The 114,472-nt window shown below is 63.2% G+C and carries 106 protein-coding genes (1 of these 106 running past the window's edge); 48 read left to right on the forward strand and 58 right to left on the reverse strand.

The features are described from left to right. Positions 1–77 precede the first annotated feature (77 nt). The 10 genes from ileS to CLU94_RS19400 all read right to left on the reverse strand — a co-directional run bounded on the left by ileS (position 78) and on the right by CLU94_RS19400 (position 13,644). On the reverse strand, positions 78–2,978 hold the full coding sequence (gene ileS / locus CLU94_RS19355) for an isoleucine--tRNA ligase (RefSeq protein WP_099666825.1): 2,901 nt from the start codon (positions 2,976–2,978) through the stop codon (positions 78–80). A gap of 81 nt (positions 2,979–3,059) precedes the next feature. Continuing rightward, a complete protein-coding gene (locus CLU94_RS19360) occupies positions 3,060–4,031 on the reverse strand; it encodes a bifunctional riboflavin kinase/FAD synthetase (RefSeq protein ID WP_077407919.1) in 972 nt (323 codons plus the stop codon). A 284-nt stretch (positions 4,032–4,315) separates the two neighbouring features. Then, a complete protein-coding gene (locus CLU94_RS19365; protein WP_099666826.1) occupies positions 4,316–5,527 on the reverse strand; it encodes a hypothetical protein in 1,212 nt (403 codons plus the stop codon). A gap of 78 nt (positions 5,528–5,605) precedes the next feature. Further along, complete coding sequence (locus CLU94_RS19370) at positions 5,606–6,037, reverse strand: ExbD/TolR family protein (RefSeq protein WP_170840419.1); 432 nt, start codon at positions 6,035–6,037, stop codon at positions 5,606–5,608. Positions 6,038–6,142: 105 nt separating this feature from the next. Further along, entirely contained in the window at positions 6,143–6,571 is a 429-nt protein-coding gene (locus tag CLU94_RS19375; RefSeq protein WP_071075811.1) for an ExbD/TolR family protein, read from the reverse strand. Positions 6,572–6,576: 5 nt separating this feature from the next. Then, positions 6,577–7,497, reverse strand: coding sequence for a MotA/TolQ/ExbB proton channel family protein (locus CLU94_RS19380; protein ID WP_180278707.1), 921 nt, complete (start codon positions 7,495–7,497; stop codon positions 6,577–6,579). A gap of 86 nt (positions 7,498–7,583) precedes the next feature. Further along, complete coding sequence (locus CLU94_RS19385; protein ID WP_099666827.1) at positions 7,584–8,240, reverse strand: energy transducer TonB; 657 nt, start codon at positions 8,238–8,240, stop codon at positions 7,584–7,586. A 539-nt stretch (positions 8,241–8,779) separates the two neighbouring features. Further along, a complete protein-coding gene (locus tag CLU94_RS19390) occupies positions 8,780–10,381 on the reverse strand; it encodes a SpoVR family protein (protein WP_099666828.1) in 1,602 nt (533 codons plus the stop codon). Further along, positions 10,381–11,649, reverse strand: a complete 1,269-nt coding sequence (locus CLU94_RS19395; RefSeq protein ID WP_077407911.1) for a YeaH/YhbH family protein — start codon at positions 11,647–11,649, stop codon at positions 10,381–10,383. Before CLU94_RS19395 ends, CLU94_RS19390 begins: the two co-directional genes overlap by 1 nt. Positions 11,650–11,721: 72 nt before the next feature. After that, positions 11,722–13,644 (reverse strand): PrkA family serine protein kinase, encoded by a 1,923-nt coding sequence (locus tag CLU94_RS19400; protein ID WP_099666829.1) that lies wholly within the window; start codon positions 13,642–13,644, stop codon positions 11,722–11,724. Positions 13,645–14,222: 578 nt separating this feature from the next. On the opposite strand from CLU94_RS19400, the gene CLU94_RS19405 reads away from it, so the two are divergent. Further along, on the forward strand, positions 14,223–15,254 hold the full coding sequence (locus CLU94_RS19405) for an adenosine deaminase (protein WP_099666830.1): 1,032 nt from the start codon (positions 14,223–14,225) through the stop codon (positions 15,252–15,254). A gap of 21 nt (positions 15,255–15,275) precedes the next feature. Further along, on the forward strand, positions 15,276–17,807 hold the full coding sequence (locus CLU94_RS19410) for an ABC transporter permease (RefSeq protein ID WP_099666831.1): 2,532 nt from the start codon (positions 15,276–15,278) through the stop codon (positions 17,805–17,807). Between the two features lie 3 nt (positions 17,808–17,810). Here CLU94_RS19410 and CLU94_RS19415 read toward each other — a convergent pair whose 3' ends face one another. Both CLU94_RS19415 and CLU94_RS19420 read right to left on the reverse strand, forming a co-directional pair. Further along, positions 17,811–18,818 (reverse strand): response regulator, encoded by a 1,008-nt coding sequence (locus tag CLU94_RS19415; protein WP_099666832.1) that lies wholly within the window; start codon positions 18,816–18,818, stop codon positions 17,811–17,813. A gap of 3 nt (positions 18,819–18,821) precedes the next feature. Beyond that, on the reverse strand, positions 18,822–20,048 hold the full coding sequence (locus tag CLU94_RS19420; protein WP_257218876.1) for a sensor histidine kinase: 1,227 nt from the start codon (positions 20,046–20,048) through the stop codon (positions 18,822–18,824). A 224-nt stretch (positions 20,049–20,272) separates the two neighbouring features. On the opposite strand from CLU94_RS19420, the gene cqsA reads away from it, so the two are divergent. Next, positions 20,273–21,520, forward strand: coding sequence for an alpha-hydroxyketone-type quorum-sensing autoinducer synthase (gene cqsA, locus CLU94_RS19425; protein WP_099666834.1), 1,248 nt, complete (start codon positions 20,273–20,275; stop codon positions 21,518–21,520). A gap of 5 nt (positions 21,521–21,525) precedes the next feature. Here cqsA and CLU94_RS19430 read toward each other — a convergent pair whose 3' ends face one another. The 3 genes from CLU94_RS19430 to CLU94_RS19440 are packed head-to-tail and all read right to left on the reverse strand — an operon-like array spanning position 21,526 to position 23,661. Beyond that, positions 21,526–21,993, reverse strand: a complete 468-nt coding sequence (locus CLU94_RS19430) for a MarR family winged helix-turn-helix transcriptional regulator (RefSeq protein ID WP_306558421.1) — start codon at positions 21,991–21,993, stop codon at positions 21,526–21,528. Positions 21,994–22,032: 39 nt separating this feature from the next. Next, positions 22,033–22,380 carry a GIY-YIG nuclease family protein gene (locus CLU94_RS19435; RefSeq protein WP_143451483.1) on the reverse strand — a complete coding sequence of 116 codons (348 nt, stop codon included), beginning with the start codon at positions 22,378–22,380 and terminating at the stop codon, positions 22,033–22,035. A 3-nt stretch (positions 22,381–22,383) separates the two neighbouring features. Next, entirely contained in the window at positions 22,384–23,661 is a 1,278-nt protein-coding gene (locus tag CLU94_RS19440; protein ID WP_099666836.1) for an MFS transporter, read from the reverse strand. 132 nt (positions 23,662–23,793) lie between these two features. Between CLU94_RS19440 and CLU94_RS19445 the strand changes: the two genes are divergently transcribed. Both CLU94_RS19445 and rmuC read left to right on the forward strand, forming a co-directional pair. Then, on the forward strand, positions 23,794–24,189 hold the full coding sequence (locus CLU94_RS19445; protein WP_034785429.1) for a group II truncated hemoglobin: 396 nt from the start codon (positions 23,794–23,796) through the stop codon (positions 24,187–24,189). A 5-nt stretch (positions 24,190–24,194) separates the two neighbouring features. Beyond that, positions 24,195–25,580, forward strand: coding sequence for a DNA recombination protein RmuC (gene rmuC, locus CLU94_RS19450; protein ID WP_099666837.1), 1,386 nt, complete (start codon positions 24,195–24,197; stop codon positions 25,578–25,580). Between the two features lie 12 nt (positions 25,581–25,592). Here the strand turns inward: rmuC and CLU94_RS19455 are convergent, their stop codons facing one another. The 5 genes from CLU94_RS19455 to CLU94_RS19475 form a co-directional block, all read right to left on the reverse strand. Continuing rightward, on the reverse strand, positions 25,593–26,492 hold the full coding sequence (locus CLU94_RS19455) for an MHFG family PEP-CTERM protein (protein ID WP_143451485.1): 900 nt from the start codon (positions 26,490–26,492) through the stop codon (positions 25,593–25,595). Positions 26,493–26,803: 311 nt separating this feature from the next. Next, complete coding sequence (gene moeA, locus CLU94_RS19460; RefSeq protein WP_257218877.1) at positions 26,804–28,663, reverse strand: molybdopterin molybdotransferase MoeA; 1,860 nt, start codon at positions 28,661–28,663, stop codon at positions 26,804–26,806. A 62-nt stretch (positions 28,664–28,725) separates the two neighbouring features. Beyond that, positions 28,726–29,847 (reverse strand): GTP 3',8-cyclase MoaA, encoded by a 1,122-nt coding sequence (gene moaA / locus CLU94_RS19465; protein ID WP_099666840.1) that lies wholly within the window; start codon positions 29,845–29,847, stop codon positions 28,726–28,728. Between the two features lie 29 nt (positions 29,848–29,876). Beyond that, positions 29,877–31,214, reverse strand: a complete 1,338-nt coding sequence (chrA, locus tag CLU94_RS19470; protein WP_099666841.1) for a chromate efflux transporter — start codon at positions 31,212–31,214, stop codon at positions 29,877–29,879. Positions 31,215–31,301: 87 nt separating this feature from the next. Continuing rightward, on the reverse strand, positions 31,302–34,412 hold the full coding sequence (locus CLU94_RS19475) for an Rne/Rng family ribonuclease (protein WP_099666842.1): 3,111 nt from the start codon (positions 34,410–34,412) through the stop codon (positions 31,302–31,304). Positions 34,413–35,098: 686 nt separating this feature from the next. On the opposite strand from CLU94_RS19475, the gene CLU94_RS19485 reads away from it, so the two are divergent. The 4 genes from CLU94_RS19485 to CLU94_RS19500 all read left to right on the forward strand — a co-directional run bounded on the left by CLU94_RS19485 (position 35,099) and on the right by CLU94_RS19500 (position 38,256). Next, positions 35,099–36,094 (forward strand): RluA family pseudouridine synthase, encoded by a 996-nt coding sequence (locus tag CLU94_RS19485; protein WP_099666843.1) that lies wholly within the window; start codon positions 35,099–35,101, stop codon positions 36,092–36,094. 87 nt (positions 36,095–36,181) lie between these two features. After that, positions 36,182–36,841, forward strand: coding sequence for an HAD-IIIA family hydrolase (locus CLU94_RS19490; protein ID WP_035821424.1), 660 nt, complete (start codon positions 36,182–36,184; stop codon positions 36,839–36,841). Then, positions 36,838–37,215 carry a Rieske (2Fe-2S) protein gene (locus tag CLU94_RS19495; RefSeq protein ID WP_099666844.1) on the forward strand — a complete coding sequence of 126 codons (378 nt, stop codon included), beginning with the start codon at positions 36,838–36,840 and terminating at the stop codon, positions 37,213–37,215. The genes CLU94_RS19490 and CLU94_RS19495 overlap by 4 nt, the downstream gene beginning before the upstream one ends. Positions 37,216–37,254: 39 nt before the next feature. Continuing rightward, positions 37,255–38,256, forward strand: a complete 1,002-nt coding sequence (locus tag CLU94_RS19500) for a S49 family peptidase (RefSeq protein WP_099666845.1) — start codon at positions 37,255–37,257, stop codon at positions 38,254–38,256. A 374-nt stretch (positions 38,257–38,630) separates the two neighbouring features. On the opposite strand, the gene CLU94_RS19505 is transcribed toward CLU94_RS19500, so the two are convergent. Then, the gene (locus CLU94_RS19505; RefSeq protein WP_099666846.1) at positions 38,631–39,008 is read right to left on the reverse strand and encodes a hypothetical protein; all 378 of its coding nucleotides are present in this window, start codon (positions 39,006–39,008) and stop codon (positions 38,631–38,633) included. Between the two features lie 256 nt (positions 39,009–39,264). On the opposite strand from CLU94_RS19505, the gene CLU94_RS19510 reads away from it, so the two are divergent. The 12 genes from CLU94_RS19510 to CLU94_RS19565 all read left to right on the forward strand — a co-directional run bounded on the left by CLU94_RS19510 (position 39,265) and on the right by CLU94_RS19565 (position 51,270). Continuing rightward, positions 39,265–39,975, forward strand: a complete 711-nt coding sequence (locus CLU94_RS19510) for a pseudouridine synthase (RefSeq protein ID WP_034754110.1) — start codon at positions 39,265–39,267, stop codon at positions 39,973–39,975. An 87-nt stretch (positions 39,976–40,062) separates the two neighbouring features. Next, positions 40,063–41,061 carry a fumarylacetoacetate hydrolase family protein gene (locus CLU94_RS19515; protein WP_099666847.1) on the forward strand — a complete coding sequence of 333 codons (999 nt, stop codon included), beginning with the start codon at positions 40,063–40,065 and terminating at the stop codon, positions 41,059–41,061. Between the two features lie 138 nt (positions 41,062–41,199). Then, complete coding sequence (gene flhB / locus CLU94_RS19520) at positions 41,200–42,393, forward strand: flagellar biosynthesis protein FlhB (protein WP_092608479.1); 1,194 nt, start codon at positions 41,200–41,202, stop codon at positions 42,391–42,393. Beyond that, positions 42,390–44,486, forward strand: coding sequence for a flagellar biosynthesis protein FlhA (flhA, locus tag CLU94_RS19525; protein WP_077407865.1), 2,097 nt, complete (start codon positions 42,390–42,392; stop codon positions 44,484–44,486). The genes flhB and flhA overlap by 4 nt, the downstream gene beginning before the upstream one ends. A gap of 267 nt (positions 44,487–44,753) precedes the next feature. Continuing rightward, a complete protein-coding gene (gene flhF, locus CLU94_RS19530; RefSeq protein WP_034785293.1) occupies positions 44,754–46,082 on the forward strand; it encodes a flagellar biosynthesis protein FlhF in 1,329 nt (442 codons plus the stop codon). Continuing rightward, on the forward strand, positions 46,075–46,938 hold the full coding sequence (locus tag CLU94_RS19535) for a MinD/ParA family ATP-binding protein (RefSeq protein WP_099666848.1): 864 nt from the start codon (positions 46,075–46,077) through the stop codon (positions 46,936–46,938). The genes flhF and CLU94_RS19535 overlap by 8 nt, the downstream gene beginning before the upstream one ends. Positions 46,939–46,983: 45 nt before the next feature. Then, positions 46,984–47,715: an RNA polymerase sigma factor FliA gene (locus CLU94_RS19540; RefSeq protein WP_077407859.1), complete on the forward strand. Its 732-nt coding sequence runs from the start codon at positions 46,984–46,986 to the stop codon at positions 47,713–47,715. Further along, positions 47,697–48,443 (forward strand): flagellar motor protein, encoded by a 747-nt coding sequence (locus CLU94_RS19545; protein WP_099666849.1) that lies wholly within the window; start codon positions 47,697–47,699, stop codon positions 48,441–48,443. Before CLU94_RS19540 ends, CLU94_RS19545 begins: the two co-directional genes overlap by 19 nt. A 5-nt stretch (positions 48,444–48,448) precedes the next feature. After that, complete coding sequence (gene motD, locus CLU94_RS19550; protein ID WP_077409251.1) at positions 48,449–49,231, forward strand: flagellar motor protein MotD; 783 nt, start codon at positions 48,449–48,451, stop codon at positions 49,229–49,231. A 64-nt stretch (positions 49,232–49,295) separates the two neighbouring features. Beyond that, entirely contained in the window at positions 49,296–49,658 is a 363-nt protein-coding gene (locus CLU94_RS19555; protein WP_099666850.1) for a translation initiation factor Sui1, read from the forward strand. Positions 49,659–49,701: 43 nt separating this feature from the next. Further along, on the forward strand, positions 49,702–50,589 hold the full coding sequence (locus CLU94_RS19560) for a hypothetical protein (RefSeq protein WP_099666851.1): 888 nt from the start codon (positions 49,702–49,704) through the stop codon (positions 50,587–50,589). Positions 50,590–50,775: 186 nt separating this feature from the next. Beyond that, positions 50,776–51,270, forward strand: a complete 495-nt coding sequence (locus tag CLU94_RS19565; RefSeq protein ID WP_180278708.1) for a CPBP family glutamic-type intramembrane protease — start codon at positions 50,776–50,778, stop codon at positions 51,268–51,270. 17 nt (positions 51,271–51,287) lie between these two features. Here the strand turns inward: CLU94_RS19565 and CLU94_RS19570 are convergent, their stop codons facing one another. The 3 genes from CLU94_RS19570 to flgA all read right to left on the reverse strand — a co-directional run bounded on the left by CLU94_RS19570 (position 51,288) and on the right by flgA (position 52,879). Beyond that, a complete protein-coding gene (locus tag CLU94_RS19570) occupies positions 51,288–51,755 on the reverse strand; it encodes a flagella synthesis protein FlgN (protein ID WP_099666853.1) in 468 nt (155 codons plus the stop codon). A gap of 8 nt (positions 51,756–51,763) precedes the next feature. Beyond that, entirely contained in the window at positions 51,764–52,072 is a 309-nt protein-coding gene (gene flgM, locus CLU94_RS19575; RefSeq protein WP_034787161.1) for a flagellar biosynthesis anti-sigma factor FlgM, read from the reverse strand. A 111-nt stretch (positions 52,073–52,183) separates the two neighbouring features. Beyond that, a complete protein-coding gene (gene flgA / locus CLU94_RS19580; protein ID WP_099666854.1) occupies positions 52,184–52,879 on the reverse strand; it encodes a flagellar basal body P-ring formation chaperone FlgA in 696 nt (231 codons plus the stop codon). Between the two features lie 191 nt (positions 52,880–53,070). Between flgA and flgB the strand changes: the two genes are divergently transcribed. The 13 genes from flgB (at position 53,071) to CLU94_RS19645 (ending at position 65,916) form a co-directional block, all read left to right on the forward strand. Continuing rightward, positions 53,071–53,523, forward strand: a complete 453-nt coding sequence (flgB, locus tag CLU94_RS19585; protein WP_099666855.1) for a flagellar basal body rod protein FlgB — start codon at positions 53,071–53,073, stop codon at positions 53,521–53,523. Positions 53,524–53,525: 2 nt separating this feature from the next. Continuing rightward, entirely contained in the window at positions 53,526–53,927 is a 402-nt protein-coding gene (gene flgC / locus CLU94_RS19590) for a flagellar basal body rod protein FlgC (RefSeq protein ID WP_071075845.1), read from the forward strand. Positions 53,928–53,942: 15 nt separating this feature from the next. Then, positions 53,943–54,638 (forward strand): flagellar hook assembly protein FlgD, encoded by a 696-nt coding sequence (locus tag CLU94_RS19595; RefSeq protein ID WP_099666856.1) that lies wholly within the window; start codon positions 53,943–53,945, stop codon positions 54,636–54,638. 53 nt (positions 54,639–54,691) lie between these two features. After that, complete coding sequence (locus CLU94_RS19600) at positions 54,692–56,239, forward strand: flagellar hook protein FlgE (protein WP_099666857.1); 1,548 nt, start codon at positions 54,692–54,694, stop codon at positions 56,237–56,239. A 60-nt stretch (positions 56,240–56,299) separates the two neighbouring features. Beyond that, positions 56,300–57,043 carry a flagellar basal body rod protein FlgF gene (locus CLU94_RS19605; protein WP_070253727.1) on the forward strand — a complete coding sequence of 248 codons (744 nt, stop codon included), beginning with the start codon at positions 56,300–56,302 and terminating at the stop codon, positions 57,041–57,043. Positions 57,044–57,115: 72 nt separating this feature from the next. Further along, positions 57,116–57,898, forward strand: coding sequence for a flagellar basal-body rod protein FlgG (flgG, locus tag CLU94_RS19610; RefSeq protein WP_034754070.1), 783 nt, complete (start codon positions 57,116–57,118; stop codon positions 57,896–57,898). Between the two features lie 50 nt (positions 57,899–57,948). After that, positions 57,949–58,599, forward strand: coding sequence for a flagellar basal body L-ring protein FlgH (locus CLU94_RS19615; protein WP_099377950.1), 651 nt, complete (start codon positions 57,949–57,951; stop codon positions 58,597–58,599). Between the two features lie 2 nt (positions 58,600–58,601). Further along, positions 58,602–59,717: a flagellar basal body P-ring protein FlgI gene (locus tag CLU94_RS19620; protein ID WP_099666858.1), complete on the forward strand. Its 1,116-nt coding sequence runs from the start codon at positions 58,602–58,604 to the stop codon at positions 59,715–59,717. Between the two features lie 10 nt (positions 59,718–59,727). Then, positions 59,728–60,651, forward strand: a complete 924-nt coding sequence (flgJ, locus tag CLU94_RS19625) for a flagellar assembly peptidoglycan hydrolase FlgJ (protein WP_099666859.1) — start codon at positions 59,728–59,730, stop codon at positions 60,649–60,651. Positions 60,652–60,739: 88 nt separating this feature from the next. Next, positions 60,740–62,707, forward strand: a complete 1,968-nt coding sequence (flgK, locus tag CLU94_RS19630; RefSeq protein WP_099666860.1) for a flagellar hook-associated protein FlgK — start codon at positions 60,740–60,742, stop codon at positions 62,705–62,707. A gap of 51 nt (positions 62,708–62,758) precedes the next feature. After that, a complete protein-coding gene (flgL, locus tag CLU94_RS19635) occupies positions 62,759–64,000 on the forward strand; it encodes a flagellar hook-associated protein FlgL (protein ID WP_180278709.1) in 1,242 nt (413 codons plus the stop codon). Positions 64,001–64,155: 155 nt separating this feature from the next. After that, a complete protein-coding gene (locus CLU94_RS19640; RefSeq protein ID WP_373610171.1) occupies positions 64,156–64,608 on the forward strand; it encodes a MarR family winged helix-turn-helix transcriptional regulator in 453 nt (150 codons plus the stop codon). Positions 64,609–64,656: 48 nt separating this feature from the next. Beyond that, positions 64,657–65,916, forward strand: a complete 1,260-nt coding sequence (locus CLU94_RS19645) for an MFS transporter (RefSeq protein ID WP_099666862.1) — start codon at positions 64,657–64,659, stop codon at positions 65,914–65,916. Between the two features lie 9 nt (positions 65,917–65,925). On the opposite strand, the gene CLU94_RS19650 is transcribed toward CLU94_RS19645, so the two are convergent. Continuing rightward, the gene (locus CLU94_RS19650; RefSeq protein ID WP_099666863.1) at positions 65,926–66,822 is read right to left on the reverse strand and encodes a LysR family transcriptional regulator ArgP; all 897 of its coding nucleotides are present in this window, start codon (positions 66,820–66,822) and stop codon (positions 65,926–65,928) included. A 73-nt stretch (positions 66,823–66,895) separates the two neighbouring features. Here CLU94_RS19650 and CLU94_RS19655 point away from each other — a divergent pair, with 73 nt between their 5' ends. Further along, entirely contained in the window at positions 66,896–67,549 is a 654-nt protein-coding gene (locus CLU94_RS19655; protein WP_099666864.1) for a LysE/ArgO family amino acid transporter, read from the forward strand. Here CLU94_RS19655 and fliR read toward each other — a convergent pair whose 3' ends face one another. The 13 genes from fliR to fliF all read right to left on the reverse strand — a co-directional run bounded on the left by fliR (position 67,550) and on the right by fliF (position 78,885). Continuing rightward, positions 67,550–68,416, reverse strand: coding sequence for a flagellar biosynthetic protein FliR (gene fliR / locus CLU94_RS19660; RefSeq protein WP_099666865.1), 867 nt, complete (start codon positions 68,414–68,416; stop codon positions 67,550–67,552). A gap of 16 nt (positions 68,417–68,432) precedes the next feature. Then, a complete protein-coding gene (fliQ, locus tag CLU94_RS19665; protein ID WP_035821365.1) occupies positions 68,433–68,702 on the reverse strand; it encodes a flagellar biosynthesis protein FliQ in 270 nt (89 codons plus the stop codon). A 10-nt stretch (positions 68,703–68,712) separates the two neighbouring features. After that, positions 68,713–69,471 carry a flagellar type III secretion system pore protein FliP gene (fliP, locus tag CLU94_RS19670; RefSeq protein WP_369811507.1) on the reverse strand — a complete coding sequence of 253 codons (759 nt, stop codon included), beginning with the start codon at positions 69,469–69,471 and terminating at the stop codon, positions 68,713–68,715. Positions 69,472–69,478: 7 nt separating this feature from the next. Beyond that, complete coding sequence (fliO, locus tag CLU94_RS19675; protein WP_099666867.1) at positions 69,479–70,042, reverse strand: flagellar biosynthetic protein FliO; 564 nt, start codon at positions 70,040–70,042, stop codon at positions 69,479–69,481. Beyond that, complete coding sequence (gene fliN, locus CLU94_RS19680; protein WP_034754038.1) at positions 70,039–70,473, reverse strand: flagellar motor switch protein FliN; 435 nt, start codon at positions 70,471–70,473, stop codon at positions 70,039–70,041. Before fliN ends, fliO begins: the two co-directional genes overlap by 4 nt. A gap of 50 nt (positions 70,474–70,523) precedes the next feature. Beyond that, positions 70,524–71,510: a flagellar motor switch protein FliM gene (fliM, locus tag CLU94_RS19685; RefSeq protein WP_034754035.1), complete on the reverse strand. Its 987-nt coding sequence runs from the start codon at positions 71,508–71,510 to the stop codon at positions 70,524–70,526. Positions 71,511–71,516: 6 nt separating this feature from the next. Beyond that, complete coding sequence (fliL, locus tag CLU94_RS19690) at positions 71,517–72,029, reverse strand: flagellar basal body-associated protein FliL (RefSeq protein WP_099666868.1); 513 nt, start codon at positions 72,027–72,029, stop codon at positions 71,517–71,519. A 186-nt stretch (positions 72,030–72,215) separates the two neighbouring features. Further along, entirely contained in the window at positions 72,216–73,523 is a 1,308-nt protein-coding gene (locus tag CLU94_RS19695) for a flagellar hook-length control protein FliK (RefSeq protein ID WP_257218878.1), read from the reverse strand. Positions 73,524–73,542: 19 nt separating this feature from the next. Continuing rightward, entirely contained in the window at positions 73,543–73,983 is a 441-nt protein-coding gene (gene fliJ, locus CLU94_RS19700; RefSeq protein ID WP_077407817.1) for a flagellar export protein FliJ, read from the reverse strand. Between the two features lie 32 nt (positions 73,984–74,015). Continuing rightward, positions 74,016–75,332, reverse strand: coding sequence for a flagellar protein export ATPase FliI (gene fliI / locus CLU94_RS19705; protein WP_233516143.1), 1,317 nt, complete (start codon positions 75,330–75,332; stop codon positions 74,016–74,018). A gap of 89 nt (positions 75,333–75,421) precedes the next feature. Beyond that, positions 75,422–76,135: a flagellar assembly protein FliH gene (locus CLU94_RS19710; RefSeq protein WP_099666869.1), complete on the reverse strand. Its 714-nt coding sequence runs from the start codon at positions 76,133–76,135 to the stop codon at positions 75,422–75,424. A 43-nt stretch (positions 76,136–76,178) separates the two neighbouring features. Continuing rightward, complete coding sequence (gene fliG / locus CLU94_RS19715; protein ID WP_077407811.1) at positions 76,179–77,177, reverse strand: flagellar motor switch protein FliG; 999 nt, start codon at positions 77,175–77,177, stop codon at positions 76,179–76,181. Beyond that, on the reverse strand, positions 77,170–78,885 hold the full coding sequence (fliF, locus tag CLU94_RS19720; protein ID WP_099666870.1) for a flagellar basal-body MS-ring/collar protein FliF: 1,716 nt from the start codon (positions 78,883–78,885) through the stop codon (positions 77,170–77,172). The genes fliG and fliF overlap by 8 nt, the downstream gene beginning before the upstream one ends. A 337-nt stretch (positions 78,886–79,222) precedes the next feature. On the opposite strand from fliF, the gene fliE reads away from it, so the two are divergent. Continuing rightward, positions 79,223–79,525 (forward strand): flagellar hook-basal body complex protein FliE, encoded by a 303-nt coding sequence (gene fliE / locus CLU94_RS19725; RefSeq protein WP_230539976.1) that lies wholly within the window; start codon positions 79,223–79,225, stop codon positions 79,523–79,525. Between the two features lie 111 nt (positions 79,526–79,636). Here fliE and CLU94_RS19730 read toward each other — a convergent pair whose 3' ends face one another. From CLU94_RS19730 to CLU94_RS19785, 12 genes are all read right to left on the reverse strand, one after another. Then, complete coding sequence (locus tag CLU94_RS19730) at positions 79,637–80,383, reverse strand: flagellar brake protein (protein WP_099666871.1); 747 nt, start codon at positions 80,381–80,383, stop codon at positions 79,637–79,639. A 25-nt stretch (positions 80,384–80,408) separates the two neighbouring features. Beyond that, positions 80,409–80,735: an EscU/YscU/HrcU family type III secretion system export apparatus switch protein gene (locus CLU94_RS19735; RefSeq protein WP_099666872.1), complete on the reverse strand. Its 327-nt coding sequence runs from the start codon at positions 80,733–80,735 to the stop codon at positions 80,409–80,411. Further along, positions 80,728–81,915 carry a flagellar hook-length control protein FliK gene (locus tag CLU94_RS19740; RefSeq protein ID WP_099666873.1) on the reverse strand — a complete coding sequence of 396 codons (1,188 nt, stop codon included), beginning with the start codon at positions 81,913–81,915 and terminating at the stop codon, positions 80,728–80,730. Before CLU94_RS19740 ends, CLU94_RS19735 begins: the two co-directional genes overlap by 8 nt. Positions 81,916–81,941: 26 nt before the next feature. Then, positions 81,942–82,268, reverse strand: coding sequence for a flagellar protein FliT (locus CLU94_RS19745; protein ID WP_099377935.1), 327 nt, complete (start codon positions 82,266–82,268; stop codon positions 81,942–81,944). A 3-nt stretch (positions 82,269–82,271) separates the two neighbouring features. Further along, positions 82,272–82,718 (reverse strand): flagellar export chaperone FliS, encoded by a 447-nt coding sequence (fliS, locus tag CLU94_RS19750; RefSeq protein ID WP_077407797.1) that lies wholly within the window; start codon positions 82,716–82,718, stop codon positions 82,272–82,274. A gap of 22 nt (positions 82,719–82,740) precedes the next feature. Next, positions 82,741–85,422, reverse strand: a complete 2,682-nt coding sequence (gene fliD, locus CLU94_RS19755) for a flagellar filament capping protein FliD (protein WP_257218879.1) — start codon at positions 85,420–85,422, stop codon at positions 82,741–82,743. Positions 85,423–85,652: 230 nt separating this feature from the next. Then, complete coding sequence (locus tag CLU94_RS19760) at positions 85,653–86,024, reverse strand: flagellar protein FlaG (RefSeq protein WP_099666874.1); 372 nt, start codon at positions 86,022–86,024, stop codon at positions 85,653–85,655. A gap of 84 nt (positions 86,025–86,108) precedes the next feature. After that, positions 86,109–87,620 (reverse strand): flagellin N-terminal helical domain-containing protein, encoded by a 1,512-nt coding sequence (locus CLU94_RS19765; protein WP_034787088.1) that lies wholly within the window; start codon positions 87,618–87,620, stop codon positions 86,109–86,111. Between the two features lie 340 nt (positions 87,621–87,960). Continuing rightward, positions 87,961–89,532, reverse strand: coding sequence for a GGDEF domain-containing protein (locus CLU94_RS19770; protein WP_077407790.1), 1,572 nt, complete (start codon positions 89,530–89,532; stop codon positions 87,961–87,963). Between the two features lie 201 nt (positions 89,533–89,733). Next, positions 89,734–90,381 carry a response regulator gene (locus CLU94_RS19775; protein ID WP_077407788.1) on the reverse strand — a complete coding sequence of 216 codons (648 nt, stop codon included), beginning with the start codon at positions 90,379–90,381 and terminating at the stop codon, positions 89,734–89,736. A 23-nt stretch (positions 90,382–90,404) separates the two neighbouring features. Continuing rightward, positions 90,405–91,913 (reverse strand): sensor histidine kinase, encoded by a 1,509-nt coding sequence (locus tag CLU94_RS19780; RefSeq protein ID WP_251350727.1) that lies wholly within the window; start codon positions 91,911–91,913, stop codon positions 90,405–90,407. A 17-nt stretch (positions 91,914–91,930) separates the two neighbouring features. Further along, on the reverse strand, positions 91,931–92,518 hold the full coding sequence (locus CLU94_RS19785) for a hypothetical protein (protein ID WP_099666875.1): 588 nt from the start codon (positions 92,516–92,518) through the stop codon (positions 91,931–91,933). Between the two features lie 115 nt (positions 92,519–92,633). On the opposite strand from CLU94_RS19785, the gene greB reads away from it, so the two are divergent. Together greB and CLU94_RS28115 are read left to right on the forward strand one after the other, a co-directional pair. Further along, positions 92,634–93,200 carry a transcription elongation factor GreB gene (gene greB / locus CLU94_RS19790; RefSeq protein WP_092710976.1) on the forward strand — a complete coding sequence of 189 codons (567 nt, stop codon included), beginning with the start codon at positions 92,634–92,636 and terminating at the stop codon, positions 93,198–93,200. Between the two features lie 113 nt (positions 93,201–93,313). Continuing rightward, complete coding sequence (locus tag CLU94_RS28115; protein WP_143451487.1) at positions 93,314–93,775, forward strand: transposase; 462 nt, start codon at positions 93,314–93,316, stop codon at positions 93,773–93,775. Between the two features lie 22 nt (positions 93,776–93,797). Here the strand turns inward: CLU94_RS28115 and CLU94_RS19795 are convergent, their stop codons facing one another. From CLU94_RS19795 to gmk, 3 genes are all read right to left on the reverse strand, one after another. Next, positions 93,798–96,080 carry a RelA/SpoT family protein gene (locus CLU94_RS19795; RefSeq protein ID WP_099666876.1) on the reverse strand — a complete coding sequence of 761 codons (2,283 nt, stop codon included), beginning with the start codon at positions 96,078–96,080 and terminating at the stop codon, positions 93,798–93,800. A gap of 82 nt (positions 96,081–96,162) precedes the next feature. Next, positions 96,163–96,366 carry a DNA-directed RNA polymerase subunit omega gene (gene rpoZ, locus CLU94_RS19800; RefSeq protein ID WP_010400723.1) on the reverse strand — a complete coding sequence of 68 codons (204 nt, stop codon included), beginning with the start codon at positions 96,364–96,366 and terminating at the stop codon, positions 96,163–96,165. Between the two features lie 52 nt (positions 96,367–96,418). Continuing rightward, the gene (gene gmk, locus CLU94_RS19805) at positions 96,419–97,057 is read right to left on the reverse strand and encodes a guanylate kinase (RefSeq protein WP_099666877.1); all 639 of its coding nucleotides are present in this window, start codon (positions 97,055–97,057) and stop codon (positions 96,419–96,421) included. Positions 97,058–97,267: 210 nt separating this feature from the next. On the opposite strand from gmk, the gene CLU94_RS19810 reads away from it, so the two are divergent. Further along, complete coding sequence (locus CLU94_RS19810; protein WP_099666878.1) at positions 97,268–97,678, forward strand: DoxX family protein; 411 nt, start codon at positions 97,268–97,270, stop codon at positions 97,676–97,678. A 6-nt stretch (positions 97,679–97,684) separates the two neighbouring features. On the opposite strand, the gene CLU94_RS19815 is transcribed toward CLU94_RS19810, so the two are convergent. After that, complete coding sequence (locus tag CLU94_RS19815; protein ID WP_099666879.1) at positions 97,685–98,575, reverse strand: YicC/YloC family endoribonuclease; 891 nt, start codon at positions 98,573–98,575, stop codon at positions 97,685–97,687. 302 nt (positions 98,576–98,877) lie between these two features. Between CLU94_RS19815 and rph the strand changes: the two genes are divergently transcribed. From rph to hemW, 3 genes are all read left to right on the forward strand, one after another. Beyond that, positions 98,878–99,606, forward strand: a complete 729-nt coding sequence (gene rph / locus CLU94_RS19820; protein WP_099666880.1) for a ribonuclease PH — start codon at positions 98,878–98,880, stop codon at positions 99,604–99,606. Positions 99,607–99,744: 138 nt separating this feature from the next. After that, positions 99,745–100,329 carry an RdgB/HAM1 family non-canonical purine NTP pyrophosphatase gene (rdgB, locus tag CLU94_RS19825; protein ID WP_099666881.1) on the forward strand — a complete coding sequence of 195 codons (585 nt, stop codon included), beginning with the start codon at positions 99,745–99,747 and terminating at the stop codon, positions 100,327–100,329. After that, positions 100,326–101,600, forward strand: a complete 1,275-nt coding sequence (gene hemW / locus CLU94_RS19830) for a radical SAM family heme chaperone HemW (RefSeq protein ID WP_099666882.1) — start codon at positions 100,326–100,328, stop codon at positions 101,598–101,600. Before rdgB ends, hemW begins: the two co-directional genes overlap by 4 nt. An 18-nt stretch (positions 101,601–101,618) precedes the next feature. Here hemW and CLU94_RS19835 read toward each other — a convergent pair whose 3' ends face one another. The 3 genes from CLU94_RS19835 to CLU94_RS19845 all read right to left on the reverse strand — a co-directional run bounded on the left by CLU94_RS19835 (position 101,619) and on the right by CLU94_RS19845 (position 105,869). After that, positions 101,619–102,806: a tetratricopeptide repeat protein gene (locus CLU94_RS19835; RefSeq protein ID WP_099666883.1), complete on the reverse strand. Its 1,188-nt coding sequence runs from the start codon at positions 102,804–102,806 to the stop codon at positions 101,619–101,621. 130 nt (positions 102,807–102,936) lie between these two features. Further along, positions 102,937–104,655 (reverse strand): methyl-accepting chemotaxis protein, encoded by a 1,719-nt coding sequence (locus CLU94_RS19840; RefSeq protein ID WP_099666884.1) that lies wholly within the window; start codon positions 104,653–104,655, stop codon positions 102,937–102,939. Positions 104,656–104,777: 122 nt separating this feature from the next. Beyond that, positions 104,778–105,869 carry a patatin-like phospholipase family protein gene (locus tag CLU94_RS19845; RefSeq protein WP_099666885.1) on the reverse strand — a complete coding sequence of 364 codons (1,092 nt, stop codon included), beginning with the start codon at positions 105,867–105,869 and terminating at the stop codon, positions 104,778–104,780. A gap of 168 nt (positions 105,870–106,037) precedes the next feature. On the opposite strand from CLU94_RS19845, the gene CLU94_RS19850 reads away from it, so the two are divergent. Then, positions 106,038–106,895: a hypothetical protein gene (locus tag CLU94_RS19850; RefSeq protein ID WP_143451489.1), complete on the forward strand. Its 858-nt coding sequence runs from the start codon at positions 106,038–106,040 to the stop codon at positions 106,893–106,895. Between the two features lie 68 nt (positions 106,896–106,963). Here the strand turns inward: CLU94_RS19850 and tal are convergent, their stop codons facing one another. Beyond that, entirely contained in the window at positions 106,964–107,899 is a 936-nt protein-coding gene (gene tal / locus CLU94_RS19855; RefSeq protein ID WP_099666887.1) for a transaldolase, read from the reverse strand. Between the two features lie 206 nt (positions 107,900–108,105). Here tal and CLU94_RS19860 point away from each other — a divergent pair, with 206 nt between their 5' ends. The 5 genes from CLU94_RS19860 to CLU94_RS19880 all read left to right on the forward strand — a co-directional run. Then, positions 108,106–110,958 (forward strand): type VI secretion system Vgr family protein, encoded by a 2,853-nt coding sequence (locus tag CLU94_RS19860; protein WP_099666888.1) that lies wholly within the window; start codon positions 108,106–108,108, stop codon positions 110,956–110,958. Positions 110,959–110,971: 13 nt separating this feature from the next. Next, entirely contained in the window at positions 110,972–111,901 is a 930-nt protein-coding gene (locus CLU94_RS19865; RefSeq protein WP_099666889.1) for a DUF4123 domain-containing protein, read from the forward strand. A gap of 40 nt (positions 111,902–111,941) precedes the next feature. After that, a complete protein-coding gene (locus CLU94_RS19870) occupies positions 111,942–112,397 on the forward strand; it encodes a DUF3304 domain-containing protein (RefSeq protein ID WP_180278710.1) in 456 nt (151 codons plus the stop codon). A gap of 146 nt (positions 112,398–112,543) precedes the next feature. Further along, complete coding sequence (locus tag CLU94_RS19875; protein ID WP_099666891.1) at positions 112,544–112,999, forward strand: DUF3304 domain-containing protein; 456 nt, start codon at positions 112,544–112,546, stop codon at positions 112,997–112,999. Positions 113,000–113,003: 4 nt separating this feature from the next. Then, positions 113,004–114,472, forward strand: partial view of a phospholipase effector Tle1 domain-containing protein gene (locus CLU94_RS19880; RefSeq protein ID WP_099666892.1) — the 5' portion only. Its footprint extends 703 nt past the window's final position; 1,469 of the gene's 2,172 nt are visible here — the first part of the coding sequence; the start codon lies at positions 113,004–113,006; the stop codon falls past the right edge of the window.

Here is a 114,472-nt window from a genome sequence, read left to right on the forward strand (position 1 = left end):
GAAGCGCAACCGTACTCTAGTACGGTGAGCATCGCAGGCCGCAAATCGCGACGCGCAGCAGATTTTGACGCCGTTGTTTAGGCGAAGCGGCGAACTTCGCCCTTGCCAAACAGGTTGCTGACGCAGCGGCCGCACAGGGTGGCATGCGCGGCGTCCGTGCCCACGTCGCTGCGGTAGTGCCAGCAGCGCTCGCACTTCGGCGCCGTCGACGCGGCCACGACCACTTCCTCGGCCGCTTCGTCGGCCACTTCGGCTACCGTTGCCTGCGAGGTGATGAAGACGAACTTCAAGTCGTCGCCCAGGGTCGTCAACAGCTTGTACTTCATCGGCGCGGCCTTGATCGTCAGCTCCGCCTGCAGCGACGAGCCGATGGCGCCCGAGGTACGCAAGTCTTCCAGCTGTTTTGTGACGTCCGTGCGCACGGCGCGCAGGGCCGTGTATTTCTCCAGCAGGTCGGCCGCATCCGCCACTTCCGGCAGCTGCCACCAGGTTTGCGTGAAGATGGTTTCATCGCTGGCGGCATACGCTTCGCTGCCGGCGAAGACGGCCCACGCTTCCTCGGCCGTGAACGACAGGGCAGGGGCCATCAGGCGCAGCAGGCTTTGCGTGATGTGCCACAGGGCCGTCTGCGCCGAACGGCGCGCGTGCGACGTCAGGCCGGAGGTGTACAGGCGGTCCTTCAGGATGTCCAGGTAGAAGCCGCCCAGGTCTTCCGAGCAGTACGTCTGCAGCTTCGACACGACCGGGTGGAATTCGTAGCGCGCGTAGTTGTTCTCGATCTGCGTTTGCAGCGAGGCCATGTTGGCCAGCGCATAGCGGTCGATTTCGAACATCTCGGCCACCGGCACGGCGTCCGTGGCCGGATTGAAGTCCGAGGTGTTCGCCAGCAGGAAGCGCAGGGTGTTGCGGATGCGGCGGTACGATTCCGTTACGCGTTTCAGGATTTCGTCGGAGATCGACAGTTCGCCCGTGTAGTCGGTCGAGGCGATCCACAGGCGCAGGATGTCCGCGCCCAGGGTGTCCGAGATCTTTTGCGGCGCCAGCGTGTTACCCAGCGACTTCGACATCTTCTTGCCTTCGCCATCGACCGTGAAGCCGTGCGTCAGCAGCGCTTTATATGGCGGACGGCCATTGAGCATCGATGACACGAGCAGCGACGAGTGGAACCAGCCGCGATGCTGGTCCGAGCCTTCCAGGTACAGGTCGGCCGGGAATTGCAGCTGCGTCGAGTGCGAACCGTGCGCTTGCGGGCCGCCCAGCACCGTCTGGTGCGTGGCGCCGGAATCGAACCACACGTCCAGCGTATCCTTGTTCTTCGCGTAGATGGCCGCTTCGTCGCCGATCAGGTCAGCCAGGTCCAGCGCCTGCCATGCCTCGATGCCGCCTTTTTCGATCAGCTTGGCCACTTGCTCCAGCAGTTCCGGCGTGCGCGGATGCAGGTCGCCCGTTTCCTTGTGCACGATGAAGGCCATCGGCACGCCCCACTGGCGCTGGCGCGACAGGGTCCAGTCGGGACGGTTGGCGATCATGCCGTGCAGGCGCGCCTGGCCCCAGTCCGGGAAGAACTCGGTGTCGGCGATGCCTTTCAAGGCCGTTTCGCGCAAGGTCGCGCCGCCGTCCTTCGGCGTCACGTCCATGCCGGCGAACCACTGCGAGGTGGCGCGGTAGATGATCGGCGTCTTATGGCGCCAGCAATGCATGTAGCTGTGGTCGAACATCTTGACTTCGAACAGCGCGCCCGCTTCGCGCAGGGCGTTGCAGATCGGCTTCGACGCTTCCCAGATGGTCATGCCGCCGAACAGGGGCAGGGTCGAGGCGAACTTGCCGTCGCCCATGACGGGCTTGATGATGTCGTCGTCCTTCATGCCGTGCGCCTTGCACGAGATGAAGTCGTCCAGGCCGTAGGCTGGCGCCGAGTGCACCACGCCCGTGCCGCTTTCCGTGGTCACATATTCGGCCAGGTACAAGGGCGACAGACGGTCATAGAAAGCGTCGGCCGCATGCAGCGGGTGGCGGAAGCTGATGCCGGCCAGGGCCGCGCCGTCGCAGGTGGCGATGGTCGTGCCATCGAGCTTGAAGCGCGCCAGGCTGGCGACGACCAGGTCTTGCGCCAGGATCAGCAGCAGCGGCTGGCCATCGCGCTCGGCTTTCACCAGCGCGTACTTGACTTCCGGGTGCACGTTCAGCGCCTGGTTCGACGGGATGGTCCACGGCGTCGTGGTCCAGATGACGATGAAACCGTTATCGGTCGGCAGCGATGGCAGGCCGAAGGCGGCCGCCAGTTTTTCCGGCTCGGCGAACTTGAATCCGACGTCGATGGCGGGATCGCGTTTTTCCGCGTATTCCACTTCCGCCTCGGCCAGCGCCGACTGGCAGTCGAAGCACCAGTTGACGGGCTTCAGGCCGCGGTACACATAGCCTTTTTCCAGCAGCTTGCCCAGCGCGCGCAATTCGTCCGCTTCATTGCCGTGCGCCATGGTCAGATACGGATTGTCCCACTCGCCCAGCACGCCCAGGCGAATGAAATCCTTCTTCTGGCGCTCGACCTGCACGTTGGCGTAGGCGCGGGCCTTTTCCAGCACTTCCGCCGTCGGCAGGTTCTTGCCGTGCAGTTTTTCGATCTGGATCTCGATCGGCATGCCGTGGCAATCCCAGCCTGGTACGTACGGCGCGTCGAAGCCGGCCAGCGAGCGCGACTTGACGACCATGTCCTTCAGGATCTTGTTGACGGCGTGGCCCAGGTGGATATCGCCATTCGCGTACGGCGGGCCGTCATGCAGGATGAATTTCGGACGGCCGGCGGCAGCCTTGCGCACGCGCTCGTAGATTTTCTTGTCTTGCCATTGCTGTACCCATTGCGGCTCGCGCTTGGCCATGTCGCCGCGCATCGGGAACGGGGTTTCCGTCATGTTGACCGGGTATTTGCTTTCAGGCTTCTTGTTCTGCTTGGGCGTGGCTGGCTTGTTTTGATCGGACATAATCTTCTTTAATGGTATGGAGTATATTTTTGCAGCGGGTTTGCGACGGCAAGTGCCGCCAGGCGGCGGAGTTGGCCGGCGTCAAATTCGGTCGGTGGCGGTAATGGCGCCGCTGCGCTGCTCAAAATAGGCGCGCGCCTGGTTCGAGTCGCGCTCGATGGCGGCCGTCAGGGTGGGCAAATCGTCGTACTTTTCTTCGTCGCGCAGCTTTTCCAGGAATTCCACGCGCACCAGCTTGCCGTAGCAGGATTGATTGAAATCAAACAGATGCACTTCCAGCAAGACGCGGCCGCTGTCGTCGACGGTGGGGCGCACGCCGAGGCTGGCCACGGCCGGCAGCGGCTGCGGCGCCAGGCCGTGCACTTGCACGATGAAGACGCCGGACAGGGCGGGACGATGCGCCACGCGCAGGTTCAGGGTGGGGAAGCCGAGGGTGCGGCCCAGTTTCTGCCCGTGGATGACATGGCCGGAAATGGCGTACGGATGGCCCAGCAGCTGCGTGGCCAGCGGGAAATCGCCGGCGGCCAGCGCCAGGCGCACGGCGGACGACGAGATGCGCGTGCTGCCGTTCATCACGGTAGGCAATGTTTCTACATGGAAACCATATTTGCGGCCCGCTTCCTGCAGCATGGCCACGTCGCCGGCGCGCCGGGCGCCATAGCAAAAGTCGTCGCCGACCATCAGCCATTTCACGTGCAAGCCATCGACGAGGACTTTTTCCGTGAATTCCTGCGGCGTCAAGGCGGCGAACTGGGCGCTGAAGTGCTCGACGACGACACGGTCGATGCCGGCGTCATCCAGCGATTGCAGCTTGTCGCGCAAGTTGGCGATGCGCTGCGGGGCCTTGGACAGGTCGCCCGCGCGCTGCGCGAAGAATTCGCGCGGGTGCGGTTCGAACGTCATCACGGCCGCTTCAATGCCGAGTTCGGTTGCCGCGCCGCGCACGCGCGCCAGCAACGCTTGATGGCCGATGTGGACACCGTCAAAATTGCCGATGGTCAGAGCGCAAGGCGCTCGTGCCTGGGCATTGGGAAGTCCGCGGAATACCTTCATAGGAATCTGATGAAAAACTGTGCCAAAAGGGGGATTATACGGACTGTTTCAGGGATGCACACCCGGCAGGGCGGACGCAGGGCGAATTTCACTGCTGAAATGATAAAAAGCGTTGCCGGCGGGTATGCTGGCAACGCTTTAGTATTGATTCAATGCACTCTCAACGTCGAAGCCAAGCGTAGCGAGCGGCAGTGATTTGTTGCCGAGAAGCGCAACCGTACTGTAGTACGGTGAGCATCACAGGCTGCAAAGCGCGACGCGCAGTAGCTTGGGTTCGATGTTAATTACTTATTCATCAAGGTCCAGTAGCGGGCCAGGTCAGCCGCGCCATCCGTGCCCTTGACGGCTTTGAGTGCCGTCGTGGCGTTGGACTTCTTGCCGGCGTGGATGTAGGCGATGCCCAGGTGCAGCTTGGCTTCTTCCGCATACTTGGCGGTGCCCAGTTTCACGGCGTCGTTCATCAAGCCCAGACCTTTTTCGGCCTGGCCATCGTAGACCAAGGCGAAGCCCAGCTTGCTCAAGCTGTCGGCGTCCTTGTTCTTGGTGTATTCCGCTTCCGACTTGGCCGCGTTGGCTTTCAGGTCAGCCTGGGTTTTCAGGGCCAGGTCTTTCAGACGCTGGTGACGTGGCGCATCGGCGCCGGTACCCAGCACGCCTTTCTTGTAGCCTTGCTCGATGATGCTCAGCGCTTCGCCAGGATTGCCTGCTTGCAGGGCCAGCTGGCTGATTTCCATGTATTCGGAAGGCTTGCTGAACAGGCCGTTGGCCAGGCGCAGGCGCTGGACATCCAGGCCCAGGCGTTGCGAGAAGCCAGGTTTGCCCGAAACGCGGTTCAGCAGGTCGGCCCAGTAGCTGGTTTTCGGATAGCTCGATGCCAGTTTTTCCAGGGTGGCAACGTAGCCGCCCTTGTCGTTTTGCTTCAACTGGATGTTGGCCAGCATTTGCAGGCTCGCTTCCGAGTTGCCGCCGCGCGCTTGCAATTCTTTTGCCGCTTCGGCGAAGTTGCCGCTGACGTAGTAGGTCTGGATCAGCAGTTCGCGCATCTGTGGATCTTCGCGGTCTTTCAGCGAGCGTTTGATCCAGGTGATGGTATTTGGCCAATCCTTGGCGCGGTAGTACATGCCTGCCAGCGCTTGCGTGAATTTGGGGGCTTCGGCGGCGCTCAGGCGGCCGGAATTGATGACGGCTTCAAAAGCCTTGATGGCGGTGCCGTTGTCGCCAGCGGCGGCGGCAGCCGAGGCGCGCACGCGTTCGATCTGGTAGCTTTCAAAGGCGGTCTTGCCGCCGACGCTGTCAGCTTCGCGCAGCTTGGCCAGTGCTTCCTTGTTTTTGCCGCTGCCAGCGAGTTTTTGCGCTTCTTGCAATGGCTTGCCCACTTCGGCGCGCACGGTGTCCGCGGCATATGCCAGCGAGCCCAGGCCGATTACGGGAGTTGCTGCGGTAAAACCGATAGCGGCCATGACGAGGCCGAGATGAGCGAGACGAAACTTGGACATGAGAAAGTCTTTCAGTAAAAAGCGAATAGGCAGGAAGTCCTGCCTATTCGGATGTAAAGATAACCTGATTGCTGCAGCTTACTGGAATTGCTCGTTGCCGACCAGACCGATTTTGGTCACGCCCAGACGCTGCGCCGACGCCATCACACCGGCGACGACTTTGTATTCCACCAGCTTGTTAGGACGCAGATGCACTTCTGGCTGATCTGCTTGCGCAGCAACGTTGCTCAGCTTGGCTTCCAGCGTATTACGATCAGGTACGACCTGATTGTCCCACAAGATAGTGCCATCAAAATCGACATCGATCGTGACGACCACTGGTTCGGTTGTCGGTGGCGGCGGGGTGCCGACCGGCATGTTCAGGTTCACCGAGTGGTTTTGCTTAGGAATCGTGATGATCAACATGATAATCAGCACCAGCATCACGTCGATGAGGGGCGTCATGTTCAGTTCCATCATTGGTTCCGGATCCGCGCCTGCTGCGCTTCCCGAACCGACATTCATACTCATAGTGTTTCCTTTAAGAAGTCCAACGAAGCACCGGGCGATACTGCCGCCCGGCAAGCTTCCGTCAGTGGCGCCCCCCTGTTGCCGGGGCGCCGCTGTCAGTCGCTATCAGCCCTTGTCAGGTGGTTCGGTGATGAAGCCGACCTTCTGGATCCCGGCACGTTGGGTCGTGTAAATAACCCGGCCGATCGATTCGTAGCGTGTTTCTTGGTCGCCACGAACGTGTACTTCCGGCTGCGGTACTTTCACTGCTTCAACTTTAAGATAATCGAACAGTTCGTTCGTGTCTTTCAGTCTGGTCTGGCCCAGGTAAATCTCACCATCCTTGTTAACAACGATGTTGACGTTCTCTGGCTTGGTTTGCAGGGCTTGGTTGGCCTCAATCGGCAGATCGATTTTCTGCAATTTGAGGACAACCGGACTGGTGATCAAGAAAATGATCAGCAAAACCAACATGATGTCGACGAGCGGCGTCGTGTTGATTTCTGACATTACTTGATCTTCATCTCCGCTGTCGGAGCCGACGGACATCGACATGATTCTTATCCGATCTTTTTAGCGCCGGCAGCACGGCCAGCTTCGCTGGTGGACATTACGCCGGAAACCAGGACCGAGTGAACGTCGGCGCTGAACGAGCGGATGTCTTCCATTGCGGATTTGTTACGACGTACCAGCCAGTTGTAACCCAGAACGGCAGGAACGGCGACCAGCAGACCGAAAGCGGTCATGATCAGTGCTTCACCAACTGGACCTGCAACTTTATCGATCGATGCGTTACCGGTCATGCCGATAGCGGTCAGCGCGCCGTAAATACCCCAAACGGTACCGAACAGACCGATAAACGGTGCGGTCGAACCAACGGTTGCCAGGAACGACAGGCCATCTTGCAGACGCGATTGGACTTTATCCGAAGCGCGCTGGATCGACATCGTCACCCAGGTCGACAGATCGATTTGTTCCAGCAGGGCGCCGTCATGGTGAGCGGTTGCCTTGGTGCCCGATTCAGCGATGAAGCGGAATGGCGAGCCTTCGCTCAGGGTTGCCGAACCAGCAGCGATCGAAGGAGCTTTCCAGAATTTGGAAGCGGCTTCTTTAGCTTGCTTGAAGATCTTCATTTGATCCAGCAGTTTGGTGATGATGATGTACCAGCTGCCGATCGACATGATGGACAGGATGATCAGGGTGGCGCGTGGCACGAAGCCGCCGTCCCATACTGCGGACAGGCCGAACGGGTTGTGCACTTCTTCGGTTTTGGCTGGAGCGGCTGCATCAGCGGCTGGAGCTGCTGCTGGAGCGGCGGCATCTGCAGCAACTGGTGCTGGTGCAGCGTCTGCCGCAGGAGCCGAAGCGGCAGCCGATGCTGGCGCGTCAGCGAATGCCGGAGCTGCTACCAGAGCGGTAGTAGCGGTAACGGACAACAGAACCGCGGCAAAAAATGCGGACAAACGGGTATTCTTAAACATGCTTCCTCCAAAATTAAAAATAACAGATCGCTGAACGTAATGACAACGAAATCATAGTGTGAGACAGGGGATAACTGTCTCGGGTTTTAATCCAGCGACCAAACGTATTGCATTTGCTGCCAGCCTTGTTCCGGCTTGCCGTCAACTGTTGCCGGCTTAAATGTACAGCGGCTGATACCTTGCACCGCAGCTTTGTCCAGGTCCCTGAAGCCGCTGGACTTCACGATCTTCGAATCAGCGACCTTGCCGTCTACACCGATCAGGAACGACAGTGTCACCACACCGGTTTCCTCGTTACGCTGCGACGACTTTGGATAAGCCGGTTTTTCGCAGACGCTGAAGTCAACCACGGCCGGTGTACGCACCGATTTGGCTGGTCCAGGAGTTGGCGCAGGCTGTGCTGGCGGCGTTGGCGGTGCCAATACATTCGTGGCTGGCTTCACGGCAGTCGCATTTGCAATCACGTTCTGCTGTGGCGGCGGCTGCTGCACGTTCACCTCGACTGGCGGAATGAATGGCGGCGGTGGCGCCTTCATTTCTGGCGGCGGTGGTGGCGGTGGAAGATCCTTCGGTGGAGGCGGTTTGACTTCCTCGATAATCTTGGTTTCAACCGGTTCCATCATTTTGGTGACCAACCGCTTGCCCAAGCCCGTCGCGATCCCGTAAGCCGCGAGAACGTGCAGCAGGACAACGACGGTTATGCCTGTGTAGTTCTTGGGACTTTTCTCGTTCGAAAAATTCATGCCTGCTTTCTCCAAATACCATCTCTTGTCTTGCAACTGAACCCCAAAATGACGACACAAAGCTCCAGCCGTATCCGGGACGTCGCCGAATTATACATACGAATTCTTTATTTTACACAGATTTTTAACGCCTAAAACCGGTTAAATTTTTGGCGCTTTTGCGCCCTGAAAACGTACTTGCTTATGTCATCTTTGCACGCTTTCGGACATAAAAAAAGGCGGTCTTATCGGTTTTTTACAGCCGTTTTGGGCGACCGCTGCTAAGTTCTCCGATGTGTCGATCTGGCGGAATTATATTTCGTGATATCCAATATGGAAACTGCTAAATTTGGAGAAAAATCTTTCTTTTTGGAAATGTTTTGCCTCGGAACCAGACCACTTAACCCGTCGCGCGCACCAAACGGGTGCGGAACGCACTTCACCCAGGTCAAAAAAGGCGCTCCTGACAGCCGTTTCGAGGCCGTCAGGCCATACTGAATTCCTATATAGGCATAGGAAGCGCTTATATTCTTGCTATTGATTATTATCAACAAATCATTTCATGGCTTGGCAACCGGGTCATCGCGCCGGTTGCGCTTCTCGCGCCGGCAATTCAAGGTGCCCAGTACCGCCCCCTGTGGGTCGACCGTATCGAGGTGCACATCGAAGCCCCACAGCCGTGCCACGTGCTTGAGCACCTCGGCCGCCTGCTGGTTCAGCGGGCGGCGCTGGAATTGCGTGTGGCGCAGGGTCAGGGCGCGGTCGTCGCGCGTGTTGACGGACCAGACCTGGATATTCGGCTCGCGGTTGCCCAGGTTGTACTGTTCCGCCAGTTGCTGGCGCACGTAGCGGTAGCCGGCATCGTCGTGGATGGCGGAAATGGCCAGTTTTTCATTCTTGTCGTCGTCGAGCACGGTAAAGAAGTGGAATTCGCGGATCAGCCGCGGCGACAGGTACTGGGCGATGAAGCTTTCATCCTTGAAATTGCGCATGGCAAAGTCCAGGCTCTTGCGCCAGTCGCTGCCGGCCATGTCGGGGAACCAGGCGCGGTCTTCGTCGGTCGGGTGCTCGCAGATGCGGCGGATGTCGCTCATCATGGCAAAACCCAGCGCATACGGGTTGATGCCGCTGTAATACGGGCTGTCGATGGGCGGCTGGTAGACCACGTTGGTATGGCTTTTCAGAAATTCCATCATGAAGCCGTCGCCCACCACGCCTTCGTCATACAGTTGGTTCAATATCGTGTAGTGCCAGAAGGTGGCCCAGCCCTCGTTCATGACCTGGGTTTGCCGCTGCGGATAGAAGTACTGGGAAATCTTGCGCACGATGCGCACCATCTCGCGCTGCCACGGTTCCAGCAGCGGCGCATACTTTTCGATGAAGTACAGCAGGTTTTCCTCGGGTTCGGGCGGAAAGCGGGGCGCGGCCTTGCGCTGGTCTTCCTCTTCCTCCTCATCCTCGCGGCGGGGCAGGGTGCGCCACAGCTGGTTGATCTGCGACTGCACATAGGCTTCGCGCTCTTTCTGGCGCGCATATTCCTTCGCCATCGACAGTTTCGCCGGGCGCTTGTAGCGGTCCACGCCATAGTTCTGGATGGCGTGGCACGAGTCGAGCAGCAATTCCACGGCGTCGACGCCATGGCGCTGTTCGCATTCGGCGATGTAATTCTTGGCAAACACCATATAGTCGATGATGGCGTCCGCATCCGTCCAGGCGCGGAACAGGTAATTGCCTTTAAAAAAGGAGTTGTGGCCGTAGGCCGCATGCGCGATCACCAGCGATTGCATGGTCAGGCTGTTTTCCTCCATTAAATAGGCGATGCACGGGTTCGAGTTGATGACGATCTCGTAGGCCAGGCCCATCTGCCCCCGCTTGTAGCTTTTCTCGGTCGATAAAAAATGCTTGCCGAACGACCAGTGGTTGTAGGAAACGGGCATGCCCACCGAGGTGTAGGCATCCATCATCTGCTCGGCCGTGATGATTTCCAGCTGGTTTGGATAGGTGTCGAGGCCAAACTGTTTCGCCACGCGGCGGATTTCCTCGTGGATTTGCTCGATCAGTTCGAACGTCCATTCCGACTGCTCGGGCAGGGCGTTCGGATGGCGCAGGCGCGCGAACGGTTCGCCCGGGGTGTTGCTGGCGCGGTCAAAGGCTGCACTCATCATTTCACCTGTTTCTTGAACAGTTCGCGGAAGACCGGGTAGATATCGGCCGGCGTGACGATCTTTTGCATGGCGAAATGGGCGTGATGGTCGAGCACGCCCGCGTATTGCTCCCACAGGTTTTGCTGCGGGCCGTCCGTGATCTCGACATAGGTGTAGTACTGCACCTTGGGCATGATGGTATTAATAAGCAATTGCCGGCACAGCACGGAATCGTTGTCCCAGTTGTCGCCGTCGGACGCTTGCGCCACGTAGCTGTTCCATTGCCCGGCGCCATAGCGTTCGTCGATGATGGTGTTGAGCAAGTGCAGCGCGGACGATACGACGGTGCCGCCCGACTCGCGCGAATTGAAGAATTCATGCTCGTCCACTTCGGCCGCCGCCGTATGGTGGCGGATGAAGACCACCTCGATCTTGTCGTAGGCGCGCTTGAGGAACAGATACAACAGGATGAAGAAGCGCTTGGCCGTGTCCTTGCGCGACTCGTCCATGGAACCGGACACGTCCATGATGCAGAACATGACGGCTTGCGTCATCGGCTTGGGCACCTTGATGCGGTTGCTGTAGCGCAAGTCGAACGGGTCGATGAAGGGGATGGCCAGCAGGCGCGTGTGCAGGTGGTGGATCAGGCGGCGCAGTTCCGTGACGAGCGGGTCGCTGTCGGGCGCGCCTTCGTGCAGCAGTTCGGCCAGGTCTTCCTCGGCCTGCGCCAGCTGCTTGCGGGCGCCGCCGCCGACGGCGATGCGCCGCCCCAGCGCGCCGCGCAGGGAACGCAGCACGTGGATGTTCGATGGCGTGCCCGACATATTGTAGCCGGCGCGCTGGTTCTTGAATTCCGTGGTGGCCGTCAACTGGGTTTTCACCATGTGCGGCAATTCCAGGTCTTCGAAGAAATAATTCATGAATTCTTCGCGCGACAATTCGAAGATGAAGTCGTCTTCCGTCGTTTCGTCGCTATTGCCCGCCTTGCCCCGCCCGGCGCCACCGCCGCCTTTCGGCCGCGCGATCTGGTCGCCTTTCAGGTATTCCTTGTTGCCGGGATTGACCACTTCCCATACGCCGCCATGCGCGTGGCCGAACGATGGTTCGCCCACGTCCTTGACGGGGATGCTGACCTTCTCGCCATTCTCGACGTCCGTGATCGAGCGCCCCTTGATGGCGCGCCCCACGGCATCCTTGATCTGGCCCTTGTAACGCCGCAGGAAACGCTCGCGGTTGACGGCGGATTTATTCTTGCTTTGCAAGCGCCTGTCGATGAGATATGTCAAAGGGTGCCTCCTTGCTTCTCGTCTTGCGCGCCCCGCCAGCCCTCGGGCGGGAGCGCGCCTCCGCTGTCCGCGCTAGGATGACTTGCGCACGCGCAAGTACCATTCGCATAACAGGCGTACCTGCTTGGCCGTATAGCCTTTTTCCACCATGCGGGCCACGAAGTCGGCGTGCTTGTTGGCATCGTCGGCGCTGGCCTTGGCATTGAAGGAAATCACGGGCAGCAATTCCTCCGTATTCGAAAACATTTTCTTTTCAATGACGGTGCGGAACTTTTCATAACTGGTCCAGGCGGGATTCTTGCCGCCGTTCGAGGCCCGCGCGCGCAAGCCGAAGTTCACGATTTCATTGCGGAAATCCTTCGGATTGGAAATGCCCGCCGGTTTCTCGATCTTCTCGAGTTCATTGTTCAGCGATTCGCGGTCGAAGCTTTCGCCCGTGTCCGGATCGCGGTATTCCTGGTCCTGTATCCAGAAATCGGCAAACGTCACGTAGCGGTCGAAGATGTTCTGCCCGTATTCCGAATAGCTTTCCAGGTAAGCCGTCTGGATCTCCTTGCCGATGAATTCCACGTAGCGCTGCGCCAGGTGCTCTTTTATATAGGAGAAGTAGCGCTGCTCCAGTTCCGGCGCGAACTGCTCGCGCTCGACCTGCTGCTCCAGTACATATAATAGGTGCACGGGATTGGCAGCCACTTCGGAATTGTCAAAGTTGAACACTTTTGACAGGATCTTGAAGGCAAAGCGCGTCGACAGGCCGTTCATGCCTTCGTCCACGCCCGCGTAATCGACGTATTCGTGCATGGACTTGGCTTTCGGGTCCGTATCCTTGAGGTTTTCGCCATCGTAGACGAGCATCTTCGAGAAGATGCTGGAGTTTTCAGGGTCTTTCAGGCGCGACAGGATGGCGAACTGCGCCATCATGCGCAGGGTGCCGGGCGCGCACGGGGCCTTGACGAGCGAGGAATTGGCCACCAGCTTGTCGTAGATCTTGATTTCGTCGGAGACGCGCAGGCAGTACGGCACCTTGACTATATAGATACGGTCAAGAAACGCCTCGTTGTTGCGGTTGTTCTTGAACGTCTTCCATTCCGACTCGTTCGAGTGGGCCAGGATGATGCCGTCGAACGGAATCGCGCCGAAGCCTTCCGTGCCCTTGTAATTGCCTTCCTGCGTGGCCGTCAGCAAGGGATGCAGGACCTTGATCGGCGCCTTGAACATTTCCACGAATTCCATCAAGCCCTGGTTGGCCAGGCACAGGCCGCCCGAATAGCTGTAGGCGTCCGGGTCGTCCTGCGCATAGTCTTCCAGCTTGCGGATGTCGACCTTGCCCACCAGCGAGGAAATATCCTGGTTGTTCTCGTCGCCCGGCTCCGTTTTCGAGATGGCGATCTGTTTCAGCACGGATGGATAGCGCTTGACGACGCGGAACTGGTTGATATCGCCATTGTATTCATGCAGGCGTTTCACGGCCCACGGGCTGGGGATGTTGCGCAGGTAGCGGCGCGGGATGCCGTAATCCTCTTCCAGGATGGTGCCGTCCTCTTCCTCGTTGAACAGGCCCAGCGGCGATTCGTTGACGGGCGAGCCTTTCAGGCAATAGAAGGGCACGTGTTCCATCAGCGACTTGAGTTTTTCCGCGATGGACGACTTGCCGCCGCCGACGGGCCCCAGCAGATACAGGATCTGCTTGCGCTCTTCCAGGCCTTGCGCGGCGTGGCGGAAGTACGAGACGACTTGCTCGATCACCTCCTCGGTGCCGTAGAACTCGCGGAAGGCGGGATAGATCTTGATGATCTTGTTGGCGAAGATGCGCGACAAGCGCGTGTCGTTGCGCGTGTCGACCAGCTGCGGCTCGCCGATGGCGGCCAGCATGCGTTCGGGCGCGCTGGCGTACGTCAGCTTGTCCTTCTTGCACAGGGCCAGGTAGTCGGTGAGCGACATTTCCTCTTCGCGGGTGCGCTCGTAGCGTGCTGCATAGTTATCAAAAATGGTCATGTCAATGTCCTTTAATGTAAACCCGTACTGCCAGTCACCATGGCCGCCCGCCTGGCACTCGCCTGGGCTTGCCGCTTGAACTTTTCCTGTACCCCGTATCGATTTTTATTGTTGTTTCAAGCCCGGCTGTCTTTGCGAGTCCGGATTGCCCGGACCAAAAAACTGGCGCTTGATGCCGTGTGCTGACGTGGCCAGCCGGCTTTTTTTTCACTGTTGATAGCGCTTGCTGCACCTACCATTACCCCATGAAATTTATTATTGCTCTAAAGGATCAGGAAGTCAAAAGATATGTCGGCATATCCTTAATACTTGTTTGTAAATTGTTGATTTAATTGGATAAATCATCAAATTTTTCATCGGTTCCAATGAACTTTTGTATACCTTTTAAACCATCATACGACAATTCGCCAGCGCGTGCCGGAGCCGGCCATGGCGCTGCCGCAGCCCGCGTCATGGCGGCCTGGCGCCGGTGAGGCTGGCCATCTTGCGCTAAGATGCCTGCATGTCTGATGGCCCTGCGCGCCGCGCGTGCGCGTGCGCGAGCCAGCATTTTTATCGTCACCCTATAAGGAACACCCATGATGAACCCCCAATTGCGCGCGATCGTCCGCGGCATGCCGAAGGCCGAACTGCATATCCATATCGAAGGCTCGCTGGAGCCAGAACTGATTTTCGCACTGGCAGAGCGCAATGGCGTGCCTCTGGGCTATGAATCGGTGGAACACTTGCGCAGCGCCTATGCTTTTACGGATTTACAGTCTTTTCTCGACATTTATTACGCTGGCGCAAGCGTGCTCTTGAAAGAGCAGGATTTCTATGACATGACGCAAGCCTACCTGCGCCGCGCCGAAGCCGATAACGTGCTGCACACGGAAATCTTCTTCGACCCGCAAACCCACACGGCGCGCGGCGTGCCCATTGCCGACGTGATCAACGGCATCCACCGCGCCTGCCAGGACAGTCCCGTCAGCGCCGCCCTGATCCTGTGCTTCCTGCGCCACTTGAGCGAGAAAGAGGCGTTCGAGACCCTGGAAGACGCCTTGCCGCACCGCGATAAATTCATCGGCATCGGCCTCGATTCCTCGGAAGTGGGCAATCCGCCCGAGAAATTCTCGCGCGTGTTTGCCCGCTGCCGCGAACTGGGCCTGCACCTGGTGGCCCACGCGGGCGAGGAAGGCCCGCCGGCCTACATCCGCACGGCGCTCGACGACTTGCAGGTCGAACGCATCGACCACGGCGTGCGCTGCCTGGAAGACGCGGACTTGACGGCCCGCCTGGCGCGCGAACAGATCGCCCTGACCGTCTGCCCCCTGTCGAACACCAAGCTGCGCGTGTTCGACCAGATGCATGACCATAACCTGGTGCAATTGCTCGACGCGGGCCTGCTGGTGACGGTGAACTCGGACGATCCCGCGTATTTCGGCGGCTACATGAACGACAATTTCGACGCCATCTTCGATGCGCTGCCGCTGGGCCTATCCCACGCGCAACGCCTGGCGCGCAACGGTTTCATCGCCGCCTTCCTGCCGCAGGCGCAGAAAGACGCCTTCCTCGCTACCGTCGATGCGTATTTCGCGCAGCACGCCGCCGCCCACGGCAGCGCGCAGTAACTCTATAAAGACCCGCCGCCCATGTTCCGCCTCTCCCTGAAAATGACCGGCCGCGACTGGCGCGCCGGGCAACTGCGTTTCCTGCTCGTCGCGCTGATCGTCGCCGTGGCGGCCCTGTCGGCCGTCGGCTTCTTCGTCGACCGCCTGCGCGCGGGCCTGAACCGCGACGCGCACCAGCTGCTGGGGGCCGACCTGGTCATCAGCGCCGACCAGCCCGTCAATGCGGCCTGGCGCGCGGAGGCGCAGAAGCGCGGCTTCATCCTGGCCGACACGGTGACGTTTCCCAGCATGGCGCAGGCGGGCGAGGGCGAGCAATCGCTGTCGCAGCTGGCCTCCATCAAGGCCGTCTCGCCCGGCTACCCGCAGCGGGGCAAGCTGAAAATCACGACCAAGCTCAGCGAAGCGCAGGATGCCGTCGGCCAACCGACCAGCCAGGTGCCGGCGCCCGGCACCCTGTGGGTCGATGCGGCCATCCTGTCCAGCCTGAATGCGAAACTGGGCGATACGCTGACCCTGGGCGACAAGGCGTTTACCGTCACGCAACTGATCGCCAGCGAGCCGGACCGCGGCGCGTCCTTCCTCAACTTCGCTCCCCGCGTGATGCTGCCCTTGAGCGACCTGGCCGCCACGGCGCTGGTGCAGAACGGCTCGCGCGTGTCGTACCGCTTGCTGTTGTCGGCGCCGCCCGCCAAGGCGGGCGAGCTTGCGCAATATCAAGCCTGGCTGGAAAGCCAGATCAAGACGCAAGCCATCAAAGGCGTGCGCATCGAATCGCTGGAATCGGGCAGCCCGCAGATGCAATCGACGCTGGACCGCGCCGACCGTTTTCTGTCCCTCGTCGGCTTGCTGTCGGCCATGCTGGCGGCCGTCGCCGTGGCCATGGCGGCGCGCCGCTTCATGCTGCGCCACCTGGACGCCTGCGCCATGCTGCGCTGCCTGGGGCAGACGCAAAACCAGGTCACGGCCGTGTACGTGATCGAATTCTTATTGGTGGGACTGGCCGGCAGCGTGGTCGGCGTGATGGTGGGTTTCGGCGGCCACCTGGTGCTGCTGGAACTGCTGGGCAAGCTGGTGCAGAGCGACTTGCCGCCCGTGTCCATGTTGCCCGCCCTGCAAGGCGTGGCTACCGGCATGCTGTTGCTGCTGGGTTTTGCCTTGCCGCCGATTTTGCAGTTGCGCAATGTTCCCCATAACCGCGTGATCCGCCGCGAGCAGGAGCCGCCGCAGGCGCTGGCCCTGGCCACCTACGGCCTGGGCATCGCCGCCTTCGTCGTGCTGCTCCTGTGGCAAGCGGGCGACGTGAAACTGGCCCTGCTGACGGCGGCCGGCTTCCTGGGCGGCTTCGCCCTGTTCGGCCTGGCCGGCTGGCTGGGTATCCGCTCGCTGAAAACCCTGCGCGGCGCCTTCAATCACCAGGGCTGGCGCTTTGCCGTCACGTCCCTGCAGCGCCGCCCGGGCGCCACCGTCATCCAGGTGGTGTCCCTGGCCCTGGGCCTGATGGCCTTGCTGCTGCTGACGGTGGTGCGCGGCGACTTGATGGTGGCCTGGCGCAACGCCACGCCGCCGGACGCGCCGAACCGCTTCATGATCAATATCCTGCCGGAACAAAAAGACCCGATCGCCGCGCGCCTGGCCCAGGCCGGCGTGGCCAATGCGCCCTTGTATCCGATGATACGTGGGCGCCTGGTGGCCGTGAACGGCAACGCCATCACGGAAACCACCTACGAGGATGACCGCGCCAAGGGCCTGGCCGACCGGGAATTCAACCTGTCGACGATGGCCGCGATGCAGGAAGAAAACAAGCTGGTGGCCGGCAAGTGGTTCAGCAATGCGCCGGGCGCACCTGCCGAAGCGTCGGTGGAAGAGGGCATCGCCAAGACCCTGAAGCTGAAGCTGGGCGACAAGCTGCGCTTCGACATCGCCGGCCAGCCCGTGGAAGCGGCCATTACCAGTTTGCGCAAGCTGGAATGGGGCTCGATGCGCGTCAATTTCTTTGTCATCATCAACCCGGCCGCCATGGCGGACACGCCGCAGACGTGGATCACGGCGTTCCACCTGCCGCCCGCGCAGGCGGACCTGGGCAATGCCTTGCTGCGCGACTACCCGAACCTGACGGTGGTCGACGTGGGCGGCGTGCTCAAGCAAATCCAGGGCGTGCTGGACCAGGTGGTGACGGCCGTCGAATTCCTCTTTGCCTTTACCCTGGCCTCGGGCTTGCTGGTGCTGTATGCGGCCTTGATGGGGTCGCAGGACGAGCGCACGCGCGAAGCGGGCCTGCTGCGCGCGCTGGGCGCCACGCGGCGCCAGCTGGCGCAGGCGCAGCTGATCGAGTTTTCCCTCGTCGGCGCGCTGGCCGGCCTGCTGGCGGCCTCGGGCGCGGCGGCCATGGGCTGGGCGCTGGCCACGTACCAGTTCAAGTTCGCCTGGAGCTTCGCGCCCGGCGTGTGGGCCTTTGGCTTGCTGGCCGGCGCCCTGTGCGCGATCGCCGGCGGCTGGCTGGGCTTGCGCAATGTGCTGAAACATCCGCCGCTGCAAACCTTGCGGGAAAGCTAAGGACTAGGCGCCCACGCTGTCGTCCGCCTGCGCGCGTAAAAATTGCGCGTAGGACATGACCGGCTGTCCCAGCTGGTGCGGCGGCACGTCGAACAGGGCCCAGAAGTAGGTTTCGCGTCCCAGGCAGATGGTCGGCGCGGCGCAGTAGCGGAACCAGTTTTCGCCGATGTGCGCCGCATACATGCCGTCGCTGTCGGCATCGGAAAAGTACGGGATCACGCGCATTTCCAGCAAGGCCAGCAGCAGGGACTCGGGCGCGTCGCTGTCGCGCGCCATTTCGTACTGCGTGTGCAGGCTGCGTTCCGTCTCGATGATCATCAGGCGGGCCTGGCCGTCGCGCGTGAAAAACAGGATGCCGCAGGGATTCGGGAAAATATAGAACTCGACGAAGCCATGGCGCCGGCACAGCTCTTGCACGACGGCGGCCATGGCTTCGTCTTGCAGGAAACTATAGTCATGCAGCAATAGCAAGTCGCGCACCGTGTCCGACTGCTGCAGGAAGAATTCGCGTTGCAGGGAAACGATTTCCTGTTCCAGTATATCGAGCGCATCGTCGTCGCTCTTCTTGACGTAGCGGTCGATCAAGCCCCGGTTGAAGGCCGTCACGGCCACTTTTTCATCGGCCGCGCCCGTAAATAAAATCTTCTTGCACGGCAAGTCACGCACGGCCTGGCAGAATTCCAGGCCATTCATCTGCGGCATCGAATAATCGACCACCAGCACGGAAGGCACGGCAAAGCGTTGCGCCTGGCCGCTGATGCGCCAGATGCGTTCGAGGTCGAGCGCCACGTTGCGCTGGTCGCGCGGCAGGTTTTGCGTGTCGAAATTGACGTGCAGCGGCGTCTCGCCCGGCTGCGTGCTGTGGCGCAGCCAGTGCAGCGCGCTGCTGGTGTCATGAAAGGTCAGACGCGCCAGCGCGGGATCGAGCTGGAACGCCAGGCTTTTCAGGAAGGAATCGCTGTCATCGATCAATACGGTCAGGGTCGGATGGGAGTAGACGGGCAGTTGCATGCATCACCTTGCGGGGGAAGAGGGTTGTAAGCGGGCAGGCAGGGGCTGGGGAAATTCCAGGATGAAAATCGCATACGCATGCTCGCGCGACACGCAGCGGATGCGCGCCTGCCAGGCCGTGATGATCTGCCGGCACAGGGCCAGGCCGATGCCGCTGCCGTTGTGCACGGGATACGAATAAAAACGCTCGAAGATCAGCGGCAGGCGGTTTTTCGCGATGCCGCAGCCCGTGTCGATGAACAGCAGCCTGGGCACGGGGCGGGCGCCGTCGATGATGATGCGCACGCGGCCCTTGCCGGCCCGCTGGATGGCTTTCAGCGCGTTTCTCAGCAGGTTCAGCAAGATCACCACGCACAGTTCGTCCTGGCCGGCGAACTGGAAGTCGGCGCGCACGTCCACCTTGACGCGGCTGCGCTGGCTGTTGCCGGTGAATGGGTAGCGCTTCAGCACGGAATTCACCATCGCCAGCATCGACAGCGCCTGGCTGGGCTGCAGGTTGCGGTTCACGGCGCTGGCGCTCATCAGGAACAAATCGATCATGTGCTGCATGTGGCGCACTTCGAACTGAATGCGCGACAGGGCTTCCTGCAGCGGCGGCAAGTCGTGCGCCTGATCGGCCAGTTGCGGCAGCAGCCGGCGCATGCCCCGCACATTGGCTTCCACGCTGGTCAGCGGCGTGCGCAGTTCGTGTGCCACGGAACCGAGCCCGGCGGACAGGCCGGCCAGCCGTTCCAGTTCCAGCACCTTGCTGCCCACTTTCACCACGGACAGCGCGGCTATGGTGAACCAGTGCACGGGCAGTTGCTGCAGCACTTCACGCTGCAGCAGGAAGTCGCCTTCTCCCTGCAGGATGACGGCCAGGCAGGCGGTGCTGGTGCCGATCAGGTAGGCGCGGCAAGCCAGCTTCGTTTCGAAATGAAACAGCACGACGAGGCCGATCAGCAGCGATTCGCTCCAGATGGACGACGCGTGGTTCATCAGAAACATGAAGGTAAAGAAGAAGGGCAGGATGTAGCTGAGCGCGAACAGCAGGTAGCGCGACAGCCAGCGGGCCGAGAAGTGGCGCGCAAACAGGCCGACCGCGCAGATGCCCACGCCCGTCAGGCGCAAGGTCAGGTTTCCATAGGCTTGCGGAAAAAAGTAATTCCACAGCAGGTAGTACAGCGGCATCGCCACCGTGCCCACGGCGGCCAGCATGGCGACCCTGCCGGCCAGGTTTTCATGGGGCATGCGTTCATGCAGCAGCGAATGGAGCAGGCGCCTGCGCCAGTGTGTCCATCGTCCTTGCAATTGCTGCGTCATGACTCTGCCTTGATTCTCTTCAGAACATTATCATCGCGTAAATTTTCCTGGTTGAACGGGTATCTCATCGGACATTGATATACGTCAATGGATGGGTTCGCGAGACGGTCAAGGCTTTAAGCCGCAGCAAACCTTTCCCTAGGAGAAAACTCATGACCATCGCTACCAGCTTGCACGCCCCATCCTTCGTCCGCGCAGAACACTGCTTGCCAGACTACATCGTGCGGCGCATGGATGCGCACCACGTCACGCGCATCGAAAAGCTGCTGGGCGGCCAGCATCCCCATGCCTGGCAACCGACACCCGCCCATGCCATTTTCCTGGCTGGCAATGACTACCTGTCCATCGCCGCCGAGCCGGCGCTGGTGGCGGCCCAGGTGGCGTCCCTGCAGGCGCATGCGGGCGGCATGCTGATGTCGGCCGTGTACTTGCAGGAAGGCAGCGAACAGCACCGGCTGGAAAGCCGGCTGGCCCGCTTCATGGGCAGCGAGGACGGCATCCTGGCACAGTCCGGCATGGCGGCCAACGTCGGGCTGATCCAGTGCATCGCCAGCCCCGGCATTCCCGTCTACCTCGACATGCAGGCCCACGCCTCGCTGTGGGAAGGCGTGCTGTCGGCGCAGGCCCAGGCCGTGCCCTTCCTGCACAACGACATGACGCACTTGCGGCGGCAAGTGGAAAAGCATGGCCGCGGCGTGATCGTCGTCGACGCCCTGTACAGCACCAACGGCAGCCTGGCGCCGCTGCTGGAATTGCTCGACATCGCCGAGCGCAGCGACTGCGTGGTGGTGGTCGACGAGTCGCACTCGCTGGGCACGCACGGCCCGCAGGGTGCGGGCCTGGTGGAAGCGTGGGGACTGGGCCACCGCGTGCATTTCCGCACGGCGTCGCTGGCCAAGGCTTTCGCGGGCCGGGCCGGTTTCATCAGCTGTTCCAGCCGCTTCAAGGGCTATTTTTTGTCCGAATCGCGGCCCGCCATCTTCAGTTCCTGTTTGCTGGCCCACGAGCTGGCGTGGCTGGGCGCGGCGCTCGATTTCATCATGGCCGCCGATGGACGGCGCGCCACCCTGCAACGCCATACGCTGCAGGTGCGCGAAGGCTTGCGCGAACTGGGCTACAACGTCAGCGATGGCACGGAGCAGATCGTGGCGCTGGAAGCGGGCGGCGAACCGGCCACCCTGGTCCTGCGCCAGGCGCTGGAACGGCAAGGCATTTACGGCGCCATGTTTTGCGCCCCGGCAACGGCGAAGAACCGCGCCCTCGTGCGCCTGACCCTCAATGCGGGGCTCGACGGGGCGGCCATCGAGCGGGTGTTGGCGGGCTGCGCCGCCATCCGCGCCGAAGCGGGCGTGGAACACTGGCCATCGACGCGGCGCCTGCGCAGGCTGGCGCTCGTGTAGCGTCGTCAGCCGGCCAGCCGGCCCAGGAGGGCTGAAAGCGCTCCCAGCTGTTCTGCCGGTGCATCCTGCAGCAATTCGCGCCCCACCGCCTGCGCGGTGGCGCTCGCATGTCCCAGCAATTCCTGGCCGGCGGCAGTCAGCACGGCATAGCCGACGCGGGCGTCGCGCGCATCGGCCTGGCGCGCCACCAGGCCAATCTTTTCCAGAGGCATCAAGGAACGCGTGACGCCGGAGGCCGTCAACGCCAGGCGCTCGGCCAGGTCGATGCGGCGCAGGCGCGCACCGGGCGCGCGCTGCAGCTGGTACAGCAATTGATAGTCGCTGAAGCTCAGGCCATGCAAATTGCCCAGGGCGCTGTCGAAGCGGCGCACGATGAGCGCCTGGGCGCGCGCCAGGCGCAGGCAAAAGTCCAGCGCGCCGTCGGCGTCCGGCGACGGGAGAGTGTGATCGTTCATGGCGTCCATTTTATCCATTGCGAAATGCTTGAGTGCGCAAGTGTAAAGCAATGCCGCTCAATACAGCGGCTGGCCTTGCTCCAGCCACTGTGCGCGGTGCAGTTCCAGCAGGGCGCCCAGTTCGGCGTCCGCATCGAAGGCGGGGTCGTCGGGCAGCTTGAGCGTATCGATGACGGCGCAGGAAAAGGCCGCCGCGCCATCGCGCCGCCAGTCCGCCTGCAGCAGGGCGTTGCGGTGCTTGCCCAGGTTCAGCTCGAAGCGGTGCCGGTTCAGCATGCCGGGCGCGTTGCGGCTGCTGTCGAGCAAGGTGCGCCCGCTGGGCAAGTGCCGCAAGGCGATGATGCCCAGCGGCGGTGGCTGTTGCCGGTAGTGCGCTTTCAATGTTGCCTGTCGTGTCTTGTCCATGTTTTACTTCTCCGATATCGTTTGGGTAATCGCTTCCGGTCCCGCGATGCGCGGGATGGCGGTAAATAATGCGGCCGCCACGGCGGCGGCCAGCAGCAGGGCGCCGCCGCCGCAGAACAGCTCGCCAACGCTCAGGTGGCGCAGCAGCGCACCCGTGGCCGCCGCCGACAGCGGCGCCAGTCCCAGGAAGATGCCCATGAACAGGGCCATCGCCCGGCCCAGCATGGCGGGCGCCACGCGCCGCTGTATCCACGTAAAGATGGCCACCTGCAAGTAGCCGCCGAGCAACCCTGTCACGGCCAGCAGGGCCGCGCCTTGCCAGGCCGAGCTGATTTGTCCCAGGGCCATCAGCAGCAGGCCGACGACCGCGTCGACGAGCAGCAGGGTGGCGCCGAAGTGGCGGCGCAGCCAGGCACCGCCCAGGCTGGACGCCAGCATGCCGGCCAGGGTGCCGGCGCCATGCGCGCCCATCAGCAAACCCAGCGCGGAGGCGCCATGCAGGCGCTCGCTGGCCAGCACGGGCAAGGCCACCTGCAGCGGCCCCATGACGAAGAACGCCACCACCGCCCAGTACGCATAGCAGCTGCGCAAGGGAAGGTCGCGCCACACCATGGCCAGGCCCGCCGCCATGTCGCGCCACATGCCCTGCGCCGCCGCCGCGGCCAGTGGCCGCAGGCTCACCTGCCGCAAGGTCCAGGCGGAGAACAGGAACGTCAGCGCATCGATGGCAAAGGCGGCGGCCAGCGCCGCCATGGAGGTGTGCTGCGCGCCATCGTGGGCGCCGAGCACGAGCGCCGCCAGCAGGGGGCCGGCCAGCAGGGACAACTGGCGCGCGCCCATCTGCAAGCCATTGGCGTTTTGCAACGATTGCGGCGGCACGGCTTGCGGCAGGATGGCCGTGCCGGCGGGAATGCCGAAGGCGGCCGCGATACCCAGCGCAAGCGCGGCCGCATATGCGAGCGCCAGGCTGGCCTGGTCCAGCAGCAGCAACCCCGCCAGCGCCAGCAGGATGACGGCGTTCGCGTATTTGCTCAGCAGCATCACGCGCCGGGGCGAATAGCGGTCGGCGATGGTGCCGCCCAGCAAAATCAGCACGGCGCGCGGGGCGCCCATCAGGGCCACGGCGATACCCAGGCTGAGGCTATCGCCCGTCAGGCTCAGCACCAGCCAGGGCAGGGCCAGCATGCTGAACTGGTCGCCCAGCATGGAGACGAGGCCGCCGCCCAGCAGCCAGCGGAAGTTGGTATTGCGTAGCAAAGGGGATTCTGCGGTGGTGGGCATGGTTGACTTGTCCGTGTTTAAAGATTGCATAGTAGTTGATAAAAGCTTGAGTAGTCAAGTATATTGCTTTTTATGCCGGCAGCGGAAGCTGGCGCCGCATGGGCCGCCGGCGCTTGCGCTATCATGGCGGCCATGACTGATACCACTGCCCCCACCCTCTACGAGACCATCGGCGGCGCCCCCGTGCTGCGTGAAATGGTCGATCGTTTTTATGACTTGATGGAACTCGAAGCCGAGTTCGCCGGCATCCGCGTCATGCATCCGCCTTCGACGGACGGTTCGCGCGACAAGCTGTATTTCTTCCTGACGGGATGGATGGGCGGGCCGGACTTGTATATCGAGAAATTCGGCCACCCGCGCCTGCGCGCGCGTCACTTGCCCTACGCCATCGGCACCAGCGAGCGCGACCAGTGGCTGCGCGCCATGGCCTGGGCCATGGAAGACACGGGCATCGAAGAGTCCTTGCGCGTGCGCCTGATGGAATCGTTCTATCAGACGGCCGACTGGATGCGCAACAAACCTGACTGACACCCATGAGCCCTATCGAGTTTTACAGCCTGCTGGGCGCCGCCATCGTCGCCATCGTCCTGTTGCTATTGATCTTGCTGCGCCCGCGCGGCGCGGCCGGCGATGGCGCTACCACCCTGGCCCTGGTGCAGCAGCACCAGCAGCAAAGCCTGGAGCGCATCGACCGGGTCGAGCGCGAAGTGCGGCTGCAGCTGCAGGCGTCGGCACAGGCGACGCGGCAAGACCTGGCCACCAGCCTGGCGCAATTCCAGGCGGCGACCCTGCAGCAGCTCGACAGCCTGCGCACGCAGATGCAGGCGCAGGGAAAAGTCGGGCGCGAGGAACAGGCGCAAAGCCTGGCGCGCTTTGCCGACAGCACCAACCAGACCCTGGCGCAGCTGACGGAGTCGAATGCGCAGCGCATGCTGGAAGTGCGCGCCACCCTGGAAAGCAAGATCCGCGATTTGCAGGCCGACAATGGCGCGCGCCTGGAAGAGATGCGCAAGACGGTCGACGAGAAATTGCACGCCACGCTGGAGACGCGCTTGACTGCCTCGTTCCAGCAAGTGTCGGAGCGGCTGGAAAAAGTCCACCAGGGACTCGGTGAAATGCAGCAGCTGGCGCTGGGCGTGGGCGACCTGAAGCGGGTGCTCACCAACGTCAAGACGCGGGGCACGTGGGGCGAAGTGCAGCTGGAAATGCTGCTGGAGCAGGTACTCACTGTCGACCAGTATGCGAAGAACGTGGAAACCTTGCCGGGCAGCGGCGCGCGCGTGGAATTCGCCCTGAAACTGCCGGGCCTCTCCGATGGCGGGCCGCCCGTGTGGATGCCGATCGATGCGAAATTCCCCAAGGAACAGTACGAGCGCCTGGTCGAAGCGGCCGAGCGGGCCGATGCGGACGGCGTGGCCCTGGCCGGACGCGAGCTGGAACGGGCCGTGCGGGGCGAAGCGAAAACCATCGCGGACAAATACCTGGCGCCGCCGCTGACCACTGACTTTGCCATCCTCTTCCTGCCCACGGAAGGCTTGTATGCGGAAGTGTTGCGCCGCCCGGGCCTGGCCGATGAATTGCAGCGCGTGCACCGGGTCAGCATCGCGGGGCCATCCACGTTGACGGCCTTGCTGAACAGTCTGCAGATGGGTTTCCGCACCCTGGCGCTGGAAAAGCGCTCGTCGGAAGTGTGGCAAGTGCTGGGCGCCGTGAAGACGGAATTCGGCAAGTTTGGCGACGTGCTGTCGCAAACCCGGCTGACCCTGGAAAAGGCGGCGAAGAATATCGAAAGCGCGGAAGTGCGCAGCCGGCAAATGGCGCGCAAATTGAAATCCGTGGAAGCCTTGCCGGGCGAGGCGGCTGCCTTGCTGCTGGGTAAGGCGGACGCGGGACCGTCCGCCGAAGCGGACGGCGAATAGCCCCGCCGGCGTTCAGGCCGCCGCCGCAGGCCGGCGGCGCAGCGTGGCGCAGACGGTCAGCGCGAGTCCCGCCAGCAGCATGGCCCACGTTTGCGGTTCCGGCACGGCGGGCAGGACGGACAGGCCGGTGGGCGGCAGCGAAGGCAGCATGACGGTGGGATTGAACGGCTCGACGATGATGCTGCTGCCGCGCGGTGGCTGGCCACCGCCTATGCCCGACGGCAACATCGTGTCGCGGCTGCCGCGCACGATATCGAAGCCCGGCAGGGGCAGGCCGGCCACCACGGCCGGCGGCGCCGCGCCCGTGAGCGAGCCGCCATGCGCGGCGACGGGATGCTCGATGACGGGCACGCCCGTTGCCGCCGGCGCGGCCGCTGCCGGCGTTGCACCGCCCGGCGCGGCGCCAACCGGGGCCGCGCCTGCGCCGCGCGGCCCGGCCGCCGCCTGCGTGATGCGGCTGACATTGCGGCACACGGTGGGCACGAGGATGCAGGCGCCCTGCACGCAGTACACGAGTCCCCTTTCCTGCATCTGCTCGCTCCAGCCTGCCCGCGTGACATTGCGGCAGACGCGGCCCGGGCCGAAATGCATGTCGCTGATGCGCGCATCGTAATTGCCCTTGCCGCGGATGGCGTCGCGGCTGATCACGACGATTTCATCATACTGGCGCGCGCGCATGCGCGCCTTCAATTGCTCGCGCACCTGCGGCGCGATGTCCGGGTACCTGTCCACGGCGGCCACGACGTCGCCCATGAACGGGTCGGCGCCGGGGCGGTTCCAGCTGCAGTTGTCCAGTACGTCGGCCCGAGGGGCCCCTTTGGCGTAGGCGGGCGGCGGCGCGAGGGTCAATAGGCCAAGCAGGCAAGCCGCTCCCAGCATGCTGGCGCCCGCGCTCCAAGAGCGGTGTCTCATTATTAGTTTCCTCGTGAAAACAATATCAAAATTGAACTTTTCGTATAAGTTCGGATGTTATCACCGAAGAAACTTCAATATCAACAAATAAATAAAATAATTACAATTAGTGTTGTGTTTGTTGATATGTTATTTAGAGAAATAATTAACATTTTTATCTCAATAGGCGAGCAGTTTCCGGGAAGAAAATTGATTGCGAAGGGGCAATGCAAACGGCCCGCGCAAGGCGGGCCGTTGTGGCGAGGGGGGGATAGGTGGCGCAGCGTTGACTGCGGTCCGGCCAGCGCGTCAGCTTGGCCGGTGGTGGCGCGTCAGGTCAATCCCTGGAACAGCACGATATCGACCAGGTCGCCTGCGGCCACGTGGCCTTGCGCTTCGTGCAGCACGATCATGCAATTGGCTTGCGTCATCGAGCGCAGGATGCCCGAGCCTTGCGCGCCCGTCACGCGCACGTGCTGGCGCCCGTCCGCACCGCGCTCGACGATGCCGCGCTGGTATTCCGTGCGGCCCCGTTTCTTGCGGATCGCCGCTTGCGCCGCCACTTGCAGCAGCGGCAGGGCGGACGTGTCCGCGTCGGCGCCCATCAGGCGCAGCAGGGTGGGGCGGGCGAGGAAATAAAACGCCGCCATCACGGCCACCGGGTTGCCGGGCAGGCCCAGCAGCAAGGCCGATTCGCCTTCGCTGGCAATCCGCCCGAAGGCCATGGGGCGGCCAGGGCGCATGTTGATTTGCCAGAAGGCCACGTCACCGAGGCGCGCGAGGATGTCGCGCGTAAAATCGGCCGCGCCGCTGGACACGCCGCCCGAGGTGATGATGACGTCGGCCATGGCGCAGGCGCCGCGCAGGGCCGTTTCCAGCGCTTGCGGATTGTCCTTGACGATGCCCATGTCGAGCACTTCGCAGCCGAGGCGCGTCAGCATGCCCAGCAGGGTGTAGCGGTTGCTGTCGTAGATGCAGCCTGCGTCGAGCGGCTCGCCGATCGAGCGCAATTCGTCGCCGGTGGAAAAGAAGGCCACGCGCAGGCGGCGGCGCACGGGCACTGTGGCGATGCCCAGCGAGGCCAGCAAACCCAGCTCGGCCGGCCCGAGTATCTTGCCTTGCAGCAGGGCCGGCTTGTCCTGCATCAAGTCTTCGCCCTTGAAGCGGCGGTTGTCGCCGGCGCGGATGCAGTCCGGCGCCAGCGTGATGCTGGTTTCATTGGCTTGCAGCACCAGTTCCTGTGGCACCACGCTGTCGCAGCCGTCGGGCATGACGGCGCCCGTCATGATGCGCGCGCATTGGCCGCGTCCAATTTTGACGGTGCCGGGACGCCCGGCCAGGATGGTGTCGACCACGGCCAGGGTCACGGGGGTGTCTCCGCCGAGGTCGGCGCCAAGGTCAGCTCCGTAAAGCGCATAGCCATCCATGGCGGAATTGTCGTGCGCGGGCACGCTGATGGGCGAGATGATGTCGGCCGCCAGGATGCGTTCGAACGCTTGCGGCAGCGGCAGTTCCTCGATCTCGGCCACGGGCGCGACGGTGTCGGCCAGGATGGCTTGCGCCATCGGCACGGACAGGCCCTGCGCCTGCAGGGCGGCCAGCTCGTCCGGCGTATTGATGTTGCCGAATGCACTATTGTTTTCGAAGAGCACTTCGGCCAGTTTCAAGGTGCCGTGCCAGGTGCGCATGCGGCGTTCGCCGCCGCGCAGATAGGCGTCGAGCTGGGGCAGGGCGGATGTTTTTACCAGGCAAAAGACGGGGTGGGGGCGGCGCACGGCCGCTCCCGTCGCCGCATCGATTTCCTCGGTGACGGCGATGGCCAAGTCGGCATTGTCTTGCGTCAAACCGGCGGCCAGGCGCACCGCCAGGTCGGGCGGCAGCAGGGGCGAGTCGCAAGGCACGGTGAGCAGATAGGGCGTGCCGGCGTGCTGCATGCCGCTGTGCAAGCCGGCCAGCGGCCCCAGCTGGCCTGGCAGCACGTCGGCCCACACGGGCAGGCCGAAGCGCGCGTAGTCGCCCGCATCCGCGTGGACGCTGAGGGCCAGCTGGCCCACTTGCGGCGCCAGGCGCTGGGCCACGTGGCGCGCCAGGGGCTGGCCATGCAGGGGCAGCATGCCCTTGTCGCGCTGGCCCATGCGCGTGCCGAGGCCGCCGGCCAGGATCAGGCCGGTAATGTCGTGTTTGTTGATCATGTCAGGTAGGAAAATTGGTGCATGCGCCATGGTAGCAGCGGCGGGCGCGTGCTGCGCCCGATTCAGCCGCCGATGTACGACATTTCCACTTTCTTTTTACCGTGCTCAAGCGCACCGCCCGTCAAATCCGTCTGGCTGGTGCGCAATTGCGAATAGCGGTCGCCGCGGCCGCGCCACAGCTGCGCCACGGCCGAGGAGATTTCCGCATCGCTGCGGCCGCCGCGCAGCAGGCTGCGCAAGTCGTGGCCGCTGCTGGCGAACAGGCAGGTGTACAGCTTGCCCTCGGTCGAGAGGCGGGCGCGGCTGCACTCACCGCAGAACGCTTGCGTGACGCTGGAAATGAGGCCGATCTCGCCGCTGCCATCGGCATAGCGCCAGCGCGCCGCCGTCTCGCCCGCGTAGTTCGGATCGATGGGCTGCAAGGGCATGTGCGCGGCGATGCGCCGCACCACTTCCGCTGAAGGGATGACTTCCTGCAAGTTCCAGCCGTTCGAGGCGCCCACGTCCATGTATTCGATGAAGCGCAGGATGTAGGGCGTGCCCTTGAAGTGGCGCGCCATGGGCACGATTTCCTGCTCGTTCATGCCGGCCTTGACGACCATGTTGATCTTGATGGGCCCCAGGCCCGCCGCGTGCGCCGCATCGATGCCGTGCAGCACGTCGGCGACGGCGAAATCGACGTCGTTCATGCGCTTGAAGGTGGCGTCGTCGAGTGAGTCGAGCGACACGGTGACCCGGTTCAGGCCCGCATCCTTGAGTGCCTGCGCTTTTCTTGCCAGCAAGGAACCATTGGTCGTCAGGGTCAGGTCCAGCGGCTGGCCCGACGGCGTGCGCAGGTCGGCCAGCATGGCGATGAGCTTTTCGATATTCTTGCGCAGCAGCGGCTCGCCGCCCGTCAGGCGGATCTTTTCCACCCCGTGCGCGACGAACAGGCGCGCGATGCGCGTGATTTCCTCGAACGACAGCAAATCCGTGTGCGGCAGGTAGACGTGGTTCTTGTCGAATACGTCCTTGGGCATGCAATACACGCAACGGAAATTGCAGCGGTCGGTAATCGAGATGCGCAGGTCGTGCAGGGGCCGGCCCAGGCTGTCGGCCACGTTGCCGCTGGGGCTATCCAGCTGCGCGGGAATCGCCAAAGCCCCATTGCGGGCTTCGGCGAGGTAGATAATCTTGTCAGCCATGAAAGGTGATACCACTTACGTTGAGTCGTTCAAGGCAGATACGATAGCACGAGGCCGAAGATGGCACAGGCGAGCAGCAATTTGATGGTGCCCACTTGAAACCTGATCAGCGCCACGCCGGCAGCCAGCGCGATGGCAATCGCCAGCCAGTCCCAGTGCGGCAGCGGGTTTTCTTGCCAGAAGACATGGCGGCCAAAGAACAGGGCCAGGCTGGCGATGACGCCCACCACGGCCGCCGAGATGGCCGTCAGGGGCGCGCTCAGGCGCAGGTTGCCGCGCGACGCTTCCACCAGCGGCGCGCCGGCCAGGATGAAGATGAACGAGGGCAGGAAGGTGAACCAGCTGGCGACGAGCGCGCCGCACACGCCCGCCAGCCACAGGTGGTCGCCCGTCACGGCATGGCTCCAGCCGCCGACAAAACCGATGAAGGCGACGATCATGATCAGGGGGCCGGGCGTCGTTTCGCCCAGCGCCAGGCCATCCATCATTTGCGCGCTCGTGATCCAGTGGTAGTGCTCGGCGGCGCCTTGCACCAGGTAGGGCAGCACGGCATACGCGCCGCCGAACGTCAGCAGGGCCGCCTTGCTGAAAAACACGCCCATCTGCGCCAGCGGCTGGTCCGCGCCGCCCGCCAGCGCCAGGCCCAGCCAGGCGAGGAAGGCCAGGACCAGGCCCACGGCGGCCGTGCCAAGCAGGCGCGGCCAGCTGAAGCGCGCGTGTTCCGGCGTGGGCGTGTCGTCATCGATCAGGGCGGCGCCGTAGCGGGCCGCGCCGCCATGCGAGGCGGCGCCGGCATGGAAGTGGGCCGGCAGCCAGCGGCCGCCCGCCATGCCCAGCAGGGCGGCGGCGAGCACGATCAGCGGAAATGGCAGCTGTAGCGCGGCGATGGCGACAAATGCACCGGCCGCGATGGCGATCAGGCCGGGGCTGCGCAAGGTGCGCCGGCCCAGGCGCCAGGCGGCCGCCAGCACGATGGCGACGACGGCCGGCTTGACGCCGTACAGGATGCCGGCGATGGCGGCCACGTGGCCATACGCCATGTACAGCCAGGACAGGACGATCAGCAGCAGCAGCGAAGGCAGCAAAAACAGCAGGCCCGCCACCAGGGCGCCGCGCGTGCGGTGCATCAGCCAGCCGATGTAGATGGCCAGCTGGGTCGCTTCCGGCCCCGGCAGCAGCATGCAGTAATTCAGGGCGTGCAGGAAGCGCTGCTCGGAAATCCAGCGCCGCTTTTCCACCAGTTCCGCATGCATCATGGCGATTTGCCCGGCCGGACCGCCAAAGCTGACGCAACCGAGCTTGAGCCAGTACCAGAAGGCGCTGCGCAGGCTGACGGGGGCGGGAAGTTGGTTGGCGTTCTCGTGCATGGCGGCTGGCTGGCAAAGTTGGGGACGTAAAAAAGGGGAAGCCTGAGCTTCCCCTTCATCATCGGCGGCTGGGCGAACCCCGCACGCTTATGGACGTTGTGTGTTGACCTGGATCAACGGCTCATCCGATTGCGGCGGCAATGGCTTGCGTTCGCGCGGCTTGCGTACCGGAGCGACTGCCTTGGCGGCCGCTTCCTGCGCCAGGCGCAGTTTTTCCGGATCGGTGGCAGCCAGGGTCAGGCCGGCCGAACCGAGCACTGCGCTCAAGTCCAGCGGCGCGGCCACTGGCGCGGCAGGCGCCGGGGCAGGCGCGGCGACAGGCGCCGGCGCTGGTGCAGGAGCAGGAGCAACTTCGGCAACCACCGGCGCGGCTTCCGCCACGACAGGCGCCGCTTCGGCTACCGGCGCTTCTTCCACCACGACGACGGTTTCCACGACAGCAACTGCTTCCACGACAGGCGCCGCTTCGACGATGACTTCCGCTGGAGCAGGGGCAGGCGCTGGTGCGGCTTCCACTTTTTCGGCAAAGCTGTACTCGGCAACCGGCGCCGGTTCGGCAGCGGCTGGTTCAGCTTGCGCTGCAGCCGCTTCGACAGGGGCTGCCGGCACGATCACTTCAGCAGCTGGGGCAACTTCCGCGACAGGAGCGGCTTCTTCGACCTTGGCGATGTCCACGACCTTGGCCACTTCCGTCACTTCCACCACTTCCACCACGACGGCTGGCGCGGCTTCAGCTGCAGCTTCCACTGGCGCGGCAGCGACAGCGGCTTCCGGCGCCGGAGCAACCGTAAAGCTGATCACTGGCGCATCCTGGCCTTCGTTCTCGCCATTTGCCGATTCGATCAGCTCGCCCGTTTCGCGGTCGCGGCGGTTGCGGTTGCGGCCGCCACGACGACGACGACGGCGCGGTTCTTCGCCTTCCACGTCGTTTTCCGTCTCTTCGCCTTCAGGACCGGCATTCGCCGGTGCTTTCAGCAGGTTGGCCGGTGCGGCGTCGGATTCCGGGCCGTTGGACGGCACGACGACGTTCACTGCGCTGGCGGTGGCGCCAACCAGTGCCAGCTCTTCAGCTTTCACTTCAGCAACAACAGCCTTGTCGGCGCGTGGTTCGCGGCCTTCGCGTGGCTGGCGTGGCGGACGCTCTGCGCGTTCAGGACGCTCGGCGCGCTCCGGGCGTTCCGCGCGTTCAGGACGTTCGCCCCGTTCGCGTGGCGCTGCCGTTGCATCGCCGCCTTCGCGTGCTTCACGCGGTTCGCGTGGCGGACGCGGCGGGCGTGGCGGACGGGCCGCTTTTTCCAGTGCTTCCGCTTCTTTCGCGGCATCGTCCTGGGCTGGACGGCCCTGGCCCGGTTCGCGCTCTTCGCGGCCAGGCTTGCCGTTACGGCCACGGCCACGCGGGCCACGGCTGTTGCGGTCGCCGCGGTCGGCGCCGGCCGGCTTGGCTGGGGCGACTGGGGCGGGCGCCGGCGCCACCGGTGCCGGGGCGCCGGTGAAGAAGCTGATGATCTTGGCGATCAGGCCTTGCGGCGCGGCAGGCGCGGCCACGGGAGCCGGTTTCGCTTCGACGGGCTTGCGCTCGACCAGCGGTGCCGGCTGGTCAGGGGTGATCGTCTTGACGACGGCTTCCTGGCGCGGCTTGGCTTCTTCCTTCTGGCGCTTGCTGTAAGCCATGTCGGTTTCAGCGCTTTCGGCCAGGTTGTAGCTGGCCTGGCTGTCTTCCAGACGCGGATCGTCGTGCTTGATGCGTTCCAGCTTGTAGTGCGGCGTTTCCAGATGCTTGTTCGGGATCAGGATCACGGCGATGCGGTGGCGGTTTTCGATTTTCAGCACTTCGCCGCGCTTTTCGTTCAGCAGGAAGGCGCCCACGTCCACGGGCACTTGCACGTGGATGGTGGCCGAGTTTTCCTTCATCGCTTCTTCCTGGATGATGCGCAGCACCTGCAGGGCGGACGATTCCGTATCGCGGATGTGGCCGGTGCCGGAGCAGCGCGGGCACGTCACGTGCGAGCCTTCGGACAGCGAAGGACGCAGGCGCTGGCGCGACAGTTCCATCAGGCCGAAGCGGGAAATCTTGCCCATTTGTACACGGGCACGGTCATGGTGCAGCGCATCTTTCAGGCGCTGTTCCACTTCGCGCTGATTCTTTGCCACTTCCATGTCGATGAAGTCGATGACGATCAGGCCGCCCAAGTCGCGCAAGCGCAGCTGGCGGGCCACTTCTTCGGCCGCTTCGCAGTTGGTGTTGAAGGCGGTCGTCTCGATGTCCGAGCCGCGCGTGGCGCGGGCCGAGTTGACGTCGACGGAGACCAGCGCTTCCGTATGGTCGATCACGATGGCGCCGCCCGATGGCAGCGGCACGGTGCGGCTGTACGCCGTTTCGATCTGGTGTTCGATCTGGAAGCGCGAGAACAGCGGCACGTCGTCGCTGTAGCGTTTCACGCGGTGCACCATGTCGGGCATCACGTGGCTCATGAACTGGTGCGCCTGGTCGTAGATCTCGTCGGTGTCGATCAGGATCTCGCCGATGTCGGGCTGGAAGTAGTCGCGGATGGCGCGGATGACGAGCGACGATTCCTGGTAGATCAGGAAAGCGCCGTTGGCCGACTTGCCGGCGCCTTCGATGGCGCGCCACAGTTGCATCAGGTAATTCAAGTCCCACTGCAGTTCATCGACGTTGCGGCCGATGCCGGCGGTACGGGCAATGACGGACATGCCGGCTGGCAAGTCCAGTTTATCCATGGTTTCGCGCAATTCCTGGCGCTCTTCACCTTCCACGCGGCGCGATACGCCACCGCCACGCGGGTTGTTCGGCATCAATACGAGGTAACGGCCGGCCAGCGAGACGAACGAGGTCAGGGCGGCGCCCTTGTTGCCGCGCTCTTCCTTTTCCACCTGGACCATGATTTCCTGGCCTTCGCGCAGCGCTTCCTTGACGGAGGCGTTACGCACGTCCACGCCTTCGCGGAAGTACGTGCGGGCAACTTCCTTGAAGGGCAGGAAGCCGTGGCGGTCTTCGCCATAGCTGACGAAGCACGCTTCGAGCGATGGCTCGATGCGCGTGATCACGCCCTTGTAGATGTTGGATTTGCGCTGTTCGCGCCCGGCTGTCTCGATATCGATGTCGATCAGTTTTTGTCCGTCGACAATCGCTACGCGCAGTTCTTCTTGCTGCGTGGCATTAAACAACATGCGTTTCATTTTTATAACTCCGCGACCCGTAGGCCATCTCAAAGCCGCTTCCGGGGAAGCGGCGAAGTACAGGGATATATGCGAGAACGGGAGTGCTGGCGGGGGAAATGCCTAGGCGTGCGGAGCAACAACGCGTACGAGGTATACGTTACGGCCGCAACAGGCGCGGTGAGGTCGATCGTCATGCCGAGTGCACAGGACACCTGCAACTCATCTGAAGCAGCCCGGATGTCGGGGGCAGAGAATGCAAGTGGTCAGCAAATTCAGAGCCAAATCGTAAGCCGGCTCATTACAGGGATCGCGATGGCGAGGCTTGGCCTCAGCCTATTCATCGACAACCCTCAGTATTGTGGCCGCATACGGGGTTTGGCGAAAACGGCAAGCGTTATCAACTTCATCAACCCGCGAGCCCGACTCGATAAGTCGCGCTAACGGGTACTTATCCTTATAATCCAATACACTCACTTCAGCATCTCCACGCGTTATCCGATTACAACTACGGTGCAACCTTGATTCGCGCAGGGATGGTGCATATACATTTTTTTCCACCGAATTTGCAATTTGGCGAGGCCGGTGGAGACGCCCCTGTGTAAAATGTGCTTTTATTCTTACACTCGCAGCAGCCAGGGCCGCAGCAAAAACAATTATATATTCAAAATGAAGGACTTAGAGAGATTTCTGGGAAGACATAGTAAATGAAGAGTCAAAATGATGTTGTTCCCCCTTCAACACCCCCGGTTCAGCCGCAAGCCCAATTCGTAACGATCGCCGAGGAAGAAGCAGGCCAGCGCATCGACAACTACTTATTAAGAGTGTGCAAGGGAGTGCCTAAAAGCCACATCTACCGGATCTTGCGATCGGGAGAAGTGCGGGTTAATAAAGGCCGTATCGATCAGCTGTACCGTCTCGCCGCCGGCGACGTGGTGCGCATTCCACCCGTGCGCGTGGCCGAAAAGGCCGCCACGGGCGCGCCGGCCGCCGAATTCAAGATCATCTTCGAAGATGCGCAGCTGCTCGTCATCGACAAGCCGGCCGGCGTGGCCGTGCATGGCGGCTCGGGCGTCTCGTTTGGCGTGATCGAGCAATTGCGCGCTTCGCGCCCCGACGCCAGGTTTTTGGAACTGGTGCACCGCCTGGACCGCGACACGTCCGGCTTGTTGTTGCTGGCAAAGAAACGTTCCGCGTTGACGAATCTGCATGAACAGATGCGCGACGGCGTCACGGACAAGCGCTACCTGGTGCTGGTGGCGGGTGACTGGAAGAATGCGCGCCAGCATATCAAGTTGCCCTTGCATAAATATACGACGGCCGAAGGCGAGCGCCGGGTGGCCGTGCAGGCCGATGGCCTGGCGTCGCACACGGTGTTTTCACTGTTGCATAAATATCACAACTTCGCCTTGCTGGAAGCGGAATTGAAGACGGGACGCACGCACCAGATCCGCGTGCACCTGTCTTCGTCCGGTTTCCCCATCGCCGGCGACGATAAATATGGCGACTTTGCCCTCAACCGTGCCCTGTTGAAAGCCGACAGCACGCGCGGCGCCCTGAAACGCATGTTCCTGCACGCGCACCAGATCACGTTCACGCATCCGGAAACGGGCAAGACGATGACCTTGAACGCGCCGCTGGCTGCCGAATGCGAGCGTTTCTTGGTAAGCTTGGGCAAACCATTGGCCGTTGCCGCACGCTAAATATCCACCGTGCGCGCGACACTACCCACAAGGTAGTCGTCGCCAGCATTCATTCTCAAGGAGCCGGCGGCTATGCCGTCGGGAAACATGGCAAGAAAGCAATTTGATCTGATCGTCTTCGATTGGGACGGTACCCTGATAGACAGTACCTCGACCATCGTCAAGTGCATCCAGGCGTCGGCCAAAGACCTGGGCTTGCCAATTCCCACCGAGTTGCTCGCTTCGCACGTGATCGGCCTGGGCTTGCAGGAAGCCATGCAGCTGGTGATGCCCGACGTGGAGCCGAAATACCATGCGCGCATGGCGGAACGCTACCGTTATCACTACCTGTCGCGCGACCATGAGCTGGCTTTGTTTCCTGGCGTCTACGAGATGCTGCAGGAACTGTCGCAGCAAGCGTATTTCCTCGCCGTCGCCACGGGCAAGAGCCGCGTCGGCCTGAACCGCTCCTTGAATGCCGTCAAGCTGCTATCCCTGTTCGATGCGACGCGTTGCGCCGATGAAACCTTTTCCAAGCCCCATCCAGCCATGCTGCAGGAACTGACGCGGGAACTGGGGCAGGACATGCGCCGCACCGTGATGATCGGCGACACCAGTCATGATTTGTTGATGGCAAGCAATGCAGGCGCGGCCGGTATTGCCGTAGAGTATGGAGCGCATCCGGTGGCGCAGTTGCAAGCTTGCAATCCCTTGTATTCCGCCGCCACGGTGGCCGAGCTGCATCAATGGCTGAGCGAGCACGCATGATGAACGATGTTGTCGACGTTTTCATCTGTGCCGCCGACGCCGTGGCCGATGGCGGCAAGGGCGTGCGCTTTCCCGTCTCGGCCGGCGGTGAAACCACCACGGGCTTTGTCGTGCGCCATGGCGGCAAGGCGTATGGCTACCTGAACCGCTGCGCCCACGTGCCGATCGAGCTGGACTGGGCGGAGGGCGAGTTTTTCGAGTCCAGCGGCTTGTACCTGATGTGTTCGACGCATGGCGCCATCTATGTGCCGGAAAGCGGCTACTGTGCGGGCGGCCCCTGCAAGGGCGGGCGCTTGCGCCCGATCGCCGTGGCCGAGCGCGATGGCCAGCTGTACTGGCAACCCGACGAGTATGTCCAGCCGCTGCCGGCCTGAGGCCGGGGCAGGCCTTCTGTAATTTACGCAAAGTGAACCATGAGCGATAACACGAATGACAAGCTGGACAGTAGCGCGCCAGCCGCCGGCCACGGCGCCCCTGCGGGACACTGGGAGCGCGAAGTGCTGGAAAAGCTGGTATTTGCCACTTTGCAAGAGCAACGCGCGCACCGCCGCTGGAGCATCTTTTTCAAGGTCTTCGGCTTGCTGATCGTGCTGTTCGCCCTGTGGGTGTTTTATGACTACAACACGGCCGACGACAGCGAAACCCTGGGCCGCCACACGGCCCTGATCGACATCAGCGGCGCCATCGAGTCCGAAGGCAGCGGCTCGGCCGCCGTCGTCATCCCCGCGCTGGACAAGGCGTTTTCCGATGCCGGTTCCGTGGCCGTAGTGCTGCATATTAATAGTCCGGGCGGCAGTCCCGTGCAGGCCGGCATGATCGTCGACGAGATGCAGCGCCTGCGCAAGGGCTATCCGGACAAGCCTTTATATGTGGTGGTCGATGAAATGTGCGCCTCGGGCGGCTATTACATCGCCGCCGCCGCCGACCGCATCTACGTCAACAAGGCCAGCGTGGTTGGTTCCATCGGCGTGCTGATGGATGGCTTCGGCTTCACGGGCGTGATGGAAAAGGTGGGCGTCGAGCGCCGCCTGCTGACGGCGGGCGAGAACAAGGGCTTCATGGACCCGTTCAGCCCCCTGACGGAAAAACACAAGGCGTATGCGCAAGGCATGCTCAATGAAATCCACCAGCAATTCATCGACGTGGTGCGCGCGGGGCGGGGCAAGCGCCTGAAGGAAACGGCCGATACCTTCTCCGGCTTGTACTGGACGGGCGCGAAAGCCGTGGAAATGGGCCTGGCCGACGATTTCGGCACGGTCGACAGCGTGGCGCGCGACGTCGTCAAGGCGGAAGACATCGTCGACTACACGCAGCATGAAGGCTTGCCGGAACGGGTGCTGAAGAAGTTTGGCGCCGCCATGGGTGCGGGCGCCATGAAGGCGGCCGTGCAGCAGTCGCAACCGGCGTTGCGCTGAGGACATCACTCTTGGCAGGCAGGCAAGCCAGTCGAGAATGATTTTCAATAAGGTGGTAAATCGGCTTGAAAATAGGGCTGCTTGGGCTATAGTGAAAGCGTAGTTCTTTTCAAGGAGGGGCGATATATCAACTATGTTGTCAGTACTAACTTGATTGGCAGGTCTTGGAACTACTCGCCGCATCGCAGATGTGGTTTTGAGTGAATTTACATTCCTCACTAAAGTCCCGATGGGGCTTGGGAACGGCGGCGCAATGCCGCCGTTTCCTTTTGTGCGTCGTTCATGCTCGATGGTTCGGTGTCGCTGGATGGGGTTGGGCGTGCTGGCAAGGCAGGCATGCGAGGGCGTGGCATGGCTGGTCGGATGGGCCGCGCTCAGACGGCGCAGCCGTTGCAGTGCACGGGCAGGGGAACGGCGCTGGTTTCCCTGGCTGCTGTTGCACCGGCGTCAACGTTGCTGCCGATGTCGGACGGCATGTCCGCCATGACGGTCGCGGTCGCGTTGTCGGCCTGCGCATCCGCGTGCGCAAAACCGCCCAGTTCCAGCCAGCACATGAAATGACATTGCGCCTCGGCATGCCAGCGCGTCTGGCTTGCCGGCGATGGCGGCGCGTCCGCATCCTGCGGCGCAGGGGCGGTGCTCCAGCGCGCCACGCCGAGTCTGACCTTGTGCATGGCCGCCTGTTCTGCGGCGATGCGCAGGCGCATGTCGGCGATGTTGCCTTGTAAGGCGATGGTATCGGTATGTTCCATACGATGTCCTTGTCAGTCGGTGCCTAGTTATTATTCCTAAAGCTCGCTAGGCGGATTCCTAACGAAGTTTCAGTCTATCAACGCGATATTCCGAGCGCTTGATATTTCTCAAAGGAATCAACCATTTCTCGCCAAATCTCACCTTGTTCTTTTTGGTATTTCTGCGTGCACCATGGTTTCGTGCCGCCTGGGCCGCCGCGCGGACGCCAGGCGCCGCCGCTTCACGCTGCCAGCCGCTTCTGGTAAAGTCACGCCCATGAGTAAATTATCCCTAGACCGCATCCTGCAATCGCAGGGTTTTGGCACCCGTAAATATTGTCGTTCCCTCATCGAGGATGGCGATGTCGTCATCGATGGCGTCACCCAGACCAATTACCGCACCACCGTCGAGACCGAAGGCCTGGTGCTGCACGTGTTCGAAGAAGAGTGGGTGTACCGCGCGCACCTGTACCTGGCGCTGAACAAGCCCGCCAACTTCGAATGCTCGCGCAAGCCCAGCCATCATCCTGGCGTGCTGACCCTGTTGCCGGAACAATTCACCTGGCGCGAAGTCCAGCCCGTCGGCCGGCTCGACCACGATACGACCGGCATGCTGCTGATGTCCGACGATGGCCCGTTTATCCATGCACAATCGTCGCCGAAGCGCCACGTTCCGAAGATTTACCAGGCCACCACGCAAGAGCCCGTGACGGATGAGCTGGTGGCCCTGCTGCTGGCCGGCGTGCAATTGCACGACGAGCCGGCCCCGCTGGCGGCCCTCGTCTGCGTCAAGCGCGGCGAGCACCAGCTGGAAATCGTGCTGGAACAGGGCAAGTACCACCAGGTCAAGCGCATGCTGGCCGCCGCCGGCAACCATTGCAGCGCGCTGCACCGTTCCGCCATCGGCAGCCTGACCCTGGAATCGCTGGGCATCGCCGAAGGCGAGTGGTGCTACCTCACGCCCGAGCAGATCGCGCTCCTGGCCTAGCCCCTTCCTGACCGCCAAAGCCGGGGATATCCCGGCTTTTTGGCGTCTTTAGTCTCCATTGCCTGCATTTGACGAAGTTTCCCGCACATGAAATTAGCTACCCTGAAGGATGGCACGCGCGACGGCCAGCTGGCTGTCGTCTCGCGCGACCTGAAAACGGCCCATCTGGCCGATGGCATCGCCTCGACCCTGCAAAAGGCGCTCGACGACTGGAGTTTCATCGCGCCCCAGCTCGACTTGCTGTACCAGACCATCAATAGCGGCCGCGGCCATCGCGCCTTCGAATTCGATCCCGCCAACTGCATGGCGCCCTTGCCGCGCAGCAGCCTGCGCGTGGCTGGCGCAGCCTACCTGCAGCAGATCGAGCGGGGCTGCAAGGCGGCGGGCAGCGAGGCGCCCGCCAATCTGCGCGATGCGCCGCGCCTGTACCAGGGCGCCAGCGACGATTTCCTGGGTGCCCAGGACGAGATCGTGCTGGCGCACGAGCAGTGGGGCATCGACTACGAAGCGGGCATCGCCGCCATCACGGACGACGTGGCCATGGGGTCGACACCCGACCAGGCGCACCTGAACATCAAGCTGTTGATGCTGGTCAACGACATCACCCTGCGCAACCTGGCGCCGGACGAGCAGGCGAGTGGTTATGGTTTCCTGCAGGCGAAACCGGCCATGGCGTGCTCACCTGTCGCCATCACGCCCGACGAGCTGGGGGACGCCTGGCGCGGCGGCAAGGTGCATTACGCGCTGCGCTGCAGCCTGAACGGCAAGTTGACGGGCCAGCCCCACGCGGGCGCCGACATGGCGTTCAATTACCCGCAATTGCTCGCCCATCTGTGCCAGACGCGCAACGCGCGCGCCGGCAGCGTGGTCAGCGCGGGCGGGGTCGCCAACAAGGAAGTCAAGAAGGGATTTTCCAGTATTTTTGAGCGACGTAACCAGGAGATGATCGCCGATGGCGTCGCCGGCACGCCGTATTTGCTGTTCGGCGACGTGCTCCGGCTGGAAATGCTGGGCGATGACGGTAAATCCCTGTTTGGCGCCATCGAGCAGACCGTGAAACAGGCCGAGGCGCGCAAGTCCCGCTAAGGTTACTGGGAGTAAAGGAAATACAGGGCATTTGTCCTCCTGTTCCGCCGATGGTAAACAGGCACTTGACTCGATAATGCCACATGCCCAGTCCGTATTGCGCCTAGCCAGGCTGCAGGACTTCACCGGAGTTGATTGATGTCGGAAGACAGCGACGCAGAAAAGACCGAAGCCGCGTCACCGAAGCGCCTCGAGCAGGCGCGTGAGGAAGGCGACGTTCCGCGATCGCGTGAAGTGGCAACGTTCACTGTGTTGATGGCGTCCGGCTGCTGCCTGTGGTTTGCCGGCGACGCCATCGTGCGGCGGTTGACGGCCGTCATGGTGTCCGGGCTGACCCTGGACCGGGAGCAGATACTCAATCCCGACGCGATGATGTTGCGCATCGGCTACGACGTGGGTTCGGTCTTGCTGACGTGCCTGCCGTACGCGCTGGCCATCATGCTCGTCGCCCTGGCTTCGCCCGTGCTGGTGGGCGGCTGGCTGTTCAGTTCCAAGGCGTTCACCCCCAATTTTGGCAAGCTCAACCCGATTCGCGGCCTGGGCAACATGTTTTCGAAGAATGCGCTGGTGGAATTGCTCAAGGCCATCGCCAAGACCCTCGTCGTCGGCGTCGTCGCCTGGATGGTGATGCAGCATCAAAAGGACGCCGTGCTGGGCTTGTCGGTGGAATCCCTGCGCGCCGGTTCGGCCCATCTGATCAGTTTGCTGATCACGGCTTTCCTGTTGATCGTCGGCGCGCTGGGCTTGATCGCCGCCATCGACGGTCCGTACCAGATGTGGCATTACGCCAACAAGATGAAAATGTCCTTGCAGGAAGTCAAGCAAGAATCGAAGGAATCGGACGGCAATCCGCAGATCAAGGCGAAGATCCGCCAGATGCAGCATGAAATGTCGCGCCGCCGCATGATGGCCGACGTGCCGACGGCCGACGTGGTGGTGACCAACCCTACCCACTACGCGGTGGCCTTGAAGTATGGCGAGAATTCGCGCGGCGCGCCGCAGGTGGTGGCCAAGGGCGTCGACGAGGTGGCGGCGAAGATCCGCGAACTGGCCGGCGAACACAAGGTCGCCATCCTGGAAGCGCCGGCCCTGGCGCGCGCGCTGTACAAGCACACGGACATCGGCGACGAGATTCCCGAGGCGCTGTATGGCGCCGTGGCCGAAGTGCTGGCCTACGTGTTCCAGCTGCGCAGCTATGGCAAGGGCCAGGGCGAGCGTCCCGACAAGCCGAAGAAACTCGACGTGCCGCCCGAGCTCGACCCGCAGAATCCCGCCTCACAGACACCGCCCGCAGCCGGCGCAGAAGACAAGAATAAAGGAAGTACACCATGAACGGCCTGAGAATGCCAGCCTGGCTCAGCGGAATGGGTGGCAACGCCAGCAAGGGCATCGCCGCGCCTGTCATCATCATCATGCTGCTGGCGATGATGGTGCTGCCGCTGCCGGCCTTCATCCTCGACATCTTCTTCAGTTTTAATATCGCGCTGTCCATCATCGTGCTGCTGACGGCGCTGTACACGGTCAAGCCGCTCGACTTCATGGCGTTCCCGACCATCCTGCTCGTGTCGACCATGCTGCGCCTGTCGCTGAACGTGGCGTCCACGCGCGTGGTGTTGACGGAAGGCCATACGGGCGCCGACGCGGCCGGTAAAGTGATCGAAGCGTTCGGTCACTTCTTGATCGGCGGCAACTACACGGTCGGTATCGTCGTGTTTATCATTTTGACGATCATCAACTTTACGGTGGTGACCAAGGGTGCGGGCCGTATCGCCGAGGTGGGCGCCCGTTTCGCGCTGGACGCCATGCCTGGTAAACAGATGGCCATCGATGCCGACCTGAACGCCGGCCTGATCGGCGAAGACGAGGCGCGCCGCCGCCGCACGGAAGTGGCGCAGGAAGCGGAATTCTATGGCGCCATGGACGGTGCCAGCAAATACGTGCGCGGCGACGCCATCGCCGGCATCATGGTCACCGTCATCAATATCGTCGGCGGCTTGCTGGTGGGCTTGCTGCAGCACGACATGGGCTTTGCCGATGCGCTCAAGAACTACACCTTGCTGGCCATCGGTGACGGCCTGGTGGCGCAGATTCCTTCGCTGATCATTTCCACGGCGGCCGGTATCGTCGTCTCGCGCGTGGCCAGCGAACAGGACATCGGCACCCAGCTGGTGGGGCAATTGTTTGCGAAACCGCAAGTGTTATATATTACCGCCGGCATCATCGGCGGCATGGGCTTGATTCCCGGCATGCCGAACATGGTCTTCATCCTGCTGGCGTCCCTGCTGGCCGGCTCCGCCTATCTGATCAGCAAGAAACGCACGCAGGAAAAAGCGGCGGCCGAAAAGCCGGCCGAAGTGCCGCAAGCGACCGTGGCGCCCGAGCAGGAAGAAGCCAGCTGGCAAGACATCATGCCCGTCGATACCCTGGGCCTGGAAGTGGGCTACCGCTTGATCCCCCTGGTCGACAAGACGCAGGGCGGCGAATTGCTCAAACGCATCAAGGGCATCCGCAAGAAATTTGCCCAGGAGGTGGGTTTCCTGGCGCCGCCCGTGCATATCCGCGACAACCTGGAATTGAAACCGTCCGCCTACCGCATCACCCTGAAGGGCGTGGAAGTGGGCGTGGGCGAAGCGTTCAATGGCCAGTTCCTGGCGATTAATCCCGGCATGGCCAGCGGCACCTTGCCCGGCCTGGCCACGAACGACCCCGCCTTCGGCCTGCCCGCCACCTGGATCGACGCCAGCCTGCGCGACCAGGCCCAATCGATGGGCTATACGGTGGTCGACGCGGGGACGGTGGTGGCCACGCACTTGAACCACCTGATCACCTCGCACGCTTCCGAGCTGCTGGGCCGCGCGGAAGTGCAATCGCTGCTCGACCACCTGGGCAAGGAGTCGCCGCGCCTGGTGGAAGACCTGGTGCCGAAGATGCTGTCCTTGTCGACCTTGCAAAAGGTGCTGCAGAACCTGCTGGCCGAGGGCGTGCACATCCGCGACATGCGCACCATCATCGAAACCCTGGCCGAGCATACGGTCAGCACGCAAGACCCGAACGACCTGACGGCGCTGGTGCGCGTGGCCCTGGGCCGCGCCATCGTGCAGCAATTGTTCCCCGGCTCGGCCGAACTGTCCGTGATGACCCTCGACAGCCGCCTGGAGCGGCTGCTGATGCAGGCGATGGGCAATGGCGGCGACGGCGCCGGCATCGAGCCTGGCCTGGCCGACACCATCGCGCACCAGGCGGGCCTGGCTGCCCAGCAACAGGAAGCGCTGGGCCTGACGCCCGTGCTGCTGGTGCCGGCGCCGCTGCGCGCCTTGCTGTCGCGTTTCCTGCGCCGCGCCTTGCCGCAGCTCAAAGTGCTGTCGCATGCGGAAGTGCCGGAAACCAAGACCATCCGCGTCACGGCGCTGGTGGGGGCACAATAGTTGGCAGCATTAGTACCGGGGTCAGACCCGCCGGGTCTGACCCCAGCCCTTGTCTTTGGTCAAATAAACATCAATTTCCTCTCGGCAAACTGAATAACGGGTACTTTCCCGTCCTGTTCCTTCGATCATTTCCTGCAAGCATCGCTAATAATGGAAACTGTCCGGGTGATCTGTGTCCATGTGGAAGACAGCACTCAAGCAACAGGAGTCGACGATGGTCACACAGTTCAGCCAATATTGCGCCACCCCCGCCCTGGGAGGCCGGTCATGAATGTGAAGAAATTTACGGGCGCCTCGTCGCGCGATGCGCTGCGCAAGGTGCGCGAAGCGCTGGGCCCCGATGCCGTGATCCTGTCGAACCGCCAGGCCGATGGCGTGGTGGAAATCCTCGCGCTGGCCAATGACGACGCCGCTTCGCTGGCCTCGCCGCCGGCCGCCTCCGAAATGGCCCAGCCCCGTCCCCAGTTGCAGACCCAGTTCGCCACGCCGCAGCGTCCGGCCGCCCCGGCCCAGCGCCCGGCTGCGCCACGTCCTGCCGCGCCGCGCCAGGCTGCCTCCGAGCCAGTGGACATGGCCCGCATGCAGCAGATGATGGCCAGCGCGCTGGCGCACGTCAAGGAAAACGCCGCCGCCGAGATGAGCGGCATGATGAATGAAATCCGCGCCATGCGCGGCATGATGGAAACCCAGCTGGCGGAAATCTCGTGGGGTTCGACGCAGCAGCGCGAGCCGCAAAAAGCCGTCGTGCTGCGCGAAATGCTGGCGGCCGGTTTCTCGGCCAGCCTGGCGCGCTACCTGATCGACAAGCTGCCGGCCGGCCTCGACGGCGCGCAAAGCATGCGCTGGATCAAGACGGTCCTGAGCCGTAACCTGAATACTGTGGCCAATGAAGACGCCATGCTGGAGCAGGGCGGCGTGTTTGCCCTGGTGGGCCCGACGGGCGTCGGCAAGACCACCAGCACGGCCAAGCTGGCGGCCCGCTGCGTGATGCGCCACGGCCCGGAAAAGCTGGCGCTGATCACCACGGATGCCTACCGTATCGGCGCGCATGAACAGTTGCGCATCTACGGCAAGATCCTCGGCGTGATGGTGCATTCCGTGAAGGACGAGGCGGACTTGCGCATCGCCCTGAAAGAATTGAAGAACAAGCATACGGTACTGATCGATACGGTGGGCGTGAGCCAGCGCGACCAGATGGTGACGGAACAGGTGGCCATGCTGTCGGGCGCCGGCGCCGACGTGAAGCGCCTGCTGTGCCTGAACTCCACGGCCACGCAGGAAACGTTGAACGAAGTGGTGCGCGCGTATCAGGGCAGCGGCCTGGCCGGCTGCATCATGACCAAGCTCGATGAAGCGGCCTCGATCGGCAATGTGCTCGACGTGGTGATCCGCCAGAAGCTGAACCTGTTTTATGTGTCGAACGGCCAGCGCGTGCCGGAAGACCTGTACCTGGCCGACCGCGGCTACCTGATCGACCGTGCCTTCAAGCTCAAGCGCGATGCGGCGGCGACGCAGTTTTCCGACGCCGAACTGCCGCTGCTGATGGCGCAGGCGGCTGCCCGCAACAATGAAGCGCGCGGGGTGCACCTTGGCTAATTTCGATTTCGACCAGGCCGAAGGCTTGCGCCGCATGCTGGCCGGCCCGCAGCCGCGCGTCATGACGTTCCTCTCGGCCACGCCGCAGGACGACAAGGGCGCCATGCTGGTCAACCTGGGCGCGTCGCTCGTCTACGGCGGCAATGACGTGCTGCTGCTCGACGCCAGCGGCGGCAGCGATGGCGTGGCATCGCGCCTGGGACTGGCGCACGGCGCCAGCCTGCGCGACGTGGCGCGCCAGCAGTGCGGCTTGAACCAGGTCATCCACCAGGTGCCGCAAGGCTTCGGCGTGGCCAGCCTGGGCGCGCGCAACCATTTGATGGACAGCATGGACTATGCGGGCGAGGATGAACTGCGCCGCCTGGGCAAGACGTTCGAGGTGCTGGCGCGCCAGAGCGGCATCGTGCTGGTCGACGGCGTCGTGGCGGACGAGGGCGCCTGCTTCCCCGTGCCGCTGATGGCATCGTCGGATATCGTCGTGCAAGTCTCGACCAGCGCCACCTCGATCAAGGCGGCGTACTGCCTGATCAAGCGCCTGAGCCAGGAACTGGGACGCCGTCCGTTCGGCATTCTCGTCACCGGCGCTTCCGAATCCGAAGCAAAAGTGGTATACGATAATATGGCGCAGGCGGCGAGCCGCTACCTGGCCGTGAAGCTGACTTCGATGGGGTCCGTGCCTGCCGACGAGTATCTGCACCGCGCGGCGCGGCTGGGCCGCAGCGTGGTCGACGCGTTTCCGCTGGCGGGAGCGTCGGTGGCGTTTCGCGGACTGGCCGAGCGGCTGGCCCGTTCGGCGGCGCCGGTGCTTGGCGGCACCTTGTACCAGACGGGGAGCCCGCACCAGTTCAGCGCCTGAATCGAACCGCAGCACCAGATAAGATGAGAAAACAATAAGCAGCCTATGTACACGGTCAAAGGGAAATCGAACAAGGACTATTTGCTGACGGAGCACATTCCGCTGGTGAAGCGTCTGGCGCACCATATGAAGGCGAAATTGCCGCCTTCGGTCGAGGTCGATGACCTGATCCAGGCCGGCATGATCGGCCTGCTCGATGCCATTACGCGCTATGAAGAGACGCATGGCGCGCAGTTCGAGACGTATGCCGTGCTGCGCATCCGCGGCGCCATGCTCGACGAATTGCGCACCAGCGACTGGCTGCCGCGCAGCATGCGCCAGAACATGCGCAAGATCGAAGAGGCGATGAGCACCCTGCAGCAGCGCCTCGGCCATCCGCCGACGGAGTCGGAAGTGGCGAAGCTGCTGAAAATGTCGCTGGCCGACTACCAGGAAATGCTGGGCGACGGCGGCGGCCACCAGCTCGTGTACTACGAAGACTTTCATGACCCGGACGGCAATGACAGCTTCCTCGACCGCCACTGCGTGGACGAGGACAGCGATCCCTTGCGTTCCCTGCTCGATACCGATTTCCGGCAATCCGTGATCGATGCCATCGACGCGCTGCCGCCACGCGAGAAAATACTCATGGGCCTGTATTACGAAGAAGAGCTGAACCTGAAGGAGATCGGCGCGGTGATGGGCGTATCCGAATCGCGCGTCTCGCAGCTGCATACCCAGGCCGTCGCGCGCCTGCGCGCAACCTTGAGGGAGCTGGCGTGGACTGGTCCAGCGTAATCGGGCTGGCGCTGGCGCTGGCGGGCCTGCTGGTCGGCCAGGCACTGGAAGGCGGCAAGATGGCCTCCCTGCTGCAGCCGGCCGCCTTTGCCATCGTCATCGTCGGCACCTTCGGCGCCGTGCTGCTGCAGACGCGGCTGCGCACTTTTGTGCGCGGCCTGGAAATGCTGCGCTGGGTGTTCCTGCCGCCGTCGGACACGCGCGCCGCGCTGGCGCGCGACATCGGGCAATGGAGCCTGACGGCGCGCCGCGACGGCCCGCTGGCGCTCGAACGGCTGATGGAAAACACGGCCGACCGCTTCAACGCCAAGGGTTTGCGCATGATCGTCGACGGCATCGCGCCCGACAAGCTGCGCCAGCTGCTCGACGTGGAAATCTCCGCCTACGAAATGGCCGAGCGCCAGGCCGTCAAGGTGTGGGAATCGGCGGCCGGCTATTCGCCCACCATCGGCATCCTGGGCGCCGTGCTGGGCTTGATCCACGTGATGGAAAACCTCACCGACCCCAGCAAGCTGGGCGGCGGCATCGCCGTGGCTTTCGTGTCGACCATCTATGGCGTCGGACTGGCCAATCTGCTGTTCCTGCCGGTGGCCAATAAACTCAAGGCCATCGTTTCGCGCCGCGTGGTGCAATATGAAATCACGGCCGCCGTGCTGTACGACATCGCCACGGGCGACCACACGCGCATCATCGAAGAGCGCGTGTCCAGCCTCTTGCACGAGCATTGACCATGATGCGGCGCGCGCGCAGGAAGTATGACGAGGAACCGGACAACCAGGACCGCTGGCTGATCTCGTACGCCGACTTCATCACCCTGCTGTTCGCCTTCTTCGTCGTCATGTATGCGATTTCGCAAGTCAACGAAGGCAAATACCGCGTCTTCCAGAACGCCATCGGCCAGGCCTTCAGCCTGGAAAAGGGCGCGCCGCCCATCATCATGGAAGCGCCGCAAGCGATTCCGTTGCCGAACCCCGCCCTGAAACGCCGCACGGAAGCCATCCGCCGCGAGCGCGAACACATGACGCGCCTGGCGCAGGACCTGACGTCGACCCTGGCGCCGCTGGTCAAGGAAGGCAAGGTGCGGGTCACGCAGACGAGCCGCGGCGTGAGCGTGGAAATCAATGCCAGCGTGCTGTTCGACCCGGGCGCGGCGGGCTTGACGGCGGAGTCGGACCAGGCCTTGCGCGCCGTGGCCGTGCTGCTCAAGGACGACACGCACGACGTGCAGGTGGAAGGACATACGGATGTGCAGCCGATCAGCAATTCGACCTTTGCCTCGAACTGGGAATTGTCGGCCGCGCGCGCCAGCGCCGTGGTGCGCCTGTTCATCGCCAGCGGCGTCAAGGCGTCGCGCCTGACGGCCGTCGGCCACGCGGACAATATCCCCGTGGCGCCGAACGCCACGCCGGAAGGGCGCGCGCGCAACCGCCGGGTCGCCGTGACGATTTTGTCGGGCATCCCCGAAACGGTGACGGAAGTGCCGACGGCGCCCGTGGCGCCTGCGCCGGCCAATTGACGCTCGTCAACTGCGGGCTGCCGCTTGGTACAATCGCGCTTTCTTCCTCTTTTATCGTTCCCTCATGAAAAGCAGCTCCCTGGGCGGTCTCGTCTATTCCACTGAAACGGGCCGCATGTGTCCCGCCTGCCGCCAGCCGCTGGCGCATTGCGCGTGCAAGGCGCAAGCGAAGGCGGCGCCTGCGGGCGATGGCGTGGTGCGCGTCTCGCGCCAGACCAAGGGCCGAGGCGGCAAGAGCGTCACCGTGGTCAAGGGCTTGCCGCTGGACGCCATCGCACTGGCCCTGCTGGGCAAGCAGTTGCGCACGCAGTGCGGCTCGGGCGGCACCGTCAAGGATGGCGTGATCGAAGTGCAGGGCGACCATGTCGACGCCATCCTGGCTGCGCTGGTCAAGCTGGGCCACCAGCCGAAAAAGGCCGGCGGCTGAGCGTGCGGAGGCGTGCGGCCCGCTGCCGCGCGCCTGTGGTAACGTGCGTTTCCCATCCACGCGCTTCCTCACCATGAACGTCAAATTCACCGGCATGGCCATCGCCGCCGCCATCGCGGCAGCGCTGGCGCTCGTGTACTGGCCCGCTCCCGAGAGCGGCGCGCCGGACGCTGCCGCCGTCTCCGCCCCTGGCGCGCCGGCGGGACGCAGCCTGGAATCGTATCTGAATATCGATGCCAGCCCGGTCGCCGATGCCGCGCCGATGCCCGTCACCCTGGCGCAGCAGCTCGCGCGCCTGGCGGCCAGCGGCAAGCCGGAAGACGCGTATGCGGCCTACAATCTGCTCGACGACTGCATTTCATTTGAGAAAGAAAGGCGCTTGCCGGGGCTGGAATTCGAGCTGGGGCGCGAGATGACAGCGCAGGAAAAAGCCGCCCAGCAGCAGCTGTGCGCGGGCCTGACGCAGCGCCAGCGCGAGGAGCGCCTCGGCTACCTGGCGACTGCCGCCAGGGCGGGCGTGCCCGGCGCGGCGACTATCTTCCTGTCGGAAGGGCCGTTCGGCGACCGCAGCGCGCTGCGCAACCGTCCCGACGATCCGCTGGTGCAGGCGTGGAAGCGGCAAGCGATCGCCCAGCTGACGGCGCAGGCGGACGAGGCGGAGCTGGCCAGCGTGTCGACTCTGATGATGGCGTATCTGCGCGATGGCGAGGTGGTGCAGAAGGATGCGCCGCAAGCATATGGCTACCTGCTGGCGCTGCGCCAGGTCTACGACGACATCCTCGCGCCCGGCGTCACCAATCCCTACCAGGACGAATACTGGCACTGGCTGCAGGCGGAACTGACGCCGGAGCAGCAAGCGGCCGCCAGCGCCAGGGCGCAAGCCATCGTGGCGAAATACCGCCAGCATGCGGGGCGTCCCGCGCACGGTTGACATACGCTGGGCTGTATGATTTTTTGCAACAATTGATATGGTTTCGCATGGCTGTGCCGGGCTATGATGGTCGTATATGTGCCCATGTGGGCAGGGTACGCCATGAGGAGCAATACACGGATGTTGAAAGCGACGAACTTGCCGATGCCACGACTGGCTGTCAACTTGGCTGCGCTGCGGGCGAGCATGGCAAAGCGCCCCATGCGGGGCGCCATGCGCCTGGGCTTGTGCGCGGGCGCCGTCAATTCTTTCATTGCCATGCTGTTGCTGTTGGCAGCCCTGGCCTTGTTCTCGCCACAGCAGCTGGGCGGCTCCGCTTCATCATCGCTGGAAGGCGCCGGTACGGTCCGGATATTCTGGACAGTCGTCGTCTGGGCGCCATTGTTCGAGACGCTCATCGTGCAGTGGCTGCCGCTTGAAGTGTTGCGCCGCTACAAGGTGCGTGCCGGCTATAGCCTGTTGGCCAGCGCGATACTGTTTTCCGTCTTGCATGTCATGGGCGGCTCCGGCATTTTGCATGCCAGCATGACTTTGATTGCCGGAGGTATCTTCGCGGCCAGCTACTTGGCGGCGCGCAGCTTGGGCCTGGCGCCCGCCTATGTGGCGGCGGCCACGGCGCATGCGTGCAGCAATGGATTAATACTGTGCGGGTCGTTCGTGTTTCCCGATTTGTTGGGATGAGCGTCGAATCAAGGCTGTTAGCCGATGACGACGCGCCGGCTGGCCGTGTTCGTCGTCGGTTGGCCGCTGGGGCCGTAGAAATTGCCGCTCTGGGCCGGGGGGCGCATGGCGTTCAGGGCGCCTTGCGTGTGCAGCATGTGCTTGTTGACGAGCAGGCTGTTCAGGCGGTTTTGTTCCTTGGCTTCGCGCGTCGTCTCGAGCAGGGCTTTCCACAGGGGCGCCGCGTCGGCTTCATTGGCGCCGACCAGCCAGTCTTCCATGCCCGCTTCGGCCGCCGTGAAACCGGCTGCCGCCAGCGCCTGGTGGCGTTGCGCCGCCAGCTGGCTCAATTGTCCTACCAGTGCCGTCTTGCGCGCCGTGAGCTCCGTGATTGCATCGATGTCAGCCGCAACCAGATGCCGCTGTTCTTCTTTCATCAATGCCAGCAATGTGGTCATGAGCTGTTGCTCGTCGCGCAGGCTGGAAAACGGAGTCACTGATTGCATGAGGGAACCTATCTATTTCGTGAGTGCAGCAAGTCCTTGACCGTGTCGAGGAGACCGTCCGCCACTTTTTCTGAGTTGACCTGGAACTGGCCGTCGGCGATCGCGAGCTTGATGCGTTCGACTTTTTTCGTGTCGAACACGGCGCCGCTGCCGGCAGTTGCACTGGCCGCTAATGCCTGTCCTTGCGGCGACAGGCGTACATTGTCCGACGTTGTCGGTGTTGCCTGGGCTTTCTCGGCATTCCGGGCGCCGGAGGTACTCGCGGGCGCCACCGGCAGGCCGGGATTGCTTTTAATGGTGTTATCGGTAATTTTCACAGCGTGATCCTCGTCTGGTCGAAGTCAAAAAACTCCGGGATATGTGTCATTATCGGCACCTTTTGCCGAAACTTTAGTGCGCCAGACCACAATATCGCTGTCCATCCGTGTTTAAAACGCCACCTCCACCAGGCCGCCAGCCCGCGCCACGCCGCTGATCTGCTGGCCGCTCTGCGTGCGTACCTGCACCGTCTGACCATCGCCGGCGCTGCCGATGGCGCGTCCTTCTGATGCCACCTGGAAACCGTTGCCACTCGAAACGACGCGCACCAGCTGGCCTTGCATCACCACGGGCTTGCGGCGCAGGGTGTCGAGGCGCATCGGCGTGCCTGGCGGCAAAGAAATATTCGTGCTGGCGCCCACGACCTGGGCCATGTCGGTGGCGATGCCTGCCGGCAATGCGGCCAGGTCGCCCTGCATCGTCACCAGCTGGCTGGCGTCGATGGCTTGTCCTTGCGCCAGCGGCACGGCGCTGGCCACGTAGTCGCCGACGACGGCCACGTTCGCTTGCAAATAAATAGTCCAGCTGGAGGGCGCCGTGCAGCGCACGCCGACGGTGGTCTTGCCCCAGGCGCGCGCGCCCGGCGCCATGAACGCCTGCGGCGCGGGGCAGGCAGCCAGGTTCAGGCGCGGATCGACGGCGCCGACGGTGACAGTCACCTTGCCGGGCAAGCCGTTGCTTTGCACCTGCAGGAATTGTTCCACGCTGTTGCGCAGCGCTTCCGGCGTTTGCCGGCCGGCGTTTTGCGCCTGCGCCAGCAGTGGCAGGGCGGCAAAAGCAAAGAAGAAAGCGAGCGGTGTTTTCATGGTGATAGGCCTCTGGAATAGTGCCATGATAGTGCGCGCCGCCCCGATCGAAGCGCCGATTAAGGGGTAAAAGTACGGTCTGATCCGGCGATGGTCTTGCTGGCGGGCCCCTTACTATGTTTCCTGTCATCACTAATCCGCCATCCTTCCGCCATCTCGGGCGCCAGTGGCAGATCTTTCCGGAGCCTGACATGATAGGGAAACTCGACGATTACATGCGCTTCAACGAGACGGCGCTGAGCCTGCGCTCGACGCGCCAGGAATTGCTCGCCTCGAATATCGCCAATGCCGACACGCCCAACTACAAGGCGCGCGACGTCGATTTCGCCGCCGCCCTGAAGGGGGCGATGGCGCGCAAGGATGGCGTGCCGCCGGCCCTGAAGGGCACGGCACCGCAGCATATGCCGGGCAAGGGCGTGGCCGCAGCTGCGGGCGCACCCGGTGGCGGCAAGGTCGAGACCCTGGCCGACGGCACGCCGCTGCTGTACCGCGCGCCGGCCCAGGGCGCCGTCGACGGCAATACGGTCGACATGGATCTCGAGCGCAACGCGTTTGCCGACAATGCCATCCGCTACGAGGCGGCCGTGACGTTCCTCAATTCGCAGATCAAGGGCATGCTGACGGCCATCCAGGGAGGACAATAATCATGTCGCTATTTAATATCTTCAATGTTTCCGGTTCGGCCATGAGCGCCCAGGCGCAGCGCCTGAACACGGTGGCCAGCAACCTGGCCAATGCCGACAGCGCCACCAGCGCCACGGGCGAAGCCTACCGCGCCAAGCAGGTGGTGTTCGAAGCCGTGCCCATGGCCAACGGCGCCACGGCCGTCAAGGTGCAGAAGGTGATCGAAGACCCGTCGCCGATGAAGCTGGTCTACGACCCGAAGAATCCGCTGGCCGACGAGAAGGGCTACGTCACCATGCCCAACGTGAATACGGTCGACGAAATGGTCAACATGCTGTCGGCCTCGCGCTCGTACCAGACCAACGTGGAAACCATGAACGCGGCCAAGTCGCTGCTCCTGAAAACCCTCACCCTCGGCCAGTAAGGCTGACTGATCATTATGGCAATCATCGATACGAACACCTCCAAAGTCACCGACCTGATGGCGACGATGAATCCGAAGAAGACGACGGCCGAGGCAGGCAGTGTCGAAGCGGAAACGAACAAATTCCTCACCCTGCTGGTGACCCAGCTGAAAAACCAGGATCCGATGAATCCGCTGGACAATGCACAGCTGACCAGCCAGCTGGCCCAGCTGTCGACGGTGACGGGCGTCAACAAGCTCAATACCACTGTGGAAAGCTTGAAAGCCAGCTACCAGCAAGCCGAATCGATGCAGGCGGCCAACATCATCGGCCATGGCGTCTTGACGGCGGGCAAGGACATCAACCTGAGCAAGAGCGCCGCGCTGCTGGGCGTGGACCTGGCCACGGCCGCCGACAAGGTCAAGGTCGTCATCTACAAGGATGGCAAGGAAGTCCATTCCATCGACCTGGGCGCCCAGCCGGCGGGCACCTTGCCGCTGGGCTGGAACGGTTCCACTGCCGACCTCGACAAGGATGGCAAGCCGGTCGTGCTGGCCGACGGCGCCTACACCTTCGCCGTGGAAGCGACGCGCGGCGGCACCAAGCTCAAGGATGCAACGGCGCTGATGTTCGGTTCGGTCGCCAGCGTGTCGACGGGCGCCAATGGCGTGAAATTGAATGTGCCGGGCGTGGGCAGCATCACCATGGCCGACGTGAAACAGATTTTGTAAGCCGCTTCCCCTTAGCGTGACCCTCTACCCCTAATTTCTATCAGGAGAACACAATGTCTTTCCAACAAGGCCTGAGCGGCTTGAATGGCGCCGCCAAATCGCTGGACGTCATCGGCAACAACATCGCCAACTCGTCGACCGTGGGTTTCAAGCAGTCGCAGGCCCAGTTCGCCGACATTTATGCCAACTCGCTGTATGGCGTGGGCGGCAACCAGGCGGGGATCGGCGTGTCGGTCTCGCAAATCGCCCAGCAATTTAACCAGGGTAACCTGGAAACGTCGCAAAATCCCCTCGACATCGCCATCAATGGCGGCGGTTTCTTCCGTACCAGCGTGAATGGCGCCATCCAGTATTCGCGCAATGGCCAGTTCCAGGTCGACAAGAGCGGTTTCATCGTCAACGCCCAGCTGGCGCAGCTGACCGGCTATCCGGCCGACGTCAACGGCAAGATCGTCGCCGGCGCCGTCGTGCCCCTGCAGATCGACCAGTCGGACATGAAGCCCCAGGCAACGACCAAGGTCGACACGCAAGTCAACCTCAATTCGAACACGGCCATGCCGACCACGGTGCCGTTCAAGTCGACGGACGACACCTCCTACCACAAGCAGTTCCCCGTCGAAGTCTTCGATTCGCTGGGCAATTCCCACAACATGGCCAATTTCTATGTCAAGACGGGTACCAATACCTGGGATGTCTACTCGGCCATTGACGGCACGGAAGTGACCAGCATGAAGGTCGCGGCCGCCCTGCAGACGGACCCAGCCTCGCTGGCCGCGCGCGCCGCCTACCAGGCCGCCGCCACGGCCGTGCCGCTGGTGCCGGCCAACGTGACGGCCGCCGCCGTCGCCTATGGCAATGCGGTCGGTGCCGCCGTCTCGGCCGCCGCCGCCGCCGCGGGCGCCACGCCGGCGCAACTGGCCGCCATCGCCGCCACCTACGGCAGCGCAGTGCCGAACGGCGTCAACTCGAGCCGCACGCCCGACCAGATCGACGAGGCCATCCGCAACGTGACCGTGGTGCCGGCCGTCAAGACCGGTTCCCTGGTCTTCAACACGGTCGGCAGCCTGGACCGGGCCGCCATGCTGGCCCTGACGCCGCCGCAAACCTTGCCCGTCACCGTCAACCTGCCGATCTTCCCGGCCACGGGCGCGAATGCGACCCTGTCGGTCCAGGTCGATTTCACCAGGTCGACCCAGCTGGGCACCACCACGGCGGAAAAGAAAACGGAAGCGGACGGCTACAAGGCGGGCCAGCTGAGCCAATTCATCGTCGGTGACGACGGCGTCATCCAGGGCCAGTACAACAATGGCAAGACGCGCGCCCTGGGCCAAGTGGTGTTGAGCAACTTTACCAACCCGAACGGCCTGGAGCCGCTGGGCAACAACGCCTGGGTGGAAAGCTCGGCCTCGGGCAAGCCCATCACGGGCGAACCGAAGACTGGCACCCTGGGCAACTTGCGCGCCTCGGCGGTGGAAGTGTCGAACGTCGACCTGACGGCGGAGCTGGTCAACATGATCACGGCCCAGCGCGCCTACCAGGCGAATGCGCAGACCATCAAGACGCAGGATTCCGTCTTGCAGACCCTCGTCAACCTGCGTTAAGAGTAAGGGGAGCGGTTCTTTCGGACTGCTCCCGGCTTTCGTTTTGCACGGAGAAAACACATGGACCGTCTCATCTACACCGCCGGCTCGGGCGCCAAGCATATACTCGACAAGCAGGCGACCACGGCGAACAACCTGGCGAACGCCACCAGCACGGGTTTCCGTGCCCAGCTCGACTCGTTCCGCGCCGTGCCCGTGGTGGCCGACGGCATGATGCCGACGCGCGCCTTCGTCGTCGATTCGACGGTCGGTTCCGATTTCACGCAAGGTCCCATGCAGCACACGGGCCGCGCGCTCGACGTGGCCGTGGAAAACGGCGGCTGGATCGCGGTGCAGTCGGCCGACGGTTCCGAAGCCTACACGCGCAACGGCGCCCTGAAACTCAATGAAAACGGCATGCTGCAAACGCAGGGCGGGCTGATGGTGCAGGGCGATACGGGCCCCATGGCGATTCCGCCCGGCGTGACGGTGGCCATCGCCAGCGACGGCACGGTGGGCACGATTTCCACGGACGTGCCGCCCGGCCCCTCGACGGTGCTGGGGCGCATCAAGCTGGTCAACCCGCCCGAGCAGCAACTGGTGCGCGGCGACGACGGCCTGTTCCGGCTGAAGGATGGCACGGTGGCGCAGGCCGACCAGGCCGTCAAGCTGACCACCGGTGCGCTGGAAGGCAGCAATGTCAGTCCCGTCGACTCGATGGTCAGCATGATCGCCCTGGCGCGCCAGTTCGAAACGCAAATGAGCTTGTTGAAGAATGCCGAGAATAACGCGGCGAAAGCCACCCAGATCCTCGCTTTGAATTGATGGGGGCCACCGCATAATGGTCGCATAGAAATAGTCTACAGGGCTGGTTAGCGCTGTTATTGGAGAAATATCATGATTCGTTCCCTTTGGATTGCCAAGACCGGCCTGGAAGCGCAGCAAACGCAGATGGACGTGATCGCCAATAACCTGGCCAACGTCAGCACCACCGGCTTCAAGAAGTCGCGCGCCGTGTTTGAGGACTTGCTGTATCAAAATGTGCGCCAGCCGGGCGCGCAATCGTCGCAGCAGACCCAGCTGCCATCGGGCTTGCAGATCGGCACGGGCGTACGCACCGTGGCGACCGAACGCATCCATACGCAGGGCAATCCCCAGGCCTCGGGCAATTCGCGCGACGTGATGGTCAACGGCACCGGTTTCTTTCAGGTGCTGATGCCGGACGGCGCTACCGCCTACACGCGCGACGGTTCGTTCCAGACGGACGCCAACGGCCAGCTCGTCACCTCGGAAGGCTTCGTCATCCAGCCCGCCATCACCGTGCCGACCAATGCGCTGAGCCTGACCGTGGCGCGCGACGGCACCGTGTCCGTCACCTTGCCCGACACTGTTGCGCCATCGCAAATCGGCTCGTTGCAACTGACCACTTTCGTCAACCCCGCCGGCCTGGAATCGAAGGGCGAAAACCTGTACATGGAAACGGGCGCCTCCGGCGTGGCGCAAACCAACACCCCGGGCACGAACGGCGCCGGCGTGCTGATGCAGGGCTATATCGAGACGTCGAACGTCAACGTGGCAGAGGAAATGGTCAACATGATCCAGACGCAGCGCGCCTACGAGATCAACAGCAAGGCCATCACCACATCCGATCAAATGCTGCAGAAATTGTCGCAACTTTAATTTTCATAGTCGTCATGCCATCCGCCGCCGGATGGCAGCGGAGGTTCGCCATGCAATACCCCATCATCGCTTTGTTCTCTGCAGTCCTGCTGTCCGGCTGCGCCATCACGCCTACGTCCATCGTGCAATATCCCACCACCACGCGCGCGCCGATGCCGGAACCCGTGGTCGTCAACAACGGTTCCATCTACCAGCCGTCGACCTACCGTCCCGCCTTCGAAGACCGCCGCGCGCGCCACGTGGGCGACACGATGACGATCGCCATCACCGAGCGCACGAATGCCGTCAAGGCGGGCGCCAGTTCCGGCAACAAGTCCGGCAGCGTGGGCTTTTCCACGCCCGGCTTCGCCCAGGGCCGTTTCGGCGGCACCGTGGCGGCGAATGGCGCGACGAAATTTGCCGATGGCGACAACCAGTCCGCCAGCAACACGTTTTCCGGCACCATCGGCGTGACGGTGATCGAGGTATTGCCAAACGGAAACTTGATCGTCGCGGGCGAAAAACAGATTGCCATGAACAAGGGCACGGAATTCATCCGCTTCTCGGGCATGGTCAATCCGGACACCATCGGCACGGGCAATGTCGTGCCCTCGACCCAGGTGGCCGAAGCGCGCGTCGAATACCGCACCAACAGCCAGATCGACCGCGCCGAAATGGCCTCGATGGCGTCGCGCTTCTTCCTCAGCCTGTTGCCGTTCTGATCATGGCAACGTCGACCTTTCCCCGCTTTCTCGCCATTTTCGGCCTGGCCATTTCCCTGCTGGCGCCCGTGGCGCAAGCCGAACGCATCAAGGACCTGGCCAGCATCGCCGGCGTGCGCCAGAATCAGCTGATGGGCTATGGCCTCGTCGTCGGCCTCGACGGCAGCGGCGACCAGACCACGCAAACCCCGTTCACCATCCAGAGCGTGGCGGCGATGCTGCAGCAGCAGGGCATCAACTTGCCGCAAGGCACTAGTTTGCAGCTGAAAAACGTGGCCGCCGTGATGGTGACGACGGCCTTGCCCGCGTTTGCCCAGCCGGGCCAGTTGCTCGACGTGACGGTGTCGTCGATGGGCAATGCGAAAAGCTTGCGCGGCGGCACTTTATTGATGACGCCCCTGAAGGGCGCCGACGGCCAGGTGTACGGCATGGCGCAAGGCAATGTGCTGGTGGGCGGCGTGGGCGCGCAGGCGGCCGGCAGTTCCGTCGTCATCAATCACCTGAGCGTGGGCCGCATCTCGGGCGGCGCGACCGTCGAGCGCACCGTGCCTTCGGCGCTGGGCGCCAACAACACCATCCGCCTGGAATTGAACGCCACCGATTTCGCCACCGCCAGCCGCGTGGTCGACGCCATCAACAGCCGTTACGGCGCCGGCACGGCCGCCGCGCTCGACGGCCGCGTGATCCAGGTGCAGTCGCCGAGCGGCAGCGACCAGCGCGTGTCCTTTTTGGGCCAGCTGGAAAGCATCGAAGTCAACCCGGCCCGCCTGGCGGCCAAGGTCATCATGAATGCGCGCACCGGTTCCGTCGTGATGAACCAGTCCGTGACCCTGGAAACGTGCGCCATTTCGCACGGCAACCTGTCCGTCACCATCAATGTCGAGCCGCAAGTGAGCCAGCCGGCGCCCTTGTCGGGCGGGCGCACGGTGGTCACGCAGACGGCGCAGATCGATATCAAGAAGGAACCGGGCAAGGTCATGCTGGTCAAGGGCGGCGCCTCGCTGTCCGACGTGGTCAAGGCCCTCAACGCCATCGGCGCCTCGCCGCAAGACTTGCTGGCCATCCTGCAGGCGATGAAGGCGGCCGGTTCGCTGCGCGCCGAACTTGAAATCATTTGATGGGCACGCCATGATCAGTCAAACCGACCTCAGCAATACCGCCGCCTATGACGTGAAAGGCATGGATGGCTTGCGCCAGTCCGCCAAGGCGAAGGACCCCGCCGCCCTGAAAGAGGCGGCCACGCAATTCGAAGCCATGTTCATCAACATGATGATGAAAAGCATGCGCGAAGCCACGCCGCAGGACGGCATCATGGATAGCCAGCAAAGCAAGATGTACACCTCGATGCTGGACCAGCAGACGAGCCAGAACCTGGCCAAGCGGGGCACGGGCCTGGCGGACGTGCTGATCCGCCAATTGTCGTCGTCGAACCAGGCGCTGGCCGCCGATGGCGCCGAAGCGCCGTCGCCCCGTTCCTCGAGCATGGCGCAGGCGCTGGCCGCCTTCCGCCAGCAGCAGGGCGCCCTTGCCGAGGGGGCCGGCAGCGCCGCCGCCGGCAAGACCCTGAGCGACAAGGCCAACGCCACGCAGGCGCCGCACGTGCGCGCCTTCCAGGAAAAGCTGGGCGTGCATGCGGAAGAAGCCAGCCGCGCCACGGGCATCCCGGCCAAGTTCATGCTGGGCCAGGCGGCGCTGGAAACGGGCTGGGGCAAGCGCGAAATCATCAGCCGCGACGGCAGCAGCAGCCACAACCTGTTTGGCATCAAGGCTTCCAGCGACTGGAAGGGCAAGGTCACGGAAGCCGTCACCACGGAATACGTGAATGGCAAGGCGCAGCGCAAGGTGGAAAAATTCCGCGCCTATGACAGCTATGCCGACAGCTTCAAGGATTATGCGCAGTTGATTACCAACAACAAACGCTACGAAAAAGTCCTGGCCAGCGCGGGCGACGCCAGCACCTTCGCCCAGGGATTGCAGAAAGCCGGTTATGCGACGGACCCGAATTACGCTGCCAAATTGACAAAAATCATTAAAAATTCTCTGGTCGGCTGACGCCCCGCCTTGCCCCCGTGCAAGCCGCGCGCTTCAAGTTTTCGCCGCGGCTGCCGTAAATACATTTGACGGTAACCAATAAGACACCATGACTTCGAATCTACTCAGCATCGGTAAGAGCGGTTTGCTTGCAGCGCAGGTGGGCCTGTCGACGACCGGGCATAACATCACCAATGCCAACGTGGACGGTTACAACCGCCAGGTGGTGCTGCAGCAGACGGCGCAGTTCAACAATGCCGGTTATGGCTTTGTTGGCAATGGTACCGAGGTATCGCAAGTCAAGCGCCAGTACGACGGTTTCATGGCGGCCCAGGTGAATGCCGCGCAGTCGGCCACCAGTTCGCTCGACGCGTATTACACGCAGATCACGCAGATCGACAATATGCTGGCGGACCCCACGGCCGGGCTGTCGCCGGCGATGGCCGATTTCTTCAAGGGCGTGCAGGATTTCAGCTCGAATCCCTCGTCCGTGTCGTCGCGCCAGGCATTGTTGTCGAGCGCAAACTCGCTGACGGCCCGTTTCCAGGGCCTCAGCGCGCGCCTGACGGAGATCGGCGACGGCGTCAATTCGCAGATCACGTCGAACGTCAAGGTGATCAATTCCTACGCCAAGCAGATCGCGGAACTGAATACCTCGATTACCAACCTGACCGTGAATGAAAGCAATCAGCCCAACGATTTGCTGGACCAGCGCGACCAGTTGATCACGGAACTGAATAAATACGTCAAGGCAACGGTTCAGCCTGGCGCCGGCAATTCGATTACCGTCTCGATCGGCTCGGGCCAGCCGCTGGTGGTGGGCGACAAGAACTTTGAACTGGCCACCACGCCGTCGCCGACGGACCCGAACCGCCTGGACATCGGCTATGTGACGGGCTCGAGCGTCAGCAAACTGTCGGAAAGCTCCCTCAGCGGCGGCGCGCTGGGCGGCTTGCTGGAATTCCGCAGCGGCAGCCTGGACCGCATCCAGAATTCGCTGGGCAAGGTCGCCATCGCACTGGCTTCCACCTTCAATGAACAGCACAAGCTGGGCCAGGACTTGAATGGCGACATGGGGACCGACTTCTTCAAGTTGCCCGATCCCGTCATCGGCGCCGACTACCGCAACAATGCGACCAGCACGACCGTTCTGTCGGCCAAGGTCAGCGATCCGACCAAGCTGACGGCCAGCGATTATGCCGTCAAGTATGACGGCTCCAATTATGTGGTGACCCGCCAGAGCGACGGCGCGAAAACGACCATCAACCCGTATCCGCAAACCGTGCCGCAAACCATCGACGGCGTGGATTTCTCGATCTCGGGCGCGGCCGCCGAAGGCGACAACTTCATGGTCAGGCCGACGGCGCACGGCGCCTCCGACCTGGCCGTGGCGATTACCGACCGCAACAAACTGGCCGCCGGCGCGCCCATCGTCACGGCTGCGCCCGTCAGCAACACTGGTAGCGGCAAGCTGGGCGCAGGTAGCGTGGACAAGGCGTATTTGACGCCAGGCAACGCCTTGACGGGCCCCGTCACCTTGACGTACGACAAGGCGACCACTTCGCTGTCGGGTTTCCCCGCGGGCCAGGCCGTGACGGTGAAAGGCTTGAACGGCGCCACCACCACGTATCCGGCCGGCACGGCGAACATCCCGTATACGGAAGGCGACAGCTTCAGCTTTGGCGGCATCAACGTCAACATGACGGGGGCGCCCGCGCAGGGCGATAAATTCACCATCGGGCCGAACTCGGGCGGCGTGGGCGACAACCGCAATGCCTCCCTGCTGGCGGGCTTGCAGACGAAAAACATTCTCGACGGCGGCAAGGCCACGTTCCAGGGTTCGTACGCGGAAACCGTCAGTTTTGTCGGCAACAAGACGCGCGAAGTACAGGTCAGCGGCTTGGCCAGTCTTGCGTTGTTGCAACAAACCAGCACGCAGCAGCAAGCCGTCTCCGGCGTCAACCTCGATGAAGAGGCGGCCAATCTGCTGCGCTACCAGCAAGCCTACCAGGCTTGCGGCAAGGTCATGCAGATCGCCAGCACCCTGTTCGACGTGGTCATCGGCCTCGGACGTTAATTATTCAAGCGGCGGCGCCTGGCGTCCGCCGCCATCAGGAAGGGCAGCATCATGCGCATCAGTACCAAAATGATCTATGACGCGGGCAGCACGCAGCTGAACAATCTGCAGGGCGCGTTGAACCGTAGCCAGATGCAGCTGTCGGCGAACCGCCGCAACCTGACGCCGGCCGACGACCCGATCGCCTCGGCGCGCGCGCTGGAAGTGACGCAGTCGCAAACGATCAACACGCAATTCGTGACGAACCGCTCGAACGCCAAGAATTTCCTCTCGCAGGAAGAGCTGGCCCTGGCCAGCACCACCTCGCTGCTCGCCGACGTGCAGGAACTGGTGCTCAAAGCCGGTAATCCGGCCTTGAAGGATGTCGACCGCCAGAGCCTGGCCACGGAACTGCAGGGCCGCTTGACGGACCTGCTGGGCATCGCCAACACGTCCGACAACGCGGGCGGCTACCTGTTCGGCGGCTACAAGTCGACGACGCAACCGTTCAGCCAGACGCCGGGCGGCGCCACCTACGCAGGTGACCAGGGGCAGCGCGAACTGCAAGTGGGCTCGGCCCGCTACCTGGCCACCAGCGATTCGGGCGCGGCCGTGTTCGAGAACAATTTGACGGGCAACGGCAAGTTCACCACGGCGGCCGATCCGGGCAACTTCACGCGCGGCGGCGCCGGCATCATTTCCGGCGGCACCGTCACCGATCCCACCAAGTTGACGGGGCACAAGTACTCGATCGATTTCCAGGTGACGGGCACGGGCACCGCCGCCGTCACGACCTATACCGTGACGGACGTGACCCTGGGCCAGACCATCCCGAATCCGGCCGTGCCGGTAGCCTACAAGTCGGGCGACGCCATCAACTTTGACGGCCAGCAAGTCAATGTCGCGGGCAAGCCGGCCGACCTGGACAAGTTCACCCTGGAGCCCAGCAGCAAGGAATCGATCTTTAGCACGATTACCAACCTGATCGGTGTGCTGGGCCAGCCGGCCTCGGGCGACGCGGGGCAGGCGCGCCTGACGGCCGGCCTGAACGCGGCACACGACATCCTCGATACGGCTTACGATAACGTGCTGTCGGTGCGCGCGGAAGTCGGTTCGCGGCTGAAGGAACTCGACACGCTCGACAGCGCCGGCGACGACCTCGACCTGCAGTATGCGAGCACCCTGTCGGGCTTGCAGGACCTGGACATGGTGAAGGCGATTTCCCTGTTCAGCCAGCAGCAGATCACCCTGCAGGCGGCGCAGAAGTCGTTTACCTCGATCTCGGGCCTGTCGCTGTTCAATTACATCAGCTAAGCGGCCCGCATCGGATAGCCGGCAAGCCGGGGCAGGGAGGAGATCTCCCGCCCCGGCTTTTTTGCATCCGCAAGATGGCCGTTCTGGCAAGATATGCAGGCAAACTGTGCAGTCTACCTGCATATCTGCTATAGTGGAGGCCGTTGATCCACTACATGACTGCCATGACCACCCCGCAAGAAGACCACGAACAAGTTCTGCAACTGGCCGGCGAATTGCGCATCCTGGTCGGCAAGCTGCGCCGCCGCCTGCGCGAAGAGGCGCACCTGGGCGATGTCAGCATGTCGCAGGCATCCGTGCTCAGCCGTCTTGAACGCGACGGCCCCGCCACGGCCAGCAGCCTGGCGCGCGCCGAAGGCATGCGGCCCCAGTCGATGGCCGCCACCGTGCTGGCGCTGACGGAGGCGCGGATGGTGACGGGGTCGCCCGACCCGGCAGACGGACGCCAGACGATATTGACCCTGACGGACAACTGCCGCGCCTGGATCGCAGCCAGCCGCGCCGCGCGCGAAGACTGGCTGGCGCGCACCATTGAAACCCGGCTCACGCCGGACGAAGTCACCGAACTGAACCAGGCGGTGGCATTACTCAAACGCTTGGCGGAGTGATCCGCTGAATTTTCCACCACGACCCCGGCAAGGAGCCCGCACGCCCAGATGAACAACACATTCCGTTCGCTACGCATACCCAATTACCGTATCTGGGCCGGCGGCGCCCTCGTGTCGAATATCGGCACCTGGATGCAGCGCACGGCGCAGGATTGGCTGGTGCTGAGCGAATTGACGCAGCACAATGCCAGCGCCGTCGGCATCGTCATGGCCTTGCAATTCGGCCCGCAACTGCTGTTGCTGCCCCTGACGGGCATGGCGGCCGACTTGCTCGAACGCAGGAAATTGCTGTTGTGTACGCAGGCGGCCATGGGTTTGCTGGCGCTGGGCCTGGGTTTGCTGTGCATCAGCGGCCTCGTGCAACTGTGGCACGTGTATGTGTTTGCTTTCCTGCTGGGCTGCGTGACGGCCTTCGATTCGCCCGTGCGCCAGACGTTTGTGGCCGAAATCGTCGGCGAGGAAGACTTGACGAATGCCGTGGCGCTCAATTCCACCTCGTTCAATGCGGCGCGCATGCTGGGCCCGGCCGTGGCCGGCTTGCTGATCAGCAGCGTCGGCAGCGGCTGGGTCTTCATCATCAACGCCGTCTCGTTTGCCGCCGTGATCGGTTCGCTGTTGCTGCTGCGCGTGGAATTGCTGCGCCGCGCGCCACGCCTGAAGGCTACGCGGGCCAGCCTGGGCGAGGGCTTCCGCTACGTGCGCCAGCGGCCCGACCTGATGGCCATTTTGCTGATGCTGTTCCTGATCGGCACCTTCGGCCTGAATTTCCCCATCTTCCTGTCGACCATGTCCGTGACGGCCTTCCATGCGGGCGCCGGCCAGTATGGCGTGCTCAGTTCCGTGATGGCTTGCGGCTCCGTGGCCGGCGCCCTGCTGGCGGCCGGGCGCGGCCAGCCCACGCTGGCCTTGCTGCTGGGGGCGGCTGCGCTGTTCGGCCTGGCATGCGCGCTGGCCGCCGTGATGCCCAATTATTGGCTGTTCGGCATGATGCTGGTAGTCATCGGCATCGCCGCGCAAACCTTTACCACCAGCGTCAACAGCAGCGTGCAACTGTCGACGGCGCCCGCCATGCGGGGCCGGGTCATGGCCATCGTGCTGGCCATCTCGGCGGGCGGCACGCCGCTGGGCGCGCCCATCGTGGGCTGGGTGGCCGACACCTTCGGCCCGCGCTGGGCGCTGGGCATAGCCGCCCTGTCGGGCCTGGCGGCGGCCCTCGTCGGCGTGCGCTACCTGGTCAAGCATCACCAGTTGCGCCTGAATGTCGACTTGCGGCGCTGGCGCTTCGCGCTCAGCAGCGACCAGCCCTGAGGCGGCCAATCAGGGCGGCAGCAGGCCCGAGCGGGCGGCCGCCAGGATGGCGCCGCTCAAGCCGTCGAGCAAGCCGGAAGCGGCGCGCGCCGTATGCCAGTGCAGCGGCACATCCAGTGGCGTACCGGGCAGCAGTTCGACCAGGCTGCCATTGTCGAGATGGGGCTGGATCAGCGCCTGCGGGTGCAAGCCCCAGCCCATTCCCGCCAGGGCGGCCGTGACGAAGGCGTGCGACGAGGGCAGGGCATGGCGCGGCAATTCCACGTGCCGGTGGCACAGGCGCCGCACCCAGCGCGCCTGCAGCTCATCCTTGGTATTGAAGACGAGGCTGGGTGCCAGCGCCAGGCTGGCGGCGCCCACGCCGTTGGCAAAATAGCGCTGCAGGAAGGCGGGACTGGCGGCCGCCAGGTAGCGCATGGCGCCCAGCGGGCGGCTGTTGCAGCCCGATGCGGGCCGGGCCGTGGCGCTGACTGCCGCCAGCACGGCGCCGCTGCGCAGCCATTCGGCCGTATGGTCCTGGTCGTCGACGGCCACTTGCAGCAGCACCGGGTGCCCGGCCGCAAAGGCGGCGATGGCGGGCGCCAGCCAGGTGGCCAGGCTGTCGGCGTTCACGGCGATGGGTACGCTGGCGCGCGACTGCCCCTGCGCTGCCAGCGCCGGCAAGGTCCCCTGCAGATCCTGTTCCAGCAGCTGCACCTGGTCCACGTGCTGGCACAAGCGCCGGCCCGTTTCTGTGGCGCGGCAGGGCTGGTCGCGTATCACCAGCGCGCAGCCGACGCGCTCTTCCAGCAGGCGGATGCGCTGCGAAATGGCCGATGGCGTCACGTGCAAGGCGCGCGCCGCGCGCTCGAAACTGCCTTCGCGGATGACGGCGGCCAAGGCAGCGAGGGCGGCATAATCGAGCATGGATGAAGTTTTCCTTAACTGGCTGTAGAAAAGGTAGTTTGCCTTCATTCCTTCCGGCTGGCAAGATCGCCGCATGACACTCTCGACCGCCACCACACCACTGTTTTTTCCCGTCTTTTTCCAGGGCTTGACCCTGGGCCTGGGCCTCATCGTTGCCATCGGCTCGCAAAATGCCTTTGTCTTGCGGCAAGGCTTGCGCCGCGAACACGTGGGTGCCATCGTGCTGTTTTGCGCGCTGGCCGACGCGGCGCTGATTGCCGCCGGCGTCCTGGGCATGGCCAGTGCGCTGGGGCAGCGACCCTTGCTGGCCAGCGCGCTGGCGCTGGGCGGCGCCGTCTTCCTGGCCGTCTACGGTTGGCAAGCCCTGAGGCGCGCCCGCCGGCCGCAGCAGTTGCGCGCCGCCGAGGGGGGCGCGGGACTGGGCCTGGCGGCCATCCTGGCTCAGGCGGCGGCCTTTACCTTGCTCAACCCGCATGTGTATCTGGATACGGTATTGCTGGTGGGAAGTATTGGCGCCCAGCAGCCGGGCGCGCTGCGCGGCTGGTTTATTGTTGGCGCGAGCGCGGCCAGCCTGCTGTGGTTTGCGGCGCTGGGATATGGCGCGCGCTGGCTGGCGCCGTGGTTTGCGCGGCCGCGGGCCTGGCAAGTGCTCGATGGCTTGATTGGCATCACCATGTTCGTGCTGTCCGCGCTGTTGCTGCGCCACGCGCTGGGCTGGCAGCCCTGATCAGCGCGCGGGCGGCAGCGGTGCCGGTGCAGGCGCTGCCGGGCGCAGGGGATTCGCTGGCGCGGGCGGCGGCGGCCGGTCGCGCGTGGCGAAGCCGCGCGGCAGCAGGCGCGCCGTTTCTATGCCGCGCAGGAACATGTTCTGGAAGGGCGTGGCCAGGTAGGGCAGGACCATGCTGATCACCAGCAAGCCCACGCCCAGGGTGACGGGAAAACCGATACCGAAAATGTTCAGCTGCGGCGCGGCTCGCGTCAAGATGCCCAGGGCCACGTTGGTCAGCAGCAGGGCGGCGATGATGGGCAGCGAAATTTGCAGGCCGGAACGGAAAATTTCCCCACCCCACGCCGCCAATTGCTGGAAGCCGCCGCCGCTGATGGGGCTTGATGAAATCGGCAGGCTGACGAAGCTTTCCGCCAGGGCCGCCAGCAAGACCAGGTGGCCGTTGACGGTCAAAAACATCAAGGTGGCCAGCATGACGAGGAACTGGCTGATGGCGGAGGACCTGCCCTTGGTTTGCGGATCGAAGAACGAGGCGAAGCCCAGGCCCATGGTGAGACTGCTGATTTCGCCTGCCATTTCGATGGCGGAAAACACGATGCGGATGGAAAAGCCCATGGCCAGGCCCACCAGCATCTCTTGCGTGAGGATCAATAAACCGGGCAAGGACATCGGGTTGACGGCCGGCAAGGCCGGCACGGTGGGGGCGATGATCATGGCCAGCAGGGCGCCCAGGCTCACCTTCACGGTGGCCGGCACGGCCGCGTTGCCGAACAGGGGGGCGGCCGCGATCAGGCCGAGGATGCGGCTAAGCGGCCACAGCAGTGCTGCGATCCAGGTATTGAGTTCGATGCTGGACAGGGTCAGCATGGCAACAAGCGCGGCACTAGCCCACCAGGTTCGGGATGCCCGTGAAGACCTGGCGCATGTAGTCGAGCATGACGGACAGCATCCAGGGGCCCGCCACGACGAGGGCGACGAAAATGCCGACCAGCTTGGGGATGAAGGACAGGGTCGCCTCGTTGATCTGCGTTGCCGCCTGGAAAATACTCACGATCAAGCCGATGATGAGGGCGACGAGCAGCATGGGCGCGGCCACCATGAGGGTGATTTCCATCGCATGGCGGCCCAGGGTCATGACGCTTTCGGGTGTCATCGTATTTCCCCTAGTAAAAACTCTGTGACAGCGAGCCCAGCAGCAACTGCCAGCCATCGACCAGCACGAACAGCATCAGCTTGAACGGCAGCGAGATCGTTGCCGGCGACATCATCATCATCCCCATCGACATCAGCACGCTGGCGACCACCATGTCGATGATCAGGAACGGGATGAAGATGGCAAAGCCGATCTGGAACGCCGTCTTCAGTTCGCTGGTGACGAAGGCGGGCACGAGGATGCGCAGCGGCACGTCTTCCGGACCTTGCAGGGCCGGCGAGCGCGACATCTTGGCAAACAGGGCCAGGTCGGCCTGGCGCGTCTGCTTGAGCATGAAGGTTTTCAGGGGATCGACGCCCTTGTCCATCGCCTGCTGCATGGTGATCTTGTTTTCCTGGTAAGGAAGATAGGCATCCGTATAAATCTTGTCGAACACGGGTCCCATGACGAACAGGGTCAGGAACAGGGCCAGCCCCACCAGCACCTGGTTCGGCGGCGCCGATTGCGTGCCGATGGCCTGGCGCAGCAGGGACAGCACGATGATGATGCGCGTAAAGCAGGTCATCATCAGGAGGGCCGCCGGCAGGAAGGTGAGCGACGTCATCAGGATGAGCGTCTGCACCGGCAACGAGTAATTCTGGCCTCCGCCCGGCGCCGGCGTGCTGTTGAAGGCCGGGATGCCCGGCTGGGCCATTGCCCACAGCGGCAAGGCCAGGGCGGCGGCCGCCAGCAGCCAGGTCAGGGGAGTCTTGAAGGTGGACCACGCCATCTGCTGCTTATTTCCCATTGCGTTTTTCGATGGTCTGTTTCAGCCACTCGGAAAAATTGGCGGCCGCGGGGCCGTTTTGCGCCGTGGCCAGTTGCGGCAAGTCGCCTTCCTGGCGCGGCATGGTGGCCAGCGCGTTGATCCTGCCGGGCGAGGCGCCGACGACGATCCACTGGTCGGCCACTTCGACGAGGACGATGCGTTCGCGTCCGCCCAGGTTGAGCGAGCTGACGACGCGCATCTTGCTGTTGCCGCCCATGACCTTGGGGCCATAGCGCTTCATGAACCAGGCCAGGCCGATCAGGAGGGCCAGCACGAACACGAGTGCGAAGATGGTTTGCAGCAAGCTGCCGGCCGAGCTGGTCGGCGCCATCGTCATCGGTGCGCCGGGCGGCATGGCGGGCAGGGCGGCGGCCGGCGCGGAAGCCGGCACCGCCGTTGCAGCCGAGGCGGCCGGCGCCGTGGCGGCTGGCGGTGCCTCGCTGGCCGCCGGCGCCGATGCCGGTTCGGCGTGCGCGATGCTGCATGCCGCCAGGAGCGGCAGCACAGTGGAAATCAACAGGCCAGGCTTCATTTATTCAATTTTCGGATGCGTTCGGAAGGCGTGATGATGTCCGTCAGGCGGATGCCGAACTTGTCATTCACCACCACCACTTCGCCCTGGGCGATCAGGCAGCCGTTCACCAGCACGTCCATCGGTTCGCCGGCCAGGCCGTCGAGCTCGACCACGGAACCCTGCGCCAGTTGCAGCAGGTTCTTGATGGCGATCTTGGTGCGGCCCAGTTCGACCGTCAGCTGCACGGGGATATCGAGGATGAAATCGATATCGTTGTGCGTTTCCGACTTCGATGCCTGCTTGGAAAAGTCCTTGAACACGGCGGCGCTGGCCGCGCTGGCCGTATTGGCGGCCTGGTTTTGCAGCGCTTCCGCTTCCGCCTTGGCCTGCTCGGCAATGGCCGCGCCCCAATCGTCTTCCGCGCTTTGGTCGTCTTGGTTGTCAGACATGTGTTTCTCCTGTTGTACAGATGCGGGCCGCAGCGCGACCCGTATATTTCTTAATGGTTGTTCATGTTATCGGCATTGGCGAGGAGTTTCTCCACCTTCAATGCATATTGTCCGTTCAATACGCCGTACGTGCAATCCATCACGGGCACGCCGTCGACGGTGGCGGCGATCAGTTCGGGAATATTCAGCGGGATGATGTCGCCCACCTTCATGTTCAGGATTTCATCGAACGACACGCGCGCCGTACCCAGCGAAGCGACCAGCTCGACTTCGGCGATCTGGATCTGCTGCGTCATCAGGCGGATCCAGCGCTTGTCCACTTCCAGCGCCTCGCCCTGCAGGCTGGAGGTCAGCGAATCACGGATCGGCTCGATCATCGAATACGGCATGCAGAAGTGGATTTGTCCGGAAACGGAGCCCAATTCCACCGTAAACGTGGACGCCACCACCACCTCGTTCGGCGTGGCGATGTTGGCGAACTGCGTGTTCATTTCTGAACGGATATATTCGAACTCGACGGGGAAGACCGGCTCCCACGACTTGGTGTAGGCCTCGAAGACGATGTCGAGGATGCGCAGGATGATGCGCTGCTCCGTCTGCGTAAAGTCGCGTCCTTCGACGCGCGTATGGAAACGTCCGTCGCCGCCGAACAGGTTGTCGACCAGCAAGAACACGAGGCCCGGATCGAAGACCATCAGGGCCGTGCCGCGCAGCGGCTTCATGTGCACCAAATTCAGGTTGGTCGGCACCACCAGGTTACGGATGAACTCGCTGTATTTCGACACGCGCACGGAACCGACCGACACTTCGGCGCTGCGGCGCAGGAAGTTGAACAGGCCCACGCGCAGCAGCCGGGCGAAACGCTCGTTGATAATTTCCAACGTTGGCATCCGGCCGCGCACGATGCGCTCCTGGGTTGCCAGGTTGTAGGTACGAACTCCCGTGACATCTTCCGGCGCCTGCGCGTCGTCCTGGTCTCCGTTGACGCCCTTCAGAAGGGCATCGACTTCTTCCTGGGAGAGGAAATTATCGGCCATGGCTGCTTATTGAATGATGAATGCGGTAAATAATACGTCCGTCACGTCCTGCTCCGGCCCTTTGTCCTCGAACGGCTGGTTCACCTGATTGATGATTTCGGCCGCCAGTTGCTGCTTGCCTTCCACGGTATTGAGTTCGGACGCCTTCTTGCCGGACAGCAGCAGCAATAAACGGCTGCGCACTTTCGGCATGTTGACCTTGATCAAGTCCATTTCTTCCGGGCTGCTGGCCTGCAAGGTAAACGCGATTTGCAGGTATTGCTCGCCATTTTCCGGCTGCAAGTTGACGGTGAAGGCATCGATGGGCACGAAGACGGGCGGACCTGCCTTGGAAGCGGCATGTTTTTTCTTGCTGGGCGCCGATTCTTCTTTATCGGCCTTGCCATGCAGGAAATACCAGGCGGCACCGCCACCGATACTGCCAGCCACCAGCACCGAGGCCAGCACGATGATCAGAAGCTTCTTTTTCGAGGCGCCGGCGGGAGCCAGGCCTGCATCTGCTTTCGGATCTGCTTTCATTTTTGGATTTGCTTTCAATGGTACTCGAGTGCATGGAAGTGGATCACGACGCCATTATGTCATTATCGGCAAATTCTGCGCAGAAGGATGCAGTGAAAAGAGGGCGGAAGCGCCCTCAACTCGCTGTTTTTAGACGAAAAGTTACGTCAGGGGGCGCGCCAGCGGCTGACGGACGACGAATTGTCCTCAGGCAAAGGTATCCACGGCACTCAGGCTGGGCCGGCTGCGCCCGCCTGCCGCCGGCGCGATGGCGATCTCGCCACCCGCTACGCCGCCGCCCTGGCCATTGCCACGGCGTCCGCCGGATGCTTCCCGGTTACCCTGGCCCTGCTGTTCCGGCGTGCCGGCCGAGACGGTGGCGCTGCCAAAGGCAATGCCCGCTTCGCTCATCATCTCGCGCAGGCGCGGCATGGCCGCTTCCAGCGCCTGGCGTACTTCCGGCTGGGCTGACATGAAGGCGGCATCGGCCTGGTCATTGGTGACTGTCAGTACCACTTGCACAGGTCCCAGGTCGGGCGGATTCAAGGTCAGGGTGGCGCTCTGGTCGCCGCCGGCCGCCATCCACACGACTTTCTGTCCCAGCTGCTGGTCCCAGGCCGGCGTGCCGACCCGGCCCGTCAGCTTGTCGGCCGGCACGGCCACGGCGGCCGCCGCCTGCTGCAGCGCGCCCGGCTGCAACTGGGCCGCCAGGCGGCTCAGGTCGGCAGGTGTTTCCTTGAGAATCGGTTCGGCCACGGCGGCGCCCGCCTTGGCGGTGGCAGCCAGCTGGGCGTCGATGGCCAGCTTGCCAGGCTCGGCCTTGCCGGTTGGCACGCTGGCGCCCGGTGCGGCGGCTGTCTTGCCCTGGGCCTGGCCCAGGCTGTCGGCAAAGTCGCCGCCGTCGGCTTGCGCGACGGCGGTGGCGGCGGCCTTGCCGCTGCCCTGGCCCGCTGCCAGCAAGGGCCCTGTGGCCGGGTTCTTGCCGTCGGCCTTGACGCTGGCGCGCGCGGGCAGTTCCGGCACGGCCTTGGCTGCTGCCGCGGGCGGCTGGATGGCCAGCTGGATGCTGCCTACCAGGGCCAGCATCTCGGCGGCCGGATCGGCTGGCGGCGCGACTGTCGCGGTAGCGGGGGCGGCGGGTACGCTGGCCTCGGCCGGGGTGCTGGCGCTGGCGTTGTCGTCGGTGGCGGGCGCGGCCGCCTCGCTGGACTGCGCTGGCGGCTGTTCGCTGCTGGCCACCTGTTCGGTACCCGTTGGCGCCGGTTTCGCTTCGCTCGCTGGCGCCTGGGCCGGCGCCTGCGTGGCCGCAGGGCTGGCAGGACGGGCCGCCGGCGCCGGCGCTTGTACTTGCGCCTGCGCCATATTGCGGCTGGCCTGGCGTTGCTCGATCTGGCGGTTCAGGGTGCGCTGGAAGTCGCCCGCCGTGCCGCTGGTGGTCGGCTGGCTGCGGTTGGCGGCGCCCGGCGTGGCGTTCGGCGAGATAATCTGGGAAATCGGTGTTGGCTGGGTTTGCATGATGCTGCCTCAGTGTTGCTTAGCGTTTGTAATAGGCTTGTCGCGCCGCGTGCTCATCCATTGCTTTCTGGTCGCGCTTGTTTTCCAGCTTCAGCGCCTGTTCCTGCGCCCGGTTGTTCAGGGTGGTGTACGACATGCGCTTGCGTTCGGCCAACTGCCAGCGCATCTTTTCATTGTCGCTGCGCGCCTGCGCATGCTCGACTACCTGCTGCTGGCCCAGGATGGCGCTGTCAAGCTTGACCATGAAGGCCTGGAAGTTGCGGTAAGCCATGGGCGTAATGCCGCTGCTCATGCTTGTCTCGAAGCGCTTGGCGTAGTCGTCGCGGTAGCCGGACAGCATGTCGAGCTTCTGGCGGCAATCGTCGAGCGCTTTCAGGGCCGCGCCCAGGCGCTTGGCGCAGTCGTCCGTTTCGCGCTGGGCAAGGTCGATCAGGGTTGCAAGTTGGGAAGGAGAAGCCATGGCTGATTATATTCCCGCTATGCAAGCCCTAATCAGTCGAATAGAGCGGTAAGTTGCCCCAAGCTCTCGTCCATGCTGACCCGCTCCGTGATTTGCTGTTGCAAAAATGCCTCGATCTTTTCATGCAGGGCGATGGCCTGGTCCAGCACGGGGTCGGTGCCGGCGCTGTAGGCGCCCACGCTGATCAGGTCGCGGCTGCGTTCATAGCGCGAATACAGCTGTTTCAGCTTGCGCGCCTGCTGCTGGTGTTCATGCGTGGTAATCGAGTGGGCGGCGCGCGAAATCGATTGCTCGATGTCAATGGCGGGATAATGGCCCGCTTCGGCCAGGCGCCGGTTCAGCACGATATGGCCGTCGAGAATCGCGCGCGCCGAGTCGGCGATCGGGTCCTGCTGGTCGTCGCCCTCGGTCAGCACGGTGTAGAAGGCCGTGATCGAGCCGCCGCCTTCCTCGCCATTGCCGGCCCGCTCCACCAGCACGGGCAGCTTGGCGAAGACGGACGGCGGATAGCCCTTGGTGGCGGGCGGTTCGCCGATGGCCAGGGCGATTTCGCGCTGCGCCATGGCGTAGCGGGTCAGCGAATCCATGATCAGCAGCACGTTTTGCCCCTGGTCGCGGAAGTGTTCGGCAATCGCCGTCGCATACGCGGCCCCTTGCAGGCGCATCAGCGGCGGCGTGTCGGCCGGCGCGGCCACGACGACGGAGCGGGCCAGGCCTTCGGGGCCCAGGATCTGCTCGATGAATTCTTTTACTTCGCGTCCCCGTTCGCCGATCAGGCCGACGACGATCACGTCCGCCTCCGTGTAGCGGGCCATCATGCCCAGCAGCACGCTCTTGCCCACGCCGGAACCGGCGAACAGGCCCATGCGCTGGCCACGGCCCACGGTCAGCATGGCGTTGATCGAGCGCACGCCCACGTCGAGCGTGTCGACGATGGGCGCGCGGCCCAGGGGATTGGCGGGGCGTACATTGATGGGGGCGCTGTCCGTCGTGTGCAGCGGGCCCAGCTGGTCGAGCGGGCGGCCCGCGCCGTCGAGCACGCGGCCCAGCAGTTGCGGACCCACGGGCAGGTGGCGCGCGCGGTCGCTGGGGCGGCGGCGCGGGTGCGCCACGCTGCCGGGACGGGGAATGGCCGGTTCGACGGAAAACACGCGCGTGCCGGGCACGATGCCTTCGACGTCGCTTTGCGGCATCAAAAACAGGCGTTCGCCTTCAAAGCCGACCACTTCCGCCTCGACCCGGCCGCCATTCGGCAGCGGCACGGTGCAGGCGGCGCCGACGGCCAGGCGCAGGCCCACGGCTTCCATCACCAGGCCGGCCACGCGCGTGACGCGGCCTGAAATCTGCATCGGTTCGACAAAGCCGACCACGGCCGTACAGTCGCTCAGGTAGGCGCGCCAGCGCGCCGCATGGGCAGCAGGGCCTTTGACGGGCTCGCTCACGGCGCCAGCCAGTCCAGGTCTTTGCCCAGCGCATGCGTCAGGCGGTGCCAGCGGGTGGACGTTTGCGCATCGATCTGGTTGCTGGCCGTGTCGATCTTGCAACCGCCACGTTCCACGGACGGGTCTTCGATGACGCGCCAGCCGCCCTTGTCGAGCTCATCGCCGATGCCGTCGCGCACCACTTGCGCATCGTCCGGGTTGAGCATCAGCAAGGCTGGTTGTTGTAGTACAGGCAAGTATTCGATGGCTTCGCGCACCATCGGCAGCATCAGCTCGGGGCGCACGGGCAGGGCCGTCTTCAGCATGCCCTTGGCCAGCTGCAAGGCCAGTTCCATCACGTCATTGGCGATCAGCTCGTCGGCCTGGTGCACGGCCGTGCCGAAGTCGACGGCGATGGTTTGCAGGTGCGCCAGTTCCACGGCGGACGCCGCCTTGCCTTCCGCATACGATTGCGCATGGCCGTCGGCATGCCCGGCCGCATGGCCTTCCGCATAGCCGGCCGCGCGGCCTTCGTCGAAGGCCGTGGCGCGCGCTTCCTCGCGGATGGCGTCGAGTTCTTCCTGCGTCGGGTATTCCAGCGGCGGGGCCAGTTCTTCCTGGTGCAGCTCGCCGTAGGGATCGGCTTCCGGATCGATCTCGGGCTCGGGGTCCGGTTCCAGCAGCTTGCGCGCCGCCACCACGCTGGGACGCTCGTCGCCAAACGAGGTCATTTCCCAGCGCTGGTACGCGGTTTGCTGCTCTTTGGGAATTAAACTAGACAAACGAATCCTCGCCTTTTCCGCCTAAGACAATCTGCCCCTCGTCCGCCAGGCGGCGCACGATCTGCAGGATCTGTTTCTGCTGCGATTCCACTTCCGACAGGCGCACGGGGCCTTTCGACTCCAGGTCTTCGCGCATCATCTCGCCGGCGCGCTGCGACATGTTCTTGAAGATCTTGTCGCGCAGCTCTTGCGAGGCGCCTTTCAGGGCGATGATCAGCATTTCCGACTGCACTTCGCGCAGCAGCAGCTGGATGCCGCGGTCGTCGATATCGATCACGTTGTCGAACACGAACATTTCGTCCATGATCTTTTGCGCCATATCATTGTCGTAATTCTTGATATTGTCCATGACGGAGCCTTCTTGCTCGCCGCTCATGAAGTTCAGGATCTCGGCCGCGGCGCGCACGCCGCCCAGCGACGATTTCTTGATGTTTTCGTTACCGGACAGCAGTTTCGTCAGCACGTCGTTGAGTTCGCGCAAGGCGGCCGGCTGCACGCCGTCCAGGGTGGCGATGCGCAAGACCACGTCGTTGCGCAGGCGGTCCGTGAAATGACCGAGGATTTCGCAGGCCTGGTCGCGTTCCAGGTGGACGAGGATGGTGGCGATGATCTGCGGGTGTTCGTTGCGGATCAGCTCGGACACGGATTGCGAGTCCATCCACTTCAGCGATTCGATGCCGGACGCGTCCTTGCCGCCCAGGATGCGCGACAGCAGCACGGATGCCTTGTCGTCGCCCAGCGCCTTGGTCAGCACCTGGCGGATGTATTCGTCCGAATCGAGGCCGACGGTGGAATTGAGTTCCGTCTGCGCGCGGAAGTCGTCGAGCACCTCGACCACCTGGTCGTGCGCGATGCCCTTCATGGTGGCCATGGCAGCGCCCAGTTTCAGCACTTCGCGCGGCCCGAGGAATTTCATGACCTCGGCCGCTTCGCTCTCGCCCAGTGCCAGCATCAGGATCGATGCTTTTTGCAGTCCCGTTGTCTCAGTCATTATTGCCTATCCATGCTTTGATTACGTTGGCCACGACGCGCGGGTCTTCCTGCGCCAGTTTCCGGGCCATCGCCAGGTTTTCGCGATAACCGCGGGCCGTATCTTCTTCCAGTTCTTCCAGCTCCGCTTCGCTGAGCAGGACTTCGTTTTCTTCGCCGTCCTTGCTCAGTTCCGGCTCGATGACGGGCGGCGGGGCGCCGAAATCGTCGATCTTGCGCATGACCGGGCGCAGCATCGGGCGCACGATCTTGATGAAGATATACAGCAGGATCAGGGCCGTGATGAGGAATTTCGCCAGTTCCTTGGCCAGCGGCAAGTTGGCCGGGTCGCGCCACCACTCCAGCTTGCCTTCCGGCGCGCGGTCGATGCCGTCGAAGGGCGAGTTGGCCACGCTGAAACTATCGCCGCGTTCCTTGTTGTAGCCCATCGCTTCCTTGACCAGGTTATTGATCTGGATCATTTCGGCAGGGGAAATCGGCTTGACCGTGACCTTGCCATCCTTGTCGAAGCTGCGGCGGTAGTTGACGACGACGGCCACCGACAGGCGGCGCAGGCCGCCCATGGATTTCTGTTCGTAGCGCACGGTCTTGTCGACTTCATAATTCGTCGTCGATTCCTTCTGTGTCGGCGCCGTGGGCGCGCCGCCCGGGGCGCCCGGCGCCTCGGCCGTCAATGGCGCCGTGGCCACGCCTGGCGGCTGGTTCGACAGGGCGCCCGGCACGCCGGACGGGTTGGCATTGCCGGCGCCCGTCGATTCGCTCGTCTGCTGGCTGCGGATGGTGGACGCTTCCGGCGGGGAATTCGGCTTGTAGGTTTCGGCTGCCTGCTCGCTTTGCGAAAAATCAACATCGGCCGTCGCTTCGGCGCGCACATTGCCATCGCCGACGATGGGCAGCAGGATCGACTCGACCTGCTTGATCACGCTTTGCTGCAATTGCTGCACGTACTTCAGCTGGTTCGGGTCCAGGCTCTTGATGCCGTTGGCACGGTCCTTGTCCTTTTCCTGGTTCGACAGCAGGGTGCCGGCCTGGTCGACCACGGTGACATTGATTGGCAGCAATTCCGGTACGCTGGACGCCACCAGGTGCACGATGGCGCTCACCTGCAGCTGGTCCAGGCCGCGGCCCGGGTGCAGGTTCAGCAGCACGGAAGCCGTCGGTTTTTGCTGTTCGCGCACGAAGACGGATGGTTTGGGCAGGGCCAGGTGGACGCGCGCCGTATCGACGGCGGACACCGATTCGATCGATTTCGCCAGTTCGCCTTCCAGTGCGCGCTGGAAATTGACCTGTTCCAGGAATTGCGAGACGCCCAGCTTCTGGTTTTCCATCAGCTCGAAACCCACGTTGCCGCCCTTCGGCAAGCCTTGCGCGGCCAGTTTCAGGCGCGCGTCGTGGACTTGCTCGGATGGCACGAGAATGGCGCCGCCGCCTTCGGAAAACTTGTGCTTGATGCCCAGCTGGTCCAGCGATGCGGTGATGGCGCCGCCGTCGCGGTCCGTGTAGTTGGAAAACAGGACCTTGTATTCGGGCGGCTGGTTCCACATGTACAGGGCCACGCCGATGGCGACCAGTGCCGCCACGCCCAGGCCGCGCAGGAAATTCTTGCCCATCGGCGTCTTGGCGAACGCTTGTACGGACTCCACGGGCGAGCGGGCAGGCGCCGGTTCCGGCGGTATGCGGTTCACATCGATTTCTTCGGCTACAGCCATGATTGCCTTCCAGGGCGGTGTATTTACGTGTATTGGGTGGTGCGTGGGGGCCGCTTCCTCGGGAGGATTGGGCGATATGCAGAATTATCCGCCACTGTCACGTGCTTCAATCGTCCAAATAGAAGGCGCTTTTGCCGCCTGCTCGGCCGAGCGGCTGGCGTTGGCGCTGGTATTGTGGAACCCTGGCAACATGTGACGGAAGTTATTGTACCCGTCGTTGCCTTGCAAGCCAGGGTTTTGTTCTCTGGGTGCAACAGGCATGGAACAGTTACGAAGCACACCAGAATCGGGAGGCAAAGTGAAAACAGGCGGTATCGATAGCAGCAGGATCGAGGCGATGATCGCGCAACTGAAGTCGGCGGCCACGCGGCCGGAGGCGAAAATACCGGCGATCCAGACCGAGATGCCGGCGGCGAAGGTGAATTTCGCCGATGCCTTCAAGAGCGCGCTCGACTCCGTGAGCGGCGCGCAAAAAGCCTCGTCCGCGCTGGGCCAGCGCTTTACCATGGGCGATGAAAAGGTCAGCCTGTCGGACGTGATGGTGTCGATGCAAAAGTCGAGCATCGAATTCCAGGCGACGGTGCAGGTGCGGAATAAATTAGTTTCTGCATATCATGAGATCATGAACATGCAAGTTTGAGTTTTAGCTATCCCAACGGCAGATTCCGGGGTTAGTTCCCAAGGAATTGGAATGCATCCCATTGGGACGCATTCCCCCGGCGGGTTTGACCCCAGCTTTCGTTTTGGGTTATCAGCCCAGCCCAGCCATGCGCGCATTCCGTTCTCGTTCGAGGCGCGTGATATAGCGCTGCACGTGCGCCAGCATGCTGCGCGGCAGGTCGACGAACTGGCAGCCGAGTCGGCGGTTCAGCTTATTGTTCAGCAAGGTCATGTCCAGCGAGTTGCGAATTTGCAAAGTTGCGGTGACGATGCCGACGTCGGGCAAGTCGATGCGGCAGCCGGGATAGTCCCGGCCGATGGTTTCGCCCAGCATCAGTTTATTGTCGAGGATGGCGATGCCGCCGCAGCTGATGTCGGCCAGCGGGAACAGGGTGTCGGCGCCGCCCAGCGAGGGCGGCAGGGGAATCGCCACGCGCACGGGATTGCTCACGGGCGTAGTCATGCGGTAATACTCGCGCCGCTGCAAGCGGATCAGTGTTTCTGGAATGGCAATTTTCAAGGCGGGCGTGCCGCCGTAATTGCACTCTTCCACCAGGGCGCTGGCAAACAGGATGCGGATCTTGTCGAGCGAGGTTTCAAACGAAATGCCCTTGGCGGCCACCATGCGCCGGTTCTGGTCGGCGTTCACGGAACGGTCGAGGATGACGCTATCGTGGTCGGCATCGACTTCCAGGATGGACGTGACGCACACATCGGATTCACCGTGGATCAGCATGCGGATCAGCTGGTTCTTTTCGCCTATGCTGCGCAGCAAGGCGATGATTTCCCGCCGCGATTCCACTTCAAAATCATGCCAGTTTTCGAGGCCGGAATCCATAATATGTGCTTGCATTGATGCCTGTCTATGTATCGGTGAGGTTGATGCTGGTGTCGGGCGGCGGCGGGATGGGCCCGCCATTCGCAGATTCAATATGATATAACCAGGCCAGCAGTTCCGCAATCGCCCGATACAGGCCGGGCGGAATCTGGCGGTCCAGGTCGACATCCATCAGCAACGCCACCAATTCCTTCGATTCATGCACGAAGACGCCATGTTCGCGCGCCGTGCTGATGATCTGGTCCGCGATCAGGCCGCTGCCCTTGGCCACCACCTTGGGGGCGGGCGCGCCGCTCTGGTAGGCCAGCGCGACGGCCGTCTGCGGCACCTTGCGCTTGGTGTCGTCAAGCATCGTCCGCTTCCGCTGGCCCGGCGGCGTCCGGCTTGCAGGCGATCGTCAGCGACGTCAATGGCCAGCCGGCCGCGGCTAGCGACGCTTCCAGCGCCGCCGCATGCTGGCGCAAGGTGTCGGCGCTGCCTTCGCTGCCCGCTTGCAGCTGGATGGCCACGCGGCCGCCCTGCAAGACCACGTGCGCGGCCAGGTCGCCCAGCAGGGGAAACTGGAAGCGCACGTTGCTGCGCCAGGCCGTCGCTTCCTCGTCGCCGTCGCGCCCATCGTGCTGCTGTCCTTCCGGCGCATCCTTGCTGATATCCCACTGCATCTTCTGGCCGGGCCACGCTTCGCCCTGCCATTGCACGCGCGCCTGTTCGTGCGTATGCAGCTGCAAATTGATCAGTTGCGCCGAGGCAAGGTCGGTCCCCGTCCTGGCCGCCTCGCCTTGCGGGGCTTTCTGCATCTGCGGCTCCAGCAGCAGCGACGCCAGCGGCCGCTTGCCTTCGGCCCATTCGGCCACATGCGATTCATAGAACAGGCCGCTGCTGCCCACCGCCTCCTGCAGTTTTTGCGCCACCTGGGCCGGAGCTGCGCCCGGCGTGGTCATCAGCGGCGTCTTGCCGACCAGGGACAGGGGCGCGCCGGGCACGCTTTCCGCCTGGCTGAGCACAGTGCTGATGGCGCGCGCGGTAGTGCTCAGCTCGGGCGCGGGCGTGTCGCCCGCCAGGGCCGGCAGCAGATTGGCCGGCGTCAGGGGCGCGCGGCTGAGCAGGGTGGCGGCCGTGCTGCTGGCGCGCGTACCCGCCTGGGCGGCGCCGGGCTGGGGGGCGCGCGTTTCAGCGGCGTCCGGTTCGGCTTCCGCGTCCGCATACGTCAGCAGGGCGCTGGCGGGCTGGTCGCGGTTATTGCCGATTTGAAAAGAGGGGCGGGGATTGATGCCGATCAAGGTCAGCGGGATTTCCGTGCCGGGCTGGGCGCCGGCAGGCAGCTGCATGCGGGCCGGCGTACCGGCCACGCGCACGAGGAAGCTGCCGTCGCCCATGCGGGCCAGCACCTGTCCCTGCATGGATTTGCCGATGAGTCCCTGCAGCGAGCGCTGGAACTCGGCCTGGCGCGGGTCGGCGACGGCGTCGGCCACGCGCGTGGCCTTGACCGGGGTCAGGGGCGTCATGCCGATCGCATCCATCTTCGGCAACATGATAGCGGACCCTGCCCCGTGGGCGCTTACGCGCCGTAGGCGTTGGCCAGGCGCCGCTCGGTGCCGGTGCTGCTGATCAGCTTGGACAATTGCGCCATCCACGGCATGGTGAGGTCGCGGATCTTGCGGTCGTCTTCCAGGATCTGCTTGATCAGGGCGACCTTGCGCTGGCGGCCAGCGCTTTCCAGCACGACTTTTTCTTCATTCGCCTTCAGCGCGGCCACATGCGTGCTGATGCGCTGTTCCAGCGCTTCGAGCGCATCCCAGTCGGCGTTGGTGGCGGCGGTCACCATCTGGCCCGTCAGGGTCTGCATGGCTTCGTAGGTGGTCAGGACTTCTTGATTCGTCATCATGGGTCAGGCGCTCGCAAGGCTGGGCATACGTTTCAGATCGGCGCCAGGCATGGCGGCGGGAGTGGCGCCGATGGCGTTCCAGGTTTCGCGCAAGTCGGTGAGCAAGCGCTGCACTTCTTCCAGCAGGGTAATATCGTTGTGCAGGTTGGCCGTCAGCAGGCGCGCACTCATGTATTCATACAGGGCATCGAGGCCTTCGGCGATCTGGCCGCCCGCTTCCTTGTCCAGGCTGGCGCGCAAGCCATTGTCGATGATCTGGATGGCTTTCGAGATGGACTTGCCTTTTTCCGGCACATTGCCCGATTTCATGTGCATCTGCGCGCTGAGCACGGCCACCAGGGCGCCGTCGTACAGCATCACGATCAGCTTGTGCGGCGAGGCCGAAACGATGCCCGTTTCCAGGCCGACCTTGGCATAGGCGTTGACGCCGCGTTGTTGGGTTCCAAACATGTAATTCTCCTGATGAATGGGCTTAACGGTTGGCGGCGATGGCGGCCAGCTGCTGGGTCAAATAGGTTTGCATGCCCTGCAATTTATTCAGGGACACGTCCAGGCGCGAGTACTGGGCGCGGTAGCGCGCTTCGATGTCGTTCAGTTTGTCACTGAACTTGTCGCGCTGCGTCGCGATGCTCTTGATGGTTTCGTTGAGGCCCTTGGAGCGGTTGGTGATCATGCCGTCCGTGCCGAGGAAGGAAGTGGCCAGGTTATTCAACTGGTAGGCATAGCCTTGCGAGAAGCTGACGGTGCCGCGCGAGCCGGTGGTGCCGCCCGTGACTTCAATCTTCAGGCCATCGGCCGGCGAACCGGCGGCGCCCGTCAGGGTCTGGCCCGAGCCGATCACCGGTTGTCCGCCCAGGGTGCCAGCCACGTCCGCGCCCTTGACGGGCGCGGATGCGCCGAACAGGTCGGTTGGCGCCGTGCCGGTGCCGCTGCTGATGGCGATATTCGAGACGGAACCATAGCGGCTCGAGGCCAGTACCAGTTTGCCCGCACCATCGACGGAAGCCGACACGGTGGCGCCGTTGTCGGAAAACGACTTCACGCCGTTGATCGATGACTGGATGATGGATGCCATCTGGGCCGGGGTGTACGTCCCGGCAGGAATGACGACCTGGGCCGTATTCTTGGCAGCGCTGGGCTCGGTATCGTTCAGCGTGATGCTCCACGTGGTGTCGCTGCCTATCGTGGTGGTGGCCGGCATCGCGGCGGCCGAGGTGATCGAGCCTTGGCTGGCCATCGTGGTGATCGTCAGTTCATAGCTGCCCGGCTTGGTTGCTGCGGTCGAGCTGGTAAAGGCGACGTTGCTGTCGGTGGCCTTGCCGAGCGCGGAAAACAGGCCGGCGATGTCCGTGAAGTTAGCGCTGATGGCCTTGTCGAGCTTGCTGGAGTCCAGGGTCAGGCTACCATCTTTCTGAAAGGAAATGCCGACCTGGCTCAGGGTGCTCAAACTGCTGTTCAAGCCGGTAATGGGCGCGCCCAATTGCTTGCGCAACTGGCTCTGGATCGATTGCGCGGTGGAGTCCCCCAGCAGGACGCCGCCCTTCTTGGTTTCCGGATCATAGGCCGTCATCTTGGCCATCGCCGTATTCAGGTCGTTATAGGCCTTGACGAAGGTATTGATGCTGGTTTTGACGGTGGAGGTATCTTTCTGCACCGACAAGCTGGTGCTGCCGACCTTGGCAATGCCGAGGGTCACGCCTTCGATGGCCGTATCGACACTGTTGGACGCGCTGGTGATGGCGATGCCGTTGACGCTGAAGTTGGTGTTTTGCGCGGCGCTGTTCTGTTTCAGGTTCTGCGTGCCGCTCGCATCGTAGGACAGCAAGTCATTCAGGGCGCTGTCCGGGGGCAGGCCGTCGCTGCCGCTCAGCGAGATCTTCATGGACGAGTTGGCACCCGTCTTCGACGAGCTCAAGACCAGATGGAACGGCTTGTCCGTGCCGTCCGAAACGATGCTGGCCGTCACGCCCAAGCCCGCGTTATTGATGGCGTCGCGGATGCCTTGCAAGGTGTTGTTGGTGGCGTCGATCACCACCGTGCCCGTCGCCTGCGTGCCGTCCTGGGTGAAGTTGGTGTTCATGTAGGCGCCACCCGAGCCTGCCGTCAGTCCGGCGGCGGCCGGATTGCTGCCGGCGATGGTGATCGGGCTGGCATTGCTCGAGGCCAGGTTGATGGTGCTGGTCAGCGTCACGTTCGAGCCGTCATTGACCGAGTTCGAGGCGTGGCCGATGCCGCCCTTGACCGAGCCCGTCACCACTTCTTCGATGTTCAGGTTGGAACCGTCGGCGCGCGTAAATTTCAGGGTGCCGTCGGCGGCCTTGCCGGTGACGGTGATGTTGGCCGCGGCCAGCGCATTCGAGACGGCATTCGGACCTTCGAGCGTCGTGTCGAGCGAGGCGGCCGTGATGCCGCCGTTGGCGGCCACGCCGTTGCCCTGCGTAACGATCTCGATGCCGCCCACCGACAGCGAATAGGTGCCATCCGCGCCCGTTTCGACGCTGCCGAAGCCGGCGAACATGGTCGCGCTGCTCGACGTCGGCTGGGCCGTGGCGGTCACGCCCGTGGTGCTGCTCTTGGCGTTGATGGCGTCGGCCAGGGCGCGCGCGCTCTTGGTGCTGGCATCGGTGGGGATGGCGGTGCCGTTGAGTATCAGCGAGCCGTTGCTGATGCCGGTCTGCGCCGTGGTGGCGGCCAGGGCGGTGCCGTTCAAACCGAAGGTGCCGCCGGTGAGCGAGCCCAACTGGAAGGAAATCGTCGTCTTGCTGCCCAGTCCGATGGTCGACAGCTTGTTGGCCATGCCGCCCGACATCAGGGTCTGCGACTGGGCAAGTTGGGTGACATTGATGTTGTAGTTGCCGGCCACGGCCTTGGCGCCGGCACTGGCCGACAGCACGAGGGGATCGGCGGGCGTGGCGCTGACTGCGCGGAAGTTATTTGTATTCGACAGGGCCGACAGCGAATTCTGGAAGGTGCTGACGGCGCCACTGAGCGTGCCCATCGCGCTGAGCTTGGCCTGGTAGGAGGCCGTTTTCTTGTCAAAAGTACCCAGCGGTGCGGCTTCGGCCGTCATCAGCTTGTCGATGATGGCATTCACATCCAGGCCGCTGGCGCCGGCGCCGATGCCTATGGATGAAAGGGTAGGTGTGATGGCCACTGAATACTCCTAGGAAAACGCTAATATAAGCTGTTATCGGCAGAATCAATCAGGACTTGAGAGGGGGATTTACCGTGCTGTTTTCAGCGGGAGCAAAAAAGCGGGGAAGAGATGGGAAAATATTGTACGAGTTGCAATAAAAAACGGGGCCGGATAGCCAGGCTACCGAACCCCGTGGTCATGCTGATGCCTGCTGCCGCGATGTCGCATGTCCGTGAGCCATGCCATCATCAGGCGCTTTGGCGGATCAGCGAACCCTTGGCCGAGTCAAAGGTCTTGGCCAATTCCAGCGCTTCCCGGGTGGGAATCTGGCGCAGTACTTCCTTGGTTTCCTGGTCGATGACCTTGACGACCGTGCGTTGGCTGTCTTCATCGATGGAAAACTCCAGGCCTTGCGTCTTCATCTGCGACGACTGGTTCAGCTCCGATACCGCCTTGTCGAGCTGCTCGCGGCTGGGTTCCTTGCTGGCTTGCTGTGGTGCAACCTTGTCGGTTTCCGTGGCGGCGCGTGGCGCTGCCGGGCGGGCCGGTGATGTGTCCGCAGACACATAACTCTTGTCTATCCTGGCCGCGGAGGCGGCCGCTATCGTGTCGATAGTCATGGTGCTCTCCTAGTGAAAATTCCCCGGCCGAAAAAATCCGGCAGGGGAATCAGAGTCCTACGCTGTTGCGATACTAATCAGGGATTAGCCACGCAGCAGGCTCAGGACGCCGTTTGGCAGCGAGTTTGCTTGCGCCAGCATGGCCGTACCAGCTTGTTGCAGGATCTGGCCGCGGGTCATGTTGGCCGTTTCCGATGCAAAGTCGGTATCGACGATGCGGCTGCGCGATGCGGACAGGTTTTCCGTGGTCGATTGCAGGTTGGAAATCGCCGACGAGAAGCGCGATTGCAAAGCACCGTACTGGGCGCGTTGGCCGTTGACCGTTGCCAGTGCTGCATCGGCAATTTTCAGTGCCAGCTGCGCGCCGTCAAACGTCGTCACGTCCAGGGTCGACACGGAGTTCAGGGTCGAACCTTGTGCCGTCGCTTTACCAATCGCCAGGCCGGTGGTGGTGGTTTCCGTTACCGAGAAGCTGTTTTGCGAGTCGAAGGTCACGCGGCCGTTGACCGTGGCGGCGTTGGCAGCGGTGATGATCGATTGCGCTGCAGCTTGTACCTTGCCGTCAGCCTTGTAGCCATCGACGTCGAACTTGACGTTGGCCGTCGTGCCTTGCGTCAGGCTGATGTTCTCGCCCGATGCATTCGTCAGCTTCATGCCCTTGTTGACGCTGTCGTACTGGGCGGTCACGCCGGTCTTGGCCGTTTGGGCATTGATGGCGTTGATGCCTGCAGCATAGTCAGCTGCGGTCGATGCCGTGCCGCTGACGGCGAATGACACGGTGACTGGCTTGGCGTTATCCGAACCGATGGAGAACGAATACGATTCGGCGCCCAGGTTCAAGTTCACATCCGTTTGTGCCGATGCGGTCACGCCCGTTTTTGCCGTTTGGCTGTTGATGTCGGCGGCGACGGATTTGGCCGTGCTGCCTTTGATGGCATCACCTGCACCTGGTGCCGTTTCGGCGACGGCGGCCGTCGTGTCGACGGTCGTGGTGCCGATGGAGCCGGAAATCGTCAGCTTGCCGACAACTGCATTACCTACGGCATCTTTCTTGACAGCCGATGCATCGTTGGCGATACGGTTGTTACCGTAGGTGTTGGTCAGGAAGTTCGCGCCGCTGGCGGAAATCAGCTGATTGGCATCGGCGCCAACCTGGAAGTTGGCCGTACCCATGGTGCCGTCCAGCAGCGCCTGGCCGTTGAACGAGGTGGTTTGGGCGATACGGTTCAATTCCGAACCCAGCTGGCCTACCTCGGTTTGCAGCGCTTGACGGTCGCTCGACGAGTTGGTGGCGTTCGACGATTGCACGGCCAGTTCGCGGATACGTTGCAGGATGTCGCCCGAGCTTGCCAACGCGCCTTCAGCCGTTTGGGCCAGCGAGACGCCGTCGTTTGCATTGCGGGTGGCTTGGGTCATGCCGCGGATTTGCGACGTCATGCGGTCGGAAATTGCCAGACCAGCGGCGTCATCCTTGGCGCTGTTGATGCGCATGCCGGAGGACAGGCGTTGCAGCGAGGTGCTCAGGGCCGACTGCGAGGTCGACAGGTTGCGTTGCGAATTCAGGGACGAGATGTTGGTATTAATTACTGCAGCCATGATAATTCTCCAAACAGGTACTACATTGCGCTATGTGCTAGTCACTTTGGCCTGCCCCGCTGTTCCGGGACAATCAAGCCGCTGTTGTTTAGGGTAACGGTTGCTCTGCGGGAAAATTTATGGCGAAAAGTGCTTTAAATTTTAATTTTTAGCCCTTCAGTTTGCCGCCGGCCGCGCGCTAGACGACATGATTTAAAGAAACTTGAGGGTAAAAATAGTTTTATTTTCATATCGCGCGGACGCCGGCGGAAGGCGGGAAGGCGATGAATGTTATTGTTTTTGCCATGAAAAATGCCGTCCGGCCGGTTGGCGGGACGGCATGGCGTGAAGCGGACCGGGCTTAGTCGGCCACCACCACGCGGTTCTTGCCCGTCTGCTTGGCCTGGTACATGGCGCGGTCGGCGCGCTTGACCAGCTCGGCTTGGTCTTCGTTGGGCAGGCGCAGGGCCACGCCGGCGGAAAAGGTGATCAAGACTTTTTCGTTGTCGTGCAGGAAGAAATGCCGGGTCAGCTCGCGCTGCAAGCGCGTCATCGTCGACGAGGCCGCCTCGACCGTGGTTTCCGGCAGCAGGATGAGGAATTCCTCGCCGCCGAAGCGGGCGATGACGTCCATCGAGCGCAGGGTTTCCTTGACGATCTTCACCAGGTGTTTCAAGGCGGCATCGCCGGCAAGGTGGCCGTAGGTGTCGTTCAGGCGCTTGAAATCGTCCAGGTCCAGCATGGCGATGCACAGCGGCGTGCCGCGGCGGTCGGAGCGGGCGGTCTCGCGCTCGAACACGTCGTCCAGGCCACGGCGGTTCAGGCTGCCCGTCAGCTGGTCTTCCCGCACCAGTTCGCTCATATGCTGGAGCTTGGCTTCCAGGGTGTGGATGCGCTGTTCCGCATCCTGCACTTCCTGGCGCGCCAGCACCATCTTGTCGCGTGCGCGCAAGGCTTCGTTCTGCACCATGCGTGTTTCGCGCAAGACTTCGTCGAGAACGCTGTTCAGTTCGCTGATATTTTCCGCCTGGCTGATCTTTTCCGAATAGCCGCCGATCTTTTCATGGAAGTCGCCCGTGCTGGCCGCCACTTGCCCCAGGCGGTCGATGAAGGTCATCATCATGTTCTTGACCGTCAGCTTGACGTCGGACAGGCTGTGCTTGAGCTGGCCTTGCTTGTAGATGACTTCCTTCAGGCTGCGCGTGGCGTCTTCCAGCGCGCGCTGGTCGAGCGGGCCGGCGATCAGGTTTTGCACGGCATCGACCTGGCCGCGCAGCCAGCTGTCGTCGTCGAGCAACTGGCTGACGTTGTCCAGCAGCAACTTGAACAGGCGCAGCAGCAATTCCTGCTGCTCGGCCGTGTCGCCGCTCTTCAGCTCGATCTGGTAGCACAGCTGTTTCAGGCGCAGCGCCGCTTCGTTCAGCGCTTCTTCCGTATGGGCCAGCTTGATGGCCGCGCCCAGCGATTCGGCTTCTTCCACCAGCGCGGGCGTGCCCGTCAGCAAGGTGGCGACGGCAAAGCCCAGGGTGCGGCTGAGCAATTCGCGCAGGGTGCGCGTCTGTTCGCCGTCCGGCAGGGGCGGCAATTCGATGCCGCCGCCTTTTTTCACCTGTTTTTCCGCCAGTTGCGCCAGGGTGCGCGCATAGCTGTCCCAGTCGCGCGCTTTCAGGGCGCGCTGGAAACGCCGGCCAAAGTCGCCCAGTTCGCCCGCCGATTCGCTCATCTTGGCGGCAAACTGCGTCAGGACGTTTTCCGCGCCACTCTCCGTGGGTGCGCTGGCGGCCAGCACCGCGGCGGGCGCGCCGGGCGTCTCCGCCGGTTCGCTGATGCCGGCGATTTCATTGTAGATATCGCGGTAGGCGCTCGGCGTCGGGGCGATGCGGCGCGTGGCCAGGCGGCGAAACGCTTCGCGGGCGATATCGGCAGGGTTCATCGCCGCAGCGGCGGCGGTATTCGTGGCGCCGGCGGGAGCGCTTGCTGGTGAAGTTGGCAATTTACTGGACATGTAGGCACAGCCTTTTTAGATATTTCTAATTATCCTCATGATATGCGAGTTGGCAAAGAACTTATTGTGCGAGAAGCAAGGAGAAGTCCTGTCAATTCGCCCGATGCCAGCGGGCATGCCGCTTTGCCGTCAATCCACCAGCTGGTTGCGGATGGCGTAATGCGTCAGTTCGGCGCTGTTCTTGAGTTTCATCTTGACGAGCAGGCGGGCGCGGTATTCGCTGACGGTTTTCACGGACAATTTCAGCTCTTCGGCGATGGCGCCCACGGCCTTGCCCGAGGCGATCATGACCAGGGTCTGGTATTCGCGGTCCGACAAGGTGTCGTGCAAGGCCGTTTCGTGGTCGTCGCCCACCGTGTTGGCCAGTTCCTGCGCCAGCGAGGCGCTGATGTATTTCAAGCCTTGCGCCACCTGGCGAATGGCCGTGACCAGTTCGCGCGGCGCGCTCTGTTTCGTCAGGTAGCCGGCCGCGCCCGCCTTGAGCGAACGGATGGCGTACTGGTCCTCGCGGTGCATGGAGAGCATCAGCACGGCCAGTTCCGGCTTTTCCTTCTTGATCTGCTTGAGCACCTCGATGCCGCTGCGGTCGGGCAGGGAGATGTCGAGCAGCAACACCTGGCATTTCGAGCCGCGGAACAGCTTGATGGCGTCGTGGCCATTTTCGGCCTCGCCGGCCACGATGATGTCCTTCGTATCGGCGAGGATTTGCTTCAAGCCCTCGCGCACGATCGCGTGATCGTCGGCGATGAATACCCGGATGGTGGCTTTTTCTTTCATGACTGCGTTGTTTCCTATCTAATTCACCCACTGGCCGCTTCTGGTGGCGGCCCGCTGTGCGCGGGCGCACTGGCTGCAGCCGCTATTATCGCCTCTCGCGGCGTGGTCAGCCGGATTTTTATGCTCAGGATGGTGCCGCCGTCCGGTCCGTCCATCAGGCTCAGGGTGCCGCCCAGCGCGCTGGCCCGCTCGGCCATGCCGCGGATGCCGAACGATTGCGGCTTGGCGCGGTCGGACAGGCGCATGCCGACGCCATTGTCGGCGATCGACAGGCTGATATGCTGGCGCTGCCGGGCCAGGCGCACGCTGACCTTGCTTGCCTGCGCATGCTTGGCGATATTCGTCAGCGCCTCCTGGGCGATGCGAAACAGGCTGGTCGCCTGGTCCAGCTCCAGTTCGATGTGCTGGCGGTTCGAAATGAACTGGCATTCGATGCCGGCCTGGCGCGCGAATTCCTTCACTTGCCAGTCCAGCGCGGCGACCAGGCCCAGGTCCAGCATGGAGGGGCGCAAGTCCAGCGAAATGCGGTGCACGGCGTCGATGCTGCGGTCGACCAGGGCATCGACATAGTCGGCCTTTTCCTGCAGTTGCTGGTCGTCCGGCGGCAGGCGGCGCGCCAGCATGGCCAGCGCCATCTTGATCGCCGTCAAATTGCCGCCCAGGTCATCGTGCAATTCGCGCGCCAGGCGCGTGCGTTCGTGTTCCTTGACCTTGTCGATATGCGCCGTCAGCTCGGCCAGGCGGGCGCGCGACTGGCGCACTTCGCTCTGTTCCAGCCGGCTTTCCGTGATATTCGTCATGATGCCTTCCCACTGCACCGTGCCATCGGCCAGCGCGCGCGGCGTGGAGCGCAGGTTGATCCATTTCACATCCTTCCAGGCATCGATCCAGATGCGGCCTTCCCAGTTCCAGCTCCACAAGGCGTTTTTCGACGCTTGCATCGATTCCAGATACGAGGCGCGGTCGTCGGCGAGGATCAACTGGTAAAACAGTTCCGGGCGCGCGTGCAGCTGTGCCGGCCCCAGGCCCAGCAGGGCCTGGCAGCCATCGCTCAGGTAGGGGAAGGCGGCGCGCCCATCCGCATGCAGGCAGAACTGGTACACGAGACCCGGCGTATTCGAGACGATGGCGTTGAAGCGCGACTGCACCTGCGCCAGGGCGGCGGCTGTCGCCTGGGGCGTGCGCAAGTCTTCGCCCTCGGCCAGCAGCAGGGCGCGTCCGTGGCGGCTGGCGCGCGACAGGTGCAGGCTGAGCGAATACAGGCTGCCGTCGCGGCGGCGCTGCTGCACGTGCAGCAGGGCTTGTGCACCGATGCTGTCGTCCAGGGTCGCCAGCACGGCGGCCAGTTGCTGCGCGTCGAGCTGCGGCGCCAGGGTGAAGGGTGTCATCGCCAGCAATTGCTTGCGCGCATACTGCAAGTTGTCGCAGGCAGCATCGTTGGCGTCCAGCAATTGCAAGCTGGCCGCGTCGTACAGGTAGATTTCCGGCGCTGCCGCGCGCATGGCGGGGGCCAGGCGGGGAGTGTCGTGCATGGAGTGGCCTTTCTTCATCAGCGGCGGGCGCGCCAGAAGGCGGCGAAGCGGCGCAGCACCCTGGCCGGGCGCGAATTATGGCGTCCTGGCGTGCCCTTGCGCAAGCGTTGCCACCAGGCACGGCGGGCGCGGCCCAGCGCGGCCGACAGGCGGCTGACACGGCGCCAGGGGCGCGTGGCGCGCAGGCGGGCGATCCAGCGGTCCTTGGTTTCCATGAACAGACCATGCCAGCGTGCAAACCATGGCAAACTGAGCAGGGTGGGGCGCGTCAGGCTGTACAGGCGCGCCACGGCGGCCGCGCCGCCCAGCTTGGCGATGACGATCACGCCGATGCCGGAAAAGGCATGGCCGCGCGCGATGGCCAGCAGGGCCAGCAGCTTGACGGGAAACAGCAGCACGGCCGGCAGCACGAAGATGGCCAGCGCCCAGTACGGCGGCAGGCGCTTGATCCACGCTTCCAGCGCATGCAGGGGCGGAAATTGCGCCACCACCTGCATGATGCGCGCGCCGGTCGCCCACAGCCATTCCTCGATCAGCAGGAAGATGGCGGCCAGGTAGACCAGCGGCGCGAACAGCCAGCGCCTGACTCTGTAGAATTTTTTCATCCGTCTCCGTGTGCGGCGCAGGTTTGCCGCGATTGCCACGATGATACGTCAAAAAAGCCCGTTTGCCCCCGCATCCCGTGTGCCCGTGGCTCCCTGGCGGGGCTACAATAGACAGATGAACAAAGCCTTTGTAAAAGAATCCGACAACGACGACGATGAAGAAGCGGCCGCGCTGGCGCTGGCCATTCCCGCCGGCGCGAAGAACTACATCACGCCGGCCGGTTACCAGCGCATCAAGGATGAGCTGCTGCAGCTGATCGACGTTGACCGTCCGGAAGTGGTGCGCATCGTCCATTGGGCGGCGTCGAATGGCGACCGTTCGGAAAATGGCGACTATATCTACGGCAAGCGGCGCCTGCGCGAAATCGACCGCCGCATTCGCTTCCTGACGAAACGCATGGACCTGGCCGCCATCGTCGACCCCAGCGTGCACCATGGCAACGACCAGGTGTTTTTCGGCGCCACGGTCACCTACCGCACGAGCGACGGCGAAACGCACACCATCACCATCGTCGGCATCGATGAATTCGACCCCCTGAACGGCAAGATCAGCTGGGTCTCGCCCATGGCCCGCACCATCACCAAGGCGCGCGAAGGCGACGTGATCACCCTCAACACGCCGCTGGGCGAGCAGGAACTGGAATTGCTGGAAGTGACGTATCCGGCGCCGGGGGAGGGGTAGTTTGCGTTGACGCAGGGCGGATGAGGCGCGCGCAGGCACAATGGATATCTAGCTGGTATCAGGAGTTGCCATGTCCCGCCGCCTTCGGCTCGTCTTGCCCGGTGTTCCGCTGCATGTGGTACAGCGTGCTGAATCAGCGTTATGGGCAGTATTTCAACTGGCGTCATGGTCGCACTGGCAGCTTGTGGGAAGGTCGCTACAAATCTTGCCTGGTGCAGGGTGAGCGTTATTTATTGATTTGCCAGCGTTATATCGAGCTCAATCCCGTCAGGGCCGGTATCGTGGCATTGCCTGGGCAATATTGCTGGTCCAGCTATCGGAGTAATGCGCAGGGCATGCATGATGATCTGCTGTCCCCGCATTCCTTGTATTTGATGCTTGGAAGTGATGCATTTGAGCGGCAGAAAACATACCAATCGTTATTTCAGGATGAGTTAGGCGAGCGTTGCATCGGACAATTGCGAGAAACAGTCAATGCTGAATTTGCGGTAGGGGATCAGGTATTTTTACGGCGAGTTGCGGAAATGAGTCGGCAGCCCGCAGCGGAGACCCGGGGTCAGACCCGGCGGGTCTGACCCCAGCTTTTTGCTGCGAGAATCAGTTGCGCTCGCGCAATATCCGATTGACCCCGGCGACCCGGCGCACATTGCGCAGCAGGGCGGCCAGGTGGACGCGGTCTTTCACCTGCACGGTGAAGCGCAGCTGGTCGAGGACGTTGTCCTTGTCTTCATCCATGCCCACGTAGATGATGTTGGCGTCGGACTCGCCGATTTCGGCGGCGACTCTGGCAAGGATGCCCCGTTCGCTGTTGATCAGCACCTTGATGCGGCAGTCGAAGCGGCGGTTCAGTTCCGTTCCCCAGCGCACGGCGATCCAGCGATCCGGTTCCTTGGCGCGCTGGCGCTTCGCTTGCGAGCAGTCGCTCGTGTGCACGAGCAAGCCCTGGTCGCGGCGCAGCTGGCCGATGATCTGGTCGCCGGGAATCGGCAGGCAGCACGGCGCCAGTTGCACGGAGACGCCTTCGCTGCCGCAGATGGTGACGGGGTCGAGTTCGCTGCCGCTATTGTGTTCCACGGGCATGCTGGCCGCTTCGCCGCCGATCAAACCGAAGATGTGGCGCGCCACCAGGGTGGCCATGCGCTTGCCGATGCCGATGTCCGCGTACAGCTCGTCCATGGAATTGGCGCTCGATTCGTTGAGCAGGCGTTCGACCAGCGGCGCCTGCAGGTCGGCGTCGATGTTCAGCGCGTGCAGCGCCTGGGACAGCAGTTGCTGGCCCAGGGCGATCGATTCGGGCAGGTTGATCGTGCGCAAATGGTGGCGGATGGCCGAACGGGCCTTGCCGGTGCGCACGAACGACAGCCAGGTCGGGCTGGGGCGAGACGAGGAATCGGTGATGATTTCCACGATGTCGCCGTTGTGCAGCTCGGTGCGCAGGGGCGAGGTTTCGTTGTTGATCTTGACGGCCACGGTCTGGTCGCCGATGCCCGTATGGATCGAGTAGGCGAAGTCGATGGCCGTGGCGCCGCGCGGCAGGGCGATGATCTTCGACTTTGGCGTAAACACGTAGACGGAGTCGGGGAACAGGTCGACCTTGACGTGTTCGAGGAATTCGGCCGAGTCGCCCGTCTGTTGCTGGATGTCGAGCAAGGATTGCAGCCAGGCATGCGTGCGCTGCTGCAGGTCGGACGGGTTCGATTCGCCGCTCTTGTACAGCCAGTGCGCCGCCACGCCCGATTCGGCCGTGCGGTGCATTTCCTGCGTGCGGATCTGGAATTCGACGGGCGTGCCGTAGGGGCCGATGACGGTCGTGTGCAGCGACTGGTAGCCGTTCAGCTTGCGGATCGCGATGTAATCCTTGAACTTGCCCGGCATGGGCTTGTACAGGCTGTGCAGGGTGCCCAGGGTCACGTAACAGTCGGCAAAACTGCCCACCACCACGCGGAAGCCGTACACGTCCAGCACTTGTGAGAACGACAAGTGCTTGCTGCGCATCTTCTTATAGATGTCGTACAGGGTCTTTTCGCGGCCCGTGACGTCGGCATCGAGCTCGGCCATGGACAAGGTGCTTTTTACGGCTTCCATGATCTTGTTGACCACTTCGCGCCGGTTGCCGCGCGCCGCCTTGACGGCTTTCGCCAGGGTGCGGTAGCGCATCGGATACAGGTGCGAGAACGACAGGTCCTGCAGCTCGTGGTAGATGTTGTTCAGGCCGAGGCGGTGCGCGATCGGCACGTACACTTCCATGGTCTCGCTGGCGATGCGGCGCTTTTTTGCCGCCGTCATGAAGTCCAGGGTGCGCATATTGTGCAGGCGGTCGGCCAGCTTGATCAGGATCACGCGCACGTCGGACGCCATGGCCAGCAGCATCTTGCGGAAGTTTTCCGCCTGCGCTTCGATCTGGCTCTGGAATTCGATCTTTTCCAGCTTCGACAGGCCGTCGACCAGGTGCGCCACGGGCGCGCCGAAGCGTTCGATCAATTCTTCCTTCTTGACGTCCTGGTCTTCCATGACGTCGTGCAGCAGGGCGGCCATGATGGCTTGCGCGTCGAGCTTCCAGTCGGCGCAGATTTCCGCGACGGCGATCGGATGCGAGATATACGGCTCGCCCGAACGGCGCATCTGGCCCAGGTGCATTTCGTCGGAGAAGCGGTAGGCTTCCTTGACTTTCTTCAGGTCGGCGGGAGACAGGTATTCGGCCAGCTTGTCGGCCAGGTGGCTGACGGAGGCCACGCCCAGGGCGGGCGCTGGCGGTACTGCGGGGATGTTGCTGCCGGACGTGCCAACGCCGGGCGTGGTTGCGCCCTGCGATTTTGCCGCCTGGCGCGAGGCCAGGGGCGGCAATGCTGCGGAAGTCGTGTCGGCTGGGGTCAGACTCATAAAACGTCGCGTTGCTTCACAGTGTGAATAAAGGATACGGTAGAACCAGGGGTCAGCACTGTTCCGGCACGCGGGTTCCCACTTACATCGGGACCTTTTTCAGCATTTCGATGCCGACTTTGCCGGCAGCGATTTCACGCAGTGCAACAACGGTAGGCTTGTCCTTGGCTTCCACCTTAGGGGTGTGGCCTTGCAGCAACTGACGTGCGCGATAAGTCGCAGCCAGGGTCAGCTGGAAACGGTTAGGGATCTGCTTCAGGCAATCTTCGATTGTGATACGGGCCATAGTAACTCCTAAAATTTTTGCGTGGTGCTGTGTGAACTGGCGTGCAGGCGAATTACTCTGCGTGCAGGCCCAGCTGGGCGAATAGCGATGCGTTGCGGGCCGCTTGTTGCGCAAACCGGCAACGGGCCGCTCTCACGATCGCGCTCAGTTCGGACAAAGCGACCGTAAACTCTTCATTGATAATAACATACTCGAACTCGGGAGCGTGTGCGATTTCGCCGCCGGCCGCCAGCAGGCGGCGCGTGATCACGTGCGGCTCGTCCTGGCCGCGCTTGTTCAAGCGTTCTTCCAGCGCATCGATCGATGGCGGCAGGATGAAAATGCCGGCCGCGCGGGGGAATTGCTTGCGTACCTGGCGCGCGCCCTGCCAGTCGATTTCCAGCAGGATATCGGTGCCGGCCAGCATTTGCTGCTCCACCATGATGCGCGACGTGCCGTAGTAATTGCCATGCACTTCCGCCCATTCCAGGAACTCGCCCTGTTCGGCGCGCGCGACGAAGTCTTCCGCCGTCGTGAAATAGTACTCGCGGCCATGCTGCTCGCCCGGACGGGGCGCGCGCGTGGTGGTCGAGATCGACAATTTGATGCCGGGCTCTTGCGCCAGCAATGCATTGACCAGTGTCGATTTGCCGGCGCCCGAGGGCGCGGCGACCACGAACAGGCTGCCGGAGAAGGCGGTAGGGTGGCTCATGCGGATCTTTCCATTTGCGTGTGATGGCGGCGCTTGCGCTTGCGTGGGCGCCGCCCAATTCGGTATTTTACCAAGAGGCAAGGCGGCGAGCCAGCCCCGCGATGCGCCTCGCCGCCCCGCTTGTGCATATTTTGCTTGTTATCCTGAGGAAATGGTTATCTAATTTGGATGGTTTTTTCTCAATAACTATTCTACCGACAGGATGCGCGCATGAAGAATTTCCCGTTTCTCAGTTCCGCCCAGGCCATGTTGTTGCTGCGCGTGGCCATCGCCGTGATGTTCATGGCGCACGCCATCACGCGCATCGCCAATGGCACCATTCCCCGCTTTGCCGGTTTCCTGGAAGACAAGGGATTTATTTACGGCCTGGCCGTGGTGTGGGCGATTACCATTGTCGAGATCGTTTGCGGCAGTTTGCTCATCGTCGGCAAATACACGCGCTGGGCGGCGGCCGGGCTGATGGTGATCTGCATCGGCGGCATCGCCATCGTGCATGCGGCCAAGGGCTGGTTCGTGGGCGAACATGGCGCCGGCGGCGTGGAATACAGCATCGTGCTGTTTGTCGCCTGCGTCGTCATCGCCGCCAGCGACCAGGGGCGCGCCGGAGCGCGCCTGGCCTGACGGGGTTTATTCCAGGTTCTGCACCTGTTCGCGCATCTGCTCGATCAGCAGCTTCAAGTCCATCGAGGCGTCGGCCAGCTCCTTGACGGACGCCTTGGCGCCCAGCGTGTTGGCTTCGCGGTTCAGCTCCTGCATCATGAAGTCGAGGCGCTTGCCCACTTGCCCGCCCTTGGTGAGGATGTGGCGCGTTTCGCCCAAGTGGGCCGACAGGCGCGCCAGTTCTTCCGACACATCGATGCGGATGCCGTACAGGATGACTTCCTGGCGGATGCGTTCCATGGCGTCCTGGCGCGACAGGGCCGAATTCGAGCCCTGGCTGGCCAGGCCCAGCGCGTCCTGCATGCGCTCGATGGCTTTTTGCTGGAAGGCCGCCACCACTTGCGGAATCAGGGGCGTGATGCGTTTGACGATGGCTTCCATCGCTTCGATGCGCGACACCAGCACCGCTTCGAGCGCGGCGCCTTCGCGCTTGCGGCTGTCGACGAAGGCGGCCACGGTGCGTTTGGTCAGCGCGCCCACATCCGCCTGCAGGGATTCCTGTCCCACTTGCGCTTCTTCGATGACGCCAGGCCAGCGCAGCAGTTCGGCCACCGTCATGACGGGGGCGGAGACGAAATGCTGGCCCACTTCGTTTTGCAGGCGCGCCAGTTCGGCCAGCAGGGGCAGGTTCAGCGCCTGCGTGCCGTTTGTGGCGGCCTTGCGGCCAAAGCTCAGGCGTACCTCGACTTTGCCGCGCGTGATGGCGGACATGACGGCGGCGCGCAAGTCAGGCTCCAGGGCCCGCAGATCGTCGTTGATCCGGAATTGCAGGTCGAGAAAGCGCGAGTTGACGCTCTTGATTTCAATTGTCAGTGTGCCTGCAGCACCTTCGCTGGTGGCAACCGCGTAGCCTGTCATGCTTGAAATGCTCAAAGGATTCCCCGATTTGGTCTTGTATACAGTCACTTATACACTTAATCAGCCAGCGCAGGCAATACCGCCCGCGCCGCAAAAACAGAACCGCATGGTCTGATGGCCTGAAAATTGCTGAATAGTGTGCGTTTTACGGCATTGTAAAGAAAATTGTGTTTGGCGGGGCAGGATTGTAGGGATCATGTGTGCGCCGCCTGCCATTGCGTCTTGCGCTGTTGCATGACTGCAAATAGACGGGCGCGCGGTGGTAAAATCGCTGCCGCAACCCCAATCACACAGGACATCCCATGACATTTGAATCCCGCCCGAGCGGCCGCGCCGTCGACGCGCTGCGAGCCATCCGCATCACCCGCCAGTACACCAAGCATGCCGAAGGCTCGGTGCTGATCGAGTGCGGCGACACCAAGGTCATCTGTACCGCCAGCATCGAAGACAAGGTGCCGGGTTTCCTGAAAGGCAAGGGCCAGGGTTGGTTGACGGCCGAATACGGCATGCTGCCCCGCTCGACGCACACGCGCATGGACCGCGAAGCGGCGCGCGGCAAGCAGTCCGGCCGCACGCAGGAAATCCAGCGCCTGATCGGCCGCTCGCTGCGCGCCGCCTTTGATTTGCAGGCGTTCGGCGAACGCACGCTGCACCTCGATTGCGACGTGATCCAGGCCGATGGCGGCACGCGCACGGCGTCGATCACGGGCGCCATGGTGGCCGCGTATGACGCGTTTTCCCAGCTGCAGGAGCGCGGCGCGATCGCCGCCATTCCCGTGAAAAGCTTTGTCGCCGCCATCTCGGTGGGCGTCTACCAGGGCATGCCGGTGCTGGACCTGGACTACGTGGAAGACTCGGGCTGCGACACGGACATGAACGTGGTGATGACGGAAGCGGGCCACTTCATCGAAGTGCAGGGCACGGCCGAAGGCGCCGCCTTTGACCGCGCCGGCATGAACCGTCTGCTGGACCTGGCGCAGGGCGGCATCGCCGACCTGATCGCCCTGCAGAAGCAGGCATTAGGGATCTGATCTTTACACAGATTTACATCCGCTGGCCCGCCGCGCCGGGCAAAAAGCCCGAAGCTGCCGCTTCTTGCGGCAGCTTCGAGGCGAGGTGAGGGGGGCGCAAAAGGTTTACAATGTCGGCACTTCAACCGGACTACTGACATGACCCAACGCCTCATCCTCGCCTCCAACAACGCCGGCAAGCTCAAGGAATTCAACGAGCTGCTCTCGACCATCGGTTTTTCCGTCCACGCCCAGGGCGAGTACGCCGTGCCGGAAAGCGACGAACCATTCCACACCTTCGTTGAAAACGCCCTGCAAAAGGCACGCCACGCGTCGCGCCTGACGGGCTTGCCGGCGCTGGCCGACGATTCCGGCGTGTGCGTCAATGCGCTCGGTGGCGCGCCCGGCGTGTATTCGGCCCGCTATGCCGGCGAGCCGAAATCGGATGCCGCCAACAGCGCCAAGCTGATCGCCGACCTCGAGGCGCATGCCGACAAGTCCGCGTACTACTATTGCGTGCTGGTGTATGTGCGCCATGCGGACGACCCGCAGCCGGTGATCGCCGACGGACGCTGGAATGGCGAAATGATTGCCGCGCCGCGCGGCAACGGCGGTTTCGGTTACGATCCGCACTTCTTCATTCCCGCGCTGGGCAAGTGCGCGGCCGAACTGACGTCCGATGAAAAGAACGCGCTGTCGCACCGTGGCCAGGCCCTGCGCGCGCTGGTGGAAAAGCTGCGATGATCCCGATCAAACTGGTGGGCGCCGTTGCCAAGTCGGCAGCCAAGCCCAGTACCGCTCCCGCGCCGCAGGACGGCATTTCCGGCGCGGCCGGGGCGGCCCTGAAATACCTGCAGCCGGGCGCGCTGAACCTGACGGCCCTGCCGCCGCTGTCGCTGTACATCCATTTCCCGTGGTGCGTGAAGAAATGCCCGTATTGCGACTTCAATTCGCACGAGGTGCGCGGCGACTTGCCGGAAGCCGAATACCTGGCGGCCCTGCGCCTGGACCTGGAAATGGCGCTGCCGCTGATCTGGGGCCGCAAGATCCACACCATCTTCATTGGCGGCGGCACGCCCAGCCTGATGTCGGCGGCGGGCCTGGACCGGCTGATGTCGGACGTGCGCACCTTGCTGCCCCTGGAACCCGATTGCGAAATCACCATGGAAGCCAATCCGGGTACCTTCGAAGCGGAAAAATTCAAGTCCTACCGGGCCAGCGGCATCAACCGCCTGTCGATCGGCATCCAGAGTTTCAACGGCCGCCACCTGCAGGCGCTGGGCCGCATCCATGACGACAACGAAGCGCGCCGCGCGGTGGAGATCGCGCACGCGAACTTCGACAATTTCAATCTCGATCTGATGTATGCGCTGCCCACGCAAACCCTGGCCGAGGCGCAGCAGGACCTGGACACGGCGCTGTCGTTCGCGCCGCCGCACCTGTCGCTGTACCACCTGACTTTGGAGCCGAACACGCTGTTCGCCAAGTATCCGCCCGTGCTGCCGGACGATGACGAGAGCGCCGACATCGCCGACATGGTGGCCGCGCGCGCGGCGCAGGCGGGCTATGGCCGCTACGAAGTGTCGGCCTACGCGCAGCCGGGCCGCCAGGCTAAGCACAACCGCAATTACTGGGAATTCGGCGACTACCTGGGCATCGGCGCAGGCGCCCACTCGAAGATTTCGTTTCCGCACCGGGTGCTGCGCCAGGCTCGCTACAAGCAACCGCGCGCCTACATGGACGCGGTACTGGCCGGTAACCCGGTGCAGGAAGAGCGCGAACTGGCGCGCGAGGAAATGGGTTTTGAATTCATGCTCAACACCCTGCGCCTGACGCAGGGCTTTTCGCCGAACCTGTTCGCCGAGCGCACGGGCCTGGCCCTCAACGCCATCGAGCAGCCGCTGAACGCGGCCGAAGCCAAAGGCTTGCTGTACCGCGACCACCAGGTCATCCGCCCGACGGCGTTGGGATTATCCTTCCTGAATGACCTGCAGCAAATGTTCCTGGAAGACTGACTGCCTTAATGACGCCTGCTAATGCGTGCTGGCGGCGCGCAGGCGCTGCAGCTTGGCCGCGTACAGTCCGTGCTCGCCGCGCGTGGTGCTGGTGTCCATCGCCAGTTCCAGCTGGCGTCCGGCCTGCGCCAGTTGGCCCATGCGCGCATACGCCTGCGCCAGCCAGAAGTGGAATTCATGGTAGTAGGGGTCGCGCGCGATCTCGCGCTTGAACAGGCGCGCCGCTTCCTGGTAGTCGGCGGTTTCCATGGCGCGCTGGCCCAGGTTGAAAAAGTGGAAGGGCGGCTCTGGCTGCAGGGCCAGCAATTTGCGCCGCAGCAGCTGCGCTTCGCCCGTGCGTCCCAGGCCGTCGAGTGCCTGCGCTAGGTTGGACAGCAGCACGGCGTTCGATGGCGAGCGTTCCAGTGCGTAAGCGAGCGTGCGCCGCGCCGGCTCGATGTCGCCGTGGCGCAACTGGATGATGCCCAGTGTATTCAAGGCGCCCGCAAACGTGGGGTCTTGCAGGATGGCGGCGCGGGCATACCAGTAGGCTTGATCGAGCTCGCCGCTGGCCATGGTTTCGGCGGCGCGATTGTTGAGGTACATGGCCAGGATGGTTGCTTCGCGCACTTCCTGCGTGCGCTGGCCGGTGAGGTCTTCGCCCGGCAGGAAGTCGATGAGCAGGATGGCATCGGCGTCGTAGCCGACGGTATTGCTGGCGGCACGGCGTTCCAGCGCGAGATTGACGTGGCCGGCAACGAAATACATGCCGCCGCTGCGGCTCCAGCTCTCATCTCCCAGGACCACCTGGTAGTGCACATCGAGTCCCATTTCCTTGGCCAGCGCGGCCGTCATCAGCACCAGCGACAGGCAATTGCCGCTGCGCGCATCGAACGCCTGTGCCGCCGTGCGCGTCATGGCGGCATCGTATTCCAGTTGCAGCCCGGCCCGGTTGTGGAGGGCATCGGCGAGCGCCCGACGGGGATTCTTGTTGCGCGCCTCGCGCGCGATATCGACACGCACGTATTGCCGCATGGCCTCGCTCATGGCAAACGCCTGCTGCGGGTCGACCGGTATGGTGGGCGCGGCAAAGCTGGCATCGTTGAACAGGTCGGGCGGAGGCAGGGTGGCGGGCGCCGTGGCGCAGCCGGCAAGGGCTGCACACAGCAGCAAGGGGGGCAGGAAGCCCCGGCGCAGCTGTGCGCTGATGCCGCTGATACATTTCATGTTCGTACTCCCGCAGAACGATGTCGGGCGCAACACGTATTGCTGCCGGTGGAGCGCCATGCCACCTGAAACAAGTATCCTCGCGCGCCAGGGCGCTGTCAAACCCTTTCAACTGGCGCCGCCGTCAGCCTTAAAACTCTTCCCAATCCTGCTCGCCCGCTACCTGCGCCTGAGGCTTGCGCGCAGGAGGCGCACTCCTGGCTTCGCTGCCTGGCTGCCTGGCGGGAGTGTTCCTGGCCGCCGGCCTGGCCAGCTTGGCGGCAGCCGGCCGCGCGGCGCGTACCGGCGCCGCCGCGGCCATGTGTTCGAGCTGGAAGCCGGCCGCCACTTGCGCCAGGCGCGCCGCCTGGTCCTGCATGCTTTCGGCGGCGGCCGCCGCTTCCTCCACCAGGGCCGCATTTTGCTGCGTCACCTGGTCCATCTGCGCGATGGCCTGGTTGACCTGGTCGATGCCCATGCTCTGCTCGGCGCTGGCGGCAGTGATCTCGGCCATGATGTCAGTGACCCTGCGCACGCTGTCGACCACTTCGCCCATGGTATTGCCGGCCTGCTGCACCAGCCGCGTGCCGTTGTTGACCTGCTCCACCGAGTCGCCGATCAGGGTCTTGATTTCGCGCGCCGCCGCCGCCGAGCGCTGCGCCAGGCTGCGCACTTCCGTGGCGACGACGGCAAAGCCGCGTCCCTGCTCACCAGCCCGGGCCGCTTCCACGGCCGCGTTCAAGGCCAGGATATTCGTCTGGAAGGCGATGCCGTCGATGACGCCGATGATGTCGACGATTTTCGTCGATGCCGTATCGATGGCGCCCATGGTGTCGACCACCTGGCTGACGATGCTGCCGCCCCGTTCAGCCACGCCGGAGGCGGCCACCGCCATCTGGTTGGCCTGGCGCGCATTGTCCGCATTCTGCTTCACGGTGCTGGTCAGTTCTTCCATCGACGACGCCGTCTCTTCCAGCGAACTGGCCTGCTGTTCCGTGCGCGCCGACAGATCCTGGTTGCCGGCGGCGATTTCGCCCGAGGCCGTGGCAATCGCATTGGTGCCCGTCTGCACTTCCGACACCACCTTGCGCAGTGCCTCGTTCATGCCGTGCAGCGCGCGCATCAGGTCGCCGATTTCATCGCTGGCAGGCGTGCCGAAATGCGTGCGCAAGTCGCCGTCGGCCACCGTTTCGGCCACCTTCACGGCGGCTTTCAACGGTTGCGTGATCGAACGCGTGATCAGCCAGGCGCAGACGCTGCCCAGGGCCACCACCAGCGCGCACAAGGTCAGCAGCAGGGTGAAGCTGCGTTCGTTGGCCGCCTCGATGGCTTGCGCCGTGGCGTCGATGGCCTGGCGCTGCTGCGCCAGCAGGGCCTTGACGTTGTTCTGGTAATTGGTGGCGGCCGGCGCGAAGCTGTCGCGGTAGGTGCTTTCCGCCTGCGCCGCATTGCCCGCCTTGCGCGCATTCATGACCAGGGTCTTGGCATCCTGGTATTTGACGCGCTCGGCGATGGACGATTTGAAGATGGCTTTTTCTTCATCGCTGTCGAGCAGCGCCTCGATTTTCTTCAGCAGTTCGCTGCCCTGTTTCGTGCTGTCGGCGATGGTGTCGGCAAACACGTTCGACAGCGTTTCATCGGTGCTCCTGGCGATCATCGAGGTGCGTGCGATGGCCGAGTAAATCAGCACGTACCAGTCCGATACGAGGCGTTCCTTGGCCAGCGGCTTTTCCATCATTTGCCGCGTCGCTTCGGCATTCACGTGGGCGCTGTACAGCGCGTACGATGTGGAGATCACGGACAGCAGCAGCACCAGCGCGAAGCCTGCAGCCAGGCGCGTGCCGATACGAAGGTGGGAGAGGGCATGCATGGTCGGAACTCCTGTCGCAGAGGGATTGAAGGTTGCCTGTGCGACATAGTATGCACTGATAAGTGACCAATAGGCGAGGGAAAAGCGCGCTTGTTTTGGCGCCTGTTGCAGTCTCGCCCGTGCTACAGATCGAGCGCCTGGCGCAGGTCCGGCTGCTCGGCCCAGCGGGCGAAGGCGGCCGCCATGCGCTCGCTTTCCGCGATGGCGCGGCGCCAGTCGCGCATGCGCGCCGCGTGGTCTTGCCCGTAATTGACGAAGTCGCGCCGGTCCGGCAGCTTGCCGTTGGGCAGGCTGGCCACGAAGGCGGGCGAGGGCGAGACGAGGATCATGTTGTCGAGTGCGCTATCGCCGCTGCGCGCGCGGCGCCAGGGCATGGCCTTGTCCAGCCAGCCAGGCACGATATGGTCGGCAAAGTGCGGGTACAGCACCAGGTCCGGTTCGCGCTGGTAGGGCAGGTGCAGATGGTAGTCGACCAGGCCGCCATCCCAGTAGCGCCCCGGCGGCGCGCCGGCGATGTCCGTGACTGCATCGAGCACGAGCGGGATGGAACCGGAGGCCAGCAGCGCGTCGCGCAGGTTGTCTTGCGCCAGCGGCACGAAATGGGATTGAAAGGCGTCGAAGCGCGAGCGCAGCCAGCTGGCGCCGTCCGGCCCCGCATGGAACACCGCGCGCTCGAGCGAGGCGGCCAGGCGCGCGCGCGCCACGGCGTTACCGGCGGCAGCCAGCAGGAAGCCGCGCCGGTCGCGCCATTTTCCTGGCTGCGCCAGGGCGCCGATGCCGCGCACGGCCAGCACGGACAGGCTATGCCGCGCGTGCTGCAGCAGCTGCGCATCCTGGCCATCGAGGACGGCGTCGAGCAGGGCGCGGCACGTGCGGCTGACGTGCGCTGCGTCGGGTTTGTCGGGGTAGCGCTGGCCCACGTATTCGCGCACCAGGCGGCGCTGCGCTGCCACCGGGTCGGGAAATACGGCGGCGGCCATGCGCCAGGCGCCGATCGAGGCGCCGACGAAGTGGCGCGGGCGCGGCGCTTGCGCCAGGAAGTCGCCGAACAGCCAGCAATCGAGCTGGTGCAGGATCAAGCCTTTCGGCCCGCCCGCGGCGGCAGGGACGATGGCGACGTCAAGCGCGCGCAAGCCGTTGTCGGCAATGCGGGCACGGGCGCGGCGGCCCAGGCGGATGGTGATGGCGGACGAAGCAGGCAGGGTGGAGGACATGCGCGTGGCGGCTGGTGGCGATTGCCTATTGTAGCGATTGTAGCGTCATGCCGCGCCCATGCGCGGCCGCAGGCGTGCGACAGTTGAGAGGAAAAAGCAATATTATCTGAAATGTAAAGATGCCATGCAAGCGTGCCGTCCTTGCCTTTTTTGAATCATAAGGAATACATGAAACAACCAACCTGCGCCTCCCGCCTTGTTCTGCCAGCCTTGCTGGCTGCCACCCTCAGTGCCTGTGGCGGCGGCTCTTCCTCCTCCGATGCCCAGGTCGCCGTGAATCAGGCCACGCCCGTCAATCCACTCCCTCCGGTGACACCGGTTACCCCGCCGCCTGCCGGCAGCGACACGGGCAGCGTCAGCACGCCGTTTGCGAAGGGGCTGAGTCCGCGCTATCTGTTGCTGGCCGTTGCCAGCCAGGCCTACGGCACCCTGGGCAGCGTGACGCAAGACAGTTCCGGCGCCCTGAGCGGGATATCGGGCATCAGCTTCAGCGGCACGCCCGCCATCACGCGCGACGTCGTCGGCGACGCGGCATTTGCGCAGGGACGCTGGTTCACCGGCACCATCACGCGCAGCAGCGGCACTACCGTCATGAGCGGCAACAATGCCAGTGCCCATTACAGCGTCTATAACACGGTGGCGGCCTTGCCCTTCACCGGCGCCTTCCAGTGCGATGCGGGCAAGTTCACGGCGCCCAGCTACACGGGCGGCGCCAGCGTGCAGCAGGACGGCTATTTCGGCACGGCCAGCGGCAGCGCCACCTTGGCCTTCGGCGCCGCGGGCGCCGCGCTGGCCATGACGGTCGATGTCGCGGCCGGCGGCAGCACTGGCAAGGCCAGCGGCACCGGCACGATCAACACGCCGGGCATGACGGTCATCAGCGGCGGCTTCCTGGGCGGCAGCTCGGGCATGCTGCTGGCGCTGGGGGACGGCGGCACGGGAACCTACCTGGTTACGGGCGGTTACAAGGTGGTCATGGCCAACGGCGCCAATTACCAGGGCGTAGCGACCTTCCGCTGCTCCTGATGGCGCGGACATGAAAAAAGCGGCGCCGTGCACTGCACGGACGCCGCTTTTTTACGCCAGTCGTGTGCTTAGCGCAGTGCCGCGATCATCTGTTTCAGCTTGCCGGAGTCGACGCAGAAGGCGCGGATGCCTTCGGCCAGTTTTTCCGTCGCCATCGCGTCTTCATTCATCATGAAGCGGAAGGCTTCTTCGTTCAGCGACATTTGCACGATGTTGGTCGATGGCGCCGCTTCGGCGCTCAGCTTGCGCTCCACCGGCGCATCGCTGTCGGCCAGCTTTTGCAGCAGGTCGGGGCTGATGGTGAGCAGGTCGCAGCCGGCCAGTTCGAGGATTTGCGAGGTGTTGCGGAAGCTCGCGCCCATCACCTCGGTCTTGTAGCCGAACTTGCGGTAGTAATTGTAGATGCGGCGGACCGACTGCACGCCCGGGTCTTCCGCGCCCACGTAGTCGATGCCCGTCGATTTCTTGTACCAGTCGTAGATGCGGCCGACGAACGGCGAAATGAGCTGCGCGCCCGCTTCGGCGCAGGCGATGGCCTGGGCCAGCGAGAACAGCAGGGTCATGTTGCAGCGGATGCCTTCCTTTTCCAGGATGGCGGCGGCGCGGATGCCTTCCCAGGTGGAGGCGATCTTGATCAGCACGCGTTCGCGGGCAATCCCCGCGTTCGAATACAGGGCGATCAGGTCGCGGCCCTTGGCCACCGTGCCTTCCGTGTCGAACGACAGGCGCGCATCGACTTCGGTGGAGACGCGGCCGGGGATGGTTTGCAGGATTTCCACGCCAAAGGCGATCAGCAGGCGGTCGATGATTTCCGCGGTGGAGGCATTCGGATGGTCGCGCACGGCCTTTTCCAGCAGCGGCTTGTATTCATCCTTTTGCACGGCCTTCAGGATCAGCGACGGATTCGTCGTCGCATCGCGCGGCGTGTAAGCCTGGATCGATTGGAAGTCGCCGGTGTCGGCCACCACGGTAGTAAATTGCTTCAGTTGTTCGAGTTGGTTCATGGCTGCACGGGAAAGAGTGAATGGGCTTGCCGGAGTATTGTACCGAATCCCTTGCCCGAAGCAGCGACTATTGTCTTCCCCGGCACTCCTTGTTCAATTGAATCTTGCTTTTTTAAGAACTCGCGCATAATTGCCTGGACTTGTTTATTTTGCACATTGTTTTGACAAGTAATGTGCGATGCCACTTTCCAGATGAAGAGCATCCTTTGACACAAGATATCGTTAGCGCGGTAGCCGCCTTCAATGGCGCGACGCGCCTGTATGCATTGGCCATCGGCGACGATGGCCAGGACAGCGGTTTGCTGGTCGAAGCCTTTGCCGCCGATGACCGGCTGCAAGAGCTTGGCGCGCGCGAGATTATCGCCTTGTCCACGAATGCCGACGTTGCGCTGGCCTCCCTGCTGGGCCAGCCGGCCAGCCTGCAAATCAGCCTGGCCGACGGCACGCGCACGCAGTTTTCCGGCTATATCAGCGCAGCGGCCATGCTGGGCAGCAATGGCGGCCTGGCGCGCTACCGGCTGCGCATCACGCCCTGGCTGTGGCTGCTGACGCAAGTGCGTAACAGCCGCGTATGGCAAGATCGGAGCGTGACGGCCATCGTCGACGAGGTATTGCAAGCCTATGCGCCGCATGCCCTGTGGCAATGGAGCGACGAGGTGGCGCAGTGCATGCAGCAGGCGGGAGAGCGCAGCTATTGCTGCCAGTACCGGGAATCGGACTTCTATTTCGTGCGCCGACTGCTGACGGAGGAGGGCATCGCCTGGCGCTTCGACGAGCACACACTGATTTTGTTCGCCGACAGCAGCCAGCCCTGCGCCACGCCCGAGGATGCCAGCAGCGCGCAGGGCGGCGGCTTGCGCTTTCATGGCGCCAGGGCCGGCGAAGCGAGCGACAGCGTGCAGGCGCTGTGCGCGCGGCGCAGCCTGCACGTCGGGCTGAGCAGCGTGCTGAGCTACGACTACAAGGCCAAGAAGGCGGTCGCCGCCAGCGTGCCGACGAATATGGCCATCGGCGGCCAGCATGCGCCGGTGCTGGAAAGCTACGATACGCCGGGCCAGTACTGGTATGCGAATGGCGCGCAGGCACAGCACTATGCCGCGTTGCAGATGCAGGCCCGCGAAGCGCGCGCCCAGCTGTGGCAGGCGCGCTCGACGGTACGCACCTTGCGCGCCGGCACGCGGTTTACCCTGATGCAGGGACCGTTGCCGCAGGCCGATGGCGCCGCGTCCGACTATGTCGTGCTCCGGGTGGCGAGCATCGGCATCAACAACCTGCCGGCGCCCGCCTCCCAGGCGCTGGCTGAACTGTTCGGCCCGGTGCCCGAACTGCTGGACGAAGCCATGCCCGGGCTGGGCGACGGCTTTGCCGACTTTGCCGCCGCGATTGCGCAGGCGCAAGCCAGCGGTTACGCCAATTGCATCGAGATGATCGCCGCAGCGACGCCATGGCGTCCTGTGCATGGCGACAACGACGCGCGCCACCATCCGAAGCCGACGGCCCGCGGCAGCCAGAGCGCCATCGTCGTCGGTGCCGACGGCGGCGCCAGCGGCGGTAGCGGCAGCGAGATCCATTGCGACAAGCTGGGCCGGGTGCGCATCCGTTTCCACTGGCAGCAGGAGGGCGGCGCCACCTGCTGGGTACGCGTGGCGCAGCGCTCGGCCGGCGGCGGCATGGGTAGCCAGTTCCTGCCGCGCATCGGCCAGGAAGTGCTGGTGCAATTCCTGGAAAACGATATCGACCGCCCCATCATCGTCGGCGCCCTGTACAACGGGCAGGGCGAGGGCGGCGTCGCGCCCTCGCCGGGCGGGCTGGCAGAGCAACCGTCCGATGCCAGCGTATTCGAGCCGGCGCGCGACCATGCGCCGTGGGCGCAGGGCAACGTGGCCGGCGGCAACAGCCCGGTCTGGCATGGCGCGGCCGGCGGCAGCGCCGGCCACCGCAACGGCGCGGCGCAATGGGGTATCCGCAGCAAGGAATTCGGCGCCGCCGGCTACAACCAGTTGCTGTTCGACGATACCGACCAGCAGGGGCGCATCCAGCTCAAGAGCAGCCATGCGGCAAGCGAACTCAATCTTGGTCACCTGATCCATGCGGCCGACAATTACCGGGGCAGCCTGCGCGGCACGGGCGCCGAGCTGCGCACCGACGCTTACGGCGCCGTGCGGGCCGGCGCCGGGCTCCTGATTTCCAGCTACCTCGTCAACCACGACGCGCAGGCGCGCGATCCGGCCGGCGACAATGCGCCGGGCATGGTCTTGCTCAAGCAGGCGGCCAAGCTGGGTGCAACCTTCAGCGCCGCCGCCGTCACGCACAAGACGGTCGCGTATGCCAGCCACCTGGGGCCGGCCAAGGCGAATGCCAGCGTGCTCGACGAAAAGGCGTCGCCCCTGCCGGCGTTTTTGACCAGCGTCTCCGGCATGCTGAGCCAGGACGATACGGCCGCCGCCAGGCGCGACGCGGCGGGCAAGCCGACCAGCCCCGGCGACGGCAAGTTGCCGCACAGCAGCGACGCCATCATCGCCATCGCTGCCCGCGCCGGCCTGGGCGTGCTGGCGGGCCAGGACATCCAGCTGGCGAACGGCGAAACCACCTCCTTGATGAGCGGCCTGGACACCCAGTTCGTCGGCGGCGGCCAGTTGCGCGTGCACAGCGGGCAGGCCATCGGCGCCCTGGCCGGGGTGGTCAAGGCGGGCGAGAACAATATCGGCCTGCAACTGATCGCCGCCAAACAGGCCATCGACCTGCAGGCGCAGGCCGACGTGCTCAACGTGCAGGCGCGCGAGGAAGTCAACATCGTCAGCGCCGCCGCGCACATCGACTGGGCGGCGGCGAAAAGCATCCGCCTGTCGACGGCGGGCGGGGCGAACATCACGATCGAGGGCGGCAACATCACCGTGCAGTGTCCGGGCAAGATCACGGTGCATGCCGGCAAGAAGAGTTTTATCGGGCCGGAAAGGCTCGCTTATCCGTTGCCGGCGCTGCCTGCCAGCGTCTGCAAGGCGTGCCTGCTGGCGGCGTTGCGTAGCGGCAGCCCGTTTGTCGCGCCCACGGCAGCCTAGAAAAGGAATCCTGATGTACTTTGCCATCGATCTTCCTGACCCTGCGGTTCCAGCGCAGATCGCGCAGCAACTGCAAGCCTTGCGTGAGGAAGCGGCGGTGGCGAACGGCGGCCAGCCCTTGCACTTGCTGGCGCTGCTGGACGGCGCCTGCGATGAGGAGTTTTTCACCAAGCGCTACCCGAGCCGCTTGCGGCGCCAGTCGCTGTATGCGCACACCTCGCTGCAAAACTTCAAGAGTGCCGCACCGCATTTAATGGCGGCGCCACAGGCAAGCAGCGAGCAGGCCGAGTGGCTGCAGCGCCTGTTCTCGCTGTGCGCGGGCAAGCCCATGCTCAGCATCATCGCCAGCACGCTCGATATCGACCGGCTGGAGCAGCATCTGCGCCCCTATTTGATTGCCATCACGCCAGACACCGTCGAATGGCCCGTGCGCTGGGCCGATAGCCGCACATTGCCGGCCTTGCTGGCAGCCTTGACTGAAACGCAGTCTGCGCATTTGCTGAGCCCCATCTACCGCTGGTGGTCGCTGCGGCGCGATGGTTCCCTGATCAGTTGGCAGGGTGAGGCGCTGCCCAGTCCCGTTCCGGCGGAGTTTGACAAATTCCCGCTCAGCGACGCCGCCTTCGCAGCCCTGGTGGATATCGCCGAAGCCGATGCCATCCTGGCCAATCTGCATGATGTGCAGCCGGACCTGTTTCATTCCGGCACCCCGGCCGAGTGCCACGCGCGCGTGGCGCGTCATTTACTAGTGGCAAGCGCCAGCGGCATCGAGGCGGCAGGCCAGCGTCAGCATTTCAGCGCCCTGGCCTTGATGCTGGCCGATGATTTTACCGTGCATCCGGCGATGGCCAGCCTGTTGCGGCGCACGCGCCAAGGTGCGAATTACCTGTCCGAACTCGACACGCTGCCCGACGATTTCTGGCAGGCGCGCTCGGCTGCCTAGCCTTGTTCCCTCAACTGCTCACTTTTATAAAAGGAAAATCATGAAATGGATTATTTATCTTGGCACCGCCTTGCTGCTGAGCGGTTGCGCCCTCAAGACCAGGCAGGTTGAGCAAGTCGGCCCAAGTCCTACCGCGACAGCGCAGGTGGGTATTGTCAACCATACGGGGAAATATATTTATTCCGCATCGGTGGATGGGGCCGGAGGCGCCAACATGGCCAGGTGGGGGGCGGGGGGGGCAGAAATCTGTTGCGCCTCTATCCCGAGAGTGTGGTATCCGGGAATGAAAGTCCTGGTGCGTTGGAATATGCCTGAAGGGCATACCGACGTTATCAAAGAAAAAATGGTGGAAGTGGAAAAATACGATGAAACGGGAAGTATTTATATCCATTTTTTTCCAGACGATGAAGTTCGGGTTGTGGTTTCAATTTATCCCGGATATAGCACTGCTCATCCGATACGTCACTATGGAAAACCGGAAAATATCAATCCGTAGGAGTTTATTGCGATCAATGAAACTCTACTCTTGCACATTTTCCTGGTTTTTCTTAAACCATTTGCGACGCGTGGGAGTTCTATGTTTTCTATTGTCATATGTGGCAGTAAAATGAAAAATGGCGTGGTATTTTTTATAAGGTGCAAATGATGAAATGGATTATTTATCTTGGTGCGGCCTTGCTGCTGAACGGCTGCGCCTTCAAGGCCCGGCAGGTTGAGGACGTCAATCCAAGTCCTACCGCGACGGCGCAGGTGGGTATTGTCAACCATACGGGGAAGTATATTTATTCCGCGTCAGTGGATGGAGCGGGAGGCGCCAATATGGCCAGGTGGGGAGCGGGGGGAGCTGATGTTTGCTGTGCTTCTATTCCTCGGGTATGGTATCCGGGAATGATGGTTCGGGTGCGATGGGATATGCCGGAAGAACATACGCATATTGTCAAAGAAAAAATGGTTGAAGTGGAAAAATACGATGAACCAGGGGATATCTATATGCATTTCTTCCCCAATGATGAGGTGAGAGTCGTCGTGTCAAATGCTGGAGGGGGGGCAAAAACTCATCCTATTCTTCACTCCGGAAAACCTGCCAATATTCCTTGATATTATGATCAGTGAAACTCCCCATTCCGCGCCGTTTCCCGTCGGTTTTTTTTTAAAGCCGTTGACGAAAGAGCAATCCGAAATTGCCAAGGAGGCATGTGAAAAGAAAGATGGCGCGCCGTGCAGTATTCCAGTGAGGGTTGGACTTTTCTTTGATGGAACCAATAATAATCTGGAGCGCGATAGGAATGGGGTTAGGACAGGTGTGCTCGATCCAAGAACAAAAAAGCCCATTCCTATAGCTAATGTTGTGGTCGACCCCAATAGTGCCAGCCATAGCAATGTGGCGCGGCTATTTTCGAGTTTTCCCTCGAATAAACGGGGTGCGGGATATTTTCGAAATTATATTCCTGGCGTGGGAACGCCATTTAAGGAAATTGGTGAATTGACTGAATCGGACGAGGGGAAGGCTTTTGCCAAAGGAGGGCAGCCGCGTATTATCTGGGGCTTATTGCAGGTTTTAAATGCAATTCATCGAACGGTTTATGGAGATGAAACTCCATTATATAAATCAGATAAGGCTGGCGAACTTGCCCGTACTTATGATAATGCCGTAGGCCACAAAAAGGTGCCGCATCCCTCAACCGGCAGGGAGCGCTTCATGACCCACTCGGACTGGTTCGCTGAGCATATTGAAAAACTCAAAGTGGCGGTGGCGGCACAACCCAAGCCGCATATTCCATCGCTGACCTTGTCGGTGTTCGGTTTTTCGCGTGGCGCCGCCGAGGCGGTGGCATTCTGCCAGCTGTTTGCCGATTTGCTCACGCCGGGCAAAGGTGAGGGGCAGGAGTTTGCCGGCATTCCGGCCAGCATCGATTTTCTTGGCGTATTCGACACGGTGGCAACCGTGGGCAGTTCGGCGTCTGTCGCGAAAACCACGATCGCGCCTGGCGCGATGTTCGATGGCCATTGGGCCTGGGCCAATGAATTGCTCAAGCCGCTGCCTCGCTGCGTTCAGGCAGGCTTGCATTGCATTGCCACGCATGAGCAGCGCATGAATTTCCCCGTTACACGCTTGGAAGGGAAAATCGAGGAAGTGTATTTTCCTGGCGTGCACTCCGACGTGGGAGGCGGCTATGGTCCGGGCGAGCAGGGAAAGGGACGCGGCGGACAAGCAGCCTTGTTGTCGCAAATTCCGCTGGCGCATATGTTCAAGGAGGCGCGCCTCAAGGGAGTGCCTTTGATACCGTTCAGCGAACTGGAGGCAACGGACCGAGATGATTTCCAGGTCAGTCAAGAGCTTGCCAAGGCATGGGAAGCATATACCGCCGCGCTTAACAAGCAAGGCGCCTTGCTGAGCAAGCATATGGAGCTGTATTACCGCTGGCGCGCCGTGCGCGTCAAGACCCTGGAAGCCACGGCCAGCTTCAATGCGGCCAACGCGCAAGAGCGGGAGGATCTGGGTTCCTACAACCGCTTGCTGGCAGGCGATCTGGAAGCGTTGCGCGCGCGCAAAGCCTTTCGTCATGGTGA

It is taken from the genome of Janthinobacterium sp. 13, from assembly GCF_002749695.1.
GTDB classification, from domain to species: Bacteria; Pseudomonadota; Gammaproteobacteria; order Burkholderiales; family Burkholderiaceae_D; genus Janthinobacterium; species Janthinobacterium kumbetense.

Coding starts and splice junctions, on each gene's coding strand:
- ileS (WP_099666825.1), bottom strand. CDS start 2,978: ATGTCCGATCAAAACAAGCCAGCCACGCCCAAGCAGAACAAGAAGCCT.
- CLU94_RS19360 (WP_077407919.1), bottom strand. CDS start 4,031: ATGAAGGTATTCCGCGGACTTCCCAATGCCCAGGCACGAGCGCCTTGC.
- CLU94_RS19365 (WP_099666826.1), bottom strand. CDS start 5,527: ATGTCCAAGTTTCGTCTCGCTCATCTCGGCCTCGTCATGGCCGCTATC.
- CLU94_RS19370 (WP_170840419.1), bottom strand. CDS start 6,037: ATGAGTATGAATGTCGGTTCGGGAAGCGCAGCAGGCGCGGATCCGGAA.
- CLU94_RS19375 (WP_071075811.1), bottom strand. CDS start 6,571: ATGTCGATGTCCGTCGGCTCCGACAGCGGAGATGAAGATCAAGTAATG.
- CLU94_RS19380 (WP_180278707.1), bottom strand. CDS start 7,497: ATGTTTAAGAATACCCGTTTGTCCGCATTTTTTGCCGCGGTTCTGTTG.
- CLU94_RS19385 (WP_099666827.1), bottom strand. CDS start 8,240: ATGAATTTTTCGAACGAGAAAAGTCCCAAGAACTACACAGGCATAACC.
- CLU94_RS19390 (WP_099666828.1), bottom strand. CDS start 10,381: ATGAGTGCAGCCTTTGACCGCGCCAGCAACACCCCGGGCGAACCGTTC.
- CLU94_RS19400 (WP_099666829.1), bottom strand. CDS start 13,644: ATGACCATTTTTGATAACTATGCAGCACGCTACGAGCGCACCCGCGAA.
- CLU94_RS19405 (WP_099666830.1), top strand. CDS start 14,223: ATGATGAACCCCCAATTGCGCGCGATCGTCCGCGGCATGCCGAAGGCC.
- CLU94_RS19410 (WP_099666831.1), top strand. CDS start 15,276: ATGTTCCGCCTCTCCCTGAAAATGACCGGCCGCGACTGGCGCGCCGGG.
- CLU94_RS19415 (WP_099666832.1), bottom strand. CDS start 18,818: ATGCAACTGCCCGTCTACTCCCATCCGACCCTGACCGTATTGATCGAT.
- CLU94_RS19420 (WP_257218876.1), bottom strand. CDS start 20,048: ATGCCCCATGAAAACCTGGCCGGCAGGGTCGCCATGCTGGCCGCCGTG.
- cqsA (WP_099666834.1), top strand. CDS start 20,273: ATGACCATCGCTACCAGCTTGCACGCCCCATCCTTCGTCCGCGCAGAA.
- CLU94_RS19430 (WP_306558421.1), bottom strand. CDS start 21,993: ATGGATAAAATGGACGCCATGAACGATCACACTCTCCCGTCGCCGGAC.
- CLU94_RS19435 (WP_143451483.1), bottom strand. CDS start 22,380: ATGGACAAGACACGACAGGCAACATTGAAAGCGCACTACCGGCAACAG.
- CLU94_RS19440 (WP_099666836.1), bottom strand. CDS start 23,661: ATGCCCACCACCGCAGAATCCCCTTTGCTACGCAATACCAACTTCCGC.
- CLU94_RS19445 (WP_034785429.1), top strand. CDS start 23,794: ATGACTGATACCACTGCCCCCACCCTCTACGAGACCATCGGCGGCGCC.
- rmuC (WP_099666837.1), top strand. CDS start 24,195: ATGAGCCCTATCGAGTTTTACAGCCTGCTGGGCGCCGCCATCGTCGCC.
- CLU94_RS19455 (WP_143451485.1), bottom strand. CDS start 26,492: ATGAGACACCGCTCTTGGAGCGCGGGCGCCAGCATGCTGGGAGCGGCT.
- moeA (WP_257218877.1), bottom strand. CDS start 28,663: ATGATCAACAAACACGACATTACCGGCCTGATCCTGGCCGGCGGCCTC.
- moaA (WP_099666840.1), bottom strand. CDS start 29,847: ATGGCTGACAAGATTATCTACCTCGCCGAAGCCCGCAATGGGGCTTTG.
- chrA (WP_099666841.1), bottom strand. CDS start 31,214: ATGCACGAGAACGCCAACCAACTTCCCGCCCCCGTCAGCCTGCGCAGC.
- CLU94_RS19475 (WP_099666842.1), bottom strand. CDS start 34,412: ATGAAACGCATGTTGTTTAATGCCACGCAGCAAGAAGAACTGCGCGTA.
- CLU94_RS19485 (WP_099666843.1), top strand. CDS start 35,099: ATGAAGAGTCAAAATGATGTTGTTCCCCCTTCAACACCCCCGGTTCAG.
- CLU94_RS19490 (WP_035821424.1), top strand. CDS start 36,182: ATGGCAAGAAAGCAATTTGATCTGATCGTCTTCGATTGGGACGGTACC.
- CLU94_RS19495 (WP_099666844.1), top strand. CDS start 36,838: ATGATGAACGATGTTGTCGACGTTTTCATCTGTGCCGCCGACGCCGTG.
- CLU94_RS19500 (WP_099666845.1), top strand. CDS start 37,255: ATGAGCGATAACACGAATGACAAGCTGGACAGTAGCGCGCCAGCCGCC.
- CLU94_RS19505 (WP_099666846.1), bottom strand. CDS start 39,008: ATGGAACATACCGATACCATCGCCTTACAAGGCAACATCGCCGACATG.
- CLU94_RS19510 (WP_034754110.1), top strand. CDS start 39,265: ATGAGTAAATTATCCCTAGACCGCATCCTGCAATCGCAGGGTTTTGGC.
- CLU94_RS19515 (WP_099666847.1), top strand. CDS start 40,063: ATGAAATTAGCTACCCTGAAGGATGGCACGCGCGACGGCCAGCTGGCT.
- flhB (WP_092608479.1), top strand. CDS start 41,200: ATGTCGGAAGACAGCGACGCAGAAAAGACCGAAGCCGCGTCACCGAAG.
- flhA (WP_077407865.1), top strand. CDS start 42,390: ATGAACGGCCTGAGAATGCCAGCCTGGCTCAGCGGAATGGGTGGCAAC.
- flhF (WP_034785293.1), top strand. CDS start 44,754: ATGAATGTGAAGAAATTTACGGGCGCCTCGTCGCGCGATGCGCTGCGC.
- CLU94_RS19540 (WP_077407859.1), top strand. CDS start 46,984: ATGTACACGGTCAAAGGGAAATCGAACAAGGACTATTTGCTGACGGAG.
- motD (WP_077409251.1), top strand. CDS start 48,449: ATGCGGCGCGCGCGCAGGAAGTATGACGAGGAACCGGACAACCAGGAC.
- CLU94_RS19555 (WP_099666850.1), top strand. CDS start 49,296: ATGAAAAGCAGCTCCCTGGGCGGTCTCGTCTATTCCACTGAAACGGGC.
- CLU94_RS19565 (WP_180278708.1), top strand. CDS start 50,776: ATGGCAAAGCGCCCCATGCGGGGCGCCATGCGCCTGGGCTTGTGCGCG.
- CLU94_RS19570 (WP_099666853.1), bottom strand. CDS start 51,755: ATGCAATCAGTGACTCCGTTTTCCAGCCTGCGCGACGAGCAACAGCTC.
- flgA (WP_099666854.1), bottom strand. CDS start 52,879: ATGAAAACACCGCTCGCTTTCTTCTTTGCTTTTGCCGCCCTGCCACTG.
- flgB (WP_099666855.1), top strand. CDS start 53,071: ATGATAGGGAAACTCGACGATTACATGCGCTTCAACGAGACGGCGCTG.
- flgC (WP_071075845.1), top strand. CDS start 53,526: ATGTCGCTATTTAATATCTTCAATGTTTCCGGTTCGGCCATGAGCGCC.
- CLU94_RS19595 (WP_099666856.1), top strand. CDS start 53,943: ATGGCAATCATCGATACGAACACCTCCAAAGTCACCGACCTGATGGCG.
- CLU94_RS19600 (WP_099666857.1), top strand. CDS start 54,692: ATGTCTTTCCAACAAGGCCTGAGCGGCTTGAATGGCGCCGCCAAATCG.
- CLU94_RS19605 (WP_070253727.1), top strand. CDS start 56,300: ATGGACCGTCTCATCTACACCGCCGGCTCGGGCGCCAAGCATATACTC.
- flgG (WP_034754070.1), top strand. CDS start 57,116: ATGATTCGTTCCCTTTGGATTGCCAAGACCGGCCTGGAAGCGCAGCAA.
- CLU94_RS19615 (WP_099377950.1), top strand. CDS start 57,949: ATGCAATACCCCATCATCGCTTTGTTCTCTGCAGTCCTGCTGTCCGGC.
- CLU94_RS19620 (WP_099666858.1), top strand. CDS start 58,602: ATGGCAACGTCGACCTTTCCCCGCTTTCTCGCCATTTTCGGCCTGGCC.
- flgJ (WP_099666859.1), top strand. CDS start 59,728: ATGATCAGTCAAACCGACCTCAGCAATACCGCCGCCTATGACGTGAAA.
- flgK (WP_099666860.1), top strand. CDS start 60,740: ATGACTTCGAATCTACTCAGCATCGGTAAGAGCGGTTTGCTTGCAGCG.
- flgL (WP_180278709.1), top strand. CDS start 62,759: ATGCGCATCAGTACCAAAATGATCTATGACGCGGGCAGCACGCAGCTG.
- CLU94_RS19640 (WP_373610171.1), top strand. CDS start 64,156: ATGACTGCCATGACCACCCCGCAAGAAGACCACGAACAAGTTCTGCAA.
- CLU94_RS19645 (WP_099666862.1), top strand. CDS start 64,657: ATGAACAACACATTCCGTTCGCTACGCATACCCAATTACCGTATCTGG.
- CLU94_RS19650 (WP_099666863.1), bottom strand. CDS start 66,822: ATGCTCGATTATGCCGCCCTCGCTGCCTTGGCCGCCGTCATCCGCGAA.
- CLU94_RS19655 (WP_099666864.1), top strand. CDS start 66,896: ATGACACTCTCGACCGCCACCACACCACTGTTTTTTCCCGTCTTTTTC.
- fliR (WP_099666865.1), bottom strand. CDS start 68,416: ATGCTGACCCTGTCCAGCATCGAACTCAATACCTGGATCGCAGCACTG.
- fliQ (WP_035821365.1), bottom strand. CDS start 68,702: ATGACACCCGAAAGCGTCATGACCCTGGGCCGCCATGCGATGGAAATC.
- fliP (WP_369811507.1), bottom strand. CDS start 69,471: ATGGCGTGGTCCACCTTCAAGACTCCCCTGACCTGGCTGCTGGCGGCC.
- fliO (WP_099666867.1), bottom strand. CDS start 70,042: ATGAAGCCTGGCCTGTTGATTTCCACTGTGCTGCCGCTCCTGGCGGCA.
- fliN (WP_034754038.1), bottom strand. CDS start 70,473: ATGTCTGACAACCAAGACGACCAAAGCGCGGAAGACGATTGGGGCGCG.
- fliM (WP_034754035.1), bottom strand. CDS start 71,510: ATGGCCGATAATTTCCTCTCCCAGGAAGAAGTCGATGCCCTTCTGAAG.
- fliL (WP_099666868.1), bottom strand. CDS start 72,029: ATGAAAGCAGATCCGAAAGCAGATGCAGGCCTGGCTCCCGCCGGCGCC.
- CLU94_RS19695 (WP_257218878.1), bottom strand. CDS start 73,523: ATGCAAACCCAGCCAACACCGATTTCCCAGATTATCTCGCCGAACGCC.
- fliJ (WP_077407817.1), bottom strand. CDS start 73,983: ATGGCTTCTCCTTCCCAACTTGCAACCCTGATCGACCTTGCCCAGCGC.
- fliI (WP_233516143.1), bottom strand. CDS start 75,332: ATGCAGATTTCAGGCCGCGTCACGCGCGTGGCCGGCCTGGTGATGGAA.
- CLU94_RS19710 (WP_099666869.1), bottom strand. CDS start 76,135: ATGACCTCGTTTGGCGACGAGCGTCCCAGCGTGGTGGCGGCGCGCAAG.
- fliG (WP_077407811.1), bottom strand. CDS start 77,177: ATGACTGAGACAACGGGACTGCAAAAAGCATCGATCCTGATGCTGGCA.
- fliF (WP_099666870.1), bottom strand. CDS start 78,885: ATGGCTGTAGCCGAAGAAATCGATGTGAACCGCATACCGCCGGAACCG.
- fliE (WP_230539976.1), top strand. CDS start 79,223: ATGATCGCGCAACTGAAGTCGGCGGCCACGCGGCCGGAGGCGAAAATA.
- CLU94_RS19730 (WP_099666871.1), bottom strand. CDS start 80,383: ATGGATTCCGGCCTCGAAAACTGGCATGATTTTGAAGTGGAATCGCGG.
- CLU94_RS19735 (WP_099666872.1), bottom strand. CDS start 80,735: ATGCTTGACGACACCAAGCGCAAGGTGCCGCAGACGGCCGTCGCGCTG.
- CLU94_RS19740 (WP_099666873.1), bottom strand. CDS start 81,915: ATGTTGCCGAAGATGGATGCGATCGGCATGACGCCCCTGACCCCGGTC.
- CLU94_RS19745 (WP_099377935.1), bottom strand. CDS start 82,268: ATGATGACGAATCAAGAAGTCCTGACCACCTACGAAGCCATGCAGACC.
- fliS (WP_077407797.1), bottom strand. CDS start 82,718: ATGTTTGGAACCCAACAACGCGGCGTCAACGCCTATGCCAAGGTCGGC.
- CLU94_RS19760 (WP_099666874.1), bottom strand. CDS start 86,024: ATGACTATCGACACGATAGCGGCCGCCTCCGCGGCCAGGATAGACAAG.
- CLU94_RS19765 (WP_034787088.1), bottom strand. CDS start 87,620: ATGGCTGCAGTAATTAATACCAACATCTCGTCCCTGAATTCGCAACGC.
- CLU94_RS19770 (WP_077407790.1), bottom strand. CDS start 89,532: ATGAACCCTGCCGATATCGCCCGCGAAGCGTTTCGCCGCCTGGCCACG.
- CLU94_RS19775 (WP_077407788.1), bottom strand. CDS start 90,381: ATGAAAGAAAAAGCCACCATCCGGGTATTCATCGCCGACGATCACGCG.
- CLU94_RS19780 (WP_251350727.1), bottom strand. CDS start 91,913: ATGCACGACACTCCCCGCCTGGCCCCCGCCATGCGCGCGGCAGCGCCG.
- CLU94_RS19785 (WP_099666875.1), bottom strand. CDS start 92,518: ATGAAAAAATTCTACAGAGTCAGGCGCTGGCTGTTCGCGCCGCTGGTC.
- greB (WP_092710976.1), top strand. CDS start 92,634: ATGAACAAAGCCTTTGTAAAAGAATCCGACAACGACGACGATGAAGAA.
- CLU94_RS28115 (WP_143451487.1), top strand. CDS start 93,314: ATGTGGTACAGCGTGCTGAATCAGCGTTATGGGCAGTATTTCAACTGG.
- CLU94_RS19795 (WP_099666876.1), bottom strand. CDS start 96,080: ATGAGTCTGACCCCAGCCGACACGACTTCCGCAGCATTGCCGCCCCTG.
- rpoZ (WP_010400723.1), bottom strand. CDS start 96,366: ATGGCCCGTATCACAATCGAAGATTGCCTGAAGCAGATCCCTAACCGT.
- gmk (WP_099666877.1), bottom strand. CDS start 97,057: ATGAGCCACCCTACCGCCTTCTCCGGCAGCCTGTTCGTGGTCGCCGCG.
- CLU94_RS19810 (WP_099666878.1), top strand. CDS start 97,268: ATGAAGAATTTCCCGTTTCTCAGTTCCGCCCAGGCCATGTTGTTGCTG.
- CLU94_RS19815 (WP_099666879.1), bottom strand. CDS start 98,575: ATGACAGGCTACGCGGTTGCCACCAGCGAAGGTGCTGCAGGCACACTG.
- rph (WP_099666880.1), top strand. CDS start 98,878: ATGACATTTGAATCCCGCCCGAGCGGCCGCGCCGTCGACGCGCTGCGA.
- rdgB (WP_099666881.1), top strand. CDS start 99,745: ATGACCCAACGCCTCATCCTCGCCTCCAACAACGCCGGCAAGCTCAAG.
- hemW (WP_099666882.1), top strand. CDS start 100,326: ATGATCCCGATCAAACTGGTGGGCGCCGTTGCCAAGTCGGCAGCCAAG.
- CLU94_RS19835 (WP_099666883.1), bottom strand. CDS start 102,806: ATGAAATGTATCAGCGGCATCAGCGCACAGCTGCGCCGGGGCTTCCTG.
- CLU94_RS19840 (WP_099666884.1), bottom strand. CDS start 104,655: ATGCATGCCCTCTCCCACCTTCGTATCGGCACGCGCCTGGCTGCAGGC.
- CLU94_RS19845 (WP_099666885.1), bottom strand. CDS start 105,869: ATGTCCTCCACCCTGCCTGCTTCGTCCGCCATCACCATCCGCCTGGGC.
- CLU94_RS19850 (WP_143451489.1), top strand. CDS start 106,038: ATGAAACAACCAACCTGCGCCTCCCGCCTTGTTCTGCCAGCCTTGCTG.
- tal (WP_099666887.1), bottom strand. CDS start 107,899: ATGAACCAACTCGAACAACTGAAGCAATTTACTACCGTGGTGGCCGAC.
- CLU94_RS19865 (WP_099666889.1), top strand. CDS start 110,972: ATGTACTTTGCCATCGATCTTCCTGACCCTGCGGTTCCAGCGCAGATC.
- CLU94_RS19870 (WP_180278710.1), top strand. CDS start 111,942: ATGAAATGGATTATTTATCTTGGCACCGCCTTGCTGCTGAGCGGTTGC.
- CLU94_RS19875 (WP_099666891.1), top strand. CDS start 112,544: ATGATGAAATGGATTATTTATCTTGGTGCGGCCTTGCTGCTGAACGGC.